At 42.7% G+C, this 115,343-nt stretch carries 96 protein-coding genes, 3 tRNA genes and 3 pseudogenes (1 of these 102 running past the window's edge); 80 read left to right on the top strand and 22 right to left on the bottom strand.

Features of this window, described 5'->3' with window-relative positions; all coding sequences use genetic code 11:
• The 13 genes from NBH16_RS09700 to NBH16_RS09640 form a co-directional block, all read left to right on the top strand.
• Window positions 1-2,144, top strand: partial view of a SusC/RagA family TonB-linked outer membrane protein gene (locus tag NBH16_RS09700; protein WP_121961507.1) — the 3' portion only. The gene continues 1,237 nt to the left of window position 1, outside the view; 2,144 of the gene's 3,381 nt are visible here — the last part of the coding sequence; its start codon lies beyond the left edge, outside the window; it ends in the stop codon at window positions 2,142-2,144.
• Window positions 2,145-2,188: 44 nt separating this feature from the next.
• Window positions 2,189-4,036 (top strand): RagB/SusD family nutrient uptake outer membrane protein, encoded by a 1,848-nt coding sequence (locus NBH16_RS09695; protein WP_196009398.1) that lies wholly within the window; start codon window positions 2,189-2,191, stop codon window positions 4,034-4,036.
• 125 nt (window positions 4,037-4,161) lie between these two features.
• Complete coding sequence (locus tag NBH16_RS09690) at window positions 4,162-4,884, top strand: MBL fold metallo-hydrolase (protein ID WP_196009397.1); 723 nt, start codon at window positions 4,162-4,164, stop codon at window positions 4,882-4,884.
• Between the two features lie 48 nt (window positions 4,885-4,932).
• The gene (locus tag NBH16_RS09685) at window positions 4,933-5,310 is read left to right on the top strand and encodes a VOC family protein (protein WP_005867648.1); all 378 of its coding nucleotides are present in this window, start codon (window positions 4,933-4,935) and stop codon (window positions 5,308-5,310) included.
• Window positions 5,311-5,478: 168 nt separating this feature from the next.
• Complete coding sequence (locus NBH16_RS09680) at window positions 5,479-6,465, top strand: ROK family protein (protein WP_005867650.1); 987 nt, start codon at window positions 5,479-5,481, stop codon at window positions 6,463-6,465.
• A gap of 103 nt (window positions 6,466-6,568) precedes the next feature.
• Complete coding sequence (locus NBH16_RS09675) at window positions 6,569-7,090, top strand: NUDIX domain-containing protein (protein ID WP_005867651.1); 522 nt, start codon at window positions 6,569-6,571, stop codon at window positions 7,088-7,090.
• A 96-nt stretch (window positions 7,091-7,186) separates the two neighbouring features.
• Window positions 7,187-10,186, top strand: a complete 3,000-nt coding sequence (locus tag NBH16_RS09670; protein ID WP_048927185.1) for a tetratricopeptide repeat protein — start codon at window positions 7,187-7,189, stop codon at window positions 10,184-10,186.
• A 9-nt stretch (window positions 10,187-10,195) separates the two neighbouring features.
• Entirely contained in the window at window positions 10,196-11,995 is a 1,800-nt protein-coding gene (locus NBH16_RS09665; RefSeq protein WP_250788427.1) for a TonB-dependent receptor, read from the top strand.
• Between the two features lie 17 nt (window positions 11,996-12,012).
• On the top strand, window positions 12,013-13,113 hold the full coding sequence (locus NBH16_RS09660; protein WP_005867656.1) for a sensor histidine kinase: 1,101 nt from the start codon (window positions 12,013-12,015) through the stop codon (window positions 13,111-13,113).
• Window positions 13,114-13,128: 15 nt separating this feature from the next.
• Window positions 13,129-14,259, top strand: coding sequence for a sensor histidine kinase (locus tag NBH16_RS09655; RefSeq protein ID WP_005867657.1), 1,131 nt, complete (start codon window positions 13,129-13,131; stop codon window positions 14,257-14,259).
• 2 nt (window positions 14,260-14,261) lie between these two features.
• Complete coding sequence (locus tag NBH16_RS09650; protein ID WP_005867658.1) at window positions 14,262-15,113, top strand: sensor histidine kinase; 852 nt, start codon at window positions 14,262-14,264, stop codon at window positions 15,111-15,113.
• Window positions 15,114-15,124: 11 nt separating this feature from the next.
• Window positions 15,125-16,288, top strand: coding sequence for a PP2C family protein-serine/threonine phosphatase (locus tag NBH16_RS09645; protein WP_005859268.1), 1,164 nt, complete (start codon window positions 15,125-15,127; stop codon window positions 16,286-16,288).
• A 113-nt stretch (window positions 16,289-16,401) separates the two neighbouring features.
• Entirely contained in the window at window positions 16,402-16,698 is a 297-nt protein-coding gene (locus tag NBH16_RS09640; protein WP_229040593.1) for a hypothetical protein, read from the top strand.
• Between the two features lie 284 nt (window positions 16,699-16,982).
• Here the strand turns inward: NBH16_RS09640 and NBH16_RS09635 are convergent, their stop codons facing one another.
• Complete coding sequence (locus NBH16_RS09635) at window positions 16,983-17,246, bottom strand: tetratricopeptide repeat protein (protein ID WP_005859264.1); 264 nt, start codon at window positions 17,244-17,246, stop codon at window positions 16,983-16,985.
• A 161-nt stretch (window positions 17,247-17,407) separates the two neighbouring features.
• Here NBH16_RS09635 and topA point away from each other — a divergent pair, with 161 nt between their 5' ends.
• A complete protein-coding gene (topA, locus tag NBH16_RS09630) occupies window positions 17,408-19,756 on the top strand; it encodes a type I DNA topoisomerase (RefSeq protein WP_008772731.1) in 2,349 nt (782 codons plus the stop codon).
• 76 nt (window positions 19,757-19,832) lie between these two features.
• On the opposite strand, the gene NBH16_RS09625 is transcribed toward topA, so the two are convergent.
• From NBH16_RS09625 to NBH16_RS09615, 3 genes are all read right to left on the bottom strand, one after another.
• A complete protein-coding gene (locus NBH16_RS09625) occupies window positions 19,833-20,711 on the bottom strand; it encodes a VIT1/CCC1 transporter family protein (protein ID WP_005867660.1) in 879 nt (292 codons plus the stop codon).
• A 9-nt stretch (window positions 20,712-20,720) separates the two neighbouring features.
• Window positions 20,721-22,514 carry an arginine--tRNA ligase gene (argS, locus tag NBH16_RS09620; RefSeq protein ID WP_250788425.1) on the bottom strand — a complete coding sequence of 598 codons (1,794 nt, stop codon included), beginning with the start codon at window positions 22,512-22,514 and terminating at the stop codon, window positions 20,721-20,723.
• 102 nt (window positions 22,515-22,616) lie between these two features.
• Window positions 22,617-22,889: an HU family DNA-binding protein gene (locus NBH16_RS09615; protein WP_005859256.1), complete on the bottom strand. Its 273-nt coding sequence runs from the start codon at window positions 22,887-22,889 to the stop codon at window positions 22,617-22,619.
• Between the two features lie 186 nt (window positions 22,890-23,075).
• On the opposite strand from NBH16_RS09615, the gene NBH16_RS09610 reads away from it, so the two are divergent.
• From NBH16_RS09610 to NBH16_RS09600, 3 genes are read left to right on the top strand one after another with little or no spacing between them, the layout of a single operon-like run.
• Window positions 23,076-23,798: a rhomboid family intramembrane serine protease gene (locus NBH16_RS09610; RefSeq protein ID WP_005859254.1), complete on the top strand. Its 723-nt coding sequence runs from the start codon at window positions 23,076-23,078 to the stop codon at window positions 23,796-23,798.
• Complete coding sequence (locus NBH16_RS09605; RefSeq protein ID WP_012056087.1) at window positions 23,779-24,657, top strand: rhomboid family intramembrane serine protease; 879 nt, start codon at window positions 23,779-23,781, stop codon at window positions 24,655-24,657. The genes NBH16_RS09610 and NBH16_RS09605 overlap by 20 nt, the downstream gene beginning before the upstream one ends.
• Before the next feature lie 9 nt (window positions 24,658-24,666).
• Window positions 24,667-25,764 (top strand): endonuclease/exonuclease/phosphatase family protein, encoded by a 1,098-nt coding sequence (locus NBH16_RS09600; protein ID WP_009276208.1) that lies wholly within the window; start codon window positions 24,667-24,669, stop codon window positions 25,762-25,764.
• A gap of 10 nt (window positions 25,765-25,774) precedes the next feature.
• Here NBH16_RS09600 and NBH16_RS09595 read toward each other — a convergent pair whose 3' ends face one another.
• Both NBH16_RS09595 and NBH16_RS09590 read right to left on the bottom strand, forming a co-directional pair.
• Complete coding sequence (locus NBH16_RS09595; protein ID WP_005859247.1) at window positions 25,775-26,329, bottom strand: DUF4468 domain-containing protein; 555 nt, start codon at window positions 26,327-26,329, stop codon at window positions 25,775-25,777.
• A gap of 20 nt (window positions 26,330-26,349) precedes the next feature.
• Window positions 26,350-27,324, bottom strand: a complete 975-nt coding sequence (locus NBH16_RS09590) for a DUF4468 domain-containing protein (RefSeq protein WP_005859245.1) — start codon at window positions 27,322-27,324, stop codon at window positions 26,350-26,352.
• Between the two features lie 172 nt (window positions 27,325-27,496).
• On the opposite strand from NBH16_RS09590, the gene secDF reads away from it, so the two are divergent.
• From secDF to NBH16_RS09570, 4 genes are all read left to right on the top strand, one after another.
• Window positions 27,497-30,496 (top strand): protein translocase subunit SecDF, encoded by a 3,000-nt coding sequence (gene secDF, locus NBH16_RS09585; RefSeq protein WP_005859243.1) that lies wholly within the window; start codon window positions 27,497-27,499, stop codon window positions 30,494-30,496.
• 98 nt (window positions 30,497-30,594) lie between these two features.
• Window positions 30,595-31,527, top strand: coding sequence for a tyrosine-type recombinase/integrase (locus NBH16_RS09580; protein ID WP_005859241.1), 933 nt, complete (start codon window positions 30,595-30,597; stop codon window positions 31,525-31,527).
• Between the two features lie 503 nt (window positions 31,528-32,030).
• Window positions 32,031-33,128, top strand: a complete 1,098-nt coding sequence (locus NBH16_RS09575; protein WP_154395725.1) for a transcriptional regulator — start codon at window positions 32,031-32,033, stop codon at window positions 33,126-33,128.
• 13 nt (window positions 33,129-33,141) lie between these two features.
• Window positions 33,142-33,531: a hypothetical protein gene (locus tag NBH16_RS09570; RefSeq protein ID WP_008779262.1), complete on the top strand. Its 390-nt coding sequence runs from the start codon at window positions 33,142-33,144 to the stop codon at window positions 33,529-33,531.
• Here NBH16_RS09570 and NBH16_RS09565 read toward each other — a convergent pair.
• A complete protein-coding gene (locus tag NBH16_RS09565) occupies window positions 33,528-33,938 on the bottom strand; it encodes an N-acetylmuramoyl-L-alanine amidase (RefSeq protein ID WP_196008690.1) in 411 nt (136 codons plus the stop codon). The genes NBH16_RS09570 and NBH16_RS09565 overlap by 4 nt on opposite strands.
• A gap of 172 nt (window positions 33,939-34,110) precedes the next feature.
• Window positions 34,111-34,599: an HU family DNA-binding protein gene (locus NBH16_RS09560; protein ID WP_005859232.1), complete on the bottom strand. Its 489-nt coding sequence runs from the start codon at window positions 34,597-34,599 to the stop codon at window positions 34,111-34,113.
• 133 nt (window positions 34,600-34,732) lie between these two features.
• Between NBH16_RS09560 and NBH16_RS09555 the strand changes: the two genes are divergently transcribed.
• The 39 genes and pseudogenes from NBH16_RS09555 (at window position 34,733) to hutH (ending at window position 71,192) form a co-directional block, all read left to right on the top strand.
• Entirely contained in the window at window positions 34,733-35,164 is a 432-nt protein-coding gene (locus tag NBH16_RS09555) for a hypothetical protein (RefSeq protein ID WP_009276205.1), read from the top strand.
• Between the two features lie 131 nt (window positions 35,165-35,295).
• Entirely contained in the window at window positions 35,296-35,532 is a 237-nt protein-coding gene (locus NBH16_RS09550) for a hypothetical protein (protein ID WP_250788423.1), read from the top strand.
• Window positions 35,529-37,463, top strand: a complete 1,935-nt coding sequence (locus tag NBH16_RS09545) for a polysaccharide biosynthesis protein (protein WP_250788421.1) — start codon at window positions 35,529-35,531, stop codon at window positions 37,461-37,463. Before NBH16_RS09550 ends, NBH16_RS09545 begins: the two co-directional genes overlap by 4 nt.
• A 417-nt stretch (window positions 37,464-37,880) precedes the next feature.
• Window positions 37,881-38,903: a UDP-N-acetylglucosamine 4,6-dehydratase (inverting) gene (gene pseB, locus NBH16_RS09535; protein ID WP_036617761.1), complete on the top strand. Its 1,023-nt coding sequence runs from the start codon at window positions 37,881-37,883 to the stop codon at window positions 38,901-38,903.
• Entirely contained in the window at window positions 38,900-39,655 is a 756-nt protein-coding gene (locus NBH16_RS09530) for a cytidylyltransferase domain-containing protein (RefSeq protein ID WP_036617763.1), read from the top strand. The genes pseB and NBH16_RS09530 overlap by 4 nt, the downstream gene beginning before the upstream one ends.
• A 5-nt stretch (window positions 39,656-39,660) precedes the next feature.
• The gene (locus NBH16_RS09525; protein WP_122246293.1) at window positions 39,661-40,965 is read left to right on the top strand and encodes an aminotransferase class III-fold pyridoxal phosphate-dependent enzyme; all 1,305 of its coding nucleotides are present in this window, start codon (window positions 39,661-39,663) and stop codon (window positions 40,963-40,965) included.
• A 10-nt stretch (window positions 40,966-40,975) separates the two neighbouring features.
• Window positions 40,976-42,037: an N-acetylneuraminate synthase family protein gene (locus tag NBH16_RS09520; protein WP_036617767.1), complete on the top strand. Its 1,062-nt coding sequence runs from the start codon at window positions 40,976-40,978 to the stop codon at window positions 42,035-42,037.
• On the top strand, window positions 42,037-42,621 hold the full coding sequence (locus tag NBH16_RS09515) for a YdcF family protein (protein WP_036617769.1): 585 nt from the start codon (window positions 42,037-42,039) through the stop codon (window positions 42,619-42,621). Before NBH16_RS09520 ends, NBH16_RS09515 begins: the two co-directional genes overlap by 1 nt.
• Window positions 42,603-43,232, top strand: a complete 630-nt coding sequence (locus tag NBH16_RS09510; protein WP_036617771.1) for a hypothetical protein — start codon at window positions 42,603-42,605, stop codon at window positions 43,230-43,232. The genes NBH16_RS09515 and NBH16_RS09510 overlap by 19 nt, the downstream gene beginning before the upstream one ends.
• A gap of 896 nt (window positions 43,233-44,128) precedes the next feature.
• Window positions 44,129-44,344 carry a hypothetical protein gene (locus NBH16_RS09505; protein ID WP_036617773.1) on the top strand — a complete coding sequence of 72 codons (216 nt, stop codon included), beginning with the start codon at window positions 44,129-44,131 and terminating at the stop codon, window positions 44,342-44,344.
• A gap of 207 nt (window positions 44,345-44,551) precedes the next feature.
• Complete coding sequence (locus tag NBH16_RS09500) at window positions 44,552-46,066, top strand: lipopolysaccharide biosynthesis protein (protein ID WP_036617774.1); 1,515 nt, start codon at window positions 44,552-44,554, stop codon at window positions 46,064-46,066.
• Between the two features lie 6 nt (window positions 46,067-46,072).
• Window positions 46,073-47,266 carry a glycosyltransferase family 4 protein gene (locus tag NBH16_RS09495; RefSeq protein ID WP_122246295.1) on the top strand — a complete coding sequence of 398 codons (1,194 nt, stop codon included), beginning with the start codon at window positions 46,073-46,075 and terminating at the stop codon, window positions 47,264-47,266.
• A 3-nt stretch (window positions 47,267-47,269) separates the two neighbouring features.
• Window positions 47,270-48,655, top strand: a complete 1,386-nt coding sequence (locus NBH16_RS09490) for a hypothetical protein (RefSeq protein WP_122246298.1) — start codon at window positions 47,270-47,272, stop codon at window positions 48,653-48,655.
• 9 nt (window positions 48,656-48,664) lie between these two features.
• Window positions 48,665-50,098 (top strand): O-antigen polysaccharide polymerase Wzy family protein, encoded by a 1,434-nt coding sequence (locus tag NBH16_RS09485; protein ID WP_196009448.1) that lies wholly within the window; start codon window positions 48,665-48,667, stop codon window positions 50,096-50,098.
• A 79-nt stretch (window positions 50,099-50,177) separates the two neighbouring features.
• On the top strand, window positions 50,178-50,408 hold the full coding sequence (locus NBH16_RS09480) for a phosphopantetheine-binding protein (RefSeq protein ID WP_122246366.1): 231 nt from the start codon (window positions 50,178-50,180) through the stop codon (window positions 50,406-50,408).
• Entirely contained in the window at window positions 50,408-51,163 is a 756-nt protein-coding gene (locus NBH16_RS09475; RefSeq protein WP_229038737.1) for an SDR family NAD(P)-dependent oxidoreductase, read from the top strand. Before NBH16_RS09480 ends, NBH16_RS09475 begins: the two co-directional genes overlap by 1 nt.
• Window positions 51,164-51,178: 15 nt before the next feature.
• A complete protein-coding gene (locus NBH16_RS09470) occupies window positions 51,179-51,934 on the top strand; it encodes an SDR family NAD(P)-dependent oxidoreductase (protein ID WP_036611415.1) in 756 nt (251 codons plus the stop codon).
• Window positions 51,935-51,943: 9 nt separating this feature from the next.
• Window positions 51,944-53,329 (top strand): AMP-binding protein, encoded by a 1,386-nt coding sequence (locus NBH16_RS09465; protein WP_036611412.1) that lies wholly within the window; start codon window positions 51,944-51,946, stop codon window positions 53,327-53,329.
• Window positions 53,330-53,351: 22 nt separating this feature from the next.
• Window positions 53,352-53,591 carry an acyl carrier protein gene (locus tag NBH16_RS09460; RefSeq protein WP_036611407.1) on the top strand — a complete coding sequence of 80 codons (240 nt, stop codon included), beginning with the start codon at window positions 53,352-53,354 and terminating at the stop codon, window positions 53,589-53,591.
• Window positions 53,592-53,594: 3 nt separating this feature from the next.
• Window positions 53,595-54,662: a ketoacyl-ACP synthase III gene (locus NBH16_RS09455; protein WP_122246302.1), complete on the top strand. Its 1,068-nt coding sequence runs from the start codon at window positions 53,595-53,597 to the stop codon at window positions 54,660-54,662.
• A complete protein-coding gene (locus NBH16_RS09450) occupies window positions 54,659-55,312 on the top strand; it encodes a hypothetical protein (protein WP_122246304.1) in 654 nt (217 codons plus the stop codon). The genes NBH16_RS09455 and NBH16_RS09450 overlap by 4 nt, the downstream gene beginning before the upstream one ends.
• A 335-nt stretch (window positions 55,313-55,647) precedes the next feature.
• On the top strand, window positions 55,648-56,493 hold the full coding sequence (locus NBH16_RS09445; RefSeq protein ID WP_157304440.1) for a hypothetical protein: 846 nt from the start codon (window positions 55,648-55,650) through the stop codon (window positions 56,491-56,493).
• An 18-nt stretch (window positions 56,494-56,511) separates the two neighbouring features.
• Entirely contained in the window at window positions 56,512-56,733 is a 222-nt protein-coding gene (locus tag NBH16_RS09440; protein WP_036611399.1) for a phosphopantetheine-binding protein, read from the top strand.
• Window positions 56,733-57,950, top strand: coding sequence for an ANL family adenylate-forming protein (locus NBH16_RS09435; RefSeq protein ID WP_036611396.1), 1,218 nt, complete (start codon window positions 56,733-56,735; stop codon window positions 57,948-57,950). Before NBH16_RS09440 ends, NBH16_RS09435 begins: the two co-directional genes overlap by 1 nt.
• Window positions 57,947-58,669: an SDR family oxidoreductase gene (locus NBH16_RS09430; RefSeq protein ID WP_036611393.1), complete on the top strand. Its 723-nt coding sequence runs from the start codon at window positions 57,947-57,949 to the stop codon at window positions 58,667-58,669. The genes NBH16_RS09435 and NBH16_RS09430 overlap by 4 nt, the downstream gene beginning before the upstream one ends.
• Before the next feature lie 3 nt (window positions 58,670-58,672).
• Window positions 58,673-59,518, top strand: a complete 846-nt coding sequence (locus NBH16_RS09425; RefSeq protein ID WP_036611389.1) for a polysaccharide deacetylase family protein — start codon at window positions 58,673-58,675, stop codon at window positions 59,516-59,518.
• Window positions 59,519-59,573: 55 nt separating this feature from the next.
• The gene (locus tag NBH16_RS09420) at window positions 59,574-59,768 is read left to right on the top strand and encodes a hypothetical protein (protein WP_036611386.1); all 195 of its coding nucleotides are present in this window, start codon (window positions 59,574-59,576) and stop codon (window positions 59,766-59,768) included.
• Window positions 59,769-59,963 carry a nucleotidyltransferase family protein gene (locus NBH16_RS23400; RefSeq protein WP_080707552.1) on the top strand — a complete coding sequence of 65 codons (195 nt, stop codon included), beginning with the start codon at window positions 59,769-59,771 and terminating at the stop codon, window positions 59,961-59,963.
• Between the two features lie 263 nt (window positions 59,964-60,226).
• A pseudogene (locus NBH16_RS09415) lies at window positions 60,227-60,415 on the top strand (IS66 family transposase); the annotation flags it as partial.
• Between the two features lie 169 nt (window positions 60,416-60,584).
• Window positions 60,585-61,796, top strand: a complete 1,212-nt coding sequence (locus NBH16_RS09410; RefSeq protein ID WP_036611380.1) for a DegT/DnrJ/EryC1/StrS family aminotransferase — start codon at window positions 60,585-60,587, stop codon at window positions 61,794-61,796.
• Window positions 61,797-61,804: 8 nt separating this feature from the next.
• A complete protein-coding gene (locus NBH16_RS09405) occupies window positions 61,805-62,395 on the top strand; it encodes a sugar transferase (protein WP_036611378.1) in 591 nt (196 codons plus the stop codon).
• Window positions 62,396-62,575: 180 nt separating this feature from the next.
• Window positions 62,576-63,384 (top strand): annotated as a pseudogene (locus NBH16_RS23285) (DegT/DnrJ/EryC1/StrS family aminotransferase); the annotation flags it as partial.
• A 410-nt stretch (window positions 63,385-63,794) separates the two neighbouring features.
• Window positions 63,795-64,037 (top strand): hypothetical protein, encoded by a 243-nt coding sequence (locus NBH16_RS09390; protein ID WP_005859159.1) that lies wholly within the window; start codon window positions 63,795-63,797, stop codon window positions 64,035-64,037.
• Window positions 64,034-64,444 (top strand): type II toxin-antitoxin system VapC family toxin, encoded by a 411-nt coding sequence (locus NBH16_RS09385; RefSeq protein WP_005859157.1) that lies wholly within the window; start codon window positions 64,034-64,036, stop codon window positions 64,442-64,444. Before NBH16_RS09390 ends, NBH16_RS09385 begins: the two co-directional genes overlap by 4 nt.
• Window positions 64,445-64,873: 429 nt before the next feature.
• Complete coding sequence (hutU, locus tag NBH16_RS09380) at window positions 64,874-66,877, top strand: urocanate hydratase (RefSeq protein ID WP_196008625.1); 2,004 nt, start codon at window positions 64,874-64,876, stop codon at window positions 66,875-66,877.
• Complete coding sequence (ftcD, locus tag NBH16_RS09375) at window positions 66,874-67,779, top strand: glutamate formimidoyltransferase (protein ID WP_250788420.1); 906 nt, start codon at window positions 66,874-66,876, stop codon at window positions 67,777-67,779. Before hutU ends, ftcD begins: the two co-directional genes overlap by 4 nt.
• Before the next feature lie 3 nt (window positions 67,780-67,782).
• Window positions 67,783-69,033 (top strand): imidazolonepropionase, encoded by a 1,251-nt coding sequence (gene hutI / locus NBH16_RS09370; protein ID WP_005859151.1) that lies wholly within the window; start codon window positions 67,783-67,785, stop codon window positions 69,031-69,033.
• 35 nt (window positions 69,034-69,068) lie between these two features.
• Window positions 69,069-69,692, top strand: a complete 624-nt coding sequence (locus NBH16_RS09365; RefSeq protein WP_008779294.1) for a cyclodeaminase/cyclohydrolase family protein — start codon at window positions 69,069-69,071, stop codon at window positions 69,690-69,692.
• A gap of 3 nt (window positions 69,693-69,695) precedes the next feature.
• Window positions 69,696-71,192 carry a histidine ammonia-lyase gene (gene hutH / locus NBH16_RS09360; protein WP_057327372.1) on the top strand — a complete coding sequence of 499 codons (1,497 nt, stop codon included), beginning with the start codon at window positions 69,696-69,698 and terminating at the stop codon, window positions 71,190-71,192.
• Window positions 71,193-71,334: 142 nt separating this feature from the next.
• Here hutH and NBH16_RS09355 read toward each other — a convergent pair whose 3' ends face one another.
• Window positions 71,335-72,504 carry an ATP-binding protein gene (locus NBH16_RS09355; protein WP_250788418.1) on the bottom strand — a complete coding sequence of 390 codons (1,170 nt, stop codon included), beginning with the start codon at window positions 72,502-72,504 and terminating at the stop codon, window positions 71,335-71,337.
• Window positions 72,505-72,736: 232 nt separating this feature from the next.
• Here NBH16_RS09355 and NBH16_RS09350 point away from each other — a divergent pair, with 232 nt between their 5' ends.
• Window positions 72,737-73,891 (top strand): acyltransferase, encoded by a 1,155-nt coding sequence (locus tag NBH16_RS09350; RefSeq protein WP_250788416.1) that lies wholly within the window; start codon window positions 72,737-72,739, stop codon window positions 73,889-73,891.
• Window positions 73,892-74,008: 117 nt separating this feature from the next.
• Here the strand turns inward: NBH16_RS09350 and NBH16_RS09345 are convergent, their stop codons facing one another.
• Both NBH16_RS09345 and trmB read right to left on the bottom strand, forming a co-directional pair.
• Window positions 74,009-75,118 carry an Mrp/NBP35 family ATP-binding protein gene (locus NBH16_RS09345; protein WP_005859141.1) on the bottom strand — a complete coding sequence of 370 codons (1,110 nt, stop codon included), beginning with the start codon at window positions 75,116-75,118 and terminating at the stop codon, window positions 74,009-74,011.
• Between the two features lie 27 nt (window positions 75,119-75,145).
• Entirely contained in the window at window positions 75,146-75,904 is a 759-nt protein-coding gene (gene trmB / locus NBH16_RS09340) for a tRNA (guanosine(46)-N7)-methyltransferase TrmB (RefSeq protein ID WP_196008623.1), read from the bottom strand.
• Window positions 75,905-76,049: 145 nt separating this feature from the next.
• Here trmB and NBH16_RS09335 point away from each other — a divergent pair, with 145 nt between their 5' ends.
• Complete coding sequence (locus NBH16_RS09335) at window positions 76,050-77,948, top strand: glycosyltransferase 87 family protein (protein ID WP_005867820.1); 1,899 nt, start codon at window positions 76,050-76,052, stop codon at window positions 77,946-77,948.
• A gap of 104 nt (window positions 77,949-78,052) precedes the next feature.
• Here the strand turns inward: NBH16_RS09335 and NBH16_RS09330 are convergent.
• The 3 genes from NBH16_RS09330 to NBH16_RS09320 form a co-directional block, all read right to left on the bottom strand.
• Window positions 78,053-78,126, bottom strand: a tRNA-Asn gene (locus NBH16_RS09330).
• A 43-nt stretch (window positions 78,127-78,169) separates the two neighbouring features.
• Window positions 78,170-78,243, bottom strand: a tRNA-Asn gene (locus NBH16_RS09325).
• 31 nt (window positions 78,244-78,274) lie between these two features.
• Window positions 78,275-78,348 (bottom strand) — tRNA-Asn (locus NBH16_RS09320).
• A 111-nt stretch (window positions 78,349-78,459) separates the two neighbouring features.
• Here NBH16_RS09320 and NBH16_RS09315 point away from each other — a divergent pair.
• Entirely contained in the window at window positions 78,460-79,437 is a 978-nt protein-coding gene (locus tag NBH16_RS09315; protein ID WP_009016953.1) for an adenosine kinase, read from the top strand.
• Between the two features lie 48 nt (window positions 79,438-79,485).
• Window positions 79,486-81,192 (top strand): S41 family peptidase, encoded by a 1,707-nt coding sequence (locus tag NBH16_RS09310; protein ID WP_196009109.1) that lies wholly within the window; start codon window positions 79,486-79,488, stop codon window positions 81,190-81,192.
• Between the two features lie 70 nt (window positions 81,193-81,262).
• Here the strand turns inward: NBH16_RS09310 and NBH16_RS09305 are convergent, their stop codons facing one another.
• The 3 genes from NBH16_RS09305 to NBH16_RS09295 form a co-directional block, all read right to left on the bottom strand.
• Complete coding sequence (locus NBH16_RS09305) at window positions 81,263-82,441, bottom strand: metallophosphoesterase (RefSeq protein ID WP_005859131.1); 1,179 nt, start codon at window positions 82,439-82,441, stop codon at window positions 81,263-81,265.
• Window positions 82,442-82,443: 2 nt separating this feature from the next.
• Window positions 82,444-83,538, bottom strand: a complete 1,095-nt coding sequence (locus tag NBH16_RS09300) for a metallophosphoesterase (protein WP_196008570.1) — start codon at window positions 83,536-83,538, stop codon at window positions 82,444-82,446.
• A gap of 384 nt (window positions 83,539-83,922) precedes the next feature.
• Entirely contained in the window at window positions 83,923-84,171 is a 249-nt protein-coding gene (locus NBH16_RS09295) for a winged helix-turn-helix domain-containing protein (protein ID WP_227793916.1), read from the bottom strand.
• 218 nt (window positions 84,172-84,389) lie between these two features.
• On the opposite strand from NBH16_RS09295, the pseudogene NBH16_RS09290 reads away from it, so the two are divergent.
• Window positions 84,390-84,644: pseudogene (locus NBH16_RS09290) on the top strand (ATP-binding cassette domain-containing protein); the annotation flags it as partial.
• Window positions 84,645-84,833: 189 nt separating this feature from the next.
• Here the strand turns inward: NBH16_RS09290 and NBH16_RS09285 are convergent.
• Window positions 84,834-85,475, bottom strand: coding sequence for a SagB/ThcOx family dehydrogenase (locus tag NBH16_RS09285; RefSeq protein WP_196008571.1), 642 nt, complete (start codon window positions 85,473-85,475; stop codon window positions 84,834-84,836).
• Window positions 85,476-85,722: 247 nt separating this feature from the next.
• On the opposite strand from NBH16_RS09285, the gene NBH16_RS09280 reads away from it, so the two are divergent.
• The 12 genes from NBH16_RS09280 (at window position 85,723) to NBH16_RS09225 (ending at window position 105,637) form a co-directional block, all read left to right on the top strand.
• Complete coding sequence (locus NBH16_RS09280; protein WP_196008572.1) at window positions 85,723-88,197, top strand: outer membrane beta-barrel family protein; 2,475 nt, start codon at window positions 85,723-85,725, stop codon at window positions 88,195-88,197.
• A 165-nt stretch (window positions 88,198-88,362) separates the two neighbouring features.
• Window positions 88,363-90,117, top strand: a complete 1,755-nt coding sequence (locus NBH16_RS09275; RefSeq protein WP_044544879.1) for a DUF6057 family protein — start codon at window positions 88,363-88,365, stop codon at window positions 90,115-90,117.
• Between the two features lie 3 nt (window positions 90,118-90,120).
• Window positions 90,121-91,629, top strand: a complete 1,509-nt coding sequence (locus NBH16_RS09270) for a TolB family protein (RefSeq protein WP_034531564.1) — start codon at window positions 90,121-90,123, stop codon at window positions 91,627-91,629.
• Between the two features lie 38 nt (window positions 91,630-91,667).
• The gene (locus NBH16_RS09265) at window positions 91,668-93,668 is read left to right on the top strand and encodes a fructose-1,6-bisphosphatase (protein ID WP_005859099.1); all 2,001 of its coding nucleotides are present in this window, start codon (window positions 91,668-91,670) and stop codon (window positions 93,666-93,668) included.
• Window positions 93,669-94,078: 410 nt separating this feature from the next.
• Window positions 94,079-97,057 carry a SusC/RagA family TonB-linked outer membrane protein gene (locus tag NBH16_RS09260; protein ID WP_057326569.1) on the top strand — a complete coding sequence of 993 codons (2,979 nt, stop codon included), beginning with the start codon at window positions 94,079-94,081 and terminating at the stop codon, window positions 97,055-97,057.
• A gap of 21 nt (window positions 97,058-97,078) precedes the next feature.
• Window positions 97,079-98,644 carry a RagB/SusD family nutrient uptake outer membrane protein gene (locus NBH16_RS09255; RefSeq protein WP_057326570.1) on the top strand — a complete coding sequence of 522 codons (1,566 nt, stop codon included), beginning with the start codon at window positions 97,079-97,081 and terminating at the stop codon, window positions 98,642-98,644.
• A gap of 55 nt (window positions 98,645-98,699) precedes the next feature.
• Entirely contained in the window at window positions 98,700-99,116 is a 417-nt protein-coding gene (locus tag NBH16_RS09250; protein WP_147342801.1) for a hypothetical protein, read from the top strand.
• 672 nt (window positions 99,117-99,788) lie between these two features.
• The gene (locus tag NBH16_RS09245) at window positions 99,789-101,522 is read left to right on the top strand and encodes a PD-(D/E)XK nuclease domain-containing ATP-binding protein (protein ID WP_057326572.1); all 1,734 of its coding nucleotides are present in this window, start codon (window positions 99,789-99,791) and stop codon (window positions 101,520-101,522) included.
• Window positions 101,523-101,554: 32 nt separating this feature from the next.
• Window positions 101,555-102,589, top strand: coding sequence for an iron chelate uptake ABC transporter family permease subunit (locus NBH16_RS09240; RefSeq protein ID WP_122144020.1), 1,035 nt, complete (start codon window positions 101,555-101,557; stop codon window positions 102,587-102,589).
• 5 nt (window positions 102,590-102,594) lie between these two features.
• Entirely contained in the window at window positions 102,595-103,605 is a 1,011-nt protein-coding gene (locus NBH16_RS09235; protein ID WP_005867848.1) for an ABC transporter ATP-binding protein, read from the top strand.
• Between the two features lie 7 nt (window positions 103,606-103,612).
• Window positions 103,613-104,959: an MATE family efflux transporter gene (locus tag NBH16_RS09230; protein WP_250788414.1), complete on the top strand. Its 1,347-nt coding sequence runs from the start codon at window positions 103,613-103,615 to the stop codon at window positions 104,957-104,959.
• An 84-nt stretch (window positions 104,960-105,043) separates the two neighbouring features.
• Entirely contained in the window at window positions 105,044-105,637 is a 594-nt protein-coding gene (locus NBH16_RS09225; protein WP_005859017.1) for a DUF4251 domain-containing protein, read from the top strand.
• A 78-nt stretch (window positions 105,638-105,715) separates the two neighbouring features.
• Here NBH16_RS09225 and NBH16_RS09220 read toward each other — a convergent pair whose 3' ends face one another.
• Both NBH16_RS09220 and NBH16_RS09215 read right to left on the bottom strand, forming a co-directional pair.
• Window positions 105,716-107,464: a RagB/SusD family nutrient uptake outer membrane protein gene (locus tag NBH16_RS09220; protein ID WP_005867851.1), complete on the bottom strand. Its 1,749-nt coding sequence runs from the start codon at window positions 107,462-107,464 to the stop codon at window positions 105,716-105,718.
• A 27-nt stretch (window positions 107,465-107,491) separates the two neighbouring features.
• Window positions 107,492-110,818, bottom strand: coding sequence for a SusC/RagA family TonB-linked outer membrane protein (locus NBH16_RS09215; RefSeq protein ID WP_050775566.1), 3,327 nt, complete (start codon window positions 110,816-110,818; stop codon window positions 107,492-107,494).
• 397 nt (window positions 110,819-111,215) lie between these two features.
• On the opposite strand from NBH16_RS09215, the gene NBH16_RS09210 reads away from it, so the two are divergent.
• The 3 genes from NBH16_RS09210 (at window position 111,216) to gltA (ending at window position 113,981) form a co-directional block, all read left to right on the top strand.
• Complete coding sequence (locus tag NBH16_RS09210; protein ID WP_005859009.1) at window positions 111,216-111,602, top strand: co-chaperone GroES; 387 nt, start codon at window positions 111,216-111,218, stop codon at window positions 111,600-111,602.
• A gap of 91 nt (window positions 111,603-111,693) precedes the next feature.
• Window positions 111,694-112,491, top strand: a complete 798-nt coding sequence (locus NBH16_RS09205) for a sulfide/dihydroorotate dehydrogenase-like FAD/NAD-binding protein (RefSeq protein WP_005867880.1) — start codon at window positions 111,694-111,696, stop codon at window positions 112,489-112,491.
• A gap of 20 nt (window positions 112,492-112,511) precedes the next feature.
• Window positions 112,512-113,981, top strand: a complete 1,470-nt coding sequence (gene gltA, locus NBH16_RS09200; RefSeq protein WP_009016975.1) for an NADPH-dependent glutamate synthase — start codon at window positions 112,512-112,514, stop codon at window positions 113,979-113,981.
• Window positions 113,982-114,074: 93 nt separating this feature from the next.
• Here gltA and NBH16_RS09195 read toward each other — a convergent pair whose 3' ends face one another.
• Complete coding sequence (locus NBH16_RS09195) at window positions 114,075-114,458, bottom strand: DUF3037 domain-containing protein (protein ID WP_005859003.1); 384 nt, start codon at window positions 114,456-114,458, stop codon at window positions 114,075-114,077.
• Window positions 114,436-115,218: a HipA family kinase gene (locus NBH16_RS09190; RefSeq protein ID WP_057326578.1), complete on the bottom strand. Its 783-nt coding sequence runs from the start codon at window positions 115,216-115,218 to the stop codon at window positions 114,436-114,438. The genes NBH16_RS09195 and NBH16_RS09190 overlap by 23 nt, the downstream gene beginning before the upstream one ends.
• Between the last annotated feature and the right edge of the window lie 125 nt (window positions 115,219-115,343).

Below are 115,343 nucleotides of genomic sequence, written 5' to 3'. Positions count from 1 at the left end.
AAGGAACGATTATCTCTTCTTTCTTTAAACGTTATTCACTGCGTGCCAACTCTACTTATAACGCGAATAAATATTTCACGATAGGCCAGAATTCCAATATCGCCGTAATGGAGATGGGCGGTGAGCGGGGGCGTCAAGGCGATGCGAGCGTATTCGCCCAAACATATACGATCCAGCCATGGGTACCTGTTTATAATGTCGGTGGCGATTATGCGGGATCACAGGCCTCGGAAGGTGGACGTGCGAATACGGCTTATCAGACGGCCATGAATCAACAGGATGATTGGACTCGTTTCATGCGATTGCAAAGTGCGGCTTTCGCCGAGTTGAAACCGATCAAAGGCCTGAGTCTTCGTACGCAGTTCAGTGTTCGTTTGATGGGTATGTGGAGCCAAGCGTTGAGTGAGAAGACGATCGCTACCAATAAAGAGGGGCAATCTCAAAATTATCTGGAGGAAAACGCGAATTGGAGGTTGGATTATCAGTGGACCAATACGGCGACTTATAAGACGAAATTCAATGAAGATCATGACGTGACATTTATGATCGGTACGGAAGCTATGAAATTTGGTGTGGGACGAAGCATGAAAGCCATTCGCTATGATTATATCTTCGAGAATAATCCCAATACATGGATATTAAACAATGGTTCTTCCGACAATATGAAGAATGAAGGAAAAATGTTTGATAAAAGTACGATGTTCGGCTTGTTTTTCCGTGGCGATTATTCCTATAAAGGTAAATACTTGGCAACTGTAACGGTTCGCCGGGATGCTTCTTCCCGGTTTGGCGAGGATAACCGCTGGGGTACATTCCCTTCTCTTTCTTTAGGCTGGCGTATGTCGGATGAGGTCTTTATGGAAAAGACACGTACGTGGTTGGATGATTTAAAGGTGCGTGCGGGTTATGGAACGACCGGTAACTCTAATATCGGAGCCTATAATTATGCGTTTCAATATGCGACCGGAAATGATTATTTATATGGAATCACAGGTGCGGATTCAGGGGCGTCTCCGGGCTATGCGATCTCAAATCTGGGGGATGTGAATGCTAAGTGGGAAACAACCAAGATGTTTAACGTCGGTTTAGACGTAACGGCGTTGAATAATCGTTTGACCGGAAGTATCGATTATTATATTAAGAAGACTTCAGATTTGTTGGTGAACGCTAACTGGTCCGCTTTGGCCGGTAACGCTACTAAGCCAAAGATCAATATTGGCGATATGCAGAATAAAGGTCTTGATTTCAGTGTGGGCTGGAGAGATAAAGTCGGTGATTTTAGTTACTCGGTAAACGCCAATATCTCAACCTATAAGAATAAGGTTACCCAATTAGGTTCTTCGGATCTATTTACGAATACGCGTTTGAGTAAGGTAAACATCACCACGGTAGGGCAACCGGTAGCGATGTTCTACGGTTATCAAGTGGATGGAATCTATACGAGTGAACAAGATGTGCTGAACTATAAGACCGCGGATGGAAAAACGATTTTACCGTATGCCGTGGCGGACGAGGCCAGCTTGAATCCTCAATCATGGGTAGGTCGTTATAAGATTCGTGACGTGAACGGAGATGGAAAGATTGGAGCGGAAGACCGTACGATTATCGGTAATCCGCATCCGGACTTCACGGGAGGTGTGAACCTTAGTGTTGGTTGGAAAGGTTTTGATTTGAGTACATTCCTTTATTTCTCTGTAGGTAACGACTTGTATAAACATTATCAGTATTATACGCATTTCGGGGCATTACAAAGTAACTTCTCTAAAGATCGCTTGGAAAACTCTTGGGATCCCGTTACAAACCCGGATGGTATCTATCCATTATGGGCTGGTACATCTAATGAAGGTACGGAGGCGGCTAATGAATCCAATTCTACTTATATAGAAGACGGTTCATACTTGCGTATGCAGACATTGACGCTCGGTTATACGTTGCCAAAGAGTATCTTGAGTAAGATCAAATTTGAGAAGATTCGTGTTTACGGTCAGGTTTCCAATGTGTTTACATTAACAGGCTATTCTGGTTTGGATCCGGAGGTTCGTAGCAATAATGAAGATAGCAGTAACGATATGATGAAAGGTATCGACTACGGTTCTTATGGTATGCCACGCCAGTTCATTTTAGGCGTGAATATTTCTTTCTAAAAGGAATTTCGATAAGGATATTGATAACGATTAAAAAAAACAGTATGAAAAGACTATTTATATATTCAATGTTAGTGGCGTCTTCATTAGGAGCGATGACCTCTTGCTCTGACTTCTTGGATGTGAAGCCGGTGGGTGCGGTCAGTGAAGAAGAGTTACTGAATCAGGAAGGCATAAATTATGCGATTACAGGAATGTATTCATCGATGCTTACACAGGAGTATTTTGCGGCTCCTTTGACAAATTATGCCTATGGCGATGTACTGGGTGGAAGTGCGAATAAAGGGTCTACGTTTACGGACCAGTCTGACTTTACGAACTTGGAAACGTATGCGATCACTACGGACAACGGATATTTGAATACCAAATGGAAAGTGGTTTATGAAGGTGTCTATCGTGCGAACAACGTGATTAATATGATCGATAAGATCAAGGACGAGCTTTCTTCCGTAAAAGGCGTATCAAAGGATTTTTATACCGAAGCGATCGCCCAAGCCCGATTCTTCCGCGGATTCTGGCATTTTGAGGGAATGAAATTATTTGGTGCCGCTATTCCTTACGTGGGAAGCGAGGAGTTCGCTAGCGATGTAAACCCAAAAGTTTCCAATGTGGATGAGTCTGGCAATTATATTTACATATGGGATAAGGTGGCCGAGGATTTACAGTTCGCTTATGATAACCTGCCGGATATTTGGGCGAGCGATAAAGGACGTGTCAATAAATGGGCCGCCGCCGCTTTCTTGGCAAAATTGAGGCTGTATCAGTCTTCACCCTATAACGGTACGAATGGTTCTTCCGATCATTGGGCGGATGCCAAGGCTTTATTGGAGGCTATTATCGCGAATGGGCAGGATAATAATGGCACGAAATTCAAACTAGCGGATACTTATGAGGATTTGTTTACGGCAGGTAGTGCCGATTGGAGCGGTGAGTCCGTGTTCGATATACAGCGGACTATCTCTGGTTCTCAGGTAATCACGAACTCTATCGAAGGTTCATGGCATACGGCTCCTCCGGGAGGTATGGGCACATCCGGATGGGGTTTCTATCAACCTTCCTATGAGTTGGTAAACTCACATATCGTAGACGAGAATGGTTTGCCGTATCTGGATAAATCATATCAAGATAAACCGGCGTTGACTACCTTGACAGATAATATTCCACATACGGATTTAGAGGTTTTTACCGATCCTCGTCTGGATATCAGTACCGGTCGTTTTGATGTCCCTTATTGGGACTGGACGGTTCCTTCTATCTTGGATGGGTGGGTACGTGATATCGCGAATGGTGGTCCTTATATGAATAAGAAGCGGCAACCGAAAAAAGCGGATAAAGGCGGTACGAGCGTATCTACGGAGACGAGTTCTACAGCCAAGAATTACCATTTGATCCGTTATGCGGATGTTTTACTTTGGTATGCCGAAGTCTTGATTCACGACGGAAATTATAAGGAGGCCGGGAAGTATATAAATGAGGTACGTGCCCGTGCGGCAAACTCGTATGTGAAGGGCGTTGATGCTGCCACGATGTTGCCCACTTCTACATCTTATGTCTTGGATGATAAAGTGAATGGGAAGTTGGATTCGAACGCTGCGGCTAATTATCGTGTAGGTTTGTATCCGGATTCGCAATTCAACAGCAAGGGTGGTGCTTTAGCCGCTTTACGTTTCGAGCGTAAATTAGAGTTGGCGATGGAAGGTCATCGCTGGTACGACTTAGCTCGTTGGGGAATAGCGTACGATGAGATAAGTAATTATATCACTTACGAGAAGAAGCATCTCGGAAAGTTTGCCAACTGCGTTTATAACGCTAAATGGGTAACTCTTCCGATCCCGAATGATCAAATCGTGACCATGGAAGGCGTTTTAGTCCAGAATGAGAATTGGAAATAAATCGTAGGTTAATAATCTGTATCGGTCAGGCATGTGATATGTCTGACCGTTTTGTATATTTGCGGCATGAAGTCAACAACCCGGAGGGTTTCGGTGTTTTTTAATAAACAAATAAAGAGAATAGGATGAGACTGGTGTATATTTATCATAGCGGGTTTGTTGTAGAGGCGGAAGGCTTCTCCATCTTGATCGATTATTTCAAAGATACGAATCCGGACCCAGCGAAGGGGTTTGTGCGTGGGGAGCTATTAAAACGTCCGGGGACGTTGTACGTATTGGCATCACATTTCCATCCGGATCATTTTAATCCGGACGTGTTGAAATGGAAAGAGGAGAAAGACGATATCAAATATATTTTCTCCAAGGATATCTTGAAACGCCGCCGGGCAAAAGCCGAGGACGCTTTTTATATGAAGAAGGGAGATGTGTACCAAGATGAGCATTTAACGATTAGGGCGTTCGGATCGACCGATGTCGGTATCTCTTTTTTGATCGAGGCGCAAGGTAAACTGATTTTTCATGCCGGAGACTTGAATAATTGGCATTGGAAAGATGAGTCTACTCCACAGGAAGTTGCGGAGGCGGAAGGGAATTACCTGAAAGAACTGGATATAATAGCGAAATATACGCAGGCGATGGATGTTGTCATGTTTCCGGTAGATCCCCGCTTAGGGACCGATTTTATGCGAGGTGCCCAACAATTCATCGACCGGATAAGGACCGGTATCTTTGTGCCGATGCATTTCTGGGAACGTCCGGCGGAGGTCATGGCCTTTGCCCCGTATGCCGAATCGAAAGGTTGCCGGTATGTTGTCCTTTCTGTACCGGGTGAGGGTACCGATATATAATATATTATTAATGTATAGGTTTTAGAAAACATATAAATTTATTTAGGTATGGAAGTTAAAGGCAGATTTGACCATTTCAATATTAACGTATTAGATTTGGAGAAAAGTATCGCTTTTTATAACAAAGCGTTGGGGTTGAAAGAGCATCATCGAAAGGTCGCGGAAGACGGTTCTTTTATATTGGTTTATTTAACGGATGAGCAAACCGGTTTCTTGATGGAGCTGACTTGGCTGCGTGACCGGAAAGAACCTTATGAGCTAGGCGACAATGAGAGCCATCTTTGTTTCCGGGTAGCCGGCGATTATGAGGAGGTACGTAAATACCACAAGGAAATGGGAGCGGTTTGCTTCGAGAATACCAAGATGGGATTGTATTTTATTAATGATCCGGATGACTATTGGATCGAGATATTACCGTTGCGATAATTCTCCATTATTATATAACAATGTTGCTTAACATAAGTTTTCGAAAAAAGAAGATAAAATGACAGGAATCTGTAAAATTTTCTTCAAATCGTATTGCAACTTGTGTTAAACCTCTTATATTTGCTACCCAGAAAGAGGAAAATCATTATTAATCCTAAATATAAAATCATGGAGAAGCCTTATGTAGTAGGTATCGATATAGGTGGTACCAACACTGTTTTTGGTGTAGTTGACGCAAGAGGAACAATCTTGTATAGTGGATCAATTAAGACTGGTAAATATGCAGACGTTAATGACTATGTAGCGGAATTAGCTAAAGGTCTGAAGTCTGTTATTGATCAGGCTGGTGGTCCGGATAAGATTAAAGGTGTGGGTGTAGGTGCTCCGAACGGAAACTTTTTCAACGGATGTATCGAATTCGCTCCGAACTTGCCTTGGAAAGGTAAGATTCCTTTGGCTCAATTGATCAGCGAACAGATCGATGGTATTCCTGTTGCTTTAACAAACGACGCCAACGCTGCCGCTATCGGTGAGATGACTTATGGAGCCGCTCGCGGTATGAAAGATTTTATCGTGATCACTTTGGGTACTGGCGTGGGTAGCGGTATCGTAATCGGTGGTAACTTGGTATACGGACATGACGGTTTTGCCGGCGAGTTGGGCCACGTTATCATGCGTCGTAACAATGGTCGTCAGTGCGGTTGCGGTCGCCAAGGATGTCTGGAGGCTTATGCTTCAGCTACCGGTGTGGCTCGTACGGCTCGTGAATATCTGGAAATCCGTAAGGACGAGAGTGTTCTTCGCGACTTGGATCCGGATGAAATCACTTCAAAAGACGTATACGACGCAGCTATGAAGAATGATAAGATCGCTCTTGAGATTTTCGAGGCTACCGGCTCTATGTTGGGAGAGGCTTTCGCTGATTTCGTAGCATTCTCTAGCCCGGAGGCTATCATTTTGTTTGGCGGTCTTACGAAAGCTGGCGATTTGATCATGAACCCGATTAAACGTTCAATGGAGAAAAATATGTTGAAAGTTTACGCAGGTAAGACTAAATTATTATTCTCTCAATTGAAAGAGAGCGACGCTGCCGTATTAGGAGCAAGTGCTTTGGGTTGGGAAGTAAGAGACCAAAGCGCTGGTTTGGAAGTCTAAATCCGGTTTTGCGTATAACGAAAAGACATTTGCGAAATAAGGCAAGCCGCATCTATATTTAGGTGCGGCTTGTTGTTTTTAATTGAATTATAAATCATAAAGTATGAGACATCCGTTGTATCAATTTCAGTTTTGCCCGGTTTGCGGGGCAAAAGCTTTCGTGGAACATAACGAGAAAGCGAAAAAATGTATGGCGTGCGGTTTTGTTTATTATTTCAACCCGTCATCGGCTGTCGCTTGTTTCATAAAGAACGCTAAGGGGGAGTTGTTACTGGTTCGCCGAGGAAAAGAGCCGGCTAAAGGTACATTGGATTTGCCCGGTGGCTTCGTCGATATGTTTGAGTCGGGGGAGGAGGCCGCTCGCCGGGAAGTAAGGGAGGAGACGGGGTTGCATATCCAGAATTGCCGTTATTTGTTTTCCTTGCCTAATTTATATATGTATTCCGGCTTTGAGGTGCATACGCTGGATATGTTTTATGAGTGTTTGGTAGATGATTTCAATAACGTGCATGCGGAAGATGATGCCGCCGAGATCGTGATCCTTCGCCCGGAGGATGTGAATCCGGAAGACTTCGGTTTAGACTCTATCCGAAAGGCGGTACCGATCTATCTTGGTAAATATTGATAGAACTTGCCTTCTGTTTGGCGCATATTACTTATATTTGCGAATTAGAACGAATAGGCACTGAAGTAAGTGCTTGTATTAAAAAGCAAATGAGTGATGAAAAGAATACTTATTCCGCTGTGTCTGGTAGTAGGCAGCCACATGGCAAGCGGGCAGAGATCGTATCAATTTGATGCGCCGAACCGTTTGTTTGTCGAAGGCAAGGAGTTGTTTAGTTTGAAGAATTATTCAGGTTGCATCGATAAGCTGGAGGCGTATAAACAGCATTCCACGGATGCCGACTTGATTCAAGAAGCCGATTATATGTTGGTCTACTCCGCTTATGAGCAAGGCCGTCCCAATGCCGTTGAGTTATTGAAAGATTATCTGGATGTGTACCCGGCTTCCCGTCATGCGGACGAGGTGAACTTCTTGATCGGTTCCGCCCATTTCGGACAGGGAGAATATCAGAAAGCTATCTTTTGGTTTAACGAATCGAACATTGATATGCTAAGTCCGGAACAACAGGAGGTTTATTGTTTCCGTTTGGCTTATTCCTTGTTGCAAATTGGGGATATGGAGAAGGCCCGTGGTTATTTCGCACGGATCGAGCAGATCGGAACGAAGTACCGGGAAGCATCTACCTATTATGTCGCTTATATCGATTACGCAACCGGTAAATACAACAATGCCTTGGTGGAATTTACCCGCTTGAAGGACTTGCCTGATTATAAGGAGCGATCTTTGTACTATATCACGCAAATTTATTTTATCCAGAATAAATACGAGAAAGTGATCAGCGAAGGTAAGGAATTGCTAGCCTCTTATCCGGATAGCGAGAACAATAGCGAGGTTTACCGTATCATGGGTAACGCCTACTATCATCTGGGAAATGAGGATCAGGCGATTAATATGCTGAGTAAATATGTATCCTCGACGGATAGCCCGTTGAGGGGCGATTTATATATCTTGGGCGTATGTTATTACAATAAGGGTAATTACAGTAGCGCCGTGAACGCTTTGGGGCGGACCGTACGTGAGAACGATGCCCTGTCGCAGAACGCTTATCTGTATCTGGGGCAAAGTTATCTGAAATTAAAAGATAAGAATAACGCCCGTATGGCCTTCGAGGCTGCCGCGACTTCTTCTTTCGATAAGCAAGTGAAAGAGGCGGCTATGTATAATTACGCTTTATTGATCCACGAGACCGCTTTCACTGGCTTTGGCGAGTCGGTGACAATCTTCGAGGATTTCTTGAATGATTTCCCGAATTCCAAATATGCCGATAAGGTAAACGATTATCTGGTGGAGGTTTATTTGACTACCAAGAACTATCAAGCGGCTCTGAACTCTATCGATAAGATCAAGCATCCGAGCACGAAGATCTTGGAGGCGAAGCAAGATATCTTATTCCAGTTGGGAACGCAGGCGTTCACGAATATGGAATTGGATAAGGCGGTCGATCTTTTCAGCCGTGCGATTTCGTTGGGCGCTTATAATCTGGAATCTCGTAACGACGCTTATTTCTGGCGTGGGGAATCTTATTATCGCCAAGGTGAGTATAACAAGGCGATTTCCGATTATCGTACCTATTTGAATAATACCCGCCAACGTAATACGGATATGTATGCCTTGGCACATTATAACTTAGGTTACAGCTACTTCAAATTGAAAGAGTATGGCGAGGCGTTGAACCGTTTCCGTCAATACGTGAATCTGGAAAGCAATCAGCAGACTCCGGCTTATGCGGACGCTTATAATCGTATCGGCGATTGTTTATTCCACAACCGTCAGTTCGCTATGGCGGAAGAGAATTATACCCGTGCGGCGCAATTGCAACCGTCCGCCGGAGATTATTCGGTGTATCAGAAGGGCTTCTTGCTGGGATTGCAGAAAGATTATAAGGGAAAGATCAGCGTGATGGATCGCTTGATCCGTGAGTTCCCGGAATCACAATATGTGGATGATGCCTTGTTCGAGAAAGGACGTTCTTACGTGTTATTGGATAACAATCAAGCGGCTGCGGCAAGCTTTGAGCAATTGATGCGTGATTTCCCGCAAAGCAGTCTGGCTCGTAAGGCCGGCGTACAGCTTGGTTTGATTTACTTCAACGACAATCAGCCGGAGAAAGCGGCCGACGCTTATAAGAGCGTGATTAGCAATTATCCGGGTAGCGAGGAGGCGAAAGTGGCCTTGCAAGACTTGAAGTCCGTATATATCGAGCTGAACGATATCAATTCGTTTGCCGCCTATGCGAATTCGTTAGGTGGAAATGTTCGTTTCGAGGTGAGTGAGCAAGACTCCTTGACCTATCTGGCGGCCGAGAAGTTATTTATGCGAGGCGATAATGAGGGCGCTCGTCGTAGCTTGACGAATTATTTGCAAACCTTCCCGCAGGGAGCGTTTAGCTCGAACGCTAATTTCTATTTGGCAAGTATCGCTTTTGCCAAGAAAGATCTGGAGGAGGCGAAACGTCTGTTCTCGTTGGTATTGGAGAGCGGTGATACGAAATTCAGGGAAGAGTCTTGGGCTCGTAAGGCTGAGATCGAGTATCTGGATAAGGATTACGCCGCCGCTATGGAAAGTTTCAAGCATCTACAGGCGGTAGCGGAGAATCCGGAGAATAAGGAGGCCGCTAAATTGGGCTTGATGCGTTGCGCCGAGTTGACCGGTCAGCCGCAAGAGGCTTTGCTTGCCGCCAACGATTTGCTGAAGGAACCGAAGCTATCTCCCGAGATTATGTCCGAGGCCCGTTATGTCCGTGCGAAGGCTTATATCAGCTTGAAGCAGGAGAACAAGGCGTTGGCCGACTTGAAGGAGATCAGCAAGGATACCCGTACGATACACGGGGCGGAGGCTAAATATCTATTGGCTCAATTGTATTATGATAATAAGGATGATAAGAATGCCGAGACTGTCTTGATGAACTTCATCGAGAACGGTACGCCTCACCAATATTGGTTGGCACGGGGCTTTATCTTGTTGGCTGATATTTATATCCGCCAAGGTGATGATTTCCAAGCTCGTCAATATCTGACTAGTTTGCAAAACAACTACAAGGGTGATGATGAGATCGCCGCGATGATCGAAGACAGATTGGGTAAACTAAAGAAATAAAAGAAAGCGATGAAGACTATATATAATGTAAAGGCGTTGTGTGTGGTAGCTTTGCTGGGTTCGGCTGCTGCTGCGAGTGCGCAAGAGGATGTTACGAAAGAAAAGAACCTGAACCGAGAGATGACGCTTGAACGGGAGTATGATCCTTCCGTGCAGGACGCTAGCAAGGTAAATACGCTTCCCGTGGTGAAAGAGCCGGAGGTTCGTAAGATCCCGATCGATTACTCGAATTATACGATCGCCGCCGATCCGCAGAAAGAGATTAGTTTGTTGCCTTCCGGAAATATCATGACGCAGATGGATTACAACAAGCGCCGGGGATATTTTAACTTTGGTATCGGTACCTATCTAAATATAAATGGTGATTTGGGATATCATATCTTGAGTACCGAGAAGGATAAGTTGAATATTTGGTATTCACATCGTTCTACGAATGGAAAGGTGAAATATATCCAGATGGACGATGAGAAGGTAAAGGCGAAACTCAATGACAATCTGGGAGGCATTAATTTCAAGCATGTTTTTGATAAGACGATATTTAGTATCGGTGCGAAGTACGGGTATTCGGCGTTTAATTATTATGGACTGCCTATTGATGTAACATCAAGTGCTACGAACTCGGATTTATTAAATAGAGCGGATCGAGAAACAAACCAAGTAAACCAGACGATAGCTGCTAATATCGGATTTGAGTCGAAGGAAGACGCACCGTTCGGGTACTTACTGGATTTGGGCTATATAAATTTCTCGCATAAATACGGGTTGGGCAAACCAGCGGATGGTCCTACGGAACATACTTTTGACGCTAAATTCGATTTGAATGCCGGTTTTAACGGGAATATGCGGATTGGCTTGGGTGGACAGGTAGAGTATTTCAACTATAGTTTACCCGGAAAAAAAGAAACTATATCAGGTACCTATTATACTTATGAGTTCGAGAATCATGCGGAAGTAATCCTTTCCCCATATTATAAGGTAGAGGGGGATAGCTGGAACTTGAAATTGGGTGCTAATGTGATGTTGGTGACCGGTGATAATAGTAAGTTCATGGCTTCACCCAATATTGCGGCAGACATAGAGGTGGCAGATAAGACCTTGCTTTACTTAAACGCTGGTGGTAAGTTATATTCCAATAGTATGTATGAGACCTCTTTGGTGAATCGTTATGTAAATCCTACAAAAGAGATCGCCCCCTCCCGTAATTGGTTGGATGCTACTTTAGGTATAAAGAGTGGCGTGGCTCCTGGTTTTTGGTTCGATGTGTTCGCCGGTTATAAGATAACGAGCAGCGATGTGCTTTTCTTGCCGTCGAGAATTTATGATAGAGATCACTTCGGGAATTTCAGCGAGGCTATGTCTGATATCGATACGAAACAGCTTTTTATTGGCGCTAACTTGAAGTATAGTTATCAACAATTGTTCGATGTGTCTTTAAAGGGAGTATATAATAATTGGAAAGCGAATTTTGGTGATACATGGATTGGTGGGGAAGCTAACGGGGAACTAGCCCATGCTTGGGGCAAACCTGAGATGGAAGTGACGGCAGGCTTGACGGTTCGTCCGGTAAAGAATGTCTCCGTATTGCTGGACTATTATTTGGCTACTGGACGTTATACCCAATTAGGTGGAGCGGGCGAGTATAAGATGAACAACATCAACGAGCTAAACCTAACAGGTACCTATACCTTCAACGATACCTTTGGTGTTTACGCAAAATTGAATAATATCCTTTGCCAGAAGTATGAGGTATATTACGGATATCCTTTGCAAAGCTTTAGTGCGATGATTGGCGTTAATATCAATTTCTAACACTTGAAATAGGAAGGATGGGTGACATAAATATCAAACAACTGGAAAGCCTTCGCTGGAGGATGCGGGTGATCGAGACGCTGACCGTGATCGGGACAGCGTGGATCGCCTTGGCGGTTTACCAGAAGAAGGAAGAACTGGTTTATTATTTGGTGGGAGCCGTAGTCCTTCTATTCCTGTTAAAGTATTATACGCAATTCCGTCTGCGAAAAAGACAGTTCGTCTCTAATCTCGTGGAGCAGCGGACGATGGAATTGCGTTTCCAGCGGGATGCGATGCAAGCGGAGTCGGAAAAACTATCCCGTGCCCTTTCTGCCTTGGCGGACGCTCAGGACGAGTTGGTTCGTAAGGAACGTCTGGCATCGATCGGCCAATTAACGAAAGGTCTGGTGGATCGTATCTTGAATCCCTTGAATTATATCAATAACTTCGCTCATTTGTCTGCCGCATTAGCGAAAGATATCAAGCAGAATATCGATGAGGACGAAGAGACCGGTAAACACGATAATTATAATGATACGCAAGAACTGCTGGTTCTTTTGACCGGCAATCTGGATAAGATCGCCAAGCATGGTGATAACACGGTGCGAATCGTAAAAGCGATGGAAGAATTGCTGAAAGATCATTCGGCGAATCGAACCTGCGTGGATATTAATGATTTATGTAGGGTCAATCTGGATATCTTGCGAAAGAATTACGCGAAGGAGATCGAGAAGAATCAAGTAGATCTATCATTCTCCGGGCTTTCCGTACCGTTGACAATCGAGGTGAATATCGATCAGATGGGAAAAGCCTTGTCGCAGATATTGGATAATAGTATATATGCGGTCTTGAAGAAGGCCGGAGAGCCGGGATATCAGCCTTCTGTCTCGTTGGTATTGCGTATTCAAGCGGATAAGTTGCAAGTGGTTATCCGTGATAATGGCGTCGGTATAGAAGAAACGATAAAGACGAAAGTCTTTTCTCCGTTCTTTACCACCAAACCGACCGCGGAAGCGGCAGGAACAGGTCTTTACTTGAGTCGGGAGGTCGTGTTGAACCATAAGGGTACGATCGCTATCGAGTCTGAGAAAGATAAATATACGGAAGTTACGATTACGTTGCCTATTTATAGTTAGGAAAGGAGGTTCATCATGATACAGGATTTACATACCGAGATCGATCGGTTAAAAAGGCGGATTAAACTTTGCGAACGGGTTACACTGGGTAGCTTGGTCGGTATTTGTGTATCTGTGAAGTTCGGTCATCAAGAATGGATCGGATTACTTTTCTTGATTCTGTTTTGCCAGATCTCTAAGTTCGTTTTCAAGCGGAAACTCAAACAAAAAGAGTATTTGGTAAAAGAGGTAGAGGAGCGTACGCAGGAGATCCGTTCGGAGAAAGACGCTATCCAAGAGGAATCCGAGAAATTGGCGGCGGCTTTGAAAGCCTTGGGTGAGGCGCAGGACGAGCTGGTCCGTAAGGAACGGATGGCTACCGTAGGGCAATTGACCCAAGGTTTGGTGGACCGTATCTTGAACCCACTGAATTATATCAATAACTTCGCGAATCTGACATCGGGGTTGGCCAAGGATCTCCGGGAAAATCTGGATAGTCAGAAAGAGCATCTGAAACCGGATGTGTATGACGACTCGGTAGATTTGCTGAATATGATGACCAGTAATTTGGAGAAGATCTCCGAGCATGGTTTCAATACGGTCCGTATCGTTAAGGCGATGGAGGAATTGCTGAAAGACCGAAGAGGTAATCTTACGCTTACCAACATAAACGGATTATGCCGGATCGCCTTGGATAAATTGAAGAAAACGTATGAGCAGGATATTCAAGAGAAGAATATCCGGATTGTTTTCGATAATTTGACGTTGTCTTTGATGATGGAGGTAAACGTGGAGCAGTTCAGTAAGGTTCTGGCCGGGATATTGAAAAATTCCATGTATGCCCTGTTGAAGAAATCGGAGACCGTGACTTTTAGTCCGGAGATATTCCTTGGATTGAAAGTCAATAAGGATATGCTGGAAATAACGATCCGGGATAACGGGTCCGGTATCGACGAGAATATAAAAGATAAGATATTCGCTCCTTTCTTCACAACAAAGACAACGGGGGAAGCGGCCGGCGTAGGGCTTTACCTATGCCGTGAGATCGTGCAAAACCATCGGGGAACCATCGAGGTGGAGAGTAAGAAAGGAGAATATACCCAGTTTCTAATTACGATCCCTGTATATCAACCGAAAACAATTACACCGCCTAAAGAGGAGGAATAGATATGGAAGACCAGAGTAAGGAAATAGAACGGCTACGTTTGCAAGTGAAGAACTTAGAGAAATTATCTTCTTTAGGTATGTTGAGTGCCGGGATTGCGCATGAGATCCAGAATCCGCTCAACTTTGTCATCAATTTCAGTAAGCTGTCCTCTAAGTTAGTGGATGACTTGGAAGATATATTAGAAGAAGAGAAAGATGTCTTGCCTCCGGAATCTTGGGAGAAGCTGACCGCCTTGCATGAGGAGTTTAGCGAGATCGTTAACGATTTGCATGGTAACTTGAAGAAGATCGAGGAACATGGAAACCGGGCGACAAGTATCATCCGGGGTATCTTGCTTTATTCCAGAGGGAAGGATGACGAGTACATCCCTACGGATATCAAGAATCTGGTGAAGGAATATGTTTGGCTGGCTTATCATTCGATGCGAGCGAACTATAAAGGTTTCAATATTGCGATCCGGGAGCATTACGAGGAGGGGCTTCCGATGCTGAAAGTGATCCCGCAGGATTTGAGCCGTGCGGTATTGAATGTCATGAATAACGCTTGCTATGCGGTCTATAGTAAATCCAAGCTCTCGCCGATCGGGTATGAGCCGGTTATATCCGTGGATCTACGGAAGGAGGGAGATTCTTTAAGATTAAGTATCGAGGATAATGGTATCGGTATGCCGGAGGATATCCGGGAGCAGATATTCTCCGCGTTTTTCACCACGAAACCGGTGGGAGAGGGAACTGGCTTGGGGCTATCTATCACTCGATCCATTATAGAGGAGAAGCATGACGGGAAGATAGAGGTGGAATCGAAAGAAGGTGAGTTTACCCGTTTCATATTCCTTATTCCATTAACGAAATAAACAGAAGAATTATGGCGATCAAGATATTAAGCGTAGACGACGAACAGGATCTGGAAGCGTTGCTAACCCAATATTTCCGTCGGAAGATCCGTAAGGGAGAGTATGAGTTCTCCTTTGCCCATAATGGCTTGGAGGCGTTGAGGATGATGTTGGACCATCCGGACTTTGATATCATATTGAGCGATATCAATATGCCGGAGATGGATGGCTTGACATTGCTGACGAAGATTAACGAGATGCGTAACCCGGCCTTGAAATGTATCATCGTATCGGCTTACGGGGATATGGAGAATATTCGTACCGCCATGAACCATGGTGCTTTCGACTTCGCTACCAAGCCGATCGATATGGAGGATCTGGAACGTACGATCGAGAAGGCGGTCGAGCAGATTTCTTTTATCAAGGAGGCCCAAAAGGAACATCATCAGCTAGAGGAGATCCAATATGACTTGAACGTGGCACGTGAGATACAGCAATCGATTTTGCCGAAGCAGTTCCCTCCGTTCCCGCAATATAAGCAATTCGATCTTTATGCGACCATGAGTGCGGCGAAAGCCGTGGGGGGTGATTTCTATGATTTCTTCTTGGTGGACGATAATCATCTGGGTTTTACGATCGCTGACGTGTCGGATAAGGGGATTCCCGCCGCTATTTTCATGGCGATCAGTCGTACGGTGATCCGTGCTACGGCGCTTAGGCAGCTTTCCCCGGCGGTCTGCATGAAGGAATCGAATGATCTATTGTGCCGTGAGAGTGTCAATGGGATGTTTGTCACTACTTTTTATGCGATCTTGAATATCCATACGGGCGACGTGGTTTATTGCAATGGGGGGCATAATCGTCCGGTTTGGATTCGTAAGAACGATAAGGTATCTCTTTTGCCGATGACTGGTGGGATGGCCTTGGGAGTCGTGCCGGGATTAGCTTATAAAGAACAATCCTTGAAACTGGAGGCGGGAGACAGCTTGTTCCTCTATACGGATGGAATCAGTGAGGCGATGAACCTGCGGAATGAGCAATATGGAGATATCCGTTTGGTAGAGGCTTGTAGCTCCGTAAAGAACCAATCCCCCAAATCTATGATCGAAGGTATATCCGAATCCGTCCAATCATTCGTGAACGGCGCTACGCAGAGCGATGATATTACGATGTTGGCGCTGACTTATAAAGGATAATCATTTGGATAAAGGTAATTTCTTAAAGTTTACTTATATGAAAAAAGCATTTTCTGTATTTTTATCATTTTGCCTGTGTACTATTACCATGCTAGGCTTTACCGCTTGCGGTGATGATGAGCATGAGGATAAGCATGAGCATGGGGCGAAGGACGGATCTAGTTGATGAGTTTGGTCGTATTCGTTGGGACGATCGGGTGAATCTATGGGCCATAGTTTGTTCCAAACCAATCGATTTCGTGGGTAATTACTATGTGGAGGATATGCCGATGGCTTATCAGCAGGAAGGGCTGAATGTTCGTTTCAGTGGAGTGGGCTATTCCTTGGAAGAGGGAAAGATTCCACCAACTATGTTGACAGAGGAATTCTTCTGTCTGCATGACTATACGATTACTCCCATGGAAGATTGAAATCTAAAGAAACATAAATTCATTGTATATCTTGTAGAGACGGGGCACGCCCCGTCTCTACAAATTACGATGGGCATTCTTAGCACCTAACATTGCCCATTATAAGCACTTTATAATGCCCATTGTAAGCCTTTAACGATGCCTATTATGAAGAGCTTACGTTATAGGTTGTAAATGAGCATTATACAAATAAACGCTATATCAATAACAACTAACTTCATAAACGTATAAAGTAGGGCTACTTGTACTTCTGGAATTTATTTGGGTGCGGGTGCTCTGTCTTCTTAATGGTTGTACATATCCTTATTATAAAAGTCCAGCACCTTGATCGCCATATCGTAGGCCGCTTGTGCCGGGCTTTCCGGATTGATCTCTATCGCTTGTAGGTAGCTGTTGAGGGCTAGGCGTACGTTGCCTAGTTTATAATGAGCTTTTCCGAGGAGAAACCAAGCCTCGTCGGATCTCGGTTGCTCCGTGAGGTAAGCGTCCAAGAGCCGGATCGCTTCTTCTAGTTTATTCTCTGAAATAAGTCGCTTTATCTCTTCCATATTTTTGAATAACCTTTTGATTTTGTCTCGCGAAGGTAAATAGAAACGAGTGACTATATATATAATGTATAGGAAAAAACGCTTTTTTAGTGACCGATATACCGCGTACGTTAATTATTTGTGTAAGTTTGCACCCGATTTCTAACCAGCAAAAAATAGATATGCAAAAGAATTTGGTAATAGTGGAGTCACCCGCCAAGGCAAAAACCATCGAGAAGTTCCTCGGAAAGGACTATAAGGTTATGTCTAGCTATGGTCATATCCGCGACTTGAAAACGAAAGATTTCAGTATAGACCTCGAACACAATTATGCCCCGGAATACGTGATTCCCTCTGACAAGAAGAAACTCGTGACCGAATTGAAGAACGAAGCGAAGAAAGCCGAGCAGGTTTGGTTGGCTTCCGATGAGGACCGGGAGGGAGAGGCCATCTCTTGGCATTTATATGAGGTATTAGGATTGAAACCTGAGAATACGAAACGTATCGTTTTTCATGAGATTACCAAGAACGCTATATTACATGCGATCGAGACGCCGAGAGATATCAATATCGATTTGGTGAACGCGCAGCAAGCCCGTCGTATCTTAGACCGTATCGTGGGTTTCGAGCTATCCCCCATTCTTTGGCGTAAGGTGAAGCCGGCTTTATCCGCAGGGCGCGTGCAATCGGTTGCCGTACGTCTGATCGTAGAGCGGGAGCGAGAGATCAACGAGTTTGTCTCGGAGGCCGCTTACCGTGTGATCGCCAGCTTTATCTTGCCGGATGGTACGACAATCCTCAAGGCGGAGCTGAACCGTCGTTTGAAAGATAAGGAAGAGGTGGAGGCATTCCTTGAATCTTGCAAGGACGCTTCTTTCACGATCGATGATATCTCGAAAAAGCCGGTGCGTAAAACACCAGCCCCTCCTTTTACGACATCTACCTTGCAGCAGGAGGCCGCCCGTAAGTTGGGTTATTCGGTCTCGCAGACCATGATGATCGCCCAACGCCTGTATGAGTCCGGATTGATCACGTATATGCGTACTGACTCCGTGAACTTAAGTGATTTGGCTTTGGGGACGGCAAAAGAAGCTATCTTGGATACCTACGGTGAGAAATATTATAAATTCCGTCAATATCATACCAAGAGCAAGGGAGCGCAAGAAGCGCACGAGGCGATTCGTCCGACCTATATCAGCAATGATGAGATAAGCGGGACCGCTCAGGAAAAGAGATTATACGAATTGATCCGCAAACGTACGATCGCTTGCCAGATGGCGGACGCCGAGTTGGAGCGTACGACGATCTCCGTAGGCATCGGCGGCAAGAAAGAGAAGTTCGTGGCTACCGGTGAGGTCATTACTTTTGACGGTTTCCTTCAGGTGTACCGCGAGAGTTTTGATGACGAGAATGAGAAGGAACAGGAAAACGGCCTTCTTCCTCCGGTTACCTTGAACGAGGTATTGAGTATGAAGGATATCGTCGCTACCGAACGTTTCACGCAACGTCCTCCCCGCTATACGGAAGCAAGTTTGGTTCGCCGTTTGGAGGAATTGGGAATCGGTCGTCCTTCTACCTATGCGCCTACGATCCAGACGATTCAGAATCGAGAGTATGTCGTGAAAGGGGATAAGGAAGGAACGGAGCGTACTTATAATATCATAACCTTGGCTCAGCATACGATCAAGGAAGTCCAAAAGACGGAGATCGTAGGAGCGGACCGGAATAAGTTGATGCCAACCGATATCGGTACGGTCGTGAATGATTTCTTGATGGAGTATTTCCCAGGCGTTATGGATTATAACTTCACGGCGAGCGTGGAGAAGGAATTCGATGCCGTAGCGGAAGGCGAGATGGTATGGACGGATGCGATCGATAAATTCTATAAACTATTCCATCCGATCGTGGAAGAGGCAGCCTCTGTCCGTACGGAGCATAAAGTGGGTGAGCGTGAATTGGGTATCGATCCGAAGAGCGGCAAACCTGTTTTCGTGAAGATCGGTCGTTATGGCCCAGTCGTACAGATCGGGCAGGCGCACCCAGAGGATAAAGAGGCTCCTAAACCTCAGTTCGCAACCTTGATGAAGGGGCAATCTATCGAGACGATTACTTTGGAAGAAGCCTTGAAATTGTTTGATCTACCCCGTACGATCGGTGAATATGAAGGTAAGGTCATGGTTGCCGCTGTCGGACGTTTTGGCCCGTTTATCCGTCATGACGGAAAGTTCGTATCCATACCGAAGGGCTTGAATCCTTTGTCGATAACAGCCGAGGAAGCTATCGAGTTGATCGAGGCAAAAAAACAAAAGGATGAGCAACGATTTATCAAGAAGTTCGATGAGGACCCGGAAATGGAGATCTTGAATGGTCGCTTCGGCCCTTATATCTCTTATAAGAAAAAGAATTACAGAATCCCTAAGACGATAGAGAAACCAGAGAACTTGACCTTGGAGGAATGCCAGAAGATAATCGCCGAGGCGGGAGAAAAACCTGCTGCGACGAAGAAACGTACGACACGGAAAAAGGCTTGATTATAGCTCTAAAAATTCATAGTTATGATTTACTAAACTCATAACTATGAATTTTTCAAAACATAACTATGATTTTTTAGACATCGATGCCCGTAAATTCTTTTAACGCATATCCGATCAAGAAGCTTAATGCGGCCACGCTAAAACTAAGTACTGCCATCTCGGTAAAACGCTTCCGGAAACTCTCGCTTCTCGCTATGGAATAATAATAGTTGAAAAGGGCGATGATACTCAACGCTATGATGAGCATAAGCCCTAAAGCCATTAATACGTTCGATATAAAGATAAATGGAGCGACCAAGGCGACTACCGTAAAGATATAAGCTATTCCCGTATAGATCGATGCCTTAACAGGATGTTTCCCGTTTTCATTTCCATTCTCGGACTTGGTAGATAGATATTCGGAGGAAGCCATGGATAATGCGGCGGCTATTCCAGTGATGCTTCCGGTCAACGCTATTAATCTAGAGTCGCTCAAGGCAAGGGTAAAGCCTGCTAAAGCACCTGTAAATTCTACCAAAGCGTCATTTAGCCCCAGTACGACAGAACCCATATATTCCAACCGTTCCTCATTGATCAAGGCGATCAACCTCTGCTCATGCTCATCCTCGTCACGTGCGATTTGTTGCAAATCCGGATACTCATCATAAGAGGCGTAATCATTCTTGGCGCTTTCCTCGCTACCTTCCATTAGCTTAATGGCGAAAGTAATCCCCAAGATACGTGCCAACCAGTAGTATTTGGTGACGCGTAATTTATTCGGGGAGATCTCTTGCCCCGTATACTTTTTCAGGATCGTATAATGTCCTTTCTCGTCATTCGCTATCTGTAGTAATACTTCCTTATTGCTTGGATCTTTCTCGATAGCGGCGAGTTGCGTATAGAGAAGGCTCTCCGTGATTTCATTTTGTTGAAATCGAAGGAGAGCCTTTCTTGTTTTCTCGTTTATGTTCATCTTCTATCGTTACATTCTTTCCGGAACCTCGATGCCTAATAAATCCATACCGGATTTCACGATCTTAGCTACATTGGCGGATAAGACTAAACGGAAGTTCTTCAATTCCGGATTCTCTTCGCGAAGGATGGAGAAATCGTGATAGAATTGATTGTATTCCTTTACCAGATCATAAATATAGTTGGCGACACAGGCCGGGCTGTATAGCTTACCTGCCTCTTTCACGATCTCCGCATAATCGGCGATCATTTGGATCAGGTTCTCTTCTTTCTCGGAAATGGCGAAAGTAAGCGGTAACTGCTCCGGTAATACGATGCCCTGTTCCGCCGCTTTGCGCAATACGGAACGGATACGGGCGTAGGTATATTGGATGAATGGTCCCGTATTCCCATTGAAGTCGATAGACTCTTTCGGGTTGAACGTCATATTCTTGCGAGGGTCTACCTTTAATATGAAATATTTCAAGGAGCCAAGACCTACGATTCGGGCGATATTCTCAGCCTCTTCCGGAGTCATCTCGTCCAATTTCCCTAATTCTTGGGAAATCTCACGTGCGGTACTGATCATCTCGGCCATCAAATCATCGGCATCTACGACCGTTCCCTCACGGCTCTTCATCTTACCTTCCGGTAGCTCTACCATTCCGTAGGAGAAGTGGACCAATCCTTTGCCGAACTCGAAGCCTAACTTATCCAATAAGATCGATAATACTTGGAAGTGATAATTCTGCTCGTTCCCTACCACATAGATCATCTTATTGATCGGGTAATCGTCGAAGCGCAGCTTGGCGGTACCGATATCCTGCGTCATATAGACGGAAGTTCCATCCGCACGAAGCAATAATTTCTCATCCAGCCCGTCTTTCGTCAAATCAGCCCATACGGAGCCGTCTTCACGGCGATAGAAAATCCCTTTCTCTAGGCCTTCCATCACCTTACCTTTTCCTTCCAGATACGTTTGAGACTCGTAATAAATCTTATCGAAATCTACGCCCATCATCTTATAAGTCTCGTTGAACCCGGCGTATACCCAATTATTCATCATTTCCCAAAGCGCACGCACCTCTTGGTCTCCGGCTTCCCATTTACGAAGCATCTCACGGGCTTCCGCCATCAAGGTGGATTGAGCCTCGGCTTCTTCCTTGGTAAGGCCTTTCGCTTCTAACGCATGGGTCTCCTCTTTTAATTTGTTGCTGAATAATACGTAAAAGTCACCGATCAGATGGTCGCCCTTTTTTCCGGTAGACTCTGGGGTAGCTCCATTTCCCCATTTCTGCCAAGCCAACATGGATTTACAGATATGGATACCACGATCGTTTACGATATTCGTCTTTACGATCTGGTTACCGTTCGCTTTCATGATCTTCGATAAGCTGTATCCTAATAAGTTATTGCGGACATGGCCCAAGTGAAGCGGTTTATTTGTATTGGGAGAAGAATATTCGATCATAACCAAAGGCGACTGCTCGGTAACCGGAATGATACCGTAAGCGGGCTGCTTATTGATCGAGTTTAGTAAATCGATCCAGCAAGAGCAAGCGACCGTCAGGTTAAGGAATCCTTTGATTACATTGAATTCAGCTACCGCTGGCTCGTTTCTCAACAAGTACTCACCGATTTCCTGAGCGGTCTGCTCCGGAGATTTCTTCGACATGCGAAGGAATGGGAATACGACTAGGGTCAAGTGCCCCTTGAATTCTTTTTTCGTTTTTTGTAACTGCACTTGGCTAGCGGTGACATCCGCTCCGTACAGCTCTTTGATGCCGGCTATGATAGCCCCGGTAATCTGTTGTTCGATAACCATATTCGTCTAACTATAATTCGGATTTTATTTGTACGCGAAGGTACACAAAAAAAGGATACAATTTGCATCGTATCCTTCTTCTATAGAGAATAATGGTGTTTCTTATTTGATTAGCTCGTTCAATTCAGCACCAGCCTTGAACTTCACGGCCTTGCGAGCTGCGATTTCAATGGTTTCTTTAGTTTTCGGGTTAACACCTTTACGAGCGGCCTTCTCTGACACAGAGAATGAACCGAAGCCAAGTAGAGCGACTTTACCGCCTTCTTTTAATTCGTTAGAAACTGTGTCAACAAAAGCTTCTACTGCCTTTTTAGCATCCACTTTACTGAGACCTGATTTTTCAGCGACTGCACTAATAAATTCTGATTTGTTCATGATGGTTTGACTGTTAATATATTAAACAAAACTATGATAACCGATAGACGGCTCCAAATGTAGTTTTATTTTGAAATATCACAAAAGAAAAACCTACTTTTTTTACCGATTTACATATGTTTTAGTATTATTATGGGCAAAAACGACTAAAATATATTTACCTTTGCCGCTAAATTAACGTAGTATATGATGAATCAGACAAATTCGGGGTTCTTGAATAGTATCCCGCCGGTAACGAAAAATCTTATCATTATAAACTTGCTATTTTGGGTAGCCAGCCTTGCACTGCCGAAAGTCGGCATCGATTTGGTGGATTTATTAGGGCTTCACTTCCCGGGTGCTACCGACTTCAAGGCTTATCAGATCGTTTCTTATATGTTCATGCACGATACCCATTCGTTCGCGCATGTGTTTTTTAATATGTTCGCCGTTTATATGTTCGGCCGGGTATTGGAGAACGTATGGGGCCCCAAACGTTTCTTGATTTTTTACTTCGTGACGGGTATAGGCGCCGGTTTGGTACAAGAAGTGGTATGGTTCTTTAATTTGCGGGATGTGATCTTCGCTAGCCAAGACATGATAAACTTGAATGGAGCCCAGATTATCAGCAAAAGCGAGTTTTTGAATTATTTCGTGACCATTGGCGCTTCGGGTGCCGTATTCGGAATCTTGTTGGCATTCGCGATGATCTTCCCGAATGTTCCTTTGTACTTGATGTTCATACCGATCCCGATTAAAGCCAAATATTTCGTAATATTTTATGGTCTTGCCGAACTATTTATGGGTGTGGCTAGTTTTGGTGGCGATACGGTAGCGCATTTCGCTCATTTGGGGGGTATGTTATTCGGTTATTTCCTAATTCGTTATTGGAAAAAGAAAGATGCAGACAATGGACGGTATTTTTACTAATTTGAAGCGTATGTTTCAGTCGGGTAATATCCTGTCGAAACTGATATATATAAATGTAGGCTTGTTTATCTTGATACGTTTGGCCAGCGTATTGTTTATGCTCTTTAATGTGCAAGGGGTACCTTTTTTGCAGTATTTGCAGTTACCGGCTTCTCCGGAACTTTTGCTCTTCCGTCCGTGGACGTTGTTTACTTATATGTTCACTCATTTTGACTTCTTGCATATCTTGTTCAATATGCTTTGGTTGTATTGGTTCGGGGGATTGTTCTTGAATTTCTTCAATGAGCGGCAGTTGGGAGGCTTGTATATATTGGGAGGTCTTGCGGGTGCGATATTGTTTGTCCTTGCTTATAATATTTTCCCTTATTTCCAGAACGTGGCTTCTTTTAGCTATTTGATGGGGGCTTCGGCATCTGTTATGGCGATCGTTTTCGCCGTGTCGTTTTACCGGAAGGATTTGGAGATTAATTTATTCTTGATCGGAAGGATCAAATTAATTTATTTGGCTATCTTTACGCTGGTGATCGATTTGTTGGCGATGACTTCTGATAATGCGGGAGGACATATCGCCCATATCGGCGGGGCTTTGTTTGGTATGTGGTTCGCTTCCCGTATTCGTAATGGAAAGGACTTGACCGCTCCAATGAATCGGTTGATCGACTGGTTCGTGAATTTGGGCAAACGGAAACCGAAGATGCGTGTGACTTATAAACGTAACGAAACGGATTATGAGTATAACGCACGCAAACATCAGGAGTCGGTGGATCTAGATACTATACTGGATAAATTGAAACGTTCCGGTTATGAGAGCCTTTCCGCTGAAGAGAAAAAGCGACTTTTCGACGCCAGTAAGAAATAACAGATACTTATGAAAACTCTACGGATTTTTCTTCAATTCTTATTTGTCGTAGCGAATGTGGTGGCTGTCGTGTTGTTGATAGTCTCGGCTTACTCGGATCGGGTGTCTCCTGAGACGAGTATGACGTTATCTTATCTGGGATTAGCCTTTCCAGTCTTATGTGTAGTCAATCTTTGCTTTATTATCTATTGGCTGTTCTTATGGGAATGGAAGTTCTTATTGATCGGCATATTCTCCTTCTTGTTATGTTGGGGTCCCGTGAAACGCTATTTTCCGTTTCACTCGCATAAGGATGTCCCTCGGGAAGAGGTACTGAAGGTGCTGACTTATAATGTGATGGCTTTTGGGTACAAGAATCATACGAAGATAGCTCCGAACAAGATTATCCAATATATCGCTAACTCGGACGCAGATATTGTTTGTTTGCAGGAATATGCCACGGCTAAATCAGAGAAGAGCCTTACTGCCTCTAAGATCTATGATGCGTTGAGCATGTATCCTTATCGTTCCGTATTTTATCAAAGCTCCACGAAATTCCAGAGTTTCGGCATCGCTGTGTTCTCCAAATATCCGCTGTCGAATTCCCGGATGGTGAAATACGATTCGGATTATAACGGCTCTTCCGTACATGAAGTGAACATCAAGGGAAAGAAGTTGACCTTGATTAATAACCATTTGGAATCCTTTAAGCTGACGATGGAGGATCGGACCCGTTATTCATCCCTTATAAAGAGCTTTAGCTCGGATGGGTTGGACGATTTGAAAGGAGCGTTCGAGCAAAAGCTAGGACCTGCTTTCCGGATTCGGGCTAAGCAAGCGGAAGCGGTATCAAAAGAGATTAAGAACGCGAAAGGAGATTATGTCTTAGTATGCGGTGACTTTAATGATACGCCTATTTCTTATGCGCACCGTACGATCCAAGGGGATTTGACGGATGCCTTTGCCGAGTCTGGCCGGGGAATGGGCATTACCTATAATCAAAATTTCTTCTGGTTCCGTATCGATAATATCCTGCATTCCCCGAACATGACCTCTATGAATTGTTCCGTGGATAAGGTCGCTTATTCAGACCACTACCCGTTATGGTGTTATTTGAAACTTGAATAAAAGGGTTTCATCACTCGGATTCTGCGTTCTGCGCAGCGTCAAATACGTCGGCGAACAAGTTCTCGACAAAGAAGAAGGTAGCGTTACAGAATAGCTTAGGATCTTTGATCAGCGCTATCGTATTGCTATCCCCATTATTGGCGATCACATCTTCCGCTTTATAGGTCTTGTACTTTTTATCGTTTAGCGGATCATATTGATATACGATATCGCTTGCCTCGATCGTGTATCGGTTGTCGAAGCAGGTGATACGCATTTTATATTTAATGATAGTCTTGTCTGTATCATTCAACAATAATTCAACCTTAGAGCTTACGAAGATGGTCCCTTTGTTCTTGTTCGAGTTTACGTTGGATAAGAAGACATCTTTTCCATAAGATTTCTTAGCCCATGCGTTAATAGCGTTGAATATTTCTAGTTTAGAGGTATTCTCGATCTCTACATCATCACTATAGCATACCTTCCCGTTTTTCATGGGGGCGCATTCGTCTACCTCGCCTTTATGCCCCTGCGCCATGACTAGCACAGGGAACATCATATATATTAATAATAGAATCTTTTTCATAAATGCAACTCTCTTTTTCGTTATTTGATCCATACATTCGTAATCTCGCCGATTAACATCGTTTGCTGTCCTTCGGAGGTCTCGCCTTGTTTACGGCACTCGATAATAATCCATGGCGCATCGGCAGATGTGCCGGGCTTGGAGAAGGATAATCGATATACATCGTTATTGCCAATCGCTTTATAAGCAGGACTATCTTTGGATATGGAGATTGTACTGATCGTTTTACCGAACATATTGCCTATGCCTTTCCATTCAACGTTTGCGTCGGTCGTATTTCCTTTTACGGCTTTGATCTGTAAAGCGTTGTCCGGTAACATTTGGAGGATCGTGCTAGGTATTTTGTCCGCTTGGAACGCTACGAAACCTTCCATCGGTGCCACAGGTCGTGTTTCCCGTTGCGGAGCGGATACTGGTTCTACCGGTGCGGCTGTCAGCAACTGTGCGCCTAATACGTTGGCTGCGCTATCGAACGTCTTATCCGCGAAGTCAATCGTGGCCTTACGGAACTTACCGCTGATACGGTTCAATTTCGTCTTGCTCTTATTCAAGGCATACTCGTCCGTGATCCATTCCTCGGCTAGGTATTTCTCCGGCTCGTTCTGGTAAGACACGTTATATTCATATCGGATGCCCGCAAGTTGCAGGGTACAAGCATGTTCCTTACATTCAATGATAATACGGTATTTCATCATCGCCCGATCGAGGGATAAGGCTGTGCTGGAGAATACTATATATTCTTCCCCGATAATGGCGATCTCGCCTTTTGCCTCATTTTGATAAGCTACTCTACTTTCCTTTGTGTTAAAATTTTCTTGTCCCCATTTTAATAGTTGTTGGTAGATTTGTGCCTTGCTTAAAGAGGGGGCATTAATCTCTCGGGTAAAAACGACTTTACCGTCTGCAACCGGAACGGCCCCTGCCAGATAGTGTTGATCCTCTTGTGCGAATAGCAGGGCGGGGATAAATAACAGAGCGAATAATAACTGTTTCATGGTATATTTTCCTTATTATTTTAGCCCCAAAGATATACATTTGCGTTTGAAATAAACTATGAGCGTGACAAATAATTATACTAATTGCTCTTTATCAAAGAAAAAAAGTCTATATTTGCACCCTGTGAAAAAACGAATATAAATAATGTAATAACATAAACCTAAGATTCAGATGCAAAACAAAGGATTTGTAAAGGTCTTCGCGGTGTTACTTACGCTTGTCTGTTTGTTCTATTTGTCGTTCTCGTTCGTGACGCAACATTACAACAGTAAAGCCGCTGAGTATGCGGGTGGAGATCCTGCGAAAGAGAGTGCTTATTTAGACTCACTATCTACTCAGAAGGTATGGTTAGGCTATACGCTTAAGCAATGCCGTGAAATGGAAATTAGTTTAGGTCTTGACTTAAAGGGCGGTATGAACGTTGTCCTTGAGTTGAACGTGGCGGATGTAATCCGTTCGTTGTCTAACAACAACCAAGACGAGAATTTCAACAAGGCGTTGGATTTAGCTTATGCGCATCAAGCGACTAGCCAAAAAGATTTCATCGACCTTTTCGCTGAGGAGTATAAGAAGTTGGATAGCGGCGCACGTCTTTCCGCTATTTTCAGTACATTCGAGTTAAAAGATAAAATCACGCCCCAGAGCTCAGACGCTCAGGTTGTTTCTGTTTTGAAACAAGAGTTGCAGAGTGCGATTGATAACTCATTCAACGTATTGCGTACTCGTATCGACCGTTTCGGTGTGGTTTCTCCGAACATCCAACGTTTGGAGACAGCGGGTCGTATCTTGGTTGAGTTGCCGGGTGTGAAAGAACCGGAACGTGTTCGTAAGTTGCTTCAAGGTAGCGCTAACTTGGAATTCTGGGAAACTTATAAGTTGCCGGAAATCTATCAACAATTGGTTGCCGCTGATAATGTATTGGCTACTATCCTAAGTAAGGAGGCTTCCGCTGATTCTGTTGCTACCGATAATGTTGAGAAAATCGCTGATGCCGCTGATGCGAATGTAAGTGAGGCCGATTCTTTGTTGGCTGAGCTCGGTCAAGATAAAAAAGATACGGAAGCTAATCAAAGCATGGAAGAGTTCGCTAAGCAACATCCATTATTTGCTTTATTGCAGATTAGCCAGTACAACGGTCAGTTGTCTCCGGGTTCGACGGTAGGTATCGCTCAAGCAAAAGATATGGAGAAGATCAGCGAATACCTGAACATGAAACAAGTGAAAGAGGTATTGCCTCGTAACTTGGCTTTAAAATGGGGTGTAAAGGCGATCGATGATAAAGAGCAGTTCTTTGAGTTATATGCCTTGAAGGTAACGAACCGTGACGGAAGTCCCGCTTTAGGTGGTGACGTAGTAACAGATGCTAACGCTGACTTTATGCAACAAGCCGGTCGTTCAGAGCAAATGGTTAACATGGTTATGAATGCCGAAGGCTCTAAGGCTTGGGCTCGTTTGACGAAAGAGAATATCGGTCGCCAGATCGCTATCGTTTTGGATGAGATGGTTTATTCCGCTCCGAACGTAAACGATGAGATCACGGGAGGTCGTTCACAAATCACCGGTCACTTTACACCGGAAGAGGCGAAGGACTTAGCGAACGTATTGAAATCGGGTAAGATGGCTGCTTCCGTACATATCGTTCAAGAAGATGTCGTTGGTCCGTCTTTGGGACAAGAGGCTATCAATGCCGGTGTGATTTCTTTCGTTTTGGCATTGGTGCTGTTGATGGTTTATATGTGCGCATTCTACGGATTGATTCCGGGATTGATCGCCGACGGTGCTTTGGTATTGAACATCTTCTTCACGATGGGTATCCTTGCTTCTTTCCAAGCCGTTCTTACCTTGCCGGGTATTGCCGGTATGGTGTTGACGCTGGGTATGGCAGTCGATGCTAACGTATTGATATATGAGCGTACGAAAGAGGAACTTCGTGCCGGTAAGTCTTTAGGAAAGGCTATCGCCGACGGTTACAGCAATGCGTTCTCCGCTATCTTCGACTCAAACTTGACATCTATCATTACCGGTATCGTATTGTTCTATTTCGGTACGGGTCCTATCCGTGGTTTCGCTACGACGATGATCATCGGTTTGTTCGCTTCATTCCTTACAGCCGTGTTCTTGACTCGTATCGTTTATGAGGCATTGTTAGCGAAAGATAAATTGAAGAACGTGACATTCACGACTTCTATTACGAAAGACTTGTTGACAAACCCGAAGATCAATTTCTTGGGTGCTCGCAAAGTCGGTTATTTAATTCCGGCGGCAATCATCGTTTTAGGTGCTATCTCTTTTATGACGATCGGCTTGAATAATGGTATCGATTTCACGGGTGGACGTAATTACGTGATCCGTTTCAATCAAGAGGTGAAGACTGACGATGTTCGTAATATGCTGGACGCTCAGTTAGACGGTTCTGTTAGTGTTATCCAGATCGGTACAGCTGATCAAGTACGTGTGTCTACCAACTATAAGATCAATGATAACGATCCTACGGTAGATCAAGAGATCGAGAATAAATTGTTTGAGGGCGTGAAATCCTTACTTCCGGAAGGAACTACATTAGATGAGTTCACGACTACTTTCATACAGAGTTCGCAGAAGGTGGGTCCTAGCATGGCAGACGATATCAAGAATAGCGCTATCTTAGCGGTAATCTTCGCCATGATCTGTATGGCCGCTTATATCCTGCTTCGTTTCCGTGATGTGTCATTCTCTGTGGGTGCGTTCGCCTCTGTTGCTACGACTACATTGTGTATCATTTCTTTCTATACCTTGTTATGGAAGGTTCTTCCGTTCTCAATGGAGGTAGACCAGACGTTTATCGCAGCTATCTTGACGATTATCGGTTACTCTATCAATGATACCGTGGTTGTATTCGACCGTATCCGTGAGACGATCGCTTTGTACCCGAAGCGTGATCGTTATCAAGTGATCAATGATGCGTTGAACTCTACCTTGTGTCGTACATTTAATACATCATTGACTACATTGGTGGTTGTATTGTGTATCTTCATCTTGGGCGGTAGCACGATCCGAAGCTTTACGTTCGCTATCTTATTAGGTATCATTATCGGTACATATTCTACCTTGTTCGTTGCTACTCCGATCGCTTACGAGTTGCAGAAGAAGAAGATCAATAAGAAAGCTGCTGCTGAGAAAGCAGGAAAATAATATATTTCTTTAAGGATTTTATGAAGATCCTCTATCTTTCCCGTGCCAACGGAGAGATAGAGGATTTTTTTATGTATTAATTCTTAAGGAGATAAAGTATGAATGAGAATGATTTTGTGGTGGGTGTACTTACGTATATCACCTGCCTGCGTGAGAAAAAGCGTTATTCCACGGCGAAGAGTTATCAAGATGCGTTGAGGTCGTTTAAATGTTTTTGTGGCCGGGAAGAGATTCCTTATGCGTATATTAATCGGGATACACTTTTGCGTTATCAATCTTGGCTGTTGGCCAAGGGATGTGCTCGTAACACGGTATCTACTTATATGCGCCGGATTCGTCACATCTATAATTTAGCGGTAGAGGTGGGTGAGGCTGCCTATATTCCTCATTTGTTTAAGCATGTGTTTACGGGGGTTGAGAGTAAACGTAAAAAGGCGTTGCCTTCGGAAAGCTTACGCTTGCTGATGACAAGCCCGGTGACAGATCCGCAACAGAAGAGGACCCAATCAGCCTTTTGCCTGATGTTTTTGTTTTGCGGGATGGCTTTCGTAGATTTGGCGCATTTGCGAAAGGAGGATATCAAGGAAGGGATCTTGTCTTATTATCGGCAGAAAAGCGGATCCCTTATACAGGTGGAGATCCCAGCGGAGGCACAAGGGCTGCTGAATGAGTTGGCAGCCGATACAACCGAGGATTCGCCCTATCTGTTTCCTTTTTTAGAGGGAATGAAGACCGGTGAGGATGCCTACAAGGAATATAATACCGTATTAGGAGGTTTTAACCGCAGATTGAAAATACTGTCGGAATCCATTGGCATTCATACTCGGGTTACCTCATACACGATTCGTCACTCTTTCGCCACGACCTTGAAGGAGCAAAACGTACCGATTGAGATGATCAGTGAACTGTTAGGGCATAAATCTATCAAGACTACGCAAATATACTTGAAGAGTTTCTCTTTAGAAAAACTCTCAACCGTAAACAAACTTTGTTTCGAGAGTGTGTATAATTATGCGCCGAAAGTAGGGTGAAGAAAAGTACGCTACTTGGCGAGTAGCGTTCATTTCATGCCGCAAATGTAGTAAAAAATAACATAACACAAGCAAACATTAGGCTTTGTTTGTGTTTCAACCTTAATTCTCTTTAAATCTTCGTTCTTATTTCTGATGTATAGACATGGCAATAGAAACGAAATGGCCTCGTTATTCCCGAAATCATCACGTTATCCGAAGTAAATTCCATATAACATCATGTAGAGATGGAGCGTGCTCCGTCTCCCACCGCCTGATAGTAACTAAAATACCATTGTAAGGGGATGAAACGGGACACGCTCCGTCTCTACAACTAAGGAATATCCTTTCACTCCTCTTGTTAAGGCTACTCGCCAAGTAGCAGTCAGTTTGGCTACTCGCCAAGTAGCATGAGTATTGAAGGGATGCAAATTTTCAGTAATTCCTTTTTTGTTTTCACATAAGTATTTATTTATCAGGGTATTACAAGAATATCTTGATAAGGCTCTGAATTATCTTCCTCAATGAATATCATGACAAGTAATAGCTCTGATAGAGCTATGGTGCATATACGCAATCGCCGTAGTCAGGAGGCTGTACGCTGGTACGTACTGACGCTTCCTACCGCCATAGGGGGACGTGATAATATCTATTCGTCAAAAGGATTAGATGCCGAGCTTTCTCGTCGTAAACGTTGTGGGGAACCCTTGTTCGAGTACTTTGCCCCCTCGTATGTCGAGGCTCGCAAGGTGGGAGGCAAGATGGTCAATACGAGGAAGCCTCTTTTATACAACTATGTGTTTATCCATGCTTCGGAGAATGAGATTTTCCGTTTGAAACGTATCATGCCCTTATATAATCTTCTTCCTCGGGTATCCGTGGGCGAACACTCTTATTTCCCTTACCTGTCAGATCATGAGATGGAGACCTTACGCTGGATGGCAGAATCTTATTCCAATGAGCTTCCGGTGTACGTACCGGATAGCGGTCGCTTGCTGAAAGGTGACCGTGTACGTATCACCTCGGGTTCTTTCATGGGGATGGAAGCTGAGGTGGTGGTGCAACCGGGTGGAGGTCATAAGGATGTCATGGTACGTATCCTTGACTGTATGTGGGTTCCTCTATTTGAGGTAAGGCAAGGCGAGTATGAGCTGATCGAGTTGAATACGAAAGGCAAGCATGTTTATACCCATTTGGATAACGATCGTTTATCGGAAGGTATGCACAAGGCGTTGGGGCGTTATTATCTCTCGGGCAAATTGGGAAAGGAAGACGAACTTTTGGTTCGTGAGGTGCTGAAGGGCTATGCTTCCCTTCGTGTGGAGACCGACGTGATGCGTTGCAAGGTTTACTCATTACTCCTTCCGGCCTATAAGCTGTTGGATCAGGAAGAGGAGTTTGAACGCTTGTATTCCACCCTACGCAATATGCTTCCATTGGTTAAGGCAGTGAATTCTCGTGCCTTGCTGCTCGTCACGCTTTACGGCTGCACGAATAGCAACCTGTATTACCGTATGGCGCATGAGCTGGTAGATCCCTGGCGGGATGACCCTTCGCCTAAGAGAAGCAAGGCCTTGTTGATACAGCGTTTACACGATTACGATATTTGGCTAAAACATTAAATAGTAGACTGTCATGAGAAAGGAAAGCGAAACTCCCTCCGGTATCCGTTTGATGCTATTGCTGAAAGGGCATTTGAGAGAGATCATGAATCGTGAGTGTGCGAATCAGACCTCGATCCATTTATATTGTACGGGATCTTATTGGGTCGCGTTCGAACGTTCCGCTTATCAATTGCGTCGTGCCTTTCCGGATAGTGAGATCACGCCGATGCGCCTGTACGCTTATCCTTTTCCGGTTGTCATGGTTTCCGTAACGGATCGTTCCCTTCGTTTGTATGAACGAAAACATATAGCTAAGCAGAACGGGGCGGATTACAAGTTATTGACTGTACCTGAACTCTCCGCTCCCGCCTACCAAGCGTGGCATACGAGGGAGGTGAAGGGACTCCCTGCGTTAAACTAATCGGAAAACTCGTTCACGACATTAAAACAGGGACAGGATTTCGACGGGTCCAAGTCTTGATGTCCCACGATCAGGGCTTTGGGGAATCGCTGATGTAATTCACGAAGCAAACCCTGTAGGGCTTCTCGTTGGGCTTCCGTTCGGGTATCCATGGGAGTCTTTCCATCGTTGGCGAGTCCTCCGATATAGCAAACCCCGATACTGTGCCGATTGTGGTTCTTACAGTGAGCGCCCACTTGTTCAAGGGGCCTACCGGTCTCGATCGTACCATCGGTCGGGATAACGAAGTGATATCCGCAGCCATTCCAGCCGAGAGAGCGATGCAGACGGTCGATGTCCATCATCCGTAAAGTGCTGCCCTGCCTATTGGCAGAGCAATGCACGATAATCAGCGTGATGGTTCTCATCCGATCCAACCGCTAGCGGCTCCACCGGCGGCACCGGTGATGACCAGTTCGACAATACGGATGATGTAGAGCAAGACGCTCTTCCAATTTGTTTTTTTCATACTTGTAGTCTTTAAATAAATGAATAAAATAAGCTTCATGGTTTAAAAGCCGTATTTCTCAATGGTAGGATTTAGATCTCATCAGGAGATTCTGAGTCTCCTTTCTTCAATGCTGCCAAGTCCACCGTGTCTTTATTCTCCTTTACCGCCTTCAGTGAGGCGGCTTGGATCGCACGGCTGGTTACTAGGTTGAATTCTGCCTTAGAACGTAGGTTCTCGAAGTCTATACCCGGATTGAATAGAATGTTCACGGCCTTGATATTATCGCTGGAGAAGTCCTTGAGTGTAGCGGCCGGCTCGCAGGTGATGGAGATGCTAAAGATTCCTAGTTCGCCAAATTGTACCTTGTAGCCGTTCAGCAGTTGTTCCACTAGACATGAGCAGGTGTCGCTTACCACGCCTTTTACCGTGCCGCGTGTGAAAACACCGTTGTGATCTGAGATGTGCTTCACGAAATCATCGAAACTCATCACTTTCGTCACTTGGTTCTTGGCGTACGCCTGTTCCTTTGCTGTCTCATCCAGTGGACTTTTCCACATGTAAGTTGAATAATTAATCATACTTCTTTTTTTTAAAAGATTAAATTTATTGTTGACAATGCGAAAGTACAACCCCCGGATAGCGAAATCAAATCCGTTGATAACCGTTGACAAACTGTTTACTTTTCATTGACAAACGATTCATATATACCTTATGTCTGATATAACGATTACCATACACGGCGGCAATAACCAGATACTCCCCAACGCTACGGAAGCCATCCAGAACTTCTATGTGGGGGAATATTGCGGGGAAACCTCCCAAGAAGAGGGGGACGGTAGATCCGGTCTCATGCCTGAAACGATCCGTTTTCGTGCCTATATAAATAAAGAAGAGGATCTGGAACGCTATCTTGCGCAGATCGTCGAGTGCCGGACGGTTACCGAGTTGGCCCAAGTCATTCTGGTCATGCAAGAGAACGAGCCGAAAATAACCCCCGAGGAGATGGTCAAAGAGCGTTTCATCCGCCTCTTTCTACCCATCACCCCACGAATCACGAAGGGTAAAAGCGTCAGCAACATCCGTGCCCGTATCAACGATGCATGGAGCAGTCGTCTCAGACACCGTTCAACTGGCCGTTTTTGAGAAGATATACTGCATATGCCCGAGGATATATACTGCGTTAGGCAATTGATATATACTTCATAGGGCAATTCATATATACCTCGTTTTCCAAGGGAAACGAAAAGTGATAACCTTACTGAAAAAATTACGATATGACAGAAAACTATGGGCGGGCGGAACAAGCACGTTCCGTCTTCCATATCTACGGTTGTAATGTGCAGATCCTGCCCAATGCAACCCATGCGATCCAAATCATCCACCAGGGTGATGGTACGATCTTGCGGACGGAAAGCTGTATTACGCCCGCCGCTTCGGGACGCCACGAGTCACAGGCACCGCCGTTGGGAAAAGTTAGGGCATTGAATATAAAACAAACAAAATACAAATGATGGATTTTCATAAGGGTAGATGGCGATTGGCCTTAGGCCGTCTGGTGAATTTGCGGTATATCAACCGTTGGATCATTTTTAGCGCGGACCTTTTCGTCTCGCTCTCCGTGTCGTTGCTGGGCGTACTAGGAATGTTCTCCATTCTGCATATACGTATAGGAGAGTCTGATGTGCTGAAAGTAGGCCTCTCCTCATTTGTGGCCAGTATCGTTTCGTTCTTGCTGTTCAAAGCATATCATGGGGTTATTCGTCATTCCACGCTGCGTGGCTTGTGGCGGATCGGTGGTGCTGCGATCGGCAAGTCGCTCTTGATGTTCCTGCTGCTTTGGCTGTTGAAAGCCCGTTTCAGCCCTTCTATCTATTGGTTGGGTGGAATCATGGACAGTACGTTGACGATCGTGATGTTGGTCACGTTGCGTGTCTTCGTGATCAATGTCTATAACAGCGTCCTCCTGCAACTCGGCAAGAAACGCAAGCGGGTACTGGTCTTTGGCACGGAGGAGGAGAGCGTGATGATCGCTACATCGGCGAACCGTCAGGTATTCATGCAGAATTATAGCATCATGGGCTTCCTTTCCTTTGGCAATTCCAAGAAAAGCATCCGGATCGCGGAGTTACCGGTCTACCAGATCGAGAACGTGGAGGATCTGTATCGCTTGATCCCTCGCAACAGCTTGGATGGCGTTCTCTTCCCCAATATAAAGGTTGCCCATCAGGAGCGTGACCGTTTGATCCGTTATTGCGAGCAGGCCTCCTTGAAGACGTTGGTAGTCCCGGAGATGGAGGAGCTACGTGGAGGTGAGGCGAAACGTTCCGTCCGAGAGATCCGTATCGAGGATTTGCTAGGTCGTGAGGAGATCCATATCAATCTGGATGAGATCGGCAATCTGTTGGAAGGGAAGACCGTGCTTGTCACGGGAGCCGCCGGCAGTATCGGTAGCGAGATCTGTCGCCAGCTGGCTCATTTCCCGATTAAGAAGTTGGTTTGCTTCGACTCCGCCGAGACCCCGATGCATAATCTCCGTCTGGAATTGGAAGAGAAATACAAGGGACTAAACTTTATCCCAGTAATCGGCGATGTCCGTAGCCCGGACCGTGTGGATTATGTGTTCCGCAACTGGCATCCCCAAGTAGTGTTCCATGCGGCGGCCTACAAGCATGTCCCTTTAATGGAGGAGAACCCCTGCGAGGCGATTCGAACAAACGTGTTCGGTACTCGTGTGATGGCGGATGCCGCTGTAAGCTATGGTGTGGAGAAATTTGTGATGATCAGTACGGATAAGGCGGTGAACCCCACGAACATCATGGGCTGTAGCAAGCGCTTGGCCGAAATCTATGTACAGAGTCTGAGCCTTGCGATCGAGCGAGGAGAGGTGAAAGGCGAGACGCGTTTCATTACGACCCGTTTTGGCAATGTTCTAGGTAGCAATGGGTCGGTTATCCCCCGTTTCCGTGAACAAATCGCTCAAGGAGGCCCCGTGACGGTCACCCATCCCGATATCATCCGTTACTTCATGACCATTCCGGAGGCTTGCCGTCTGGTCTTAGAAGCCGGTACGATGGGCAAGGGTGGTGAGATCTTCATCTTCGACATGGGAGAGCCGGTGAAGATAGCGGATTTGGCGAAGCGCATGATTGAACTGTCCGGATTACAGGTAGACAAGGATATCGAGATCAAGTACACTGGTCTTCGTCCCGGCGAGAAATTGTATGAAGAGCTACTGAACAACAAGGAGAACACGAAAGAGACCCCTCACGAGAAGATTCGAGTGGCCGCTGTACGCAAGTATATCTATAAGGATGTAGTAGAACATATTAATGTATTAACCGAATTGTCTCTCCGTGTCCAGATCCTTTTGATGGTGAAGGAGATGAAAGCTTTCGTACCTGAGTTCAAGAGCCAGAACTCCCGGTTTGAGGAGTTGGATTGAATTGATTCGCCATCTCATCCTGTCGATTAATTATCCATATAGGATAAGATCCTTCAGCGAAACAATTCGTATTATTATTGTAGTGATGTTTGAGATTTATCATAGTATAATAAGAACCATGAAATTACATAGTAGTTCCGCATGGGATTTCATCGGTATATTTTTCAAAAAAAATCTTTAAAGGTTTCCGGGATTATCAGAACTTGATCCCAGATAAAATCACATTAGCCACCGGCTAATGTTATATACACATAACTTGTTTTAGGATACTGCAAAGTGCCCTTTTAAGGGAGTATATCTTGAATTGAGTATTTACTGAGTGTACTCTTGTTGACAGGCAAGAAAACTTTATAGTGATGGTTAACACTACTCTCTGCTACTTAATACTTGTGAAATCAGATTAATATATAAAATATAATGCTAAACGGAAAAGTAGTATTAATTACTGGAGGAACAGGTTCTTTCGGTAAGAAGTTTGTGGAAACGATTCTTCGTGATTATCCGCAAGTGAAAAAAATCATTATCTATTCTAGAGATGAATTGAAACAATTCGAGTTGAAGCAGAAATATCCGGAGAGGGAGTATTCTCAAATGAGATATTTTATTGGAGATGTTCGTGATCTTGAGCGTCTGACCCGTGCTTGTGAGGGAGTAGATGTGATTATCCATGCCGCTGCCATTAAACAGGTGGATACGGCGGAGTACAATCCTGAAGAGTGCATTAAAACAAATGTACATGGTGCACAGAATGTAGTTAAAGCGGCTCTAGCTACAGGTGTTAAAGATGTTGTAGCTCTTTCTACTGATAAAGCTTGTGCGCCAATTAATCTCTATGGAGCGACAAAACTGGCATCTGATAAATTGTTTACGGCAGCTAATAATATCAGTGGTTCTAAACCTATTAAATTTTCTGTTGTTCGTTACGGTAATGTTATGGGTTCACGAGGATCCGTAATCCCTTTCTTTATCAGTAAGCGTGATAATGGAGCCAAAGAGTTGCCTATTACCGATATGCGTATGACACGTTTCAATATTTCGTTAGAGGCTGGTGTTGCTATGGTGATGTATGCCATTGAACATCATTTAGGAGGTGAAATCTTCATCCCTAAAATTCCTTCCTATCATATAAAAGATGTAGCTACCGCAATTGCTCCTAATTTACCACAGATAGAGATAGGTATTCGTCCGGGAGAGAAGTTGCATGAGGAGATGATTACCGTGACTGATGCTCTTGATACCATTGACTTGGGTAAATATTATGTGATTCTTCCCTCTGTGTCTTATAAACATACACGTGAAGAATTTATCTGGCATCATAATGCTCAACTTGTACCTGAAGGATTTCATTACAGTTCAGACAACAATACAGAATGGGAGACGGTGGAAACAATGCGTGAAAATATAAAGAAATATGTAGATCCTAATTTTGTGGTAAAATGAAAGTAATAGCAGTTACTCAAGCTCGGTATGGATCGACAAGATTGCCTGCTAAAGTTTTGAAGAAAGTGGGGGATGAAACGCTTCTGGACATACATTTGCAAAGAATTTTGCGATCTGAAAAAATTACGTCGTTAGTAGTGGCAACAACTACTGAGGATGGATCTGATGAGATAGTACGCATAGCGCAGCGTAATGGCGCAGAATGTTATAGAGGTTCAGTGAATGATGTACTTGAACGCTTTTATTTTGCAATCAAAGATATGTGCCCTGATTATGTAGTGAGAGTAACATCGGATTGTCCTTTGATTGATCCGAAAGTTATAGATTGCGTAATTACCACTTGTATTTCTAGTGGTTGTGATTATGCTTCAAATACTTTAAAACCAACTTATCCAGATGGTATTGACACTGAGGTTTTTCGTTTTTCAGCTTTAGAAAAAGCTTATAATGAGGCATTATTAAAAAGTGAACGGGAACACGTGACTCCTTATATAAAAAAGAATTCTTCTTTTAATGGTGGACGCATTTTTTCTTCGGTTAATGTGGAGTCACTAACAGATTGTTCTGAATATCGTATTACTGTAGACACTCAAGAAGACTTTATGGTTGTGAAAGAACTTTTGGAAAAAGTGGGTAAAGAAGCTGATTGGGAAGATTATATCAAATATTTGGATTCTAATAAAAGTGTTAGAGATTTGAATAACAGCCATATGAGAGATGAAGGATATATGAGATCACTATTAAACGATTAATTATTATGGGTAAAGGACAAGAATTATACAAAAGAGCAAAACAAATAATTCCAGGTGGAACTATGTTGCTTTCAAAAAGACCGGAACAATTCTTACCTGAGAATTGGCCTGCATACTATAGTCGTTCCAAAGGATGTCGAATTTGGGATCTTGACGGAAAGGAATATATTGATTGTTCAATGATGGGCATTGGTACGAATACATTAGGGTATGCAAATGAAGAGGTTGATGAGGCGGTTATGAAAGTAGTTTGTAATGGAAATTTGACTACTTTAAATTGTCCGGAAGAGGTTTACTTAGCAGAAAAACTTATTGAACTTGATTCATGGGCTGGTGGGGTTCGTTATACTCGTGGCGGTGGTGAAGCAAATTCTGTATGTATACGTATAGCTAGAGCGGCGACAGGGAAAGATAAAGTTGCTATTTGCGGCTATCATGGTTGGCATGATTGGTATGTTTCTGTTAATTTGGGTGACAGTGATGCGTTGGCTGGTCATTTGTTGCCAGGTATTCCTCCTGCAGGTGTTCCTAAAGGATTGCGTGGCTCTACTATTCCTTTTAGGTATAATAGCTTTGAAGAATTGCTTAATATTGTGAATAATAATGATTTAGCTGCAATAAAAATGGAGGTGTGCCGTAATTTTGGCCCTGAAGATAATTTCTTACAGAATGTAAGAAATTTGGCAACTGAACGTGGTATAATTCTTATTTTTGATGAGTGTACGAGTGGGTTTCGTGAAACATTCGGTGGCTTATATAAGAAATATGCTGTAGAACCTGATATGGCTATATATAGTAAGACTATTGGGAACGGATATGGAATCTGTGCTGTAGTTGGTCGTAGGGAGATTATGGATGCTGCACAGAAAACATGGATTAGTAGTACATTTTGGACTGAGCGTATTGGACCTACAGCAGCGTTGGCCACATTGAAAGTTATGGAGCGTGTTAAATCTTGGGAAGTTATTACCGCTATTGGTAATAGCAACAAAAAACGTTGGCAGGCTTTGGCTGATAAATATGGTTTGGAAATTGAACAATGGGGTATTCCTGCTCTTGCCGGATATAATTTTAAAAGTAAAAATCATCTTGCTTATAAGACTTTTATAACTCAAGAAATGTTGAAAAAAGGTTACCTTGCAGGTAACAGCATGTATCCTTGTATTGCTCATACTCCAGAAATCTTAGATGGTTATTTCTTTGAATTGGATAAGATCTTTGCTCAAATTTGTGACTTTGAAGATGGTAAGGATGTTATGAAATCTCTTGATGGCCCTGTTTGTCAATCTGGATTTAAACGTCTTAATTAAATATTATATTATGGTGAATTTTAATAGAAACATAAGAATTGGGAATCGGATGATAGGCATGGATCATCCTACTTATTTTATAGCTGAAATTGGTGCAAATTTTGATGGAAGTCTTGATAAAGCAAAGCGTCTAATTGATGCGGCGAAGGAGGCGGGTGCGGATTGTGCTAAATTTCAAACCTTCTCAACTCCTCGTATCGTGTCAGAAGGTGGATTTTCTCGGATGCAATTGAAGGGAGTACATGGTTCTTGGGGACGCACGATTAGTGAAGTTTTCAAAGATGCGGAGTTCCCTGTGGCATGGCATAAGGAAATATCAGAATACTGCAAATCTATAGGAATTGATTTCTCTACTTCTCCTTATTTTAAGGAGGCAGTAGATTTATGTGTAGATTTGGATGTCCCTTTTATAAAAATAGGTTCGGGTGATATAACTTGGCTTGAAATGTTGGATTATATTGCTCGTAAAGGTAAACCCGTAATGTTGGCAACTGGTGATGCGACAATGGCTGAAATAGATGAAGCTGTACGTACTATTCATGCTACGGGTAATAAGGACTTGGTGCTGATGCAATGTATTACGAATTATCCATCAAAGATAGATAGTGCTAATGTGAATGTTCTCAAGACTTACCAATCGGCATTTAATGTACTTACTGGTTATTCTGATCATGCTCCCGGCCATGTTGTAGCGCTTGCTTCTGTTGTTATCGGTGGTAGAGTAATTGAGAAACATTTTACTTTAAACAAAGATGATAAAGGACCTGATCATCCTCATTCTATGGAACCGAAGGATTTTAAATTTATGGTTGATTCCATTCGTGAAGTAGAACGTGCAATGGGAAGTACGGTTAAGGAAGTGGTTGCGGAAGAAGGGGAAACGGTTTATGTACAACGGCGTTGTCTTTATGCTAACAATGATATGAGGAAGGGACATGTGATAACAGAAGAAGACATTGATGTGCTTCGCCCTGCTTTAGGTATACCTCCAAAATATAAAACTGTAATTATAGGCAAAGAATGTAAAGAAGATATAGCAAAAGGGCAACCGTTATTTTGGAATAATTTCTGATGATGACAGAGTGTGAGAAATTTATATCAGTTGTAGATAATGATATTTTAAAACCTTCCGATGCTATTATTTTATTGGAAGGTGATGGTTTGAATCGTTACCAGAAGGCTGTGGAACTTTATAAACAGAATATTGCTGCTAAAATAGTGTTTAGTGGCAATATTACTGATTATGCCTATGGAAGTTTTCCTTTTTCAGATATCCTACCTCATGTTTTGAATGCAGGTGTCCCCACATCTGCTGTTATACATGAAGACAGGTCTTTAAATACAAAAGAACAGGCTGTTGAGGTGGTGAGAATGGCAATTAAAAATAGCTGGAAACGATTAGTGTTGGTTGCTAGCCATGAGCATCAATATCGTGCTTATTTGACTTTCTTACGTGAAGTGCTGGATAAAAAAAGTGATATTATTCTCTATAATTCCCCAGCTGAAAATTTGGGCTGGTTTAGTGATTCTGGATGGGGGGTGCGGTTTGAACGTTTAGAACAAGAATTTATTCGTATTCAAAAGTATTCCCAATTAGGTCATTTGGCTACTTATGGAGAAGCAATAGATTATCAAAAATGGAAAGAGTTACAATAGCGCACGCAAAAGATTTGTTTGGTGCGAATTTCATTGGTTTGGAAGAACTACAGTTTCTTTTTGAAAGGATGGGTCTTTCTTCCTGTTCCATTCAAGTTCCAGACATACATTATTCAGTGGGTGATTTAAAAAAGTATTCAAAAGATTATATTTTAATATTGGGTGTTCAAGAGTTGAATGGGGAAAAACTTTCTATAGATCGCTTTCGTAAATGTTTTGGTATAAATCCGGATATTTCAGAACCTTGTTTCTATAATCAGGATTGGTATATGTGTGAAACATTTATATATGATACTTTGGATTTACGTTGGTTTTTGTTGAAGAAAAATGTGATAGAAAGTTCACGTGCAGTTCAACCTTTAGAATTGTTGAATGAAAATATAAACTTCCCTACAGCGATATTGTGTGTCTATACTTTTTTCGCTTATTATTATGCTAGAAAAGAGTTGCTGTGGCATCATGATTTTGTTTGGTGTAGTGATACGGACCATAACGGTGATCGTATTTATGTGGGAAAGTATCATGATGTAGATGAGGTGAATAAAAATGGTTTTAGTATTCATAGGCATTTAGCATTGAGGAATTGTTATGGGGCAATAGCTTTGTATTAAGATGTTATCTTAGTAGCACGAATCGTTTCATTGATATGCAAATGAAATATTGGAGCGTTTGTCATTAGTTGTAATCATAATATTGTTTAGTAAACACTCAAAAAAAGGCTCTAAAATAAACTATCTACCTCCGCTGCGAACAAAAATTCAACATTAATGTATAGCAGTGAAGATCTAGAAAGTTTTTACATTCAGTGCTAAACGGAGGCTTTGTCTCATGGGAAGTCTTTCCAATCTTTCTGTGTTAGAAACAAGGTTCTACAACATCTTTCAAAAATACTATAAGGGCATCCATAGAAAAGTTGTTGAAGTCCAAGTTGAAGGTTTCTCTACGGAGGATGAAACTTCCCCGCAGGGCAGTAATCCTCAAAAATAGCCAGAGTGTACCGTTGCTACGCTTCTCAAGTATGGATTGGCATTCGTATGAGTAATGGATTGCATCTGTCCCGCAAAAATTTAAGTTACTATGAGCAGGTAACTATGGTAGAGAAATTGGAGGGGGGATGTTGAGTGTTACTCATTTCTATCATGTCCGTGATTTTACTGATATGCGTTGCAAGTACAATTGGGTGTTGTGCATCATACAAGATGGCTTCACTGAAAACTAAGCGATGATAATGTCTTTATCGTCATATCCCGCAACCTACGAATAGTTCGTATGTTTTCATTTGACAATCTACTGGAAAGACGTAGCATTGATACTTGAGGCTTGTACTGTTAAAGCTTTAAAATCAGATAGATAATATCTTTATTCACGTTTTTGTGGTTACTTTTGTATTTTAGTATTAGTGATTCAGAGGTTTATAAATGATCTAATGTAACATATAATTGAAACCTGACGGGAGTTGTTGAGACGGGAAACCTATCTGCGTACTCCTATAAATTACAGTGAAGGTATGGCAGAGGATCAAAAAGTCCGTTATATCCGGTACCTATCTGAAGAAAATCAGGAACACGTTTTGACGGAGAAAGCTATGCAGCTTGTCCTTGAAGATTTCATGGCTAGACAAAAGGCCTTGGAGGATTGGATGGCTCCTTTGAATCGCAACATTAGGAGAACAGAAGGAGTAGTTGTGCGAAGAGCGCAGACTGCGGAAATCCGCACAACGTAAAGTAAAGACGCTCTAGGAACAGTTCTGTAGATTCCAAAACGAAGCGTAATATTTTGTTGTGTAATCCACATATTGAATCAACAGGAATAGCAAACTTAGGATCCAAGAAAAGGGGAGCAGAATAGATTCATGTGTCACTCGGCAGTCGTGGTAGTGCATCTTCCTTCTTTATAATTTTAGAAGGGGCCAATAATAAAGTCAAAATATATGGCTATATCTATAAAAACAATTGCAAAGAACTCTGTATATCTCTATATCAGAATGGTAATTACAATGTTAATTGCTCTATACTCTTCACGTATTGTTTTACATGTCTTGGATGTTGATGGCTTTGGAACTTATAATGTCATATACGGCATAGTTGTTTTCTTCCTATTCTTACAGTCTTCTCTAAATACAACCACTTTAAGGTTTATATCCAAGAGTATTGCAACATGTACAGAATCAGAACAGGCTAAGGTATTTAACACTTTACTACACACTACAATTATCCTGATTGTGGTAGTATTTATTCTGTTAGAGACTTTGGGGGCTTATATAGCGACACATGTATTGAATATAGGTGAAGAATATCGGGATGCAATTATTCCATGTTTTCAGATATGCATTGTCACCTTTATTGTTCAAACTATTAGAATACCATACACATCGTTGATTGTATCGCATGAGAAAATGTCTTTTTATGCTTTAATCAGCATTATAGAATCTGTATTGAAATTATTAGCTGCGTTTCTGCTATTCCTTTCTGATTCAAACAGATTGCTACTTTATTGCATATGCTTTTGTGGAAGCGCACTGTCAAGCACTGTATTGACTTATTTATATTGCAAAAAGAACTTCGGTTTCTATAGATTAAAGAAAAGAGTTGACTACAAGGAGGTAAAGCATACCATGACATTCTCTGGGTGGGCATCACTCAGCAGTTTTTCGAATGCAGCAGCCCAACAGGGTGGTAATATTTTGATGAATGTGTTCACCGGTGTGGTTGCAAATGCTTCATGGGGTATTGCACATCAGGCCAATACTGCATTTTCTTCATTAGCTTCAAGCTTGCAAATGGCTTTTACGCCTCAAATCAATAAGTCATATGCAGAAAGAGATTATAAAGGATTGTCAACCTTAATCAACCGTTCTTCTTCAATTGCATTTTATATGGTAACTTTAGTTGGAGTTCCAATAATGTGCAATATCCATTTTGTCTTAGATATATGGTTGGTAACACCGCCAGCTTATGCTTATGCCTTCTGTGTCTTGATAATTATTTTTCAATTGATTGATACTCTTCAATCTCCTTTTAACACTTTGATTTTTGCTTCGAATAGAATAAAAGAATATAATATTTGGTTAAGTTCTATCTTAATCATGAATATTGTTATATCCTCAATATTGCTTTCTAAAGGTGTTTCTCCTATATGTGTACCTGCAACTATGGTTGTTCTCAATACTATAACAGGGATATTAAGGCTTATCCACATAAAGTACTTTATGGACATTGATTTATCCGTATTTTTCAAAAGAAATCTACCAAAGATGCTTGCGGTTTTAGTATTAAGTATTATAGTATCATTGCTCTTTAATAGATTTTCATTGAATGTTAGACTAAACTGTTTCTTCTCAACAGGTATGTCTTTCATAATCACTTTTGGAATTATATGGTTATTAGGCTTATCTAAAAATGAAAGAAAAGAAATCATAAGAATAGTAAAAGCTAAAATAAAATGATAAAATATGAAAGTTACATTACTCTATAGCAAGTATCTCTCAGACCCTACAGGAGCAAGTGCTGTAATGCGTTTCTTGCATGAAAGCAAGAGCTTGTTCGAGGATAAAGGTGTAGATATAGACTATTATACCAGAGAAAATATATTTCCAAATAAGATCAAAGGCTCTAAGGCTGCAGAGATTCATGGTATAAAGAAATATTTATATAACTTGATTGACAGTCATTGTAGAACAAATTCATTGGCTGCATTATTACATCTGTATATTAGAAGCGGCAGAGCTGCAAAGACACTAGTTTCTAGATATAGGCAGTTAAATAGAAAAGCAGATGTTGTCTTTATGCATGAATTGAATACATGCTATTATTACTTGAAAACCAGAAAAAAAGAGGATACAGCAAAGGTGGTTTTAGTGGTACATACTAATGGCGAATTATATAAAATGGATTTTATCCAATATCCATGTTTAAGAAAAGGTTTTCTCTCCAAGTATTATACAAGCAAAGGTGAATTTGTATTGAAACATATTGATAAGATAGGTTTTGTAGCAGAATCATCTTCTCTCCACTTTATTGAAATACATCCAAGATTTGATAAGAATAATGTTTTCTTTAATTACAATGGTGTCCCAGAATATAAAGTAAATGATACCACAAAGAATCCTGAAGTTTTGTCAATTTGCTGTGTTGGAACTATATGTGAAAGAAAAGGTCAAAGATTTATAATTGAAGCTTTAAAAGAATTACCTGAAAATTTATTAGGAAAGATTCACATTAACATTATTGGTAACGGTACTATAAAGGATGAGTTGTACAATACTTGTAAAGATAATAATATCTTAGATTTCATTTCTTTTTTAGGTAGCAGAACCGACATAGCAGAAATATTAGCAGAGAATGATATATTTATTCTCCCTAGTTTGGATGAAGGTCTTCCAATATCAATTCTTGAAGCGATGCGTCAAGGTCTTCCTATTATATCAACAAGAGTTGGTGGCATCCCTGAGATGATTATTGAAGGAGAAACAGGATTCTTGATAGAACCATCAAAAGAAGGTGTAAAAGATTTCTTGATGAACCTAGACAAATACGACTGGAAGAAAATGGGAGACAACTCCAAAAGATTGTTTGATGAAAGGTTTTCATTGCATTCTATGGTAAATGGCTATTCGGAAGTATTTCATAATTTGTTAAAAAAGTAAGCAATGGCAACGTTAGATTCTTTAGTTGCAGAAATACTTGAGGTTGAAGAAAGATATAACCTTAACAAAATCAATATTAGTGGAATTCCGGCTTGGCCTATATTGAAATATAGACTGAGAGGTCATTACTTGATTAGCAAAGGTGTTACTGACATTACGCTAGCTAAAAACAATAAGACAAAAAGGTCAATTCGTAGTGTGAAATATTGGTTTATCTCTCTTTTTCAGCTGTTGTCTTTACTTTTCTCAAAGAAGAATGTAAAGTATTGTTTTGTGGGTTTTACAAGGTTAGAGAATGTTAACAATAAAAGAATTGATAAATTCTTTGACCCGATTATTAAGTGTTGTGAACTTGAAGAAAACGATTACTTGTATTTTAATAACGAGATTTCACATCCTGCCGATAGGTCTGATGAGCATCCTATTGTTTATACCGACATTATTAGAACTTTTAGCTTGCTTTGCGGCGTTATAATATCTCCTTTTGTTTATTTGTTAAACAAGAAGGAATTTCAAAAGTTGAATAATGTAACAACAGATTATTTTACTAAGGACAAAAAGGCAAAGTTATATAGCATTTTAAAGATTTGTTCTTTCACGGTGCAAAGAGTAATGTATAGGAGAATTTTTAAAAACACAAAGCCAGGTGTTATTATTGGTGTATCAAGAATTACATTCTTGCCACAAGCGTTGGCAGCCAAATCTTTAGGAATTAAGGTGGTTGAAATGCAACATGGTATTACATTGGGCAGAACACCTCAATATTCAGGTGAATATAATCCAAAAATAGATCCAGATGTGTTCTGTGCCTTTGGCAACAGTTGTCCTCTTGATGTTTTTGGTATAGATCCGTTAAAGATTGTTAATGTGGGTTGGGCTTTAAAGAGTTATTTGAAAACTAGCTTGAATGTTGAAGAATTTGACCCTAATTATGTGTTATTTATTTCTGACCCAGAGATTAGTGACTATATTCTAAGCACTGTATTAAAACTGGCTTCTATGCACCCTGATGTCAATTTCCATATTAGGAGACACCCGCAAGAGCGTTATGGACAGAAGCAGATTACATTGATTGATGATGTTCAAAATGTGAAAGATGTTACATCTACAGAGTGTTCCCAGATTGCAATTATGCGATACAAATATATAGTCGGTGAAAATTCTTCAGTTGTCTTTGAAGCTATATCAGCAGGAAAGATGGTTGCACGATTGAATTGTGAAGGAATGACAGCAATGGGTTATAACCCAAGTGTAAAAGATGGTTTCTATTACATTAATGAAATTGGTGACTTTGAAGAGTTTATAAACCAACGTGAAGCTACAGGTGCTGAGACTGTAGCATACTCCGATTTTAACACTATTATATTCAAAAGCGTTATTAACAATTAAAAGCAACAGATGGGACAAATCACAATTAAAAGAATAAATATTAGGGAGCTTTTGTTTTTGTTTTCTCTGTCAATTGTTGTTTTATGTAGCTACTTAACTGCTAATGTAGATTTGATAGCTTATTGTATCTTATTTTTATTATTTGACGGTATATGGTATATCTTAAAGAGTGGGTTGAACAGTAGTATTACAATCGCTGCGTTCTTTGTAACTTTCTTTACATTTCTGTTGACAAGAATTATTTTTCCCTTGTTCTTTGATACGTCAGATTTGGCGCTAGAATTGGGTGAAACTATTTTTAATGATGAGATTAATCTAAAAGTAAATTTGCAATTATATATTGCGCTTCTATCAGTCTATTTAGGTTATAGGTTAACTCCTCTCAAGACCATAAATAGCATTAATCCATTCTTTGAGAATCATGGTGTTGTGCGAGTAAGAAAAATATCTAAAAAAGCCATTTACTTTTTTTCTATTTTTGTCCTAGTTGGTCTATATGACCAAATAAGATATGTGAAGACTAATAGTTATGCAGATTATTATTTATTTTATAGTCCACAAGTTCCATATATTTTTGTTTTCTTAGCTTCTTTCTTTGAATATTTCTTCTATTTCTATATGGCAACAATGCCATCAAAAAAAGATTCAAAATATGTCATAATTTTATATCTTGTAGTTAATTTGTTGTCATTAAGCTCAGGACAAAGAGGAGGAGCTGTATTGGCTATAATATTTTTAGTCACTTATTTCTTTATTAGGAATAGAGTTAATCCTGGCGAAAAGCCTTGGATTACAAAGCGAGGTATAATAATCCTCTCTACTTTGATCCCTATATTTGTTAGCATTTTATTTATGATAGCTTTTATTAGGTCAGATAAGGATGTTGACTATAAAGGTTCTTCAAACCTTGTTGTGAGTTTTTTTTATCAGCAGGGCGTTAGTGCTAATGTTATAGGATATGTAAATTATTTTGACGAAAAACTACCAAAGGGTAAGGTCTATAGCATAGGTAAGATTATTGACTTCATGAATCATAATATTATTTCACAGAAATTGTTTGGAACAGGGCCGGTAAAACCTCAGACAGTCGAGCATGCTATGAAAGATCATACGTTACATGCAACTTTAACGTATATGGGTTCACCTAATTTATATCTTGCAGGTGGTGGATACGGAGGTTCTTTCATTGCAGATTTGTGGGCTGACATGGGATTTTTTGGAATTATTTTAGGTGGCTTAATCTATGGGATTTGTTTGGCGATAATTATAAAATGGTGTTCATTGTCTTTTTGGAAAGCTTCTGTTGGATTAATGATGTATAGTAATATTATTTATGCTCCTCGCTCTAATTATATTGATTTTATATATTATGTTTTTGTTTCTTTTACAGCAATCATAGTATTTGCATTTATATATTGTGTCAAGAATAATGGAAGAAGTTAATATAAGTAAAAATAGAAGGTGTTTGTGTGTTAAATCGAAACAAAAATACCATTACAAATTGATAATTAATATATTAATTATGGAACTTGACGATTTTATTCAGAATTTTGCAGAACAGTTTGACGAAACTGATGCTAGTGTTTTTACTCCTGAAACAGTATTCCATGAACTTGAAGAATATTCTTCCCTAATAGCTCTTTCTATCATAGCTATGATAGATGAGGAACTTGGAGTAACAATAGGAGCTAATGAAATGAGATCTTCTGTTACAATCAAGGATTTGTATGATCAAGTAATGGCTAAGGTGTAATGATGAGTTCAAATCTTTTTTCTCTAAAAGGAAAGACTATCTTGATTACTGGTAGTGCTGGTGGCATTGGAAATGCTACCGCACACTTGTGCGTTAATTTAGGTGCTAGAGTTATACTGACAGATATTCGGCAGGAGGCTCTTAAAGATACCTTTAATTCTCTCCCTGATTTTCAAGAAAGAGAACCCTTATATTTCGCTGCCGACTTAACTAATTCTGATGAATTAGCAGCGTTGGTTGATTTTTGTCCTCAAATTGATGGTTTAGTGTGCAATGCCGGCGTTATGAAATTAACGTTGACACAGTTCATTAAAGAAGAGGAACTGATTCGAATACAAAAGATTAATTTGAATGCACCAATTCTTTTGACAAAATCTCTTCTCAAAAAAAAGAAGATTAATAAAGGTGGCTCTATTGTATATACTGCATCAGCTGCTGGAGTTTTCAGAGTTTCAATAGGCAATGGGATATATGCATCAACAAAATGCGGTATAGACGCATTTATGCGTACAATTGCTTTGGAATTAGGTTCTAAGGGAATTAGGTGTAATAGCGTAAATCCAGGAATGGTCGAAACCGCACTTATAGGCTCTTTTACAGAAGAAGAGAAAGCAAATGAAATCAAAAATTATCCGCTAGGTAGGTTCGCTAAACCAGAAGACATTGCTTATGGAATAGCATATCTCCTTTCTGAAGCTGCCGCTTTTGTAACTGGTACTGCACTTAAGATTGACGGTGGTATGACGTTAAGTTAAGTATAAAAATAGTAAATGAAACTACTCGAAAACAAAGTCTGCATCATCACTGGTGCAGCACAAGGTATAGGTAAGGCTATTGCTACACGGTTTGCGCAAGACGGTGCAATTGTCTATGCTTGCGACCTTCAGGAAGGCAAGATAGATGAGTGGGCTATGGAGTGCAGCAAGGAGTGTGGCACAAAAGTGCAGCCTGTATATTTTGATGTGACTGACGCTGCTGCTGTTAAAGCTGCATTCATGAACATCTTCAAGACGGAAGGTAAGATTAATGTGCTGGTCAATAATGCAGGCGTGGTGTTCAATAAGAAGATTGGTATGATAGTAAGGCCAGAGACAGAGTTAATGTTCCGCATCAACGTGATAGCAATCATTGAGATGATTCAGCTTGTGTCTCGTTTTATGTCTCGCTGCGGTGGTGGTTCTATTGTGAACATTGCTTCGGTTACTGCTATTTTGGGTTCTGTTGGCCAAAGTGCTTATTCAGCAACTAAGGGAGCAATTATGTCTTTCACCAAATCTGCTGCCAAGGAGCTAGCTGCTCAGGGAATCAGAGTTAATGCTGTTGCTCCTGGTATTGTAAAGACAGAACGCTTTGCCGAGTTGTATGAAGCTAATGGCGATAAGATAGATGACAGAATCTCTCGAATTGCTCTTGGCAGGTTGGGAACACCGGAAGATATAGCTAATGCTTGTTCATTCCTCGCTTCAGACCGTTCATCTTATATCTCTGGTCAAATACTTGGAGTGGATGGGTGTGCTTCAATATAATTAATCAGTATGTTTTTAAATTTAGATAAGAAAGACAGAAGTAAGATTGCTGTTATAGACGATAGCAAACAGTCTGTGACATACGGATACTTATGCGACTTTGCAACAGAGTTTAAAAATCATTTGCCAGAGCGTACTCTCACCTTTATTCTTGCAGAAAATACTATAGGTAGTCTGCTGGGTTATTTTGCAATGCTTAGTAACAGGATTGTTCCGTTAATACTGAGTAGAAACACAGATAGAACATTGCTTGATAATCTGTATGAGATGTACCAGCCTAAGTTCCTTTGGGTTCCTAAAGAAATAGTTGAAAATTTTGATGGAGAGGTGACGTATGAGTCTCATGGCTATGTTCTTATGAACACAGGCAATGTTGCTCCAAAGTTACATGAAGATCTTTCTCTGCTGCTGCCAACATCTGGTTCGACAGGCAGTCCAAAGTTGGTAAGGCATTGTTACAATAACATTGAAGCTAATGCAAGGAACGTTGCTCAGATGTTCAAGATGACAGGTGAAGAAAAAACAATGGCTTCACTGCCAATGCACTACACAATGGGGCTTTCTGTCATAGCAAGTCACCTCTATGCTGGTTGTACAATCTATCTCTGTGGTCTTTCACTTGCCGACCGTGAATTCTGGAAAACCATGAAAGAAGGTGGTGTGACAAGCTTTACGGGTGTTCCGTTCAGTTATGAGATTCTGAGCAAACTACGTTTCTTCAGAATGAATCTACCAGACCTTCAGATTATAACTCAGGGAGGTGGCAAGCTGAGCAAAGAGTTGTTCAAAGAGTGCTGCGACTATGCCGAGAGAACAGGAAAGAAATTCATCCCAACTTACGGCCAGACAGAATGCACTGCACGTATGGCTTATCTTGAAGCTGACATGGCAAGCAAGAAGCAGGGGAGCATTGGCAAGGCAGAACCAAACGGACAGCTCTCAATCATTGACAACAATGGTGTTGAGACCTTTGCTGGTGAAGCGACTGGAGAGCTGGTATATCGTGGCGAGAATGTCACAATGGGTTATGCTGTCTGCAAGGAAGACCTTGTGAAGGGAGATGAGAATCATGGCATAATGCACACAGGAGACATTGCTTACCGTGATGCTGATGGTTATTATTTCATTGTAGGAAGAATGAAACGCTTCCTGAAAATTTTTGGTCTGAGAATTGGTCTTGATGAAATGGAGCACCTTATCAAGTCTAACTTCACAACAGACTGTGTCTGCTCTGGAACTGACGAAATTCTGAAAGTGTATATCACAACAGAGTCTCTAAAAGAAGCAGTTGCAGATTTTGTGGCAGAGAAGACTCACCTCTTCCACAAGAACATTAAAGTTGAATATATTCCTGAAATCAAACGTAACGAAGCAGGAAAGGTGATTTTGCATTAACAAATGAAAAATATATAAAGATATGGCAAACTTGGAAAAATACAAGAGCTTACTCGCCGAAGTGTTTGACACTGACGTAGCAAACGTAAAGGAAGATTTTTCAAAAGAAACAGTTGACAACTGGGATTCTATCCACCAGCTCAATATCATAGCTGTGTTGGAAGAGACTTTCGATGTCATGCTTGACCCAGAGGACATTGTTGAGCTGACTTCATACGAGAAAGGTATCGAGATTCTTAAGAAATACGACGTGGAAATCTAAGTTATGGCAAGGTGGACAATTAAGAATGTGGCAATGAGAGGTGTTACCGGGACTGTCCCGGATAACCCTAAGACCACAATAGAGCTTGGACTGTTTACACAGGAAGAGGCTGAGATCTTCGATAATACCGTTGGTATAAAAAAACGTTATTTAGCCACTGATGACATTTGCGCAAGTGATCTTTGCTTTGATGCAGCAGAACGCCTCCTGACAAGTTTAGGCTGGGAAAAAGATAGTATTGATGTGTTGCTATTTGAATCAGTTACAGGTGACTATTATCCAACTCCTCCGACATCAGGTATTCTACAGGCTAGGTTGGGTCTGCCTAATTCTATATTTGTCATGGACATTCCTATGGGATGTTGCGGATGTTTGTACGCCATCAATGTCGCAGGAAATTTACTCTCTAATGGAAGTGTTAAACGAGCACTTGTTCTGGTCGGTGATACTGCATCTCGTATGGGTTCGCCTAAAGACAAGAGCCGTATCTCTTTGTTTGGTGATTGTGGTACTGCTATTGCATTGGAACATGATGAAAACGCAGAAGACATTATCCTTGATTTTAATACATTAGGTTCAGGTTATGAAGCGTTGATGACACCGAATGGTGGTTTCCGACATCCAATTACTATGGACTCATTTGAATATAAGGACTTTGGTAAGGGTATAATTCGCAGACCAAAGGATACTCTTATAAATGGCATGGATGTATTCTCGTTTGCTATATCTAAACCTCCTATTAGTATTAAGAAAATTATGGAGGAGTATGAGCTGACAGCAGAAAACGTGGATTATTTTTTGATTCATCAAGCTAATAAACTTATTGTAGACCGTATTGTGAAAAAACTAAAGTTACCTTTAGAAAAGACACCATATGACCTACAAGAATTTGGTAATCTTGGTGGCTGCTCTATTCCTATGCTTATGACTTATAATCTTAAGGATGAACTTGCAGAAAAACCGCTCACACTTTTATGCTCTGCATTCGGTTTAGGTCTTACTTGGGGTACTATGGTATTAAGAACAAAAAAGATGATTGTAGAACCTATTAATTATATGAAAATACAATGAGCGAAATAAGGTTTAGGCTGGCGAAACCTAGCGATGCTAAAGAAATTGCAAATATACATTGGCACGTTCGTGAAAGATATACACAAGGTATTTTCTTGTCATTAGGAGAGTCTTTTTTGAGAGCCTTTTATAAAATCATCCTTGATGATCCATGGGAAGTCACGGTATGTGCAGTTAATGAGAAAGGAAAAATCTTGGGGTTTGCAAATACTACTATGGATGCTAAGAAACAAGCTGAGAACGTAAAAAAACATAAATTCTCACTTGGAGTAGCTGCATTAGGTGCTATTATAAAACACCCATCTCTATTTAAAGAGGTATGGATAAGATATAAGTCCCTCTCAAATAGCAAGAACGCACCTTCTTTAGTACATACGGAAGGTGTTAGAGGTGAATATTGGTGTTGGCTAAAAGATGACGATAGCCTAAAATCGGTAGAGATGAGCAATATAAAAAATGAAATATTGTACGATTTAGGTGTTAGAGAAATGTTTTTTGAGGTAGATAAAGCAAATACTTCGGTTTATAAATATCACCTAAAAGTTAATAGAGCAATGCCTGTAGAAGAAATTACACTTCCCAATGGCAGAGTTCGTGTTATGATGAAAAAAGAACTAAAAAGAAAAATTAATGACAATAGGAAGGTTTAGACGAATTCTTTGAGAAAATTTTTCAGAGGTTCTTAGATTATATTATCCGTTTATAGAATAGACTTAGGTACTAGAGTGCTAATCTTGCCTTAGGCCTGTTTAGAGAAACAGTGTAGGTTATCAATTTATGTAGGTGATGATACTCGAATTTTAGCCTATTCTATTGTGCTTAGCCATGATTTTTGCAGAAAACAGCCTGTTGACACTTATAAAATATGACTACTCATACGTTAAAAACTATAGAATTGTCTGACTGTGACATAAGTTCATATTTGAATATTTATAATAAAATATTTGAGACAGAAAAGTCTGTTGGTGTGTTTAAGAACGAGTATATGAACACACCTTTAGGTTTTTCATATCACACTTTTTTGTACAATGATTCAAATGATATTTGCGGAGGTTACACTTTGGTCCCTTTCGCATATAAAGCAAATGATTTAGATATATATGTTGTTGTTGGGACTGATTTGTTTATCATAGAAGAACATAGAACCGATGTGGGTAATATTATTCAACTTCTCAATGCTTCTGTAAAACATGCTAAAGAAAATGGAATAACAGCCTGTATTGGTTTCCCTAATGATAATTCTAATAATGTAAGTAGAGCTTTCCTGAAAGAAAAGCGTATTGGTTTGCTTGATACCTATATCCTACCTTACAAAGTTGGAGACTATAAGGCGTCTCTTAAGATATTAAATCCGTTTTCAATTCTATTTTCAAAGTGCTTACTTGGTCTTTCGCATTTATCTTCTTCAACCAAGCAGTCATGTGCTATTATAAAGAAAGCAAGACCACAATTCCATCAAACACGTTTCAATTGGTTTAACCCAGAAGATTATCATAAATATAATGATAGTGAAATGCGGTGTGTATGGAAAGTTTCTGCATTTGAAGGAATAAAAGCATGTTTTTTAATGGATGTTCACCCATTGATTAAAAAGAATTTTGATAAGGCTGTGAGGCTGATGGTGGAAGATAAAAAATCAGAATGTGGACTATTCCTTTATGTCGGTCATTTGCATTTTACGCCAATATCGATGATTAAAATTCCAAGAAAATTTGAGCCTAAGTCTTTCAGATTTGATTGCAGAATATTAGACAAAGAAAAATTATCAAAAGAAGATGTGCTCAATCTTGATAACTGGGAGGTTGATCTATCTTCATACGATTTATTATAAATAATAAGGTAAAAATATATGGAACAGAAAGTATTATCTATCATTAACGAAATCCGCAAGGCAAAGAACCTTGCAATATTAGAAAAACTGAATGTTGAGGACAACCTCCGTAACAACCTTGAATTCACTTCTTTCGACCTCGCTGAACTGACAGTGAAGATTGAGGATGAGTTTGATGTTGACATCTTCGAGGATGGCCTTGTGAATACAATCGGTGAAATCTACGCTAAATTGGGTTAATGGCTGTATTTCTGATTAACGATAAGCAGGTGCATAGTTATGAGCAGCTGTTGGCAGAGATCAATGGCTCTCAGAGCTATTATCCTCTCTACAAGCAGCCAGACTTGTTCCTCTATTTCTCCAACCTAATCAAGGCTTTGTCTTCAAACGTTCCGCTGATTCTGCTGGATGCAGACTTGAATGCCAACGAGATTGGCGGTGTGGATGAGAGCAGGATGAACGTGGCAGAAACTCTGCCTGTAAAGGGTGAAATAACTATAGAAGAGGTGATTGCTGCCGTGCAAAACTCTTCTTCACAAATTACCATCTTCACTAGTGGAACAACAGGACAGCCCAAAAAGGTTGTACACAATGTGCAGAATCTGACTCGCTCAGTTCGCCAAGGAGAGAAGTATAACGGACAGATTTGGGCATATGCCTATAATCCAACCCATATGGCAGGTTTGCAGGTTTTTTTCCAGACATTTATGAATCAGAATACTTTGGTTAATGTCTTTAATAAGTCTCGTTCAGAAGTATATGAGCTGATTGAGTGTCAGAAGGTGACTCACATTTCTGCAACACCGACCTTCTATCGTCTGTTGCTTCCGTTTGAGAAAGAATATCCTCTTGTGCAGCGTGTTACGCTTGGTGGAGAGAAGTCGGATAGCAAGCTCTATGACAATATCACAAAAATCTTCCCTTCTGCAAAAATCAACAACGTGTATGCTTCGACCGAAGCAGGTTCACTGTTCGCTGCAAAAGGTGATGCTTTCCAGTTGCCAGAGAAATTGCGCAACAAGTTCAAGATTGTAGATGACGAGCTGCTGATTCATCGCTCATTGCTTGGTCAGTCAGACAACTTTAGGTTTGAGGACGACTATTATCATTCTGGCGACTTGATTGAGTGGGTTGATGAAGAGAAAGGTTTGTTCCGTTTCAAAAGCCGCAAAAACGAACTCATCAACGTGGGTGGCTATAAAGTCAATCCAGAAGAGACGGAACGTGCAATACTCAATATCGAGGGAGTACTACAAGCATTGGTCTATGGCAAGGCAAACTCAATCCTTGGCAACGTGCTTTGTGCTGAGGTTAAGATTGAAGAAGGTTCAGAGTTGACAGAACTTGGTATCCGCAACATACTGAAAGAGCAGTTGCAGGACTTCAAGATTCCTCGCCGAATTAAGTTCGTGAACACATTCTCATTGACAAGAACAGGAAAAATTAAACGCTCATGAATATATTAGTTACAGGTTGCTCTCGCGGTGTTGGTCTTGAAATCTGCCGTGTGTTGTTGGAGCAAGGAAATACAGTCTATGGTGTGGCTCGCAGCTATACCGATGAATTTAAGGAACTTGAAGTCGAATACGCAGGTCGTCTCTTCTTCAAGTGTGTTGACCTTTCTGATAGCAAAGGTGTACGCAAGACAATCTTTAAGGAGTTTGTAGGCAATAGTGTCCAGCTTGATAGCTATGTCAATAATGCAGCTATGGCTTACGACGATATTGTGACAAACCTCAATCTTGACCGATTGAAGGCAATGTACGATGTCAATGTCTTCACTCCGATGATGATGACCAAGTATGCCATCCGAAACATGTTACTTCATCATACAAAGGGAAGTATTGTGCATATTTCAAGTATATCGGCACACACTGGCTACAAAGGCTTGGCAATGTATGCTTCATCAAAGGGCGCTCTAGAAGCATTCTCAAAAGACACAGCTCGCGAGTGGGGACAACTCGGAGTCCGCAGCAATGTAGTTGTGCCAGGCTTCATGGAAACCAAGATGAGCAGCGCTTTGACAGAAGACCAGAAAGACCGAATTTACAAGCGCACTTCACTGAAGGCAGCCACCTCAGTTCGTTCAGTAGCCGAGACTGTAGCTTTCCTTGTAAGCGATAAAGCTTGCAGTATCACTGGTCAGAATGTTCATGTTGATAATGGGACGATATAAGATATGAATATATTAACATTTGACATTGAGGACTGGTATAATCATGATGATTATTCAGAAGATTTTGAATGGGATAAGTTTGAAGTTCGGTTATATGAAGGTGTAGATAAGATACTTCAAGCTTTATCTGACAGTAAAACTAAAGGTACTTTCATGTGTCTTGGATGGGTTGCGGAAAAGCATCCTTCTATTATTAAGCAAATCGTTGCCGAAGATCATCATATAGGTTGTCATTCGTATCAACATCAATTAGCAACCAAGTTTACAAGAGAAGAATTCAAGCAAGATACATACAAGGCAAAATGTTTGATAGAAGATGTAGCCGGTTGTGAGGTTAATGCTTATAGAGTTCCTTCGTTTTCTATAACTAAAGAAAATAAGTGGACATTTGATGTGTTAATTGAACTGGGCTTTAAATATGATAGTTCTGTTTTTCCTTTGACTCATGAGTTTGGTGGTATTCCAGGGTTCAAGGCTACTCCTTCACTAATTAAGACATCTAACGGAGTTTTAAAGGAGTTCCCCATAAGTCTCGGTAAAATATTAGGTCGTGACATAGTATTTTCTGGAGGTGGTTATTTTAGAATTATGCCATATGGTATAATATCTAATCTAACAAGAAAGTCTGACTATTTAATGTCATATTTTCATCCTAGTGACTTTGACCCTCTCCAACCTCAAATGCCTCAACTATCAAGAATGCGACAATTTAAAAATAGAGTTGCACTAAAAGGAGCTTATACTAAATTTGTAAAATACATAAAAGATTTTAATTTCATAAATTTATGTGAGACTGATAATCTCGTTGATTGGTCTTCCTCTCAAACAGTTACTTTAGACGATATTTAACTTTAAGTACAATTCTCAAAAAATAAGACAAAGCAACAAAAAAATATTCCTTCATTTGTTGAAGGTTGATCTTGGAGGTCAGGTTGATGAAAGCTTTCCTAAGCTTGATGATGCGACTTTGAGAAAATTGTACAGACTTGCTTCTAAGCAAGCAGTAAGGGGGATTGCATTTGAAGGATTACAACAAATGAATGCCAATAGGAATGGTGGTATTGAAACTATTCTTAATTGGTCTGCTTCTGTCATGTAAATTGAAAAGAGAAACGAGTTAGCCAACAACGTTGCTCCTGAAGTTTTTGAACTTTTTTCGAAGAAAGGCTTTCAATCCGTCATGATGAAGGGACAAGTGGTTGCTACAGAGTACGCTTTTCCTTTGAGAAGTGAAAGTGGTGATATAGACTTATATTTTACCGAAGAAGAAGGTAAACGGCTGCGGAAATTGTAAAAAGCAGGGCTGTAGGTATAAAGAGCGAAGTTCCTTATAACATCTTTCAAAAGTGGTATAAGGATACTCGTAAAAAACAGTTGAAGTCAAAGTAGATGGTATTCCACCAGCAGAGGAAGAGCGGGAATCTATACTGGTTTCAATGTCTCATAAAGCATTGGTCATCCCGATAATTCTGTTCGCATCTGGATCGAAATTTGTATAAGCAATAGTCTGCATTTGTTCCCAAAGAATTTAAGCTACCGTGACCTTACCGTATGGTAGAGATATTATGGATTTTTCTTGATGTGGAATTGAAGAGTATTATGTCCGACGGATATAACGTTTATGTTTTTATTGGTGATGAATTGAAATCAGCCCGATTCAAAGATACTGTTCACCCGATTTGTATGTTTCATGCCAACAACAAGTTTGTTAAGGCGGCTAATCAAGGCAACGAACCGAATGCGGAGATTATGCTAATATAGCCTCTGGCAAAATCATATTGGCGGTAGACTAATGTTGAATTCAAACGTATTATTTAATAAAACTTGGTTTAGTATACTGTAAAGTGCCCTTTCAAAGGGGGATACCCTGAATTGAGCTGACATTTAGAAATGAATTAATACAAATGCATTTTATATGATAACAAAAAAAATCCCTTTTTCACCTCCTGATATGACTTATGCAGAAGTTGAGGAGGTTAAAGAATCCATCCTTTCCGGATGGATTACTACAGGTCCGAGAACCAAGGAGTTTGAAAATATGATTGCTATGTGCTGCGGAACGAACAAAGTGGTTTGTTTGAATTCGGCTACAGCATGTATGGAGATGATTCTGCGTGTGCTGGGAGTTGGACCGGACGATGAGGTGATCACTTCTGCTTATACGTATACGGCTACAGCAAGCGTGACGTGCCACGTAGGGGCGAAGGTGGTAATGGTTGATACTGCTCCGGACTCCTTTGAAATTGATTATTCAAAACTGGCTGATGCGATTACTCCAAGAACTAAAGCCATTCTTCCTGTAGATTTGGCTGGGGTTGTTTGTGACTACGATAAGATTTTTGCAGCTGTGAAAAGTAAGAAAGATATATTTGTTCCTGCAAATGACATTCAGAAAGCGTTTGGGCGTGTGGTAGTTTTGGCTGATGCTGCTCATGCATTTGGCGCTAAATGGCATGGTAAGATGTGTGGTGAGATTGCAGATTTTACCTCTTTTTCATTCCATGCTGTGAAAAATCTTACTACAGCAGAAGGTGGGGCACTGACTTGGAGACCAGTTGAAGGAATGGATGATGAATGGATTTACAAACAGTTTCAGTTGCTTTCTCTTCATGGTCAGAATAAGGATGCTCTTACAAAAACTCAGCTTGGAGCTTGGGAGTATGACATCGTTGCACCTAATTATAAATGTAATATGACGGATATTATGGCTGCAATAGGTCTCGCTCAATTGAAGCGTTATCCCGAGATGCTTTATCGCCGCCGCCAGATTATTGAACGTTATGATGCTGCGCTCGAAGCAAGTGAGATACCTGTACGGGTGCTGAATCATTATGGAGATGAACATTCTTCAAGTGGCCATTTGTATCTTGTCCGTCTTCTTGGCAAGACATTGGAGCAGAGAAACGAAGTTATTAATCGGATGGCTGAGCGTGGTATCGCTTGCAATGTTCACTATAAACCGCTTCCAATGATGACGGCATATAAGAATTTGGGATTTGATATTAATGATTATCCTAACGCATATAACCAATTCGTGAATGAGATTACACTTCCTCTTCACACCAAACTTACAGACGAAGACATTGATTACGTCATTTCTAACTTCGTTGATATTATCTCTAAATAATAGCTCTATTGAAACGTATTTTTGATATTGTTGCAAGTGGTTTTGGACTGCTTGTGATGAGTCCTGTATTCCTTATACTTGCAATTTGGATAAAGTTGGATTCGAAAGGTCCTGTATTTTATCGTCAAGTGAGAGTAGGGCGAAAGAATCGGGACTTCAGAATCTTTAAATTTCGCTCAATGCGTGTAGGGGCAGATAAGATGGGATTGATTACTGTTGGTGGTCATGATCCAAGGGTGACCCGTTCGGGTTACTTTATTCGTAAGTATAAGTTGGATGAGTTTCCGCAACTTATCAACGTCTTTATTGGCGATATGAGTTTGGTGGGACCTCGTCCGGAGGTACGTAAGTATGTGGATTTGTATACTTCAGAACAGATGCAAGTGTTAGATGTGCGTCCGGGGGTTACCTCTTTGGCTTCTATCCGCTATAGGAATGAGAATGAATTGTTGGAAAAAGTGGAGGATTCGGATCAATATTATATCAATGTAGTTATGCAAGATAAGCTTGCGATTGATTTGGAGTATATTCGTAATGTTTCGTTTGGGTATGATATTCGTTTGGTCTTTCAAACGTTTTGGGAGATTATTCGTAGATAGTACTTACGTCTTTATTATTCCTTAAAAACCTTTTGAGAGATATGCAGACGATACAATCTGCCGTTGTCAATCAGAGGCAAGAAGTCTGAAGGTTGTGATTATAGAGTGCTTTTCAAGTTGCAGACTAGCGTTACACCAAGAAAAGACGAAAATTGTTTTTTTGCAAGAGCGTTATCGCAAGCCTGTGGCGTGAAGCCGGGGGATGGAGGTGCTGGTACAAAGTTTTACTTTCTGTGCTTCCTCGCATCCGATCACTTATTTGGGGGCTACGCCTGTGTTTGTGGATTCGGAGGTGGATACTTGGAATATGAATCCTGTGTTATTGGAAAAGGCTATTAAGGATCGTACCGAAAAGACGGGAAAAACACCGAAAGCGATTGTTCCCGTTGCCTTATATGGGATGCCTTATAAGGTGGATGAGATTATGGCTGTCGCTGATCGGGTATAATTACCGGATGTCGAATATTTGTGCGGGTATCGGGCGTGGTCAGATGACGGTGGCTGATGCTCATGTAGCTCATCATAAGCATACGTGTGATTTATACCGGGAACTGTTGAAGGATGTGAAAGGGATCACCTTGCATGAGAATCCTTCCGGTCGTTTTGATAGTAATTATTGGTTGAATACGATTGTCTTGGATCCTTTATTGAGGGTGAAAGGGCAGGAGAATGCTTATCAAGCAACGGTACAAGGTGCTGTTGGTGGTGCGGGTGGCGTGACTCACGCAGCGGCTAACGCACATACGGATTGCGAGCCGAATGCCAATGTTGAGGCGATGCGTGTGGGACTTGACGCGATGGATATAGAATCCCGTCCTTTGTGGAAACCGATGCATAAGCAACCTGTTTATAAGGATTGTCCGGCTTACGTGAATGGGGTGAGCGAATCTTTGTTTAAGGTTGGGTTGTGCCTGCCTTCCGGCCCGTATGTGACGGATCGGGATATTGAGTATATCGTTGGAGGTATAAGGGGCTTGATTGAGCGTTGATTTTAACAGCTATTCCATGAGTTAAATTCGTTTTACTGTGTAGGCCTAAGTAGAGGCTAATCATAAAGATTTTATTTTTGTTACGAGGAGGGTGTGTCATTTTGATGCACCTTTTTTTGTGTTTGGTAGAAAGTTGCAAGTTGAACAATGTGGACGCTTTGTTCTTGCCATGTGACTATGTTCGTCGTTATGGAGACGGCAAGGATGCTGAGATAACAAAGCCGTCTCAAACAGCCGCTTAATTGTTAAAGAATAAGAAATCTGAATTTTGTTCAGAAAAACTGGTATGGTTAACCTGTTGATAAATACTGGGTACGCTGTATTGGTGGTTCACGCTTGCAAAAAAAGTAGACTAAATACTGTATTATAATCAATAATGATTATATTTGTTTCTGTAAAAGAAAAAGATTATGGATACAACGGTGAAAATAGCGGATAGTTATATAAATTTATTGTCTTCGTTTAGCGATGAGATAAAGTTGCGTGTCATTCGTAAGCTTTCAGAGAGCCTTTTGAGGGGTAAAAAGAAAGAGACATCCATACAAGATTCGTTTGGCGCTTGGGATGATGACAAAAGTGCAGAAGAGATTATTGCTGAAATTAATAAAGCACGTGTTTTGGGAACGCGATCTATTGAATCTTTTGACGAATGAGGCGTTATCTTTTAGATACCAACATATGTATCTTCTATATGAAAGGGAAATTTCATTTAAATGAGAAGATTGATGATAAAATGAAGCGATATTGCTTTATTTCTGAAATTACTATTGCCGAACTTCTATATGGAGCTACTTGCTCAAATCGAAAGGATAAAATGTTGAAAGAGGTAGAATCTTTTATCTCGCAGTTTACAGTTTTACCAATTTACGGTTCTTTGCTTATGTTCGCTGAACTAAAAAGCACATTGAGATCTCAAGGACTTTTAATAGATGATTTTGATTTGTTGATTGGAGCTTCTGCCGTAGCAAATGATTTGATTTTAGTTACAGAAAATGTAAAGCACCTAGAACGTATTCCTCATCTTAAAATAGAGAATTGGATTGATAGAGCGAAGATTTAATTGATAATCTATTCATTTAATTAAAGTTACTTCATGATAGGAAAGATATAATGGAGCAAGTAGCTATTGCCGCTCGAGAAAGTTCACTTAGAGTGGAGATGGAACTGAAACGAAGAATGCAGGAAGTGAGAGAAAAACTGAAGATATATAGATCGAACGAATCTAAATAGTGATTTGTAATGAAAGAGAAACGCCCTACACTTTGTATTGTTGCTGGTCCTAATGGATCAGGAAAAACTTCTACTACTGAACAATTATAATTATGCCCCCGTCTTTCTTTCCCTTAGGGAGGATGAGAGAGACGGGGGCTTTTTTATGCTTCTAAACATGGAATGATAATTGGTTGGGATTTGGATAATCGCTAACTTGTCGGCGCTGAATCCGTGAAATTCCTTGCAGATTGTAAGCACCTACTAAATCATTCACGTTATGGAAATACATCTTGATAACTATTTGCCGGAATATCCTTCCTTCGTTTCCGGTATTCGCCGTGCTCCCGATCGCGGCTATTCGCTTACGCCCGCTCAAACAGAAACGGCATTGATGAACGCGCTTCGTTACATCCCTGTTGAATTACATGAGAAGCTAGCTCCTGAGTTCATGGAGGAATTATTGACCCGGGGACGGATCTATGGTTATCGCTACCGTCCGCAGGGAGACTTGAAAGCGAAGCCTATCTCTGAATATAAAGGTCAATGTATCGAGGGAAAGGCCTTTCAAGTAATGATCGATAATAACCTTTGCTTTGATATCGCTTTGTATCCTTATGAGTTAGTTACGTATGGCGAGACTGGGCAGGTCTGCCAGAATTGGATGCAATATCGTTTGATTAAGAAGTATTTGGAGGAGCTGACCGAGGAGCAGACCTTGGTGATCGAATCCGGGCATCCTCTAGGATTGTTTCATTCCAAGCCGGATGCCCCACGGGTGATTATCACGAACTCCATGATGGTGGGAATGTTCGATAACCAAAAGGATTGGCATGTCGCCGCCCAGATGGGAGTCGCTAATTATGGACAGATGACGGCCGGAGGTTGGATGTATATCGGCCCGCAAGGTATCGTACACGGTACGTTTAATACCTTGTTGAATGCCGGACGTAAGAAATTAGGGATTCCACAAGATAAGGATTTGCGAGGCTATCTGTTTGTATCTTCCGGTTTAGGAGGAATGAGTGGCGCTCAACCTAAAGCCGCCGTGATTGCCGGTGCTGCCAGTATAATCGCCGAGGTAGACGCTTCCCGTATCGAGACACGCCGATGCCAAGGATGGGTCCAGCATGTGACGGATGATATGGGGAAAGCTTTCTCCTTAGCCGATGAGGCGATTCGTAAGAAAGAACCGATCTCTATCGCTTTTCATGGCAATATCGTGGATTTATTGGAATATGCCGATAAACAGGGGCTTTCCATCGACCTTTTGAGTGACCAGACCTCGTGTCATGCGGTCTATGAAGGTGGTTATTGTCCGGCAGGCGTGACGTTTGAGGAACGTACGGAATTATTGGCTCATCACCGGGAAGACTTTTGTGCTTTGGTCGATAAAACGTTGAAGCGACATTTCGAGGTGATCAAGCGTCTGGTTGCCCGGGGTACCTATTTCTTTGACTATGGGAACTCCTTCATGAAAGCGATCTATGATGCCGGTGTACATGAGATTTCCCGTAACGGTGTGGACGAGAAAGATGGTTTTATATGGCCTTCTTATGTGGAAGATATCATGGGGCCGGAATTATTTGATTATGGGTATGGCCCTTTCCGCTGGGTATGTTTAAGCGGTAAGCCGGAAGATTTGATTCGCACGGATCATGCGGCTATGGCGTGTATCGATCCGACTCGAAGAGGGCAGGATATGGATAATTATAATTGGATACGTGACGCGGAGAAGAACCGTTTGGTGGTGGGTACGCAAGCCCGGATCTTATATCAAGACGCTGAGGGGCGCTTGAAGATCGCCCTTGAGTTTAACCGAATGGTACGTGATGGGGAGGTAGGCCCGATTATGTTGGGACGAGACCATCATGACGTGAGCGGTACGGATTCTCCATTCCGTGAGACCTCTAATATACGGGACGGAAGCAATGTGATGGCTGATATGGCGGTGCAGTGCTTCGCTGGAAATGCCGCCCGGGGTATGAGCTTGGTCGCTCTTCATAATGGTGGAGGGGTTGGTATCGGTAAGGCGATAAACGGAGGTTTCGGTATGGTTCTCGATGGTAGTGAGCGGGTGGACGAGATACTTCGCTCTGCTATGATATGGGACGTGATGGGGGGTGTCGCCCGTCGCTCATGGGCTCGTAACCCGAATGCGATGCGTACGAGCGCTACTTTCAATGAGAACCGTGGCGAACAGTATCATATTACCCTCCCGTATATCCCGGAGAGGGCGTTTATTCATGAAATCGTACAAACATCATTAAATAAAAAGGTATGAGTACTTGGAATAAGATTATGGAATGTGTCCCTAACTTCAGTGAAGGACGGGATCTGGAGAAGATAGATAAGATCGTAACGCCTTTCCGGGCTAAGACGGGTGTTAAACTGTTGGACTATAGTAATGATGAGGATCACAATCGCTTGGTTGTTACCGTGGTAGGGGAGCCAGTCGCTTTAAAACAAGCCGTATTGGAGGCCATTGGAGTTGCCGTTGAGCTGATCGATTTAAACAAGCATAGCGGTCAACATCCTCGAATGGGGGCCGTAGATGTTGTTCCTTTTATACCGATTCGCGGATGTACGATGGAAGAGGCGATCGCCTTGTCTAAGGAAGTAGGGGAGGAAGTGGGCGCTCGTTATGCCGTGCCGGTCTTCTTATATGAGAAATCGGCTTCCGCCCCTTACCGGGAGAATCTGGCGGCGATCCGTAAAGGAGAGTTTGAGGGGATGGCAGAGAAAATCCATCAACCGGAGTGGAAACCTGATTTTGGTCCGGCCGAAAGACATCCGACAGCCGGTACGGTTGCCATAGGTGCCCGCATGCCTTTGGTCGCCTATAATGTGAACTTAGGAACGAATCAATTGCAGATCGCTACGGATATAGCGAAGAAAATCCGTTTCATCGGCGGAGGTTTACGCTATTGTAAAGCGATGGGGGTTGAGTTGAAGGAACGTGGTATCGTACAGGTCTCTATTAATATGACCGATTATACCCGTACGGCCTTGTACCGGGCCTTCGAGTTAGTTCGTATCGAAGCTCGCAGATATGGTGTTCCGGTGGTGGGGAGTGAGATTATCGGCTTGGTTCCTATGGAGGCGTTGATCGATACGGCCTCTTACTATTTGGGATTGGAGGATTTCTCAATGAATCAGGTGTTGGAAGCTCGTATTATGGAATAGCGTATGGAGAATAGCAAGATATTAATCAGGAATGCTGCCCAGATCGTCACTTGCCATGGGGATAAGGCGCGACGGGGAGCGGAGATGTCTGATTTAGGCGTTATCGAGGATGGAGCCGTAGCGATGTCTGATGGGGTTATTACGCATGTAGGACCTACGGAGGAGGTACTTCGAAACATCCATGCGGAGGATTATTTGGAGATTCGGGCGGAGAACCAAGCGGTGTTACCCGGATTTGTAGATAGCCATACGCATTTTATCTTTGGCGGTTACCGGGAGGAGGAGTTCTCTTGGCGATTGCGAGGAGATAGTTATATGTCGATCATGGAGCGTGGTGGAGGTATCGTGAATACGATGAAAGCTACCCGTGAAAGTGATTTCGATACACTATGGGACAGAGGGGAAGAACGTTTGGATGAGTTATTCTCCATGGGTGTTACCACAGTGGAAGGGAAAAGTGGTTATGGTTTGGATTTGCAAACAGAATTAGTTCAGCTTCGTGTCATGTCGGACCTGAATGAGTCTCATCCGATGGATGTCGTATCGACCTTTTTGGGAGCTCATGCTGTTCCTCCTGAATTTGCCGGTCGTACGGACGATTATGTGGATTATATGATCGAGGAAGTTCTTCCTGCCATACGAGCCGAACATACGGTTACATTTTGTGATGTGTTTTGTGAGAAAGGCGTTTTCTCGTTAGAACAGAGTGAGCGCTTGCTTCGTGCCGCCCGTCATCATCGTTTTAAATTGAAGATGCATGCGGATGAGATCGTTCCTTTCGGAGGGGCGGAACTGGCGGCCTCCTTGAAGTGTGTAAGTGCTGATCATTTGTTACATATATCGGACACAGGCATCAAACGTCTGGCAAGAGCGGGTGTCGTGGCTACCTTACTTCCGCTGACTGCCTTTTCCTTGAATGAGCCGTATGCGCCTGCAAGGAAGATGATAGATGCCGGTTGCGCGGTGGCTTTAGCCTCCGATCTAAATCCGGGAAGTTGTTTCTCTGCCTCAATCCCGATGATGATAGCCTTGGCCTGTATCTATATGAAGATGACCCCTGAAGAAGCGGTAACGGCATTGACCATTAATGGAGCCGCAGCTGTGGGACGTGCCTCCGAGATTGGAAGTATCAGCGTGGGAAAACGTGCGGACGTGATCTTGCTGAAATACCCGTCTTATAAGTTCCTACCTTATCATGTGGGAATGAATCTCGTGGATACCGTAATTAAGGACGGGGAACTTTATATGATGTAAGATAAGAATTGTTGAATCATTTAAATCAAAATACTATGTTAGCAGACTTGACAATTAAAGATTTTTTGGCGGAAACGGCGGGTAGTGCTCCCGTTCCCGGTGGTGGAAGTATATCTGCCTTGAATGGCGCTATAGCGGCAGCTTTGACAGAGATGGTGGCCCATCTGACTGTTGGCAAAAAGAAATATGCGGAAGTGGAAGGACAAATGAAAACGATCGCTATCGAGGCGGCTTTGATCCGTGAGCGTCTTACTGAATATATCGATAAGGACAGCGAGGCTTATGATCGTGTATTCTCCGCTTTTAAGTTGCCGAAAGAAACGCCTGACGAACAGGTGATCCGTACGAATGCGATACAGAGCGCAACGAAGGAGGCGGCTATTGTTCCGATGAGGGTGGCGGAGGAGATCGGTTCCGTAATGGAGACGATTATCTATGTGGCTCACAAAGGTAATCAGAATGCCGTCACGGATGCTTGCGTGGCGATGATGGCTGCCCGTACTTGTGTATTGGGGGCTTTATTGAATGTCCGAATTAACTTAACGTCCATCCAAGACGAGGTGTTCGTCGGAATGATGCGGAAGAAAGCGGATGAACTGGAGGCGAACGCTATCCGTGTAGAGCAAAAGTTATTGGATTGGGTGAAGACTAAATTATAGCATATGAGCAATGTCTATTATGTGGGTTCCGAGCCTCTCTCTTTTGAGGGAATCGAACGGATACTTACTCAAAATATGAAGTTGGAGCTTTCACTCGAGGTGAAGGAGCGCATCCAGCGTTGCCGGGATTACTTGGATCATAAAATCGAGCAGCAAGAGGGGCCTTTGTATGGGATTACTACCGGTTTCGGTTCTTTATGCAATAAGAATATCTCTCCGGACGAATTGAGCACCTTGCAAGAGAACTTGGTGAAAAGTCATGCCTGTAGCGTAGGGGATGAGGTAAGTCCGGTGATCGTCCGTTTGATGATGTTATTGAAAGCGCATGCCCTTTCGTTGGGGCATAGTGGCGTACAGGTGATTACCGTACAACGTATTCTGGACTTTTTCAATAATGACGTGCTTCCGATCGTGTATGATCGTGGCTCTTTAGGCGCTTCCGGTGATTTGGCGCCTCTGGCGAATTTGTTCCTGCCTCTGATCGGCGTGGGTGACGTTTATTATAAGGGCCGCAAACGGGAAGCGATCAGCGTATTGGACGAGTTCGCTTGGAAGCCTGTGAAGCTGAAAAGCAAGGAGGGGTTAGCTTTATTGAACGGTACGCAATTTATGAGCGCCAATGGCGTATTCGCCTTGATGCGTGCGTTTAGCCTGTCCAAGAAAGCGGATCTGATCGCCGCTTTATCTTTGGAGGCTTTCGATGGGCGTATCGATCCTTTCATGGATTGTATCCAGCAGATGCGTCCGCATCCCGGACAAATCGAGACCGGGGCCGCTTTTCGACGGCTATTGGAGGGAAGTGAGTTAATCGCCCGGAAAAAGGAACATGTTCAGGACCCGTATTCATTCCGTTGTATCCCTCAAGTGCATGGGGCTACGAAAGACGCTATCAATTATGTGGCGAATGTCCTGCTTACCGAAGTAAATTCCGTGACGGATAATCCGACGATCTTCCCGGAGGAGGATAAGATTATTTCCGGCGGTAATTTCCACGGTCAGCCCTTGGCGATTTCTTATGATTTCTTGGCGATTGCCTTGGCTGAGTTAGGAAATATATCGGAACGTCGTGTCGCTCAATTGATCATGGGTTTGCGGGGATTGCCTGAGTTCTTGGTCGCTAATCCCGGCCTGAACTCCGGTTTCATGATCCCTCAATATGCGGCTGCCAGTATGGTAAGCCAGAATAAGATGTATTGCTATGCGGCGAGCAGCGATTCTATCGTGTCTAGTAATGGACAAGAGGATCATGTGAGTATGGGAGCGAATGCGGCGACGAAGTTGTTTAAGATCATGGACAACTTGGATCATATCTTGGCGATCGAGTTGATGAACGCTGCACAAGGAATCGAGTTCCGTCGTCCGGCTAGGACTTCCCCGGTATTAGAGAAGTTCTTGAAGGATTACCGGAAAGAGGTGCCATTTATCGATGAGGATATTATCATGTACACGGAAATACATCGTACGGTGGCGTTTATTCGTAGGAAAGACTTTGTATATTAATTTTAGGAACACGGAGCACACGGAATACACGGATTTGTTTTGCGATATGTAATATTGATCTGTGCGATGCCGTGTATCCTGTGTGCTCCGTGTTCTTTTTGTATATTCGCCAACTATTACGAATGAAACTAAATGAGCGGATTTAATAATTGAGCCCGAACTGCCACAAAGGGATTACATTCATGTATCCTTGTTCGATATTGTCCTTTACAACGAAGCCGTTCTCTATTCCTTGCAGTTGCTTTTGCTTTTTATTTTTCCCTCCAACTTCGAAAGTATAGTCGGCTATTTGAAAATCCGATATAGGGGAGGTGATGACTTCTTGCTCCACACGTGTTTGATTCAAGAAGAATGTTTCTCTGATGTTCCCGATGTTGGATATTTCCTTCCCCAAATTGTACATAAGAGTAGGATTATCCAGATAAACTTTATCTACTTTGCCTAGCCCTCTGATGCCACCGACTCCATCGCGTAGTTGGGAGATTAATCCGGATTCCTCGAGATAAAGAAAGTAATCGGATAAATTGTTGCGACTCACTCCTAGCATAATCGCTATGCTACTCATATTCGGTTTGAATGGTACGCTTTGGGCAATGATGGTGAGCAATTGCTTTAGTTTTCGTGCTGTTGATATGCTCATTTCTGAATACTGCGGTATATCAACTTCCAACGTCGTGTTTATTACTTGTTGTAAGCGTATATGAAATTGGTCTTCTTTCGAGAACGGATAATACCCTTTCTCTAGATAGGATTGGAAATAGGCATAAGGACGGAATTTCTCGGGGAGTTCTATGCGGTGCTCTACGATATCGGCTAGTGTATGGGTCTGGATCTCTATGTTGTGAAACATATTAAGATATTCGCGAAATGAAAGCCCTTGCATAGAATAGACGATAGCCCGTCGGCTCAGGTCTGCCGATCCCTTGTTGATATCAAGGATGGAGGAACCTGTGAAGAATATCTTTAGATCCGCGTGATAGTCATACATCAGTTTTAGCTCGCGGGCCCAGTCCTTGTATTTATGGATTTCGTCTATAAGAAGATGGGTCCCTCCTCGCTTGACGAAGTCATCAGCTAAATCCACTAAGTGGTGGCTGGAAAAGTACAAATCATCAGCGTTGACGAACAAGGTCATATTTCTGTTCAGTTTTTCTTTGGCATATTGCAACATCAAAGTAGTTTTCCCAACGCCACGCGGACCTACTAAGCCCAATAGCCGGTTGTTCCAATTAATGCGGTCGAACATATATCGATGGAATGAGGTAGGTGTAGTACGTAACATCGCATCGAAACTTGTTTGTAACTTATCCATATATTATAATGTTTTCGCAAATATACTAATTTGCACTGTGAATAGTGCATTTTTTGTAAAGAATTGCACTACTTGCGGTGCAATTTATGTTATCTTTTCTTGATTCTTGGTTGCGATCACCCGTTCTGTCGGGTGAAGAGCGAGAGCCGGAGCTATATAGCCGTGGATACGATGTATGACTATTCCTTTTTTTGTATATTCGCCAACTATTACGAATGAAACAGTTATTTATATGGAACAAAAGCAAATCTCTACCGTGAAAACTCATGTCGTATGGTTGGACGTTGTTCGCCTGATCGCGATGTTTACTGTTGTTTGCTGTCATTGTACAGACCCGTTTAATTTCTATCCCGGAGATTCTCCGATTATTGGGAATATTAAGTTTTGGGGAGCTGCCTATGGGGCTTTTCTTCGTCCTTGTGTACCTCTGTTCGTTATGATTACGGGAGCCTTGTTGCTACCGGTCCGGGAAGAGACTTCTATTTTCTATAAGAAAAGGATATTGCGTGTATTCTGGCCTTTCTTGATTTGGTCTGTTATTTATAATTTATTTCCTTGGTTTACGGGGCTGCTTGGTTTGAGGCCGGAACTTATTCTTGATTTTTTCCCTTATTCGGGAGAAGAGGTGACTCGTCAATCGTTGAGTGTGTCTTTAGGCTATATCGCCCAGATACCGTTCAATTTCTCATTGTTGGATGTACATATGTGGTATATCTATTTACTGATAGGTTTATATCTTTATTTGCCGATCTTCTCCGCTTGGGTCGAGAAAGTTTCGGATAAGGCGAAATTATGGTTTCTGGCAGGTTGGGGAGTGACTTTGTTTATTCCTTATTACCGGGAATTCGTATCTCCTTACATTTGGGGTGGATGCTCATGGAATGAATTCAGTATGCTTTATTATTTCGCCGGGTTTAACGGTTACTTGCTATTGGGGCATTATCTGCGGAATCATGATTGGTCGTTAGGAAAGATCGTTGGGATAGGCATTCCTATGTTTGTCGTAGGCTATGCCATTACTTTCTTCGGTTTCCGCTATACGACCGCTTTGCCTGCTTACACGGAGGAACAGTTAGAGTTATTCTTCTATTATTGTTCTCCCAATGTGGTGATGATGACGATTCCTATCTTCTTGCTGGCGAAGAAGGTGAATGTGAAATCAGGCACGATCAAACGAATGTTAGCGAACTTAACGGTATGTGGTTTCGGAATCTATATGGTACATTATTTCTTTACGGGACCCAGCGTGCTGCTGGCGAGAGCCTTGAATATCCCTTTGGGTTTACAGATTCCTGCCGCTTCTGTGGTAGCATTCGCTGTATCTTGGCTGATTGTGTTGGGTATCAGAAAGATTTGCGGTAAGAAAGCCAAGTATATTGTGGGCTGAATTTATACGTACGTTTGCGTAGGCTGATACGTATATAGGCGTAGGCCCATGCGAGCGTACGTGTAGGACGATACGTATATACGTGCGAGACCACACGTATATACGTATAAATCATCTTTATTTCTTGGTTACAATCACTCGCTCTGTCGGAGCCAGATGCTCGTTGCGATAGTCTATCTGCTTGACTACATTCTCGGCCAATTCTTGGAATGCCTTACCTGTGATCGAGTCCGGGTTCAACGCTACCGGCTTACCTTGATCTCCTCCTTCGCAGATACTTTGTACGATAGGAATCTGTCCCAGTAACGGCACGTTCAGTTCCTCAGCTAGGCGTTTACAACCTTCCTTTCCGAATATATAATATTTGTTTTCCGGTAATTCCGCAGGGGTAAACCAAGCCATATTCTCGATCAATCCTAAAACAGGGACATTAACCTTATCTCCAGTGAACATGCTGATACCCTTACGAGCGTCCGCTAAAGCAACCTCTTGCGGCGTACTTACCACCACGGCTCCGGTTATCGCTAGTGTTTGTACCATTGTCAAATGGATATCACTCGTTCCGGGAGGTAAATCGATTAAGAAATAATCAAGCTCACCCCAGTTGGCGTCGCCGATCAATTGCTTCAATGCGTTGCTAGCCATTGCTCCACGCCATAGGACCGCGTCGTTTTTATTTACGAAGAAGCCGATGGATAACATCTTGACACCATAATTTTCGGCCGGCTTGATCAGTTCCCTGCCCTCTACCTCTTCCATATAAGGGCGAGCCTCTTCTAGGTTGAACATCTTGGGTTGGGACGGCCCGAATATATCGGCATCCAGCAATCCTACCTTATATCCTTGTAAAGCCAATGCGACAGCTAGATTAGCGGCAACGGTACTTTTACCAACTCCTCCTTTACCGGAAGATACGGCGATAATATTTTTTACTTGCGGTAATAATTTATCCGGTTCCGGGCGAGCTAACTGACGGGCTTTTACCGTGATGTTTCCCTTGATATTCACCTCCGGGCTTACATAGGTTAAGATAGCTGTCTCCGCGGCTTTTACTACGGAGCGGATAAACGGATCATTTGGCTTCTCGAATAATAACGAGAAGGTGACATTCATACCATCGATACGAATGTTGTCTTCTACGAGGCCCATGGAAACGATGTCCTTTCCCGTACCCGGGTAACGAACGTTCTTCAACGCCTCAATAATCAGATTCGGATAGATTGTCATATCTGTTGATTTTTTTAAGTCATTCTTTTATTTACCAGAAGCCAAAGCGCTTCGTTTACTGCGATTAAAGCTACGATAAGGATCTAACGCTATTTCTACGTCAGGTTCCACCAATCGTTCCCTTTCCTCACAAACAAACTTGATGTATTTGATGTTTAATCCACGATCCAGCCATTGTTGCTCGTAATAGGTCTTGATGGATAAGATCTCATCCGCCAGATTGGAATGATATAGGTCGTCTGTACTGAACAATACGGGATAATGGTTCGCTTTTACCATCTCGCACGTATAGGTATACATAAAGTTACTATCCGTTTTTAAATGGATAATACCATCTCCGGAAAGGATTTCCCGATACATTTTCATGAAACGGGTTCCGGTCAGACGCTTATTGACCTTTTTCATTTGAGGGTCCGGAAATGTGATCCAGATCTCGGCTACTTCGCCCGGAGCGAAGAAATAGGAAATCAATTCGATACTGGTACGTAGGAAAGCCACGTTATTCATCCCGGCTTCCAGCGATTCTTTCGCTCCGGTCCACATACGTGCTCCCTTGATATCGACACCAATAAAATTCTTATTTGGGAAAAGCTTTCCCAAACCTACGGTATATTCCCCTTTTCCGCATCCCAATTCCAAGACAATAGGGTGATCGTTCTTGAAAAAACGTTCATGCCACTGTCCTTTCATATCAAACCCTTTTTCTTGTAGGGCGGCGAAAGGGTATTGGAATACGTGCGGATAGCCCGCCATATCGTCAAACTTAGCTAATTTATTCTTTCCCATGTCGCGAAGATAATACTTAAAAAAATGCTTTTTACGTTTTTTCTACTGTTTTAGATAGGGGTTTTTATGCGTTGGCGAGTCTTTTGAACATATAGGCTGTCAGAAGTTTTATTTGAAAGTGGAGTTGTAACGAATAAAAAAGGATATGTTGAGAGTATTTTTTAGACGCCCGATATTTAAGAATCCGAGGTTTGTCGGATTTGTTTGGTTTGCGACGGCCCTTGTCGCTTGCTTATTGAAATTACCTGTGGGAAGGACTTATAATAACTTTATGATTTATAGGGCTTCCTTTTTTCATGCGTTAGAGTTGAAAGACCTTTATATATATTATCCGAATGAATACCACGACCGGTTTTTATACGGGATCCCTTTTACGGCTATAATAGCGCCTTTCTCCCTCTTCTCTCCTTATATCGGGATGTTGCTATGGTGTCTCGCGAATAGCTTGCTGCTTTATATGGCTATCCGTAAACTCGGATTGGCGGATTGGAAACAGGCGTTTGTCATTTGGGTATGCTTGAATGAGTTATTTACGTGTGTTCTTATGCAGCAATTTAACATAGCCATAGCCGGCATGATTTTATTCTCGTTTATTTTTATTGAGCGGAAACAGGAGTTTTGGGCGGCGCTAATGATTGTCTTGGGTACGATGACTAAGATTTATGGCATTGTCGGTCTTGCTTTCCTGCTATTCTCAAAACGCCGGATCGCCTTTTTGAAAGGACTTATTTTCTGGGGCATAGTCTTGTATGTTCTTCCGATGTTATATACGTCTCCTCAATATGTGGCAAGTCAATACGTGAAATGGTATGAGGTACTTCTCGATAAGAATGTAGAGAATTTATTTACTCCTTATACAAATATCTCTTTGTTGGGGATGGTTCGTAAGATTTCGGGAGTCAATACGTATAGTGATCTCTGGTTGGTTATCCCCGGGCTACTTTTATTTATTGCTCCTTATTTTAGGATAAATCAATATGATAACCGGCGGTTCCGCATGCATTTTCTTTGCTCTACTCTTTTGTTCATGGTTCTTTTTAGCTCCGGAACAGAGAATAGCGGATATTTGGGAGCCATGATAGCCGTCTGCCTTTGGTATATAGGTACGCCTACCCGTAAGACGACTCCTGTCTTGAATACGGTACTATTCGTTTTCTGTTTTATTCTGACATCCCTTTCCCCTACAGATATATTTCCCTGTTATATCCGGAAAACGTATGTTATTCCTTATGCGTTGAAAGCACTACCTTGTGTGTTGATCTGGTTTAAGATCGTATGGGAGCAATTGACATTGGATTTTTCAGAGCCGCTTCATCGGCCGAAGACTCTCCCGGGTAAAGAGGAGGCGATCGACCTTATCTTGCCTTGTTATAACCCACAAGAAGGCTGGGAACGTTTGATGATCGAGAAACATGCGGAATTGGTAAAGATGCTTAAAGGTCGCTCACTTCGTTTTATCGTCGTGAATGACGCTTCGAAGAGAGGATTTACGAAGGATGCGGTGGGACGTCTTCTGGAGGCTCTCCCTGATACGATGATCGTAAGTTATGATACGAATAAGGGAAAAGGAGCCGCTGTTAGGGCTGGCTTGTCTCATTCCACCTCATCCATTACTTTATATACGGATTATGATTTTCCGTATGAGGCGGATTCTATCTGCCGGATGGTAGAATGGTTGGAATCGGGATATGATGTCGTTATCGCCGTGCGGAATCATACTTATTATACCCATTTAAGTACTCGAAGAAAGATTATGAGTTATGCTTCCCGTATATTGAATTTTACGCTTCTAGGATTAACGCATACGGATGCTCAAGGAGGTTTGAAAGGTTTTAACCAGCGGGGAAAATCGTTTTTGGCCTCAACTCAGGTGAATCGCTTTTTATTTGATACGGAGTTTATTTATAAGGCTTCGCAGGAGTCGGATGTACTTATTAAAGACATGCCCGCTGATTTGCGGGATAACGTTCATCTTCCCAATATGCGTCGTGGAGTCCTTGCGGAAGAATTAAAGAACTTATTTTTAATCGCTTGGAGAGGGTAGGAGGATTACAGGGTTGTTAATAACCCTGTTGAAAACCCTGTGAATAACGGAAAAAGAACAAAAGAAAAAAGAGATACCTATTAATAGGTATCTCTCTCTTTTTGCTCTTCCTCTTGGACTTGAACCAAGGACCCTCTGATTAACAGTCAGATGCTCTAACCAACTGAGCTAAGGAAGAATCAGTTTTTAACTTTTTAATCTCTATATGAAAACTCTTTTCGCTCTTCTTCTTGGACTTGAACCAAGGACCCTCTGATTAACAGTCAGATGCTCTAACCAACTGAGCTAAAGAAGAATGTTTTTCAGTCTTTCCCGATGTCTTTTCGCTCTTCCTCTTGGACTTGAACCAAGGACCCTCTGATTAACAGTCAGATGCTCTAACCAACTGAGCTAAGGAAGAATTTTTTCGCTCTTTCAAAGGTTATTCCGTAACCCCTTTCTGAAATTGCACTGCAAAAGTACGGGGTATTTTCGAAATATGCAATATCTTTGCGAAAAAAATTACGAAAAAATGAATACAATAGGTTTAGGAAACGCTTTGGTTGACGTTTTATTGAGGCTTGAAAATGATGATGTCCTATCGGAAATCGGGATACAGAAAGGAGCTATGGATATGATTAACAGGGAACAAATGATCGCTATCCGTACAACTTTAGCCGGCTTGCCACGTACGCAAACCCCGGGAGGATCTGTCTGCAACACGATGCGTTCGATGTCTTCTTTAGGGGCGAATTCCGGTTTTATCGGTAAGATCGGGGATGATTCGATCGGCGGATTTTATGAGGATGCGTTGGAAAAAGCGGGTGTCACTTCCTATTTTATCAAGACGGATGGACTTACAGGTAGCTGTACGGTGATGATTTCTCCGGATGGGGAACGTACGATGGGGACTTTCCTTGGCCCGGCCCCGACAATAACCCCGGATGAGATCACCGAGGAGATGCTAAGTAAATATCAATGTATTTATATAGAAGGTTACTTGCTCGTAAACGAGCCGTTGGTTCGTTCTACGATGGAGAAGGCTAAAAAGTTGGGCTTGAAAGTAGCGCTGGATTTGTCGAACTTCAATATCGTGAATGCTTTTAAAGGAATGCTGGAGGATATCATTCCTAAATATGTGGATATTTTGTTCTCTAATGAGAGTGAGGCTGAGGCTTTTACCGGGCAGAAGGCTGCTGAGGCCGTACATACCTTGTCTGAGTTGGTAGAGGTCTCATTGGTTACATTGGGAAAGGAAGGTGCCTTGATCGGTAGTCATGGTCAATTTTATTCTGTCCCGGCTGAGGGGGGCAAGCCTGTTGATACGACTGGCGCCGGTGATAACTTCGCCGCCGGATTCTTGTACGGTCAATCCATAGGAGCGTCTTTGGTACAATCCGCACGCATCGGATCGATGTTGGCGGGCTATGTGATCGACGTGGTTGGCCCGGAGATTCCGTATGATAAATGGGAACAAATAAAGTTAAAAGTAAAAGGGATATTGGCTTAGGCGGCGTATTATTCCTTACATTTATGCCGTTAATTAACTAAATATTGTATGTACAGATTGGTTCAACGAAGAGGAATTATAGGTTTATTTTGCTTGCTGTTCGTCGCAAGTAGCGTAGTGCCGGGATGGGCGCAAAAAGATAACCGCTTTGAGGTGAGTAAGAACCTAGACATTTTCAATTCTTTATTGAAAGAAGTAGAGATGTTCTACGTGGATTCAGTGGATGTGGATAAAACCGTTCAGCGGGGAATCGAGGCAATGTTGGCTGGTTTAGATCCTTATACGGAATACTATCCTGAGCAAAAAACGGAGGAATTGAGTCTGATGACGACCGGCGAATACGGAGGTATCGGTTCCTTGATCCGTCAGCGTAACAACGAGGGAGGCGTGATGATTGCCGAGCCTACCGAGGGAATGCCGGCCGATTTAGCGGGTCTGAAGCCGGGCGATCTGATCTTGGCAATCGATACGATCGATGTTTCCAAGGCGACAAACTCCCGGGTCAGCGAGTTGTTGAAAGGTGTTCCGAATACGAAGATGGTTTTGACGATCCAACGTCCGGGCGAGAAGAAACCCCGGAAGTTCGAGATTACCCGTAAGCAGATCACGACACCTCAAGTTACTTACTACGGGGTTAAGAATGACAGTATCGGTTATATTTATCTAAAGGCATTTACTATCAAGAGTGCTCAAGAGGTGAAAGAGGCATTCTTGGATTTAAAGAAAAATCATAATATTAAGTCTTTGGTACTGGATTTGCGCGGTAACGGCGGCGGCGTGCTGGAAGGTGCTGTACAAATCGTAGGTATGTTCGTACCGAAAGGCAGCGAGGTGCTTTCAACGAAAGGAAAGATCAAGCAATGGGATCGTACGTACCGAACCTCTACGGAGCCTTTGGATACGGTAATGCCGTTGGCTATATTGATCAATGGAGGTACGGCTTCCGCCGCTGAGATCGTATCGGGATCTTTGCAGGATATGGATCGTGCCGTGTTGGTGGGACAACGTTCGTTTGGTAAGGGGTTGGTGCAAGCTCCTCGTGACCTGCCTTATAATGGGAAAGTGAAAATCACGATGAGTAAATACTATATCCCGAGTGGTCGTTGCATCCAGCAAATCGATTATTCGCACCGGAAAGAGGATGGTAGCGTGGCGGCTATTCCGGATAGCTTGACTTCCGTATTCTATACGTCCAAGAAGCGTCCGGTTCGTGATGGGGGTGGCGTGCGTCCGGAGTTTGAGGTGAAGGAGCCGAAAGTGCCTACCATGATGTATTATTTGGCGGCGGATACGGTCTTGTTCGACTTCGTTACGGATTGGGCACAAAAGCATAAGACGATCGCTCCCATCGAGGAATTTACGGTTTCCGATGAGGATTTCGAAGCTTTGAAGCAATACGCCAAGTCCAAGAATTTCACCTATGACCGCCAAAGCGAGAAAGTATTGAAGAACTTGAAAGAAGTGGCTGAGTTTGAGGGGTATCTGGAGGAGGATTCTACTGCGTTCAAGGAATTAGAGGCTAAGCTGACTCCGAATCTGGAAAGAGATTTCGATCGTTTCAAGGATGAGGTGAAACGAGTAATGGCCGCCGAGATCGTAAAACGTTATTATTACCAACGAGGAGAGTTGCAAGAAAGCTTGAAAGATGATCTTGTATTGGGGAAAGCGTTGGAGGTATTGGGCGATCCGGATTTATACAGGCGTACATTGAGCGTGCCGGTTGAGTTGGAGGCGGCCACCAAGGGTACCGAATAGGCGGGTTTCTGCCGATGCCCATTCAAAGGGCCTTACAATGCCCATTCAAGCGAGCTTACGATGCCCATTGTCAGCTCCCTTGAATGGGCATCGTGCTTTTCCCTCTTTCGCCAGTCTGTTTGGGGGCTTTGAAGCGGATATGCAATACGACCAATTCCGAGACGGTTCCCACCCGATAAGGAGGTCCTGCTATACCAATGCCGGAAGATACATAGAATTGCGTAGGTCCTTTCTTATAATATCCGTACGGGCATTCATACACAAGTTTCATCAGTAGGGGATAAGGCCATAACTGCCCGTTATGCGTATGTCCGTGCAGTCCCAAATCCACCCCATTCATATTCATCTCGGCGAACGACCAAGGTTGATGATCCAAAACGATAATCGGTTTGCCGGTATCCACCCCTTCCATTAACGAATGAAGCGATTTTCGTTTCTTATGGATGAAATCATCCCTCCCTATCAAATAAAAAGTTGAGTCCGGTTGGACCACCGAGTCTATTAGTAGCGTACCTCCGGTCTTTTGCAACCAACGATATTTCGCGTTCCGGTTTGCCCGGTATTCATGATTCCCGTAAATGATATATACGCCCAACGGAGCTTTTAATTGTTTTAAATCATCCTCGATGTGGGCGTTTTCCGCGAACCGGGATTCATAATCCATGATATCCCCCGCTAATACCACCATATCCGGATGCTGTGCGTTGCTGAGCGCCACATATTTTTGTACCAAATCCTTCCCGATAACCTCTCCGATATGTAAGTCGCTCATCATGACAATAGTCAGGCTATCCCGATCCCCCGCGGCTTTGGGCAACGTGATATATACGTTCTTAACAATCGGATTCATTACCGTATGGTATGCGTGAATCATTAAACCGGTAACACCGAATACGATAAGAAAAAACAGGGTTAGCTTGGTTTGTTGCCAATGCCCTTTCATCCATTTGGGGAACCATGGCTTGATACGTTGGGAGAGCCTGATCAACTCAAGTACCAAGAGAGATAAAGTGATATAAATGGACGCTATATACCAAGTGTTACAGATGTATTGGATCGTGATTATCACGTTATCAGGTAGTTCATTCCTAAAAATAAATCCGAAAAAATAAAGCGATAGTTCGAGTACGAAAAACAAGATAAAAGGAATCCGGCAACTTTTCTTAGGAGGAAGCGCTTGATATCCTCTCCAGAAAATATACGGATTTAGTAATAGCTGCGCTACGATCGATTGAATAAATACTTTCATCTTTACTCTTTGAATGTAATATTGAACACCACCATTTCGCTGTCCGTCCCGATACGGAAAGGCGGTCCCCACAAAGATAAGCCGGATGAGACATAAATCGTACTATTTCCGATTTTTTTAATCCCGTAACTTAATTCGAACAGATGATCCACGATCCAGTTCATCGGCCATACTTGTCCTCGATGTGTATGTCCGCTAAACTGTAAGTCTACGCCAGCCTCTTCCGTTTTCTCTAAATCGTAGGGTTGATGGTCTAGTAAGATAACAGGTTTGCTTTTATCAAGGTTCGCGGTAAGCTGACCTAAAGTTTTCCGCCCTTTGTTATGCCGGTCGTCCCGTCCTATGAGTTGGATCTGATTGGGCAAGATAGCCACGGAATCCCTTAAAAGTACGATGGGCGTCTGCGCTATGAATTTCTCGCTCTCCTCTATGCCACTGATATACTCATGGTTACCCGGTACCATATAAACGCCTAATGGAGCGTATATCTTGGACAGTTCCTCTTCCATATGCTCGTATCGCAGAGGTGCGACACTGTTGTCTATCAAGTCTCCACCGATAAGAACGATGTCCGGGCGTTGGGCGTTTATCATATCCACATATCCGGCAAGCATTGTCTTGTTGGTAGCGTATCCTAAGTGTATGTCGCTAATGGCTACGACCTTCAGCGGCTGTCCATCGGTATTGGCCGGTTTGTTGATAACCATGTTGATAACTCGTGTATCAGGATGTTGGTAATTATAGTTTCCATATCCTAATAAGCTGAGTGTTAAGAATAATGATAAATAGAATGAGTATTTGAAACGTAGGTGGAAAAGTCGTAAGATATCAAATACCAACAGGGCCAATACCATGTATAAAGTGAACACGAGCCATCCTGTTCCTACTTGAGAAACTGTTTGAGCGAAAGAAGCCGGCATATCTAGGTTCCTGAATAGAAAACTACTGAAGAATGATAAAGCTCCTCCCCAAAAAACAATGGATAACAATACTTTAACTCCGGTAGACTGGCTTTTCAAAGCCTGTTTTCCCTTTAGATAAATATAAATATTCCCTGCAAGATACAGGATTGGAAGTATGATAAAGAACGATAACATTTCTATTAATTTTCCGCGAAGATAATGAAAACTCTTTATGCGGCAAATGGTATGATTTGCGAAAGACTTTTTCTGCTCGATTTTCACCGCATTATGTCCTCTAATTGTAGTGACATAGCGTGCTGCGTCTCTACGTGGATGTAAATACAGGGCAAGTAAGGATGCGTTGTATTCCAAGACAAATTCCAGACAATAAGCAAGCGAATGACATAGGTGTGTAATGTATTGAGAATTAGTGTGTTTAAAACATGGCTATCTTTCTTTCAAAACACGTATGTGTTTCCGGGAAAAGTCGTACGTGTTTTTCAAAAAAGTCGTACGTGTTTTTCCCGAATCATGCGCTAGGGAACAAGAGCGTATAAAGAAATCTACAATAAGCCTCCCTTAATTGCGATGAGGGGAATAGGTCTTTTTTTGTAATATATAGCCAATTCCTTTTACGGCATCTATTGAAAGCGTGGTATCCCTTTCCAATAACTTACGTAAACGTGAGATACTATTATTCAAGCTATCATGAGCTTCTTGACCTTCCCAAATTTCTTGGAAAAGCTTTTCTCTGCTTACCGGTTGATTCAATGGTTCGGATAACTGATAGAGTAACTTGAAATCTTTGGGGCTTAATACCTTTAACAGCTCTTGTTTATAGAATAATTGATGTGTGGAAAGTTCCAGCTGATAATCTCCAATAGATATGATATATGTCTTGAATACCGCTTAACGTGTTGGCGTAACAAACCTTGTATCCTTTGCTGGGAAACTCATTTATAGGCTCTACCGCTAAAAATGTTTTTTGGATATTTCTGCTGTCTCAAATCGAAGAGTCTATTTATAACAAGACTTTTTTTACGGTGAAAACAACCTTGATCAAGTTATTATTGGGTTACTATAATCCGGTAGAAGGCGATATCCGGGTGGGTGGAGATGATTTGTGATCTTTCAGGCTTTTATGGTGGCGTGACCAATGTGGCGCAGTGATGCAAGACGGTTATCTGTTCTCAGAGTCGATCGCACGCAATATCGCCGTGGATGACGGTGAGATTGATAAATCTCGCTTGTTATTGGCAGCCCGTATCGCAAATATAGAGGGATTTATCGAGCGTTTACCCTCTTTCCTGATTCGCTGGGGGAATACGATTTTGGTGGTGATCTTTGCGTTGCTGGCTTTGATCTTCGCTTGGAGCGTGTGTTTTTAATGTGACTACTGGCATGCCCCATAAGGAGTAGTGGCGTAAGCCTACGGCAGTAGTGGTGTTGGCTTATGGGACTACTGCCGTGAGGCGATGGGGATACCCCTGTTATTTAGCGTAACCCACGGGATGATTAATCATTGGGATTTGGGAGTCGGATAGCTTCAACACTTTTTTCAAAGCATCAGCCTCCATGCTACCTCGGGGAACCGTAACCAAACCACATCCGGAACAGAACAAGGCGATGTTTTGAGAGACCAATCCTGCGTCTAACGCTCCAAAGCGCTCGCGCATTTGCGGTGTGCCCACGTTGCCGAACTTAGAAATATCAGAAACCATCAATAGACAAGCGGGAGCTGAGTTCACGGAGGTTTGCTTTCCTCCGATCAGTGGACGGTGATCGCCTTCCGCTACCGGGTTCAGTTGATGGGCTTTCGGATCATACAGATAAGCGCCCTCTTCCATCAATACGTAGACATCCACATCTTGCTTATTCAAGGCGGAAGCGGCGGTACGTTTCCCATCCTCCCGGTTGATACCGATAGCGGCCCACATCAAATCGGAAAGATCTTGTAGGCTGAGTTTCTTGTTGGCGAACTCACGCTCGGAATGACGATCTGCCAAGGCTTTCATCACCGAAGCGCCTCGGGTCTTGTCGGGAGCGTTTAACTTAATGGCTTTTAAACTTTGGGCTTGCAGACTCGTCAAACCCAACATCAAAGTGGCTAATACACAAAAGATAGTTCTCATGACATTGTATTTTAAAGAATTACGAATGCAAAAATAACAATATATTCGTTTTCTCAAAGATTCCTAGGATTATTGTGCAACCTGTTTTACTTGATGTCCGTCTATATATGAAAAAATACTCTTTTTTCAGACTTCTTTAGAAGAAAAAGGAAATATGAACATTATTAATGACTTTATTTGTACGATGAAATCGTAAATAGTGTAATTTGCAGTAAAATGTATTATTTTTATAGTGATAGATGAACGTATGAAAGAGAAATTATTTACCTTATTTTGGGTACTGTTCCTTGCGCTTCCTCTGTATGCGCAGGCTGATAAAACCGGTTCCTATTCAATTAAGGGACAGGTGTTAGATTCGCTGAGTAACGAGTCCGTACCCTATGCGACGTTGAGAATTGCTTTTGCGAAGACCCCCGATAAGCCGGTCAAGCTTTTAGCGTGTGATGTGGATGGTAAGTTTCAGACACCTTTAAGCAGTGCCGGCAAATATATCATCTCTATGCAATCTATAGGAAAAACTCCTGCCGAGAAAATATTTACGATCTCGGATAAACAGAGGAACTTGGATTTGGGTAAGTTATATATGCAGGAGGATAACCAGCGGCTGGGGGAAGTGACGGTTACGGCGCAGAAACCTTTGGTGAAGGCTGAGATCGATAAACTTACCTATAGCTTGGAAGATGATCCGGAGGCACAGACAAACAATACATTGGAAATGCTGCGCAAGGTACCGATGGTAACCGTGGACGGAGATGACCAAATCCAATTGAAAGGCTCCACGAACTTCAAGATCTACATGAATGGTAAACCCTCTAACCTGTTGAGTAATAATCCTGCTGAGGTATTAAAGAGTATGCCGGCCAATTCCGTGAAAAACATAGAGGTGATCACAGACCCGGGCGCTAAGTATGACGCCGAGGGTATCGGTGGTATTATTAATATCATTACAACGAAAAATGCTTTACAAGGATATACTGGTACGGTTCGTGTGAACGGTAGTTCGTTGGGGCGTGTCGGCGGTGGTGGTTATGTATCTCTAAAAGCCGGAAAATTAGGACTTACCGCCAACTATAACTATAATCGGGAGCGGGACCCATGGAATGACGCTAACTCCGTACGGGAAGATTTGCAAAATGACGGGGAACACTTCTTGACACAAAATGGACGTAGAAAGAGCCGTGGACCGTTCCAATTCGGTTATTTGGAGGGAAGTTATGAGATCGACTCTTTGAATCTATTGACCGTTGGCGCGAACTTATTCCGTGGCGAGATGAAAAGTTTCTCGGAGTATAACGTGAATATGCAGGATATCAATCATAATCCGGTCTACAGTTATAACCGTAACTCGGAAACGACAGAGACATTTGGTTCTACGGACGTGAACGTGGATTACCAGCACTCTACCCATAAGAAAGATGAGTTGCTGACGGTCTCTTACCGTTTCAGCCATTCTCCGAATGATAGTAAGGATTATACGGAATTAGAGAATGTCGTGAATTACAATCCTTGGCTCGGCTATCCGCAAAATAATATCAATAAGGCTTCTACGAATGAGCACACCGGACAGGTGGATTATACGACTCCTACATGGAAGGACCAGACCTTGGAGGTTGGCGCGAAATACATATTCCGCCAGAGCCGGAGTAATACAGATCGTACCGCTTTCAACGATTCGCTGAATATATGGGAAGATGTTACTTCCAAGGATAGCCATTTCCGTCATACCCAACATATCTATTCCGCTTATCTGGGCTATTCGATGAAGTTTGATAAGTTTGGCGTGAAAGCGGGTGTCCGTGCGGAAGGAACTTCTTTGGATGTGAAATACGAGATGGCTCCCGATATGAATTTTGACACCCATTATTTCGACGTGGTGCCAAACGCTACGATCTCTTATCAACTGAGCATGGCGCAACAGCTTCGCTTGGGATATAATATGCGTATCCAGCGTCCGGGTATCTGGTATTTGAATCCTTATGTAAACAATGCGGATCCGCAGAATATATCCTTCGGCAACCCGAATCTGGACTCTGAGAAAAGTAATAATATTAACTTGAACTATAGTATGTTCGCCCAGAAATTCAGCATTAACGCGAGCGCTACTTATACGTTCGTGAATAATTCGATCGAGCAATATACCTTTATCGATCCGAAGAACCCGGGTATTTTCCAGACTACTTATGGTAATATAGGAAAGAAACAATCTACGGGCTTGTTCGTATACGCAAATTGGAACCCGGTTCCTTTGTTCCGTATTTATATGAATGGAGGTGTGGATTATACGGATTTGAAGAGCGATATGAATGATATGGCGAACAGTGGTTTCAGCGGACGTATATTCGCCGGTACGCAGTTTAATTTCCCGATGGATTTTCGCTTGAACTTGCATGGAGGATATTTCTCTCCTTGGATTCAGTTGCAGGGTAAACGTTCTCCATTCTATTTTACGGGAATCTCCGTAAATAAGGATTTCTTGAAGAAAAAGCTCTCGGTTCAGTTGTCTTTCCAGAACCCGTTCTGGAAACGAATGAAGATGGAAAACACTTCTTCAGACGATACGTTCTTCCGCCGTGAGACCAATTACCGAACGATGCGCATGTTACAAGTTAGCGTATCCTATCGTTTCGGTACCTTGAAAGATGCTATCAAGAAAGTAAAACGCGGTATCAATAACGATGATGTGAAGAGCGGCGGCTCTGGCGGCGGCGAGCAGCAGATGTAAGTACAGGATTGAACACGGAACACACGGAACACACAGCGATACACTGAGGTATATAGTATCAGTCCGTGTGTTTCGTGTATTCCGTGTTCAATATAATAATTAAACTTTTTCTTTTGCCGTCTTCTATATACTTTCTATCTTTACGATCCGAAAAACAGTTGGAGAATGAAGAATAGACTATTTGTTAACAATAATACCATTATACTATTCCTTTTTATTATAGGTAGTTTCCTATTCATAGAGTTGAATTTTCGGTATTGGTATCGTTTTCTGGAGCAGTATATGATGTTTCAGACTACCGGTAGTTATTTCCAAGACCGATTGGCCGAACCGGGTGGATTGAATGAATATGTGACTGAGTTCTTATCGCTTGCGTTTATCCATCCTTATGGGGCTTCGGTAGTGATCGCTTTATTATTAGGACTGATCTCCGGCTGTTTTTTCCTTTACTTAAAAGCTTGTGGGGTGCGTGCCTCTATGTTGGCGGCTATTCTTCCCTCTTTTTTAATTTGGATCTATCCGCAGGAGTCAATCGCCTTGTTGACGATGCTCGCTTTCGTGCAGGTTCTTGCGTATTTGTATACTTCAATCAAGATTGATTGGCTTCGTTATCTCTTTGGCTTCTTGTTTTTGGGGGGCTCTTATTTTTTTGCGGCACCCGCTAATTTATTGTTGGCCTTATTGATCGCGGTTTATGAGTGTTGTGCTAAAGAGGATAAGGCTCGTTTTGGAGTAGCCATTATCGCTATCGCTTGGGGAGGTTTGCTACCGTTGATCGCCATGCGTACGGTTTATATTCTTCCGATGCGGGAAGCTTTTTTCAGCAAACATCTATGCCATCCCGAATATCCGATACCTAATTCTTTAGGATATATCATGCTTGCGTATCCTTTGATCGCTTTCATTCTTTATTATGTAAGGAGCCGGGTTTTCATCCGTAAGGAATCTTGGAAACGAATCGTTTCTTACGTTTTTCTTTTGATAGCGATGGTCGCCGGGATTCTCTATAAGAAAGATCCGATGGAGCAGGCCTATCGGTATGATTACTATGCACGGCTGGGAGAATGGCAGAAGATTGTCTCGCACGCTCGTGCGCATTCTGTGCGGGATATGGATGCCTTGATTTATCTGAATTTGGCTTTGTCGAAAACCGGACGTTTTACTTCCGATTTGATGCGTTTCCCCCAGATCGGTGAGGGTGGTTTTATTCCGCACGATCCGAAAAGCCGGATGGGATTGATCGAGGCGAGTGAGGTGGCTTGGCAAGTCGGGCAAGTGAACGCCGCCCAACGTTTCGCCTTTGTGGGGGTATTAAGTTCACAACGTTGCGTGCAACCTCGTTTGATGAAGCGTTTGGTGGAGACTTATCTGGTAACCGGCGAATATCGTGCGGCGGAGAAATATATCAAGATACTGGAATCGAACCCGCATTACCGGGATTGGGCAACCGCTCAACGTCCATTATTGGACTCCGTGGCTTGTGCGTCGGAAGATTGGATAGCGGCAAAACGGGCGATGCTTCCGATTACCGATAATCCTTTGGACCTGACCTTGATCTTTCCGAACGCATTGGCTTTTTTGATCGACGATCATGCCGATAACCGTCCGGCTTTCGAATATGGGATGGGATATCTTTTGGTTTATAAGGATTTGATGACTTTTATGCATTATATGGAATTGATGAAAGAACGGGGTGAGGCATTCCCGGTGCTTTATCAAGAAGCTATTTGCTTGTTCTTCGCGGCCGTACAGAAAGATCCGGAGGCGTTCCGGAGCTTCCCGATCAGTCAGGAGGTGCAGAATCGCTTCCTGCAATTCATGAAAGTGGCACGCTCTATGCCGCCGGCAGCCTTGAAGCAACAGTTTGGTGATACCTATTATTATTACGCTCAATTTATCCCGACTCCTAAACGACAATAATACATGGATAATACAAAGAAAAGAAAGATCGTCCGAAATTTTGTGATCGGATATCTAATAATACAAGTTCTCACTATAGTCGTATATTTAGGCTTTTGGTCCTTGCATCCGGAAGGCATTACGAATGTCACGAACGAACGTATGTCCCCGCCTCCTATTTTTCCGGATTATAAAGGGACGACTATACCTTATAATATAGCTCCGTTGAATTTCCGGATAAATGTACCAGCGGATGAATGCTATGCGAAAATAGAAGGTAGTGAGTCGGAAGTATTTGAATATCATGGGACAAATACGATCCGTTTTAAGATGAAGGATTGGATTCGCTTGACACGTGCGAACCGTGGAAAAGCCTTTTTTGTTACGATCGCCACGAAGATAGGTGATGAGTGGACTAAATGGGCACCATTCTCTGTCTATATCAGTGATCAAGCGATCGACTCTCATTTAGTATACCGTTTGATAGAGCCGGGATACGAGAAATGGCATATTGTGGGTATTTATCAGCGGAATTTGGAGTCGTTTGACGAACAGCCGATTATCCGTAACGATATGACCGGCTATAATTGTATGAACTGCCATTCGTTCTGTATGGGAGATCCGGGGCAGATGATGTTCCATATGCGTGCGGCGAATGGGGGAACTTATATTGTCCAAGACAAGAAAATCAGTAAATTGAATACGAAAACGAATGGGACGATCAGTAATATGACGTATCCTTTCTGGCATCCTTCCGGGCGCTATATCACCACATCGGTAAATGATATCAAACAGTTTTTCCATTCCGTGAAAGAGAAAAAGATGGAAGTGTTCGACTTGGAGTCCGATGTGGTGGTGTATGACGTGAAAAACAAAGAAATCCTTTCGAAAGCCTCATTGATCACAAAAGATGCATTCGAGACTTTCCCCGCGTTCTCTCCGGATGGTAAATGGCTTTATTTCTGTACGGCCCCGGCCCAGAAGATGCCGGAGAATTATGATAAGGTACGTTATAATCTCTGCCGTGTCGCGTTCGATCCGGATCGTGGCGAGATCAGCTTCCCGATCGATACGTTGGTACATGCGGATAGCTTGAGCTATACATTTCCCCGTATCTCTCCCGATGGGCGTTTCCTGATGTACACGGAAACCGCTTATGGGCAGTTCCCTATTTGGCACCCGGATGCGGAGATCCGGATGATGGATTTGGAGAATCGGACAGCGATGGATATGTCTGCGTTGAATAGCCCGGATACGGATAGCTATCATTCTTGGAGTAGTAATAGTGATTGGGTCGTATTTAGTAGCCGCCGGGATAACGGTTTATATACTTTACCTTATATTTGTTATATAGGGAAAGACGGTAAGCCTTCGAAACCGTTCTTATTGCCTCAAGAAGATCCGGATAAGTATGACTATCAGTTGTATTCCTACAATATTCCGGAATTGACGAAAGGCGCCGTAGAGGTCAGCCCCTATGAGATCCAGCAAGTAGCCGAGAAAAATAAACCGGAGCAGGTTCGGTTTAAATGACCGGATCTATTTATATTCGCGTATAAATAAGAGATAAGATGACAAAAGATATTATAGCCGAATCTGTACAAAATGATTTACGGTATTTGCAATTGTTGGCACGGAGTTTCCCGACGATCGCGGATGCCAGTACGGAGATCATTAATCTGGAAGCGATCTTGAACCTACCGAAGGGTACGGAGCACTTCTTGAGTGATTTACATGGCGAGGATCAAGCCTTTAGCCATGTGCTGAGAAACGCTTCCGGTGCCGTAAAGCGCAAGGTGAACGAGATTTTCAGTAATACGCTCCGGGAATCCGAGAAGAAGGAGCTTTGTTCCTTGATTTATTATCCAGAGGATAAGCTGGAACTGATCAAGAGTCAAGAGCAAGATCTGGAAGATTGGTACCAAGTGACCTTGAATCAATTGGTACGTGTTTGCCGGAACGTGTCCTCCAAATACACCCGTTCGAAAGTACGTAAGGCTTTACCCAAGGAGTTCTCCTATATTATTCAGGAGTTATTGCACGAGTCTTCCGTAGAGCCGAATAAATCCGCTTATGTGGATCAGATTATTTGTACGATCATCTCCACGGGACGTGCGGACGATTTCATTATCGCTATGTGTAACTTGATCCAACGGTTGACAATCGACCTGTTACATATCATCGGCGATATTTACGATCGGGGTCCGGGCGCTCATCTGATCATGGATATCCTTTGCGATTACCATAATTTCGATGTTCAATGGGGTAATCATGATATCTTATGGATGGGAGCCGCTTCCGGTAATTTGGTAAGTATCGCCAACGTGATTCGTATGTGTTTACGCTTTGGTAATATGGCTACCTTAGAAGATGGATATGGCATCAATCTTTTGCCGTTGGCCACTTTCGCGATGGAGGCGTACGGGGATGATCCTTGTGCGTTATTCATGCCGAAAACAAAGTTCGCCGATAATGCAATGGATGAGAAGACCACCCGTTTGATCGCCCAGATGCACAAGGCGATCACCATCATCCAGTTCAAGCTGGAGGGTGAGATCATCCGCCGTCGTCCGGAGTTTGAGATGGATGACCGGATGTTGTTGCACCATATCGATCTGAAGCGGGGAGTGGTTCATATCGATGGAAAGGATTATACGCTTAAAGATACTAACTGGCCTACTTTAGACCCGAAAGATCCGTATCGTCTTTCTATTGAGGAGGAGGATTTGATCCGAAAGATCTTGCATTCTTTTGAGAGCAGCGAGAAGATGAAAAAGCATATGCGTTGTTTCTTCCGGCATGGGGGAATGTATCAGGTTTGTAATTCCAATTTACTGTTTCATGCCTCTATCCCGATGAATCCGGATGGGACGTTTAAGTCAGTACGTATCTTGGGGCAGGATTATAAGGGCCGTGCTTTGTTGGACCGTGTAGACCAACTGATCCGTACGGCTTATTTCAAGACCGGGGAGCAGGAAGAAGTGGAATATGCGCATGATTATATCTGGTATCTTTGGGGCGGCAAGGACTCTCCGTTATTCGATAAAAGCAAGATGGCTACTTTCGAGCGTGCCTTTATCGAAGAGGCCGAGACTCATAAGGAGGAAAAAGGCGCTTATTATACGTTACGAGAGCAAGAGGAAATTTGTGATAAGATATTGGATGAGTTTGGGGTGACCGGTATGCATCGGCATATCATCAACGGACATGTCCCTGTCCGTTCCAATCAAGGTGAGAATCCCATCAAGGCGAATGGCAAGATGCTGGTAATCGATGGCGGTTTCTCCCGTCCGTATCATTTGGAAACCGGTATCGCGGGCTATACATTAGTATATCACTCCCGTGGTTTCCAGCTTGTGCAACACGAACCCTTCGAATCCCGGGCGAAAGCGATCGAGGAAGGCTTGGATATCAAATCCACTACGATCGTGGTAGAATTAAGCTCCCATCGCCAGATGGTGAAAGATACGGATAAGGGTGCGGATCTTCAAAGCCAGATCAAGGACTTGGAGAAACTGCTTTATGCGTATCGGAATGGGTTGATAAAGGAGAAGGAGAGGATGGAAAGATAGATTCCTTACGATTTTTCTTGCTAAATATAAGATGAAAGAGGCCTGAGCTTATCAGACCTCTTTTCTTTTTAGGAATTTAGACATAGTTTGACGTGTTGTTTCAGTTTAACGATAGTCCATCTAGAACTATTGCCTAGAACGACATTTTTCCTATTTTGTTGATTCATGATAAGTTCGCTATTGTTCTTGTAGAAAATAAGGATATGGTATCATTGAAGTATGCTTGGTTGCATCTGAGTATCACATGTTGAACACCTAAACAAATCAATTGATTTAATGAAACATGCAGAATTGCGGTAATGTTTTTTATATAAACATGGCTTATTTTAAAAAAATAAGTTATATTTGCCTCGAAAATTCTCAATTGTGTTTGTGAATTCAATGATTGTTAACCTAAAAATTAAGTAATTATGCAACGAAAGAAAACTTTTGATTCTTTCAGACGCTGTAAGGTAGCGATACTTTCAGTGTTGATGTCTCTTTGCATGACAGCGGCCTTTGCCCAATCTGGCGCTGTTAAAGGAAAAGTTCTAGATGAACTTGGTGAACCCATCATCGGTGCGAACATCGTGGAAAAGGGTACTACCAATGGTACGATTACCGATATTGACGGTAATTACACGCTTACGCTTAACGACTTGAAAAAAGCCGTTCTTCAATTTTCATTTATTGGTTATAACACTTTAGAGGAAGGGGTTAAAGGACGTAAGACTGTTGAAGTTAAATTGGCTCCTTCTGTGGTAAACTTAGGCGAGGTTGTCGCTATCGGTTACGGTACGCAGACTCGTAAGGAAATTACAGGATCTGTAGCAAATGTTTCGGAGGAGAATTTTAATAAAGGTATTACTCGTGATGCGTCCGATTTGTTGCAAGGTAAGGTAGCCGGTTTGACGATTACATCTGGCTCGGGCGACGTGACCCGTAGCTCCCAAATCCGTTTACGTGGTACATCAACCTTGCAGAATGACCAAGGCCCAATGATCGTGATCGATGGTGTTCCGGGTGGTGATATGTCCACTGTATCTCCTACGGATATCGAGTCTATCTCCGTATTGAAGGATGCCTCTTCTGCGGCAATCTACGGTTCTCGTGCGGCCGGTGGTGTTATTTTGATTACGACTAAGAGAGGCTCCGGATCTAAAACACAGATCAACTATGATGGTTATGTGACCATGGATATGGTAGCTAACAAACCTGATATGTTAAATGCTTCTGAATGGAAAGCGCTAAATAAAGAGCTAGGTAAGGATATAAGTGTATTCGATGGCTATAATAATGACACTGATTGGTTTGATGAAGTTCTTCGTACAGGAGTTTCGCAAAATCATTCTATTTCAATGTCCGGTGGAGGTTCAAAGAATAATTATCGTGCGTCTTATACTTATTTGGATCGTACTGGTATTGTTCGTGATAACTGGATGAAACGCCATAGTTTCCGTTTCCAGTTCCAACAACGCGCTATTAATGACCGTTTGCGTATTGGTTTAACCGGTGCTGCAACATTGACAGACATGCAAATGCCGTTCCAAACAAACTTTATTTACGCATATAATATGTCTCCAGTTTTGGCTCCGTTTAATGAAGATGGTTCTTACTTTATTCGTAATGATGGTTATGATCAAGGTAACCCTGTACAGAACCAGGATCAGAACTATAAAAAGAATAGTAATGTGTATTTTTATGGTCAGGGAGATCTTCAGTTTGATATTATTGATGGATTGAATGTTAAGGCTAATTTATATAAAAGTCGTTTCTCTAATGATTATAGTGAATGGCAGGATCCTGCTAACCGTATTGGTGTTGATGCTGGTAATGGTTTGGCTATTCGGCGTTCAAGAGCATGGAACCGCGAATTAATGGAGTGGACTTTGAATTATAATAAAGCTTTTGGTTCGGAAGAACAACATAAAATTGATGCGATTATAGGTTATTCATGGGAGGATAATCAGTACTCTAGTCATGAGGCAAAGGTCTTAGACTTCGCTGTTAGTTCAATGGGTGCTAATAATTTGCAAACAGGCAATAAATTGGATGTAGGTAATGTAAAGTCTGATAAAAATGATTATAAATTGATCTCTATGTTTGCTCGTGCCCATTATAGTTATAAAGAGCGTTATATGATTACAGCGACAGTTCGCCGAGATGGCTCCTCTAAGTTTGGAGCTAATAACAAATGGGGTACATTCCCTTCAGTTTCCGCAGCTTGGGGTATTTCAGAGGAAGCTTTTATGCAAGATGTTAATTGGCTTACGGATTTGAAATTACGTGCAGGTTATGGTATAACAGGAAATCAAGATGGCTTACAACCTTATAAATCAATTGAGCTTTACGAGGCAAAAGGTACATACTATAGTGATGGCTCTCAATTGACCGCATTTAGGGTTTCACAGAACGCTAATCCTGACTTGAAATGGGAGTCTACTGCGATGTTTAATGTTGGTATCGATTTTCAATTATTTAATGGACGTCTTGGTGGTACGATAGAATACTATGACAAGAAAACTTCTGATATGTTGTATCGTTATAAAGTACCTACTCCAACGTACGTATATAGTACAATTCAAGCGAATGTGGGTGACATGAGCAATAAGGGTATTGAAGTTATGTTGAATTTGGATGTTATTCGTAATAAGACTTTCAATTGGAATACTTCTATTAATCTATCTCATAACAAGAACAAGATCACGAAGCTGTCTAATGACTTGTATTCAACAAGCCGTATTTATACAGGAGATCCTTGGATCAGAGGTGCTTCGGGTGTGACTTCGCATGTAATTGAAGAAGGTCGCCCGGTAGGTCAGTTCTTTATGCTGAAATGTGATGGTATTGATGAGAATGGTAAGTATATCATCGAAGATATCAATGGTGATGGACAGATAACGGATGATGACCGTACATATGTAGGTGACGCTCAACCTGATTTGACATTCGGATGGAATAACTCGTTCTCATGGAAAAATTGGGATGCTAGTTTCTTTATACGTGGAACAATCGGTAATAAGGTTTTGGATAATCCACGTGCAGCCTATGCGAATAATACTTATTTGAGCGGTGCAAATGCGATGAATGATGAACTTACTTATAAATTGCGTGAGAACTCTCGTGTATGTTCTTATTATGTAGAAAATGGCTCATTCGCTCGTTTGGATAATATGTCTATCGGATACACATTTAATACTAAAAAGATTGACTGGTTAGACAAAGCACGTATTTATGTTGCCGCCCAGAATTTATTCGTGATTACAGGTTACAAAGGATTGGATCCTGAGGTAGAACTGTTCCGTGGTCAGGCAAGTGATGATGATGCTGGCTTGTCTCCGGGTATTGAACCTCGTGATTACATGCCGAAATCTCGCTCATTTACATTTGGTGTTAACTTAACATTCTAATAAAAATAAGGAAAATATATTATGAAACGAAAAACTATATTATCATTTCTTACTGGTGCGGCTTTACTATGTTCTATGCCGTCCTGTATGAATTTGGACGAGGAAGTATACGATAAACTACCTGCTGAAAATTTTGGCAATACAACTACTGAAATTAACGCCTTGGTTGGTACGGTTTATAATACGTTAAAAAAATATTCCGGAGACTATATGATCCTCGCAGAAAATTCTGGTTCGTCAACAGTGAACGTAACTCGTAATGGAGGTGACTGGTATGATGGGGGACAGTACCGTGAAGTTTATATGCATACATGGACTGCGAATACTAGTTGTGTAAAAAGTTGTTGGAGTATAGGTTCGGAATGTATTGGTACGTGTAATGCGACAATCGAGGTTTTGAAAAATTCAACTTTATTGAGTGATGCGGAGAAAACATCTAAAGTTGCGGAAATTCGTGGGGTCCGGGCTTTCTGGATTTATTCAATGATGGATTTCTTTGGAAATATTCCATTGGTTGTTGATTATAATGATAAGGAATTACCAACTTGCAAATCTCGTCAAGAGGTATTTGATTGGCTGATAACAGAGTTGAATGCTTTAGCTACAGAAGCTCCTGATTACGATACAAAAAAATATGGAACTTTTACTAAAGGGACAGCTTATACGATTTTAGCTAAGATGTACCAAAATGCGGAGGCTTGGGGTGTTAATATCTCCGAGAATGCTAACAGTAAAGTTATAGAATACTGCGATAAGGTAATGGCAATGCCATACATATTGGAGCCTAATTGGAAAACAAACTTTGATCCCAATAATAATACTTCTAAAGAAGCTATCTTTGCGGCGTCTTATTCAAGTACAGATACAGAGGATCAAAATGTTCTTTATAGACGTACGTTGCATTATAAGCAAGGTTTGGCTCTAGGAGCTAGTATTAGTGTTTGGAATGGCATTTGTGCTCAGCCAGACTATGTTAAATTATTCAATGAGGATGATCCTCGTTATGAAGGTACTTATTTAATCGGCCAACAGTATGATATCTCAACCGGGGAAAAAATTATTACAGACGAGAATCGCCCGCTGGATTATACTGTAGATATTAGTATTATTCCGGGTTCTGAATTGGATGGAACTAAGTGGGGAGCTGTTTATCAAGACCAAGGAGCTCGTTGTCAAAAATGGACGTATGAGAAATCTTTATCTACGGCAATGGAGAACGATTTCCATCTATTTCGTTTAGCGGATATTTATTTAATGAAAGCAGAAGCTTTGCTTCGTAGTGGAGGTAGTGTTGCTGAAGCGACAAATTTAGTCAATGCTATTCGTGAACGTGCTTATGGAAATAACACCCATAATTATTCAACCATAACGTTGAAGGAGGTCCAATTGGAGCGCCGTTTAGAGTTGGCTTGGGAAGGTTTTTCTCGTCAGGATGATATTCGTTTTGGCTGTTTTACTAAAGGAATGTGGACTGAATCCAATTGTGAAAGAAAAACAGATGATTATTTAAAAATATTCCCTGTTTCTCAAGACGCATGGCAAACCAATCCAAACTTGGTTCAGAATCCGGGTTATGCAAGTTTCTAAACAGGAATCTTAGATGAGGCGTAAGCTTCATCTAAGATCATTAAAATTAAATATTATGAAAAAGGTAATTTATTTTGCGTTAGCTTCCTTCGCTTGTACGTTAGTTGCGTTTGCAGTAAAACCAGTTGATCCTGTTGTTAATATAGTAGATGAGGCTCGTGTGATTTACAATGTGGAAGGTTGGTATGAGGCGTCTACCGGATCTTCTACTTTCTCAATTGGAAGTAATTTGCATATTCCTGCAGGAACAACGGCGATTTCTGTTTATATTACTTCTCCAGTACTTACCTCCTATACATTTACATCAACTATTAAGGACTTGATTATAGGTTCTTCAAATAATCATGTAACCTTGAATTGCGCAGGTACAGGATTTAGTAGTATAATTGGAACGAGTATTGATGTAAGTGGCTATTGTCCGGCAACAGGGCAGAATGAGACTTTTCATATAGCCTTTTTGCCCTCTTTTTGATATTAGTAAATTAGATGCATAAATAAGAGGTTGTCTCATAAAAGTGAACCCGATAGATTGGGGGTTAAATTAAACATTCTATATTTTTAATGGGCTCGGTATTCTATCGGGCTCATTTTTATACTAGTTGATATATTTCTTCAAGTTCTTGTGTCCGTGTTGCGATTTGTTATGCTCTTTTAAAGAAGCTAGCTTTATTTTGACTGACTATACCTACATTTTCTGGTTCTTCTTTAATTTAGTAGAAGAGCTAGTTGAGTCGTAAAATGTGTTTGTGAAATATGTCTGGTATACAGTTGATTAAGTCACTCGTAAAAGGCTTTCCAAGTGATTAGTTATTCACTTCCCAAGCCGTAAGCTAACGGCTAGGTATAGCCGTTAGTTATTCACTCGACAAGCCGTTAGTTATTCACTTCAATAGCCAAAAATAGTGTGCTTCTCAACGACCAAAGCATCTCCTTTTGAGAGAATGGAACTGTAAGCAAAATATTGAAATGAATGACTTGATCGAGTTTTATCGAACCAAAACAACAGACAGACGCATTCGTTTGTGAACTAAACTTGAATAAATACATTTGCAAACATTGTGGTTGCTCTTTTTTCTAAATATTAGTGCTTATTGCAAGGAATAGACTAACTTTGCCTACAACAAGTATAAAAGTTATCCAGTATATGAGTCAAGTGAAAGGAATTCCTTACGGAATATCAGATTTCAATCGAATAAGGAATGGTAATTTCTATTTCGTGGATAAAACGATGTACCTTCCGCTTATCGAGAAGATGCCTAGCTATCTTTTCCTGATCCGTCCGAGACGGTTCGGCAAGAGCGTATTCCTTAGCATGATGCGTACGTATTATGATATATTGCGTCAGGATGATTTTGATGCATATTTTGGAGATCTCTGGATTGGTACGCATCCAACCGGTGAAAGGAATAAGTATCAGGTACTTTATTTCGATTTCTCTAAAGCGGGCTGTTCGATGCCGGGAGCGGACTTGATGACAAGTTTCAATGATTATTGCAGCTTAATCATTAATCAGTTCGCGCATGTGTACGCTGCTTTTTATGACGCGGATTTTAAGGAGACCGTCAAAAATATTGAAAGTGCCAAGTCTAAATTGGCTTACATAGAAATAAAAGCGAAGGAAAAGGGATATCCATTGTATCTCATTATAGATGAGTACGACAACTTTACCAATGTGATTTTGAGTGAGCATGGGCAGCAAATGTTTCATGACTTGACTCACGCCAGTGGTTTCTACCGGGAGTATTTCAAGCAATTCAAGGGAATGTTTGACCGTATATTCATGATGGGGGTAAGCCCTGTGACGTTGGATGATTTGTCGAGTGGATATAATATAGATTGGAATATCTCGGTAGATCCTCGTTTTAATGCTATGATGGGCTTTGACGAAACAGAAGTTCGTGAGATGTTTCATTATTATCAGCAAAACGATATGCTCAATGGGGACGTTGAGGCAATGATTGCGGAGATGAAGCCTTGGTATGACAATTACTGTTTCGCAAGAAAGAGCTTGGATGACGATCGGGTTTTCAATTGTGATATGACTTTATATTATTTACGTTGGCAAGTTGATTTTCATCGTGCCCCAGAAGAAATGGTCGATAAGAATATCCGAACGGACTATAGTAAGCTGAAGATGCTGGCACGTATTGATCGCGACTCCGTACAAGAGGGAGATCGTATGAGTACCATCGAAAAGATTGCTGCGGAGGGAGATATCTTCGTGGATTTGCATACTTCTTTCCCCGCTGAGCGAATAACGGATATAGATAATTTCCGTAGTCTACTTTATTATTATGGTTTGCTTACGATGTGTGGTACACGGGGAGATTTGATTAAAATGAGTATACCGAATAATTGTGTACGAGAGCAATATTTCGGTTTTCTTCGTGACTATTACCAAAAATATAGTTCTATTGATTTGCATTATTTGAATGTGATGTTGACCGACATGGCTTACGATGGCCGTTGGAAGCCTTTCTTTGAGAGCGTAGCTCAGGCGTATCGTGAAAATTCAGCCGTGCGTGACGCGATGGAAGGCGAGCGGAACCTGCAAGGTTTTCTGAAAGCCTATCTTGCTCTTGCCTCCTATTATTTGGTGGAGCCGGAACTGGAAATGAACTATGGGTATTGTGACTTTTTCCTTTTACCCGATAAGAAGCGCTATCCGGACGTGAAGCATAGCTATATCTTGGAATTGAAATATGCGACTCGTACGGCAACTGATGCCGAACTGGAGGTTCAAGCGTTGGAGGGACGAAACCAATTACTGCAGTATAGCGAAGATAAGATAGTACGCTGTTTGTCGGAAGGAACAACTCTGCATCGTTTGTTGTTGCAATTCCGTGGGTGGGACTTAGTACGTTGCGAGGAAGTATAACATAACTCCGCTTTTTTGTATACCTTCGCGCCATGAACAAACAAGCACTGCTTTTTTATCCGTTGTTGGGGGTGGTTCTTTTGGTGCTCTTTGTGGGAGGGCTGGCGTATGGGGCCGTACCGATTCCTTTGGATCACGTGATGGATATTTTACTGGGGAAGGGATCTGATAAGATCGCATGGCAGAATATCGTGTTGCAATCTCGTTTACCACAGGCGATAACCGCACTGTTGGCGGGGGCTTCACTGGCTACGAGTGGGCTGTTGTTGCAAACCTTATTCCGGAATCCGTTGGCCGGACCCTCTATATTAGGTATCAGTGATGGGGCTAATCTGGGAGTGGCCGCTATCATGTTGTATTTTGGAGGTACGCTGGGGCAGTTTACGGATTGGCCGATCAGCGGATATATGGCGGTGATTCTTGCTGCGTTCGTAGGGGCTTGCGTGATCTTGGGATTGATTATCTATTTCTCTGCGAAGGTGAAGAACAATGTCATGCTCTTGATTATCGGTATAATGATCGGCTATCTGGCCTCGTCGGTTATCTCTATACTGAACTATTATTCCTCGACAGATAGGGTACATGCTTTCGTGATGTGGGGACTGGGTAATTTCTCGGGGGTATCCTTGGAACAATTGCCTTTCTTCGGGACTTGCGCATTGATCGGGTTGCTGTTGGCTGTCTTGCTGATAAAGCCTCTGAATGCCTTGTTGCTGGGAGAGATGTATGCCGCTAATCTGGGCATACGGATCAAGCGGGCACGAATAGCCATCCTTTTATGTACGGGGATATTGACCGCTACGACTACCGCTTTCTGCGGACCGATCTCTTTTATCGGATTAGCGGTTCCGCATATCTCACGGCTGATGCTTGGTTCTTCCAATCATAAGATATTGGTGCCGATAACGATGTTGACGGGCTCCTGTATCGCCTTGCTTTGTAATTTATTGATGGTCGTACCGGGAAGCAACACGATTTTACCCTTGAATGCGGTGACACCTATGCTGGGTGCGCCGGTTATTATCTATGTAATCGTAAACCGGAAGAATATTCAATATTTTAATTAGTGGTTATGGAAAGGATTCCAGTTATAAGGACAAGAAATCTGAGTATTGGATATGTTTTGAAAGGTGGACACCTAAAGTTGGTGCATGATGCCCTCGACTTGAATTTATATCCGGGCGAGGTGACTTGCCTTCTCGGGTTGAATGGTGCGGGAAAGTCTACCTTATTGCGTACGCTGTGCGGCTTCCAGCCCTCTCTGGGGGGCGAGATCGAATTGAAAGGAAAGCCGTTGGCCTCTTACTCGCAAGGTGATTTTTCCCGGATGGTAGGTGTTGTTCTCACGGAGAAGACAAATGCCGGTGGAATAACAGTTTACGAGTTGGTCTCTTTAGGAAGACATCCCTATACCGGCTTTTTCGGACAATTAAGGCAGGAAGATCGTAGGATTATCGAGGAATCGCTTGCTGCCGCCGGTATCGCTCATAAGGCTTATAATTATGTGTCGGAACTTAGTGATGGCGAGCGTCAGAAAGCCATGATCGCCAAAGCGCTGGCACAGCAATGCCCCATCATATTGTTGGATGAGCCGACGGCCTTTTTAGATGTGACAAGTCGGATAGAGACTATGGTCTTGTTACATACTTTAGCGGTAGAGCAACAAAAAGCGATTCTGCTATCGACGCATGATCTTGATTTGGCGATCCAGCTGGGAGACTGTCTATGGTTACAGGAGAAAAGTCGCCCAATGGCATGTGGAACGCCGGAGGACTTGATTATGGGAGGAGCTTTCGAGACTTTCTTTAGCAAGGAAGGAATCGTGTTTGATCCGAATACCGGGAAATTGAATACGGCAGCTCCAACAAAGCTTATTGGGGTTGAGGGGGATTTTATGACTTCTTATTGGGTTGGGAATGCCTTGATCCGGAATGGCTTTAAGCCCTCGTCGGTTAGCGAGGATTATATAAGTGTTTATTGTAATGCTCCGGATAGCCTGCGTATTCAGTTCCCTGCGGAAGAGGGCACGAGAATCGTAGGAAGCGTGGCGGAGATGATCTCAATCATAATTCATAAATCATAAGTTATATATGTCAAATGAGATTACATGGCGGCTGGAAAATGAGAATATAGGCCGTTTGTTGGTACATTACGCGATTCCCGCCGTTATCGGGACCATGGTTAATGCTCTTTATAATATCGTAGATCGTATATTTATCGGACAAGGTGTGGGTGCGCTAGCTATCTCCGGATTGACTTTGACTTTCCCGATACTACTCTTTATGCAGGCATTTGGAATGTTTATCGGCGCGGGAGCCGCTACAAGGGTCTCCATTCATCTAGGCCGTAAGGCGAATGATCTGGCAGATAACGTATTAGGAAACGCTTTCACTTTGACATTCATTATCGGAGCCTTGACGATTATCCCCAGTATGATTTTCTTGGATGATTTGTTAACGTGGTTCGGAGGAAGCGAGCAGACGATACCTTATGCGAAAGACTATTTATATATCGCTATCCCGGGTAATTTGCTGGCTACATTAAGCTTTAGCTTTAATGCCGTGATGCGTGCTTCCGGATATCCGAAAAAGGCGATGTTCACGATGATGATCGGTGCCGTATTGAACGTGATCCTAGACCCGATCTTTATCTTCTGGCTGGATATGGGGATACAGGGTGCCGCTATCGCTACGGTGATCTCCATGGCCGCCGGTGCCGCTTTCGTGATGAGTCATTTTATCAGCAAGGATAGTATCGTACGTTTCCATACGAAATATTTCCGGTTGAAAGGTTCCATTATTTGGAATATATTTACGATCGGCATGTCTCCATTTTCCATGCAGCTGGCGGGCAGTGTGGTTGTGGTGATCATGAACCATGCGTTGAAAGAGAATGGAGGCGATTTGGCGATTGGAGCCAGCGGTATTATTTCCAGTATCGCCATGCTGCTGGTTATGTTGATTATCGGTATCGCCCAAGGGATGCAACCGATTGTCGGGTTTAATCATGGCGCTGGGCATCATGACCGGGTATTGGCTACCTTGCGGTTGTCTATTATAGTATCGACCTTGATTACAGGGGTAGGATGTATCGTCAGTTTATTATTCCCGAGACTGATCGTTAGCGTATTCTCGACGGATGCCGAATTGGTGTCGATTACGGATAATGGATTACGTCTGACGATGCTGGTCTTTTTCGTTGTCGGTTCCCAGATTACGATCAGCCAGTTTTTTCAAAGTATCGGTGTCGCATGGAAAGCGATGTTTCTGAGTCTAAGTCGGCAGGTTTTATTCTTGATACCGGCTATTCTGCTATTTCCTCCGATCTGGGGATTGGATGGCGTTTGGCTAGCGCAACCTTTCTCCGATTTCATCGCGGCGGTAACCGCATGGGGCTTTTTATGGTATCATGTTAAAAACGTGAAAAATAAGGGTTAAAGATGAACTTATGTCGATGTTAATTGTATTTTTATTGTACATATAAAAGTACTTTTATAGACAAACCTTTAAAAATGAGTTAATATGAAGAAGATTGTATTATTGCTCGCCGTTTTATTATTTGGTGCAGGGTCGATGATGGCACAGCAGGACAAGTCAGCAGAGAAAGCTGCGAAGCAGGCCGAGAAAGAAGCAAAGAAAGCAGAGAAGGCAGCGAAGAAAGCTGCGGAGGAAGCCGAGGCTAACGCATTGTTTGAACAAGCGGTGCAAGCTTTGAAGAATAAGGATTTCGTATTGGAAGCGGATCGTATAGAGTTTAAGCGCGGTAGTTTTGTTTATGTTACTCCGAACACGAACTTCGTTTCGGTGAAGGGTGAGAAGGCTACCATTCAGTTAGCGTTTAATACTCCGGCGGCCGGTCCTAACGGAATAGGAGGTATAACGGTTGATGGAACAACTTCCGGTGTACAGATGAAGACTGACAAAAAAGGAAACGTTATGTACGAGATGAATGTGCAGGGTGTAGCGGTATCCGCTAGGGTTACGTTCCGTATGGCGAAAGGTACGAATAAATGTACTGCCACGGTATCGCCTAACTTTAATAGCAACCGTATATCCTTTACGGGAAATCTCTATCCTTCGAGCGAGTCGAATGTGTTCAAGGGACGTTCTATTTAATGTAGATACAAAGAATCGTGAAGGCGGACTTTCTTTCGGGAAGCCCGCCTTTCTGTTTATAAGAAGGATGAGATTGGACTATTTCCAAGCATCATTTTGTACCAGATAAGCTTGGCCGTTCTCATCGTTTCCTGCGGTCTGTATCTCTGTCTCGGGAAGCGGGAACATCGTCTTAGAAGCGGTTGGAGCGGATACACCATAGAATTTAGTTAGGTATTGCTTCTCATAATTTATATATGCCGTCAATTCCTTGTTCATATAATCACCTCCCCAACGAACCAGATCGAAAAATCGTTGTCCTTCCATCGCAAGTTCCAGCTTACGTTCCATATGAATCGCCTTGATACAAGTTTCCTTGTTGCTGAATGCGGCGTGACTGGATGGATAAGGTTTCACTAAATAATTGGCGGCAGGCGTTCCGTCTTCCAGATAAATGATATTATCCGGTTTGGCTGCACGTTCACGGATATCGTTTACTTGCTGCATGGCGGCACTTAATTCTCCGTCGTTCGCTAGGCATTCTGCGTATAACAATTTACAATCACGTAAGCATAGATATTGTAAATTCATGGCAGAACCGGGAGCCCAGCCGGATGAATAGGTGGAGCCAGCTAATCCGGCATCCTGTTCCGCTTTGCTATAGACATGCTTTTTCGGTAGGAATACACCACCGCTACTTACATTTCGTATCCAATCATTAGCAGGCAATCCCCAATCTTTATAGGGAATCTCCATACGTCCTACGGCGAAATCTAAACGAGGGTCCACGGCGATTGTTTTATCATTCTTAGAGATGTAATCATAATCGGTAACACGTTCTGTTACGGATTTTTTATTTCTGTACTCTCCGTCAAGATAAGGAAGTCCGTTTTCGTCTACTTGGAATGAGTTTACCAGTTCGTAAGAGGGTTGATAAAATCCGCAACATCCACCGGGGCCTGTGTTATGAGGATAATTCAGTAAAAATCCGTAATTCCCGTTATTATTGGCTCCGACAGAGAATTGTACCTCAAAAATAGACTCTTTCCCATTTTCGGTAGTTGCGTTAAAATTTGCGTCCAGATCATCTTGTAAGGCTAATCTCTCTCCTTTAGGGCTTAATCCGTTTGCGATAATATCGGCCAAGATCGGTTTGGCGGCTGTCATATCACCTTGTTGCATTAGTATTTTAGCCTTTAACGCTTTTGCCGCTGTTTTCGTAGGGCGTGCCACTTCGGTCTGTTTTTCGGGTAATCCTTCAATGGCCGCTTCTACGTCTGCTAAAATATTAGGATAGATGTCCGTACCGTTATGAACTTTCGGGTCATTTTCTTCAGCGGCGATCGTCTCGTCGATATAGGGCATGCCGGTCGGTCCGAAAATCTTTACCCCTTCGAACATGAATAGGGCACGTAAGAATTTTAGCTCCGCGGTCCGGTAGGCCTTGGTTGTCTCATCCATGTCTGCCGCTTCTTTCATCACATTGAGTGCTAAGTTGCAACGTTGTGCTCCATAATATGCGTCTTTCCACTTATTCTGTAAATAGTCGTTTGTGGCCGTGACGGCATACGTCTCTACGGAGTTCAATACGGATTGGTCATTGGATTCGGAGCCTTTATTAGCGTCACCTCCGTATACACCACCGAATACCCAATTGAACATATTGTCATATCCGGTCGGCCGGGTCAAACCGGCATAAGCGTTGACCACCAATAACTCAACCCCTTCAGCATTTGTTAATGCTTCTTGGTCAATACTGCCTTGAGGAGCTTTATATAGAAAATCCTCACCGCAAGAACTCAAGGTAAATAAAGCAACTGCGCTTACTATTAATATTTTATGTCTCATAATAGTCGTTTTTATAGTAAAATGGATTTAGAAAGTAAAATTCACGCCCAATAAGAATCGCATAGTTGTAGGCCAGCCTCCCATATCGACTCCTCTTTTTAAGTCTACACGTCCGGCTCCGTCGGTGTCAGAATCGCTTTGCCGTAAATAGGCGTTGGTAAACTCTGGGTCCAAGCCTGTATATCCGGTGACCGTAAGGATATTCTCGGCTTGTAAATACAGGCGGAGATTCTGGATACCAGCCTTCTTGAGTAATTCCTTAGGCAAGGAATATCCCAATACGAGATTTTTCAGGCGTAAGAAGGAGGCGTCTTCTACGTAATAAGAGCTAGAATAAGCTCCGGAATAGTTATCTTCCGTATTCAGCATAGGAAGGATAGCATTACTGTTATCGCCATTCAATGTCCATGATTGATCTCTGAGGCGTGAGGATTTATTACCGTTGAAAGTCCAGAAATCGGTAAAATATTTTGTGTTATTATATAAGTCATTGCCGATAGAGAAGTTCCAGAACATAGTAAAGTCCCAGTTTTTCCATGTTAACGTGGCGTTGAGGCCTCCGGTTAAGTCCGGATGAGGAGAGCCGATAAAGGTCCGGTCGCTATCATCCAATTTGCCGTCTCCGTTCAAGTCCTCGAAACGGAAGCGGCCGACATAAGCGGCAGCGTCTGCCTCTGTGATATCACTTTGTCCGAATGGCTTGGTTGCCATAACATCGGCTACGGACTCATAAAAACCATTTTGCTTCAACCCCCAGAATTCAGACACGGCATGTCCTTTTGTCGTACGGGTTACGTATCCTTCGATGCGCGTACCGCTAGCCCATAGAGAATAATCGTCAGCTTCCGCGAGTTTCAAGACCTCATTTTTATAATGGGATAAATTCAAGGATAGATCCCATGCCCAGTCTCCTTTTCGGTCACGGTAATTAAACATGAAGTCGAAACCGGTGTTCTTTATATCTCCGAAGTTGATATAAGGGCTTCCGGATTCTCCGGCCATCGAGGTGTAGGCCGCTTGTATCAACATATTGGATGTCTTCTTCGTATACCATTCGAATGAACCGCTGAATTTACCATTCAGGAAGGTTGCGTCCAGACCCAAGTTGACCATCTTGGTCATTTCCCATTTCGTATCAGTGTTACCGTAGGTACTGAGGCGGAATCCGGTTGTCTCGCTATTGTTCGCTCCGGTCATGTCGTAATTCGTATAGGAGGTGCTGGTCGTGAACAAATTGGCGAAATTAGTCGCGACAGGAATCTCTGAGTTACCCGTGATGCCGTAACCGGCTCGTATCTTTAAGTCGTCCAGCCAATCTCGGCTTGGTTCCATAAATGCCTCCTCTGACATACGCCAACCGGCGGAGATAGATGGAAAGACTCCGTAACGATTATTTTCCGAGAAACGGGAAACACCGTCCCGGCGGATAATACCGGTTAATAGATACTTATCCTTATATCCATAGTCTGCACGGGCAAACATACCAAATAGCGCGAATTCTCCATTGTAAGTGGAAGAATTGGTACGTTGGCTATTGTTCTCGCCCATATCCAAGGTGTATGTATTGGTATTGTCTTCGAATAAATAGTTATATCTACGTGCGTTGAGGGATCTGCCTAAACCGTCCCGAATAGCCTCTGTTCCCAATAAGATGTTCAAGGAATGGATCTCATTGAATGTTCGGCTGAAAGATAACGTGTTGGTCCAAACCCAACGATAATTAAAGTAATTACTTTCGTAAAAGTTATTTTGACCGCCGGACTCGGAGAACTCTGGGTTGTTTTTAGTCATCGAGTAAGAATAGTCATTACGATAATCGATACCGAAGTTTGTTTTAAAAGTCAGTCCAGTCCATAGGTCTGCCTCTCCATATACGTTGCCAAATACACGTTGGGTAGTGGCATAATTATCCTTATTCCTTTCACGAATAGCTACAGGATTCTGGAAATTGCCGGTCCCGGCGAATAAGGAGCCTGCATAATTGCCCGCATAGTCATAAACCGGTACATAAGGAGAGGCCCGATAAGTCCATGAGTAGATGTTGGACTCTGTACCTGAGAAGCTAAGTCCGTTGTTTTTGCTAAAACTATAAGTTAGGTTCTCTCCGAATCGCAACCATGGGCGGACGTTATACGACGAATTAGCACGTGCTTGATAGCGTGTGAAATAAGATTCGATAGCGGTACCTTGCTGGTCGAAATAGTTCATGCTCATGGTGTATTGCCCTTTATCGGTACCTCCAGACAAGGACAGCTGATGATTCTGCATCCAACCGAGTTGACTGATCTCATCCCACCAATTCGTATCGCCTACGGGCGCATAGACAACGTTGTTCGCTTGATCGTAATCGCTAGGATCGATGGAGGTGCTACCACCGGCGCCGGTTACGGTCATGTAATTAGGGAGATGATTAACCCAAGAGTCGGAAGTGCTTCCAAATTGCTGGTGGAAAGGTAATTCTCCGTTGGCGCTAGCTCCCGTTAGGTCCAGATTGTTTTTCGAGGCTTGCCATTCAACATCAATACGGTCATAAGCGTTTAAGACGTCATAGCGTTTACCTGTTTTAGAGAAACCGTAATATCCGTCATAGGTTAATCTCGGTTGTCCCGTTTTTGTCCCTTTCTTGGTCGTGATCAAAATGACGCCATTCGCTGCTTGCGCTCCGTAGATCGCAGCGGAAGAGGCGTCTTTCAATACTTGCATACTCTCGATGTCATTGGGATTGATAGAGCTTAGGTCTTGGTCACGAGTGGATACGCCATCGATAACATACAAAGGTCCGTTGTCATTGATGGAATTAATACCTCGGATGCGTACCATCGTGGCTGAACCGGGAGCACCGGAGGTACCGATGTTTACGCCCGCCGCTTTACCTTGCAACTGTTGTGTGGCGGAAGAACCGGAAGACGCCAATAGCTCTTCGGTATCGATAACCGCTACGGAACCTGTGATGTCCTTTTTCTGTTGGGTACCGTAACCGACAACGACTACCTCGTCTAGATTTTGGGTGTCTTCCTTTAAGGTAATGTTCATGACGTTCCCGCTTGCAGGTGTTTGTTGAGTTACGTACCCGATGTAAGAGATGACCAGAATGGCATTCGGCTCTACTTCTAATACGTATTTACCATCCAGATCGGTGATCGTTCCGTTCGTGGTACCCTTTACGACTACGTTAACACCTAATAGGGGCTCTCCTTTAGCGTCGGTGATCGTACCCGTTATTTTCCGGGATTGTTGCGTAACGGAGGTTTCCGCTTTTAATACGGAACTTTGCGGTATGATAGCACCGCCTGCCAATAAAAAGCATAAGGCCAATCCTAGCCTGCTTTTAAAGATCGCATGTCTGTGTTTCATAATAAATAGGTTAATAAAGTCTAGTAAACTGAGGCAATATTAAGGTTTGTTTAGACGAAGACCAATAAAAATCAATGAATGCCTTTATCTATTCGGTGAAAAAGCCTTTTTAATCGGCGAACAACTTTTGGTGGAATTCTTTTGTTTTTTATCCGTCTGGGCAAAGAAAAAGGACACCGGCAGGTGTCCTTTTTCTTTAATGTTTACCTATTCTGCCGGTCTGTATGATGAACCGGTTTGTTAGGGCTTTCACAAGTCCTAACGGTGCAAATGTAAATCAAGGAGAGAAGTATAAAAAATAGAATCAGTGAACTGGCGGAATTATTCGATGAACAGGGTTTTTTGTTCGGTAAACTTTCCGTAAGTTCGCGAAATAAAAATTTAACATCTTATAATCATGCAACTATCCATAGATCAAAAAGACATCGATAAATTTCTGATGATAGGCGATAAAGTATTGATTAAGCCTAAGAATCCACAGAGCCAGACTAAGACCGGATTGTATCTGCCTCCCTCGGTTCAACAAGGGGAGAAGATACAAGCGGGTTATATCATAAAGACGGGGCCCGGATATCCGTTGCCTTCTCAATCTGAGGAGCATGAGGTCTGGGAGAAAAAGAAAGGGGAGGAGGTGCAATACTTGCCGCTTCAAGCCCGTGAAGGTGATTTGGCTGTCTATTTGCAGAATGCCGCTTACGAGATCAATTTTAATGACGAGAAGTTCTTGATTGTTCCTCATTCCGCTATTTTGATGTTAGTGCGTGATGAAGGTTTGTTTGAATAAAGCCTTTTGTTAAGGAAAATAGGGCTATATTCACTTTTTTATCTTATTTTTGCCAGCAAAACAAGACAAACTATCAACAGTAGCGATTATAATGAATAAGATTGTAAGTAAAGAACATTTCTCAGCCAACGTGGTGAAGCTGGAAGTCGAGGCTCCTTTGATCGCCCGCTCCCGCAAGGCCGGTCACTTCGTGATCGTGAAGGTTGGCGAAAAAGGCGAACGTATACCTCTTACCATTGCCGGGGCGGATACCGAGAAAGGTACCATCACCTTGGTGATCCAAGCGGTAGGCGGCTCATCCCGTAAAATCTGTGAATTGAACGAGGGTGACTATATCACGGATGTGGTGGGTCCGTTAGGGCAGGCTACCCATATCGAGAAGGTTGGAACGGTTGTTTGTGCCGGTGGTGGCGTAGGTGTCGCTCCGTTGTTGCCGATCGTGGAGGCTTTCCATAAGGCAGGAAATCGTGTGATCGTCGTATTGGCGGCCCGTACCAAGGACTTGGTGATCCTTGAGGAGCAGATGCGCCAAAACTCGGATGAGGTAATTATCATGACCGATGACGGATCGTATGGTATGAAAGGCTTGGTGACGAATGGCGTGGAGAGCGTGATCAACCGGGAGAGGGTGGATTTATGCGTTACGATCGGTCCGGCTATTATGATGAAATTCGTTTCCGCTCTTACAAAGAAATACGAGATTCCTACCGTAGCTTCCTTGAATACGATCATGGTGGACGGAACGGGTATGTGTGGTGCTTGCCGTATTACGGTAGGCGGGAAGACCAAGTTCGTTTGTGTGGACGGACCGGAGTTCGATGCTCATCAAGTGGATTTTGATGAGATGATCATGCGCCTCGGCGCTTATAAGGATATAGAGAAGAAATAACGAAACCACGTAATTGAATCATGACAACAGAAGAATTAATCGCTGCTCGTCGTGCCGAACCTTGGCGGGAGGCGCTTCGCAAAAGCAAGAAAAATAAAGAACGTGCGGATATCCCCCGTGTGAAGATGAACGAGTTGGACCCGGAATACCGGAGTCGTACCCGTTTGGAGGAAGTTAACTTAGGCTTGACAAAAGAACAGGCTATGCAAGAGGCCGAGCGCTGTCTGGATTGTCCGAATCCTACTTGTATGCAGGGATGTCCGGTAAATATCAATATACCTACTTTTATCAAGAATATCGAGCGTGGGGAATTCTTGGAGGCCGCTAAGACCTTGAAAGAGACAAGTGCCCTGCCCGCTGTTTGCGGTCGTGTATGTCCGCAGGAGAAACAATGTGAGAGCAAGTGTATCCATTTGAAAATGGGTAAGGAAGCGGTTGCCATTGGCTACTTGGAACGTTTCGCCGCTGATTACGAACGTGAGAGCGGTAATATCTCGGTTCCGGAGATTGCGGAGAAGAACGGTATCAAGATTGCCGTGGTAGGTTCCGGTCCTGCCGGATTGTCTTTTGCCGGAGATATGGCGAAGCGTGGATATGATGTGACTGTGTTCGAGGCATTGCATGAGATCGGTGGTGTATTGAAATATGGTATCCCGGAGTTCCGCCTACCGAATAAGATCGTGGACGTGGAGATTGATGGCCTTCGTAAGATGGGCGTACGGTTTGAGAAAGATTGTATCGTGGGCAAGACGATCAGTTATGATGATTTGCATGCGGATGGCTTTAAGGGCGTGTTCGTGGCAAGTGGAGCCGGTCTGCCTAATTTTATGAACATTCCGGGTGAGAACTTTGTGGGCGTGATGTCGTCCAACGAGTATTTGACCCGTGTAAACTTGATGGATGCGGCGAATCCGGAAAGTGATACGCCGGTGCTACAAGGGAAGAAGGTGGCCGTGATCGGAGGTGGCAATACCGCTATGGACTCTGTCCGTACCGCTCGCCGTCTGGGCGCTGAGCGTGCTATGATTGTCTACCGTCGTAGCGAGGAGGAGATGCCTGCCCGTCTGGAAGAGGTGAAACATGCGAAGGAAGAAGGTGTGGAGTTCATGACGCTTCATAATCCGATCGAATATATAGGTGATGAAAGAGGCCGTGTGAAACAGATGCGCTTGCAGAAGATGGAGCTAGGTGAGGCGGATGCCTCTGGTCGCCGTCGTCCGGTACCTATCGAGGGAGCTATCGAAACAATCGATGTGGATGAGGTGATCGTTAGCGTCGGTGTATCTCCGAATCCATTAATACCCCGTGCCTTTGGAGGCTTGGAGGTGAGCAAGAAGGGTACGATCGTAGTGGAGGAAGACAGTATGCGCTCCGCTTTAGGCGATGTGTATGCCGGTGGTGACATCGTTCGTGGTGGAGCTACCGTGATTCTGGCGATGGGAGACGGTCGTAAGGCTGCCGCCGCTATGGATGCGGACTTAAGAGGATAAGTATAATATCTATTAGTTCTATAAGGAAAGACGGGTTGTTTGGACGATCCGTCTTTTTTCTTTTATCGTGATACGGAGATTTATGTTTATTATCTATAAGACTAATTCTTGAAATAATCTCTCAAATGTCTGTTCTAGATCGTTGGAAAAACCGGGATGTGGACGCGAGGTTTGGATAGAGGCACTTCTTATGGCGGTAAGCCAACGAAAGCGCTCCGGAATATCTAGGCTGGCTATAGGACCTCCATCCTTCGCGCCGGAACATATCTTATCGAAAACGTGGAGATTCGTACACAAAGATTCTTTATCTATATCTGATGTGAACAGACGAAGTTTCTCCTCGTCTACATGATAGCGAGCCTTGATGAATTTAGGCCGTTTACAGAACATGATAAGGCCTACATTGATAAACTCCTCCCGTTCGATTTTCGGCACGATACGGATTACGGCATATTCATATAAGTGTTTGTCTTGCATGTCGAGCTTCATTTATAAACGTGTCAGAATGGGCGATTCGGTCAATTAAAAACCGGATATATACATCACGTATCTCTTGAGGCGTACCGGGACTATCGTTCCAATGCAACCAATCGTCGGGTACTAGACCTACGATCTCACGAATTTTCTCTTCAGTTAAGATACGTTTGAAATCTTTGTTTACTTCCTCCAGCAGCGTCGCTTGTGGCAATAATACATGATCCTTGATATGGATGAAAGGGCCGATCGCATGTTTTTGCCAATTTACCCATGAGAAATGGAAAAATAAGGAAGCTCCATGATCGATGAGCCAAAGTTCTTTATTCCATATCAACATATTCGTATTCCGGACCGTGCGGTCTATATTTGTCAAAAGAGCATCGAGCCATACGACTTGTGAGGCGAGTTTGGGATCTACACGATTGACTACCGGATCGAAAGTCAAGGCTCCGGATAAAAAATGTAATCCCAGATTGAGCCCTTGACTTGCTTGTAGTAAGTCTTGTATCTCCTCGTCACCTTCCGACCGCCCGAAAGCCTCGTCAAGATTCAGGAAGACCAATTCTGGTACATGGAAACCCAAGCAACGAGCGATCTCACCTCCGATCACCTCGGCTATCAAGGCTTTTGTCCCATGTCCGGCTCCCCGGAACTTAACGACATATTTAAACTCATCGTCCGCCTCCGCTAAAGCAGGCAATGATCCGCCTTCCCGCAGAGGCATGATATATCGGGTAACATTCGCAGTACGTAATTCCATAACGGCTCACCCGATAAACCTGGGGGATTAAGCATACAGCTTTGTAAGTCTGAAAAGAAAGAATTTTATATCCGTTACTCCTCTTAAAGCAGCTCTAAACGCCTTAATTTTAGCATTAAAAGACT

It is taken from the genome of Parabacteroides sp. Y3-G-102, assembly GCF_023656845.1.
Taxonomy (GTDB): Bacteria; Bacteroidota; Bacteroidia; order Bacteroidales; family Tannerellaceae; genus Parabacteroides; species Parabacteroides distasonis.
Note: the sequence above shows the minus strand (reverse complement) of the source record. Positions and strands in the feature narration are given on the sequence as shown.

Excerpts from the sequence above, each read along its gene's own strand:
- NBH16_RS09695 (WP_196009398.1), top strand. The coding sequence starts at position 2,189 with ATGAAAAGACTATTTATATATTCAATGTTAGTGGCGTCTTCATTAGGA.
- NBH16_RS09690 (WP_196009397.1), top strand. The coding sequence starts at position 4,162 with ATGAGACTGGTGTATATTTATCATAGCGGGTTTGTTGTAGAGGCGGAA.
- NBH16_RS09685 (WP_005867648.1), top strand. The coding sequence starts at position 4,933 with ATGGAAGTTAAAGGCAGATTTGACCATTTCAATATTAACGTATTAGAT.
- NBH16_RS09680 (WP_005867650.1), top strand. The coding sequence starts at position 5,479 with ATGGAGAAGCCTTATGTAGTAGGTATCGATATAGGTGGTACCAACACT.
- NBH16_RS09675 (WP_005867651.1), top strand. The coding sequence starts at position 6,569 with ATGAGACATCCGTTGTATCAATTTCAGTTTTGCCCGGTTTGCGGGGCA.
- NBH16_RS09670 (WP_048927185.1), top strand. The coding sequence starts at position 7,187 with ATGAAAAGAATACTTATTCCGCTGTGTCTGGTAGTAGGCAGCCACATG.
- NBH16_RS09665 (WP_250788427.1), top strand. The coding sequence starts at position 10,196 with ATGAAGACTATATATAATGTAAAGGCGTTGTGTGTGGTAGCTTTGCTG.
- NBH16_RS09660 (WP_005867656.1), top strand. The coding sequence starts at position 12,013 with ATGGGTGACATAAATATCAAACAACTGGAAAGCCTTCGCTGGAGGATG.
- NBH16_RS09655 (WP_005867657.1), top strand. The coding sequence starts at position 13,129 with ATGATACAGGATTTACATACCGAGATCGATCGGTTAAAAAGGCGGATT.
- NBH16_RS09650 (WP_005867658.1), top strand. The coding sequence starts at position 14,262 with ATGGAAGACCAGAGTAAGGAAATAGAACGGCTACGTTTGCAAGTGAAG.
- NBH16_RS09645 (WP_005859268.1), top strand. The coding sequence starts at position 15,125 with ATGGCGATCAAGATATTAAGCGTAGACGACGAACAGGATCTGGAAGCG.
- NBH16_RS09640 (WP_229040593.1), top strand. The coding sequence starts at position 16,402 with ATGATGAGCATGAGGATAAGCATGAGCATGGGGCGAAGGACGGATCTA.
- NBH16_RS09635 (WP_005859264.1), bottom strand. The coding sequence starts at position 17,246 with ATGGAAGAGATAAAGCGACTTATTTCAGAGAATAAACTAGAAGAAGCG.
- topA (WP_008772731.1), top strand. The coding sequence starts at position 17,408 with ATGCAAAAGAATTTGGTAATAGTGGAGTCACCCGCCAAGGCAAAAACC.
- NBH16_RS09625 (WP_005867660.1), bottom strand. The coding sequence starts at position 20,711 with ATGAACATAAACGAGAAAACAAGAAAGGCTCTCCTTCGATTTCAACAA.
- argS (WP_250788425.1), bottom strand. The coding sequence starts at position 22,514 with ATGGTTATCGAACAACAGATTACCGGGGCTATCATAGCCGGCATCAAA.
- NBH16_RS09615 (WP_005859256.1), bottom strand. The coding sequence starts at position 22,889 with ATGAACAAATCAGAATTTATTAGTGCAGTCGCTGAAAAATCAGGTCTC.
- NBH16_RS09610 (WP_005859254.1), top strand. The coding sequence starts at position 23,076 with ATGATGAATCAGACAAATTCGGGGTTCTTGAATAGTATCCCGCCGGTA.
- NBH16_RS09605 (WP_012056087.1), top strand. The coding sequence starts at position 23,779 with ATGGACGGTATTTTTACTAATTTGAAGCGTATGTTTCAGTCGGGTAAT.
- NBH16_RS09600 (WP_009276208.1), top strand. The coding sequence starts at position 24,667 with ATGAAAACTCTACGGATTTTTCTTCAATTCTTATTTGTCGTAGCGAAT.
- NBH16_RS09595 (WP_005859247.1), bottom strand. The coding sequence starts at position 26,329 with ATGAAAAAGATTCTATTATTAATATATATGATGTTCCCTGTGCTAGTC.
- NBH16_RS09590 (WP_005859245.1), bottom strand. The coding sequence starts at position 27,324 with ATGAAACAGTTATTATTCGCTCTGTTATTTATCCCCGCCCTGCTATTC.
- secDF (WP_005859243.1), top strand. The coding sequence starts at position 27,497 with ATGCAAAACAAAGGATTTGTAAAGGTCTTCGCGGTGTTACTTACGCTT.
- NBH16_RS09580 (WP_005859241.1), top strand. The coding sequence starts at position 30,595 with ATGAATGAGAATGATTTTGTGGTGGGTGTACTTACGTATATCACCTGC.
- NBH16_RS09575 (WP_154395725.1), top strand. The coding sequence starts at position 32,031 with ATGAATATCATGACAAGTAATAGCTCTGATAGAGCTATGGTGCATATA.
- NBH16_RS09570 (WP_008779262.1), top strand. The coding sequence starts at position 33,142 with ATGAGAAAGGAAAGCGAAACTCCCTCCGGTATCCGTTTGATGCTATTG.
- NBH16_RS09565 (WP_196008690.1), bottom strand. The coding sequence starts at position 33,938 with ATGAGAACCATCACGCTGATTATCGTGCATTGCTCTGCCAATAGGCAG.
- NBH16_RS09560 (WP_005859232.1), bottom strand. The coding sequence starts at position 34,599 with ATGATTAATTATTCAACTTACATGTGGAAAAGTCCACTGGATGAGACA.
- NBH16_RS09555 (WP_009276205.1), top strand. The coding sequence starts at position 34,733 with ATGTCTGATATAACGATTACCATACACGGCGGCAATAACCAGATACTC.
- NBH16_RS09550 (WP_250788423.1), top strand. The coding sequence starts at position 35,296 with ATGACAGAAAACTATGGGCGGGCGGAACAAGCACGTTCCGTCTTCCAT.
- NBH16_RS09545 (WP_250788421.1), top strand. The coding sequence starts at position 35,529 with ATGATGGATTTTCATAAGGGTAGATGGCGATTGGCCTTAGGCCGTCTG.
- pseB (WP_036617761.1), top strand. The coding sequence starts at position 37,881 with ATGCTAAACGGAAAAGTAGTATTAATTACTGGAGGAACAGGTTCTTTC.
- NBH16_RS09530 (WP_036617763.1), top strand. The coding sequence starts at position 38,900 with ATGAAAGTAATAGCAGTTACTCAAGCTCGGTATGGATCGACAAGATTG.
- NBH16_RS09525 (WP_122246293.1), top strand. The coding sequence starts at position 39,661 with ATGGGTAAAGGACAAGAATTATACAAAAGAGCAAAACAAATAATTCCA.
- NBH16_RS09520 (WP_036617767.1), top strand. The coding sequence starts at position 40,976 with ATGGTGAATTTTAATAGAAACATAAGAATTGGGAATCGGATGATAGGC.
- NBH16_RS09515 (WP_036617769.1), top strand. The coding sequence starts at position 42,037 with ATGATGACAGAGTGTGAGAAATTTATATCAGTTGTAGATAATGATATT.
- NBH16_RS09510 (WP_036617771.1), top strand. The coding sequence starts at position 42,603 with ATGGAAAGAGTTACAATAGCGCACGCAAAAGATTTGTTTGGTGCGAAT.
- NBH16_RS09505 (WP_036617773.1), top strand. The coding sequence starts at position 44,129 with ATGGCAGAGGATCAAAAAGTCCGTTATATCCGGTACCTATCTGAAGAA.
- NBH16_RS09500 (WP_036617774.1), top strand. The coding sequence starts at position 44,552 with ATGGCTATATCTATAAAAACAATTGCAAAGAACTCTGTATATCTCTAT.
- NBH16_RS09495 (WP_122246295.1), top strand. The coding sequence starts at position 46,073 with ATGAAAGTTACATTACTCTATAGCAAGTATCTCTCAGACCCTACAGGA.
- NBH16_RS09490 (WP_122246298.1), top strand. The coding sequence starts at position 47,270 with ATGGCAACGTTAGATTCTTTAGTTGCAGAAATACTTGAGGTTGAAGAA.
- NBH16_RS09485 (WP_196009448.1), top strand. The coding sequence starts at position 48,665 with ATGGGACAAATCACAATTAAAAGAATAAATATTAGGGAGCTTTTGTTT.
- NBH16_RS09480 (WP_122246366.1), top strand. The coding sequence starts at position 50,178 with ATGGAACTTGACGATTTTATTCAGAATTTTGCAGAACAGTTTGACGAA.
- NBH16_RS09475 (WP_229038737.1), top strand. The coding sequence starts at position 50,408 with ATGATGAGTTCAAATCTTTTTTCTCTAAAAGGAAAGACTATCTTGATT.
- NBH16_RS09470 (WP_036611415.1), top strand. The coding sequence starts at position 51,179 with ATGAAACTACTCGAAAACAAAGTCTGCATCATCACTGGTGCAGCACAA.
- NBH16_RS09465 (WP_036611412.1), top strand. The coding sequence starts at position 51,944 with ATGTTTTTAAATTTAGATAAGAAAGACAGAAGTAAGATTGCTGTTATA.
- NBH16_RS09460 (WP_036611407.1), top strand. The coding sequence starts at position 53,352 with ATGGCAAACTTGGAAAAATACAAGAGCTTACTCGCCGAAGTGTTTGAC.
- NBH16_RS09455 (WP_122246302.1), top strand. The coding sequence starts at position 53,595 with ATGGCAAGGTGGACAATTAAGAATGTGGCAATGAGAGGTGTTACCGGG.
- NBH16_RS09450 (WP_122246304.1), top strand. The coding sequence starts at position 54,659 with ATGAGCGAAATAAGGTTTAGGCTGGCGAAACCTAGCGATGCTAAAGAA.
- NBH16_RS09445 (WP_157304440.1), top strand. The coding sequence starts at position 55,648 with ATGAACACACCTTTAGGTTTTTCATATCACACTTTTTTGTACAATGAT.
- NBH16_RS09440 (WP_036611399.1), top strand. The coding sequence starts at position 56,512 with ATGGAACAGAAAGTATTATCTATCATTAACGAAATCCGCAAGGCAAAG.
- NBH16_RS09435 (WP_036611396.1), top strand. The coding sequence starts at position 56,733 with ATGGCTGTATTTCTGATTAACGATAAGCAGGTGCATAGTTATGAGCAG.
- NBH16_RS09430 (WP_036611393.1), top strand. The coding sequence starts at position 57,947 with ATGAATATATTAGTTACAGGTTGCTCTCGCGGTGTTGGTCTTGAAATC.
- NBH16_RS09425 (WP_036611389.1), top strand. The coding sequence starts at position 58,673 with ATGAATATATTAACATTTGACATTGAGGACTGGTATAATCATGATGAT.
- NBH16_RS09410 (WP_036611380.1), top strand. The coding sequence starts at position 60,585 with ATGATAACAAAAAAAATCCCTTTTTCACCTCCTGATATGACTTATGCA.
- NBH16_RS09390 (WP_005859159.1), top strand. The coding sequence starts at position 63,795 with ATGGATACAACGGTGAAAATAGCGGATAGTTATATAAATTTATTGTCT.
- NBH16_RS09385 (WP_005859157.1), top strand. The coding sequence starts at position 64,034 with ATGAGGCGTTATCTTTTAGATACCAACATATGTATCTTCTATATGAAA.
- hutU (WP_196008625.1), top strand. The coding sequence starts at position 64,874 with ATGGAAATACATCTTGATAACTATTTGCCGGAATATCCTTCCTTCGTT.
- ftcD (WP_250788420.1), top strand. The coding sequence starts at position 66,874 with ATGAGTACTTGGAATAAGATTATGGAATGTGTCCCTAACTTCAGTGAA.
- hutI (WP_005859151.1), top strand. The coding sequence starts at position 67,783 with ATGGAGAATAGCAAGATATTAATCAGGAATGCTGCCCAGATCGTCACT.
- NBH16_RS09365 (WP_008779294.1), top strand. The coding sequence starts at position 69,069 with ATGTTAGCAGACTTGACAATTAAAGATTTTTTGGCGGAAACGGCGGGT.
- hutH (WP_057327372.1), top strand. The coding sequence starts at position 69,696 with ATGAGCAATGTCTATTATGTGGGTTCCGAGCCTCTCTCTTTTGAGGGA.
- NBH16_RS09355 (WP_250788418.1), bottom strand. The coding sequence starts at position 72,504 with ATGGATAAGTTACAAACAAGTTTCGATGCGATGTTACGTACTACACCT.
- NBH16_RS09350 (WP_250788416.1), top strand. The coding sequence starts at position 72,737 with ATGGAACAAAAGCAAATCTCTACCGTGAAAACTCATGTCGTATGGTTG.
- NBH16_RS09345 (WP_005859141.1), bottom strand. The coding sequence starts at position 75,118 with ATGACAATCTATCCGAATCTGATTATTGAGGCGTTGAAGAACGTTCGT.
- trmB (WP_196008623.1), bottom strand. The coding sequence starts at position 75,904 with ATGGGAAAGAATAAATTAGCTAAGTTTGACGATATGGCGGGCTATCCG.
- NBH16_RS09335 (WP_005867820.1), top strand. The coding sequence starts at position 76,050 with ATGTTGAGAGTATTTTTTAGACGCCCGATATTTAAGAATCCGAGGTTT.
- NBH16_RS09315 (WP_009016953.1), top strand. The coding sequence starts at position 78,460 with ATGAATACAATAGGTTTAGGAAACGCTTTGGTTGACGTTTTATTGAGG.
- NBH16_RS09310 (WP_196009109.1), top strand. The coding sequence starts at position 79,486 with ATGTACAGATTGGTTCAACGAAGAGGAATTATAGGTTTATTTTGCTTG.
- NBH16_RS09305 (WP_005859131.1), bottom strand. The coding sequence starts at position 82,441 with ATGAAAGTATTTATTCAATCGATCGTAGCGCAGCTATTACTAAATCCG.
- NBH16_RS09300 (WP_196008570.1), bottom strand. The coding sequence starts at position 83,538 with ATGTTATCGTTCTTTATCATACTTCCAATCCTGTATCTTGCAGGGAAT.
- NBH16_RS09285 (WP_196008571.1), bottom strand. The coding sequence starts at position 85,475 with ATGAGAACTATCTTTTGTGTATTAGCCACTTTGATGTTGGGTTTGACG.
- NBH16_RS09280 (WP_196008572.1), top strand. The coding sequence starts at position 85,723 with ATGAAAGAGAAATTATTTACCTTATTTTGGGTACTGTTCCTTGCGCTT.
- NBH16_RS09275 (WP_044544879.1), top strand. The coding sequence starts at position 88,363 with ATGAAGAATAGACTATTTGTTAACAATAATACCATTATACTATTCCTT.
- NBH16_RS09270 (WP_034531564.1), top strand. The coding sequence starts at position 90,121 with ATGGATAATACAAAGAAAAGAAAGATCGTCCGAAATTTTGTGATCGGA.
- NBH16_RS09265 (WP_005859099.1), top strand. The coding sequence starts at position 91,668 with ATGACAAAAGATATTATAGCCGAATCTGTACAAAATGATTTACGGTAT.
- NBH16_RS09260 (WP_057326569.1), top strand. The coding sequence starts at position 94,079 with ATGCAACGAAAGAAAACTTTTGATTCTTTCAGACGCTGTAAGGTAGCG.
- NBH16_RS09255 (WP_057326570.1), top strand. The coding sequence starts at position 97,079 with ATGAAACGAAAAACTATATTATCATTTCTTACTGGTGCGGCTTTACTA.
- NBH16_RS09250 (WP_147342801.1), top strand. The coding sequence starts at position 98,700 with ATGAAAAAGGTAATTTATTTTGCGTTAGCTTCCTTCGCTTGTACGTTA.
- NBH16_RS09245 (WP_057326572.1), top strand. The coding sequence starts at position 99,789 with ATGAGTCAAGTGAAAGGAATTCCTTACGGAATATCAGATTTCAATCGA.
- NBH16_RS09240 (WP_122144020.1), top strand. The coding sequence starts at position 101,555 with ATGAACAAACAAGCACTGCTTTTTTATCCGTTGTTGGGGGTGGTTCTT.
- NBH16_RS09235 (WP_005867848.1), top strand. The coding sequence starts at position 102,595 with ATGGAAAGGATTCCAGTTATAAGGACAAGAAATCTGAGTATTGGATAT.
- NBH16_RS09230 (WP_250788414.1), top strand. The coding sequence starts at position 103,613 with ATGTCAAATGAGATTACATGGCGGCTGGAAAATGAGAATATAGGCCGT.
- NBH16_RS09225 (WP_005859017.1), top strand. The coding sequence starts at position 105,044 with ATGAAGAAGATTGTATTATTGCTCGCCGTTTTATTATTTGGTGCAGGG.
- NBH16_RS09220 (WP_005867851.1), bottom strand. The coding sequence starts at position 107,464 with ATGAGACATAAAATATTAATAGTAAGCGCAGTTGCTTTATTTACCTTG.
- NBH16_RS09215 (WP_050775566.1), bottom strand. The coding sequence starts at position 110,818 with ATGAAACACAGACATGCGATCTTTAAAAGCAGGCTAGGATTGGCCTTA.
- NBH16_RS09210 (WP_005859009.1), top strand. The coding sequence starts at position 111,216 with ATGCAACTATCCATAGATCAAAAAGACATCGATAAATTTCTGATGATA.
- NBH16_RS09205 (WP_005867880.1), top strand. The coding sequence starts at position 111,694 with ATGAATAAGATTGTAAGTAAAGAACATTTCTCAGCCAACGTGGTGAAG.
- gltA (WP_009016975.1), top strand. The coding sequence starts at position 112,512 with ATGACAACAGAAGAATTAATCGCTGCTCGTCGTGCCGAACCTTGGCGG.
- NBH16_RS09195 (WP_005859003.1), bottom strand. The coding sequence starts at position 114,458 with ATGCAAGACAAACACTTATATGAATATGCCGTAATCCGTATCGTGCCG.
- NBH16_RS09190 (WP_057326578.1), bottom strand. The coding sequence starts at position 115,218 with ATGGAATTACGTACTGCGAATGTTACCCGATATATCATGCCTCTGCGG.